111 protein-coding genes, 2 tRNA genes and 1 CRISPR repeat array (2 of these 114 only partly in view) are annotated in these 113839 nt (G+C 59.3%); of the genes, 72 read left to right on the plus strand and 41 right to left on the minus strand.

From position 1 onward, the window contains the following. The 3 genes from METLI_RS11670 to pyrF form a co-directional block, all read left to right on the plus strand. Window positions 1-418: the 3' portion of an iron-containing alcohol dehydrogenase gene (locus tag METLI_RS11670; protein ID WP_004040653.1), read on the plus strand. Its footprint begins 731 nt before the window's first position; only the last 418 of its 1149 coding nucleotides appear in the window; the start codon falls outside the window, past its left edge; it ends in the stop codon at window positions 416-418. 117 nt (window positions 419-535) lie between these two features. Beyond that, window positions 536-1483 carry a deoxyhypusine synthase gene (locus METLI_RS11675; RefSeq protein WP_004040654.1) on the plus strand — a complete coding sequence of 316 codons (948 nt, stop codon included), beginning with the start codon at window positions 536-538 and terminating at the stop codon, window positions 1481-1483. Then, a complete protein-coding gene (gene pyrF, locus METLI_RS11680; protein ID WP_004040655.1) occupies window positions 1476-2111 on the plus strand; it encodes an orotidine-5'-phosphate decarboxylase in 636 nt (211 codons plus the stop codon). Before METLI_RS11675 ends, pyrF begins: the two co-directional genes overlap by 8 nt. Window positions 2112-2319: 208 nt before the next feature. On the opposite strand, the gene METLI_RS11685 is transcribed toward pyrF, so the two are convergent. Further along, window positions 2320-3900, minus strand: coding sequence for a DUF4352 domain-containing protein (locus METLI_RS11685; RefSeq protein ID WP_004040656.1), 1581 nt, complete (start codon window positions 3898-3900; stop codon window positions 2320-2322). A 199-nt stretch (window positions 3901-4099) separates the two neighbouring features. On the opposite strand from METLI_RS11685, the gene nrdD reads away from it, so the two are divergent. Continuing rightward, on the plus strand, window positions 4100-4462 hold the full coding sequence (gene nrdD / locus METLI_RS11690) for an anaerobic ribonucleoside-triphosphate reductase (protein ID WP_004040657.1): 363 nt from the start codon (window positions 4100-4102) through the stop codon (window positions 4460-4462). Then, the gene (locus METLI_RS11695; protein WP_004040658.1) at window positions 4459-5355 is read left to right on the plus strand and encodes an adenosylcobinamide amidohydrolase; all 897 of its coding nucleotides are present in this window, start codon (window positions 4459-4461) and stop codon (window positions 5353-5355) included. The genes nrdD and METLI_RS11695 overlap by 4 nt, the downstream gene beginning before the upstream one ends. 6 nt (window positions 5356-5361) lie before the next feature. Here the strand turns inward: METLI_RS11695 and METLI_RS11700 are convergent, their stop codons facing one another. Then, window positions 5362-5553: a DUF1858 domain-containing protein gene (locus tag METLI_RS11700; RefSeq protein ID WP_004040659.1), complete on the minus strand. Its 192-nt coding sequence runs from the start codon at window positions 5551-5553 to the stop codon at window positions 5362-5364. 122 nt (window positions 5554-5675) lie between these two features. Between METLI_RS11700 and METLI_RS11705 the strand changes: the two genes are divergently transcribed. Then, window positions 5676-7487, plus strand: a complete 1812-nt coding sequence (locus METLI_RS11705; protein WP_004040660.1) for a hypothetical protein — start codon at window positions 5676-5678, stop codon at window positions 7485-7487. Continuing rightward, a complete protein-coding gene (locus METLI_RS11710) occupies window positions 7477-8046 on the plus strand; it encodes an RPA family protein (RefSeq protein WP_004040661.1) in 570 nt (189 codons plus the stop codon). The genes METLI_RS11705 and METLI_RS11710 overlap by 11 nt, the downstream gene beginning before the upstream one ends. A gap of 92 nt (window positions 8047-8138) precedes the next feature. On the opposite strand, the gene METLI_RS11715 is transcribed toward METLI_RS11710, so the two are convergent. The 3 genes from METLI_RS11715 to METLI_RS11725 form a co-directional block, all read right to left on the minus strand. Beyond that, the gene (locus tag METLI_RS11715) at window positions 8139-8789 is read right to left on the minus strand and encodes a recombinase family protein (RefSeq protein ID WP_004040662.1); all 651 of its coding nucleotides are present in this window, start codon (window positions 8787-8789) and stop codon (window positions 8139-8141) included. Between the two features lie 142 nt (window positions 8790-8931). Continuing rightward, window positions 8932-9603, minus strand: a complete 672-nt coding sequence (gene ribB / locus METLI_RS11720) for a 3,4-dihydroxy-2-butanone-4-phosphate synthase (protein WP_004040663.1) — start codon at window positions 9601-9603, stop codon at window positions 8932-8934. Continuing rightward, window positions 9596-10264, minus strand: a complete 669-nt coding sequence (locus tag METLI_RS11725) for a DUF120 domain-containing protein (RefSeq protein ID WP_004040664.1) — start codon at window positions 10262-10264, stop codon at window positions 9596-9598. Before METLI_RS11725 ends, ribB begins: the two co-directional genes overlap by 8 nt. Window positions 10265-10373: 109 nt before the next feature. Between METLI_RS11725 and METLI_RS11730 the strand changes: the two genes are divergently transcribed. The 5 genes from METLI_RS11730 (at window position 10374) to METLI_RS11750 (ending at window position 15370) form a co-directional block, all read left to right on the plus strand. Beyond that, window positions 10374-11087, plus strand: coding sequence for a helix-turn-helix domain-containing protein (locus tag METLI_RS11730; RefSeq protein WP_004040665.1), 714 nt, complete (start codon window positions 10374-10376; stop codon window positions 11085-11087). Then, window positions 11081-12136 (plus strand): hydroxymethylglutaryl-CoA synthase, encoded by a 1056-nt coding sequence (locus METLI_RS11735; protein WP_004040666.1) that lies wholly within the window; start codon window positions 11081-11083, stop codon window positions 12134-12136. The genes METLI_RS11730 and METLI_RS11735 overlap by 7 nt, the downstream gene beginning before the upstream one ends. Further along, entirely contained in the window at window positions 12133-13299 is a 1167-nt protein-coding gene (locus METLI_RS11740) for a thiolase domain-containing protein (RefSeq protein ID WP_004040667.1), read from the plus strand. The genes METLI_RS11735 and METLI_RS11740 overlap by 4 nt, the downstream gene beginning before the upstream one ends. Before the next feature lies 1 nt (window position 13300). Further along, window positions 13301-13693, plus strand: coding sequence for a Zn-ribbon domain-containing OB-fold protein (locus METLI_RS11745; protein WP_004040668.1), 393 nt, complete (start codon window positions 13301-13303; stop codon window positions 13691-13693). A 216-nt stretch (window positions 13694-13909) separates the two neighbouring features. Beyond that, window positions 13910-15370, plus strand: coding sequence for an RNB domain-containing ribonuclease (locus tag METLI_RS11750; protein ID WP_004040669.1), 1461 nt, complete (start codon window positions 13910-13912; stop codon window positions 15368-15370). Between the two features lie 7 nt (window positions 15371-15377). Here the strand turns inward: METLI_RS11750 and METLI_RS11755 are convergent, their stop codons facing one another. Further along, entirely contained in the window at window positions 15378-15644 is a 267-nt protein-coding gene (locus METLI_RS11755) for a hypothetical protein (protein ID WP_004040670.1), read from the minus strand. A 468-nt stretch (window positions 15645-16112) separates the two neighbouring features. Between METLI_RS11755 and METLI_RS11760 the strand changes: the two genes are divergently transcribed. After that, window positions 16113-17606: a hypothetical protein gene (locus tag METLI_RS11760; RefSeq protein WP_157203278.1), complete on the plus strand. Its 1494-nt coding sequence runs from the start codon at window positions 16113-16115 to the stop codon at window positions 17604-17606. An 80-nt stretch (window positions 17607-17686) separates the two neighbouring features. Next, window positions 17687-18088 carry a hypothetical protein gene (locus METLI_RS11765; RefSeq protein ID WP_004040672.1) on the plus strand — a complete coding sequence of 134 codons (402 nt, stop codon included), beginning with the start codon at window positions 17687-17689 and terminating at the stop codon, window positions 18086-18088. Between the two features lie 20 nt (window positions 18089-18108). Here METLI_RS11765 and METLI_RS11770 read toward each other — a convergent pair whose 3' ends face one another. After that, window positions 18109-18669, minus strand: coding sequence for a cache domain-containing protein (locus tag METLI_RS11770; RefSeq protein WP_004040673.1), 561 nt, complete (start codon window positions 18667-18669; stop codon window positions 18109-18111). A 154-nt stretch (window positions 18670-18823) separates the two neighbouring features. On the opposite strand from METLI_RS11770, the gene METLI_RS11775 reads away from it, so the two are divergent. From METLI_RS11775 to METLI_RS11785, 3 genes are all read left to right on the plus strand, one after another. Continuing rightward, the gene (locus tag METLI_RS11775; RefSeq protein ID WP_004040674.1) at window positions 18824-19093 is read left to right on the plus strand and encodes a hypothetical protein; all 270 of its coding nucleotides are present in this window, start codon (window positions 18824-18826) and stop codon (window positions 19091-19093) included. A 66-nt stretch (window positions 19094-19159) separates the two neighbouring features. Further along, window positions 19160-19744 carry a DUF2115 domain-containing protein gene (locus METLI_RS11780; RefSeq protein ID WP_004040675.1) on the plus strand — a complete coding sequence of 195 codons (585 nt, stop codon included), beginning with the start codon at window positions 19160-19162 and terminating at the stop codon, window positions 19742-19744. A gap of 87 nt (window positions 19745-19831) precedes the next feature. Continuing rightward, a complete protein-coding gene (locus METLI_RS11785; protein ID WP_245529449.1) occupies window positions 19832-22399 on the plus strand; it encodes a PAS domain S-box protein in 2568 nt (855 codons plus the stop codon). Window positions 22400-22477: 78 nt separating this feature from the next. Here METLI_RS11785 and METLI_RS11790 read toward each other — a convergent pair whose 3' ends face one another. Further along, window positions 22478-22783 carry a hypothetical protein gene (locus tag METLI_RS11790; RefSeq protein ID WP_004040677.1) on the minus strand — a complete coding sequence of 102 codons (306 nt, stop codon included), beginning with the start codon at window positions 22781-22783 and terminating at the stop codon, window positions 22478-22480. 140 nt (window positions 22784-22923) lie between these two features. On the opposite strand from METLI_RS11790, the gene METLI_RS11795 reads away from it, so the two are divergent. From METLI_RS11795 to METLI_RS11830, 8 genes are read left to right on the plus strand one after another with little or no spacing between them, the layout of a single operon-like run. Then, complete coding sequence (locus METLI_RS11795; protein WP_004040678.1) at window positions 22924-23313, plus strand: hypothetical protein; 390 nt, start codon at window positions 22924-22926, stop codon at window positions 23311-23313. After that, complete coding sequence (locus tag METLI_RS11800) at window positions 23310-23696, plus strand: hypothetical protein (RefSeq protein ID WP_004040679.1); 387 nt, start codon at window positions 23310-23312, stop codon at window positions 23694-23696. Before METLI_RS11795 ends, METLI_RS11800 begins: the two co-directional genes overlap by 4 nt. After that, on the plus strand, window positions 23693-24100 hold the full coding sequence (locus METLI_RS11805) for a hypothetical protein (RefSeq protein ID WP_004040680.1): 408 nt from the start codon (window positions 23693-23695) through the stop codon (window positions 24098-24100). The genes METLI_RS11800 and METLI_RS11805 overlap by 4 nt, the downstream gene beginning before the upstream one ends. Continuing rightward, entirely contained in the window at window positions 24097-24480 is a 384-nt protein-coding gene (locus tag METLI_RS11810; RefSeq protein ID WP_004040681.1) for a hypothetical protein, read from the plus strand. Before METLI_RS11805 ends, METLI_RS11810 begins: the two co-directional genes overlap by 4 nt. Then, window positions 24480-24893 carry a hypothetical protein gene (locus tag METLI_RS11815; protein ID WP_004040682.1) on the plus strand — a complete coding sequence of 138 codons (414 nt, stop codon included), beginning with the start codon at window positions 24480-24482 and terminating at the stop codon, window positions 24891-24893. Before METLI_RS11810 ends, METLI_RS11815 begins: the two co-directional genes overlap by 1 nt. After that, window positions 24884-25810 (plus strand): ABC transporter ATP-binding protein, encoded by a 927-nt coding sequence (locus METLI_RS11820; protein WP_004040683.1) that lies wholly within the window; start codon window positions 24884-24886, stop codon window positions 25808-25810. Before METLI_RS11815 ends, METLI_RS11820 begins: the two co-directional genes overlap by 10 nt. Further along, window positions 25807-26499 (plus strand): ABC-2 transporter permease, encoded by a 693-nt coding sequence (locus tag METLI_RS11825; protein ID WP_004040684.1) that lies wholly within the window; start codon window positions 25807-25809, stop codon window positions 26497-26499. Before METLI_RS11820 ends, METLI_RS11825 begins: the two co-directional genes overlap by 4 nt. Before the next feature lie 9 nt (window positions 26500-26508). Continuing rightward, window positions 26509-26718: a helix-turn-helix transcriptional regulator gene (locus METLI_RS11830; RefSeq protein ID WP_004040685.1), complete on the plus strand. Its 210-nt coding sequence runs from the start codon at window positions 26509-26511 to the stop codon at window positions 26716-26718. Here the strand turns inward: METLI_RS11830 and METLI_RS11835 are convergent. The 3 genes from METLI_RS11835 to METLI_RS11845 are packed head-to-tail and all read right to left on the minus strand — an operon-like array spanning window position 26687 to window position 28730. Then, window positions 26687-27643 carry an ROK family protein gene (locus METLI_RS11835; RefSeq protein ID WP_004040686.1) on the minus strand — a complete coding sequence of 319 codons (957 nt, stop codon included), beginning with the start codon at window positions 27641-27643 and terminating at the stop codon, window positions 26687-26689. The genes METLI_RS11830 and METLI_RS11835 overlap by 32 nt on opposite strands. Before the next feature lie 25 nt (window positions 27644-27668). Continuing rightward, on the minus strand, window positions 27669-28178 hold the full coding sequence (locus METLI_RS11840; RefSeq protein WP_004040687.1) for a hypothetical protein: 510 nt from the start codon (window positions 28176-28178) through the stop codon (window positions 27669-27671). A 54-nt stretch (window positions 28179-28232) separates the two neighbouring features. After that, a complete protein-coding gene (locus METLI_RS11845) occupies window positions 28233-28730 on the minus strand; it encodes a hypothetical protein (RefSeq protein ID WP_004040688.1) in 498 nt (165 codons plus the stop codon). 122 nt (window positions 28731-28852) lie between these two features. On the opposite strand from METLI_RS11845, the gene METLI_RS11850 reads away from it, so the two are divergent. After that, window positions 28853-29638 carry a TIGR01458 family HAD-type hydrolase gene (locus tag METLI_RS11850; protein ID WP_004040689.1) on the plus strand — a complete coding sequence of 262 codons (786 nt, stop codon included), beginning with the start codon at window positions 28853-28855 and terminating at the stop codon, window positions 29636-29638. A gap of 82 nt (window positions 29639-29720) precedes the next feature. Then, window positions 29721-30809 carry a hypothetical protein gene (locus tag METLI_RS11855; RefSeq protein WP_157203279.1) on the plus strand — a complete coding sequence of 363 codons (1089 nt, stop codon included), beginning with the start codon at window positions 29721-29723 and terminating at the stop codon, window positions 30807-30809. A 51-nt stretch (window positions 30810-30860) separates the two neighbouring features. On the opposite strand, the gene METLI_RS11860 is transcribed toward METLI_RS11855, so the two are convergent. Next, complete coding sequence (locus tag METLI_RS11860; RefSeq protein ID WP_157203280.1) at window positions 30861-31091, minus strand: hypothetical protein; 231 nt, start codon at window positions 31089-31091, stop codon at window positions 30861-30863. A 113-nt stretch (window positions 31092-31204) separates the two neighbouring features. On the opposite strand from METLI_RS11860, the gene METLI_RS11865 reads away from it, so the two are divergent. The 17 genes from METLI_RS11865 to METLI_RS11945 all read left to right on the plus strand — a co-directional run bounded on the left by METLI_RS11865 (window position 31205) and on the right by METLI_RS11945 (window position 49968). Further along, window positions 31205-31936 (plus strand): ABC transporter ATP-binding protein, encoded by a 732-nt coding sequence (locus tag METLI_RS11865; RefSeq protein WP_004040692.1) that lies wholly within the window; start codon window positions 31205-31207, stop codon window positions 31934-31936. Further along, on the plus strand, window positions 31921-33030 hold the full coding sequence (locus METLI_RS11870; protein WP_004040694.1) for a SufB/SufD family protein: 1110 nt from the start codon (window positions 31921-31923) through the stop codon (window positions 33028-33030). The genes METLI_RS11865 and METLI_RS11870 overlap by 16 nt, the downstream gene beginning before the upstream one ends. A gap of 5 nt (window positions 33031-33035) precedes the next feature. Further along, window positions 33036-33683: a protein-L-isoaspartate(D-aspartate) O-methyltransferase gene (locus METLI_RS11875; RefSeq protein ID WP_004040696.1), complete on the plus strand. Its 648-nt coding sequence runs from the start codon at window positions 33036-33038 to the stop codon at window positions 33681-33683. A gap of 3 nt (window positions 33684-33686) precedes the next feature. Next, a complete protein-coding gene (locus METLI_RS11880) occupies window positions 33687-34295 on the plus strand; it encodes a cyclase family protein (RefSeq protein WP_004040698.1) in 609 nt (202 codons plus the stop codon). Between the two features lie 7 nt (window positions 34296-34302). Next, window positions 34303-34902: a hypothetical protein gene (locus METLI_RS11885; protein WP_004040699.1), complete on the plus strand. Its 600-nt coding sequence runs from the start codon at window positions 34303-34305 to the stop codon at window positions 34900-34902. Window positions 34903-34959: 57 nt separating this feature from the next. Further along, entirely contained in the window at window positions 34960-36204 is a 1245-nt protein-coding gene (locus tag METLI_RS11890) for a phosphopentomutase/phosphoglucosamine mutase (RefSeq protein ID WP_004040701.1), read from the plus strand. After that, window positions 36204-37403, plus strand: coding sequence for a bifunctional sugar-1-phosphate nucleotidylyltransferase/acetyltransferase (gene glmU / locus METLI_RS11895; RefSeq protein WP_048104254.1), 1200 nt, complete (start codon window positions 36204-36206; stop codon window positions 37401-37403). The genes METLI_RS11890 and glmU (METLI_RS11895) overlap by 1 nt, the downstream gene beginning before the upstream one ends. A gap of 4 nt (window positions 37404-37407) precedes the next feature. Continuing rightward, window positions 37408-38571 (plus strand): bifunctional sugar-1-phosphate nucleotidylyltransferase/acetyltransferase, encoded by a 1164-nt coding sequence (glmU, locus tag METLI_RS11900; RefSeq protein ID WP_004040703.1) that lies wholly within the window; start codon window positions 37408-37410, stop codon window positions 38569-38571. Between the two features lie 44 nt (window positions 38572-38615). Next, entirely contained in the window at window positions 38616-40355 is a 1740-nt protein-coding gene (gene glmS, locus METLI_RS11905) for a glutamine--fructose-6-phosphate transaminase (isomerizing) (RefSeq protein ID WP_004040704.1), read from the plus strand. Then, complete coding sequence (locus METLI_RS11910) at window positions 40352-40945, plus strand: acyltransferase (protein ID WP_004040705.1); 594 nt, start codon at window positions 40352-40354, stop codon at window positions 40943-40945. The genes glmS and METLI_RS11910 overlap by 4 nt, the downstream gene beginning before the upstream one ends. A gap of 1 nt (window position 40946) precedes the next feature. Continuing rightward, window positions 40947-42020, plus strand: coding sequence for a DegT/DnrJ/EryC1/StrS family aminotransferase (locus METLI_RS11915; RefSeq protein ID WP_004040706.1), 1074 nt, complete (start codon window positions 40947-40949; stop codon window positions 42018-42020). Further along, complete coding sequence (locus tag METLI_RS11920) at window positions 42020-42937, plus strand: Gfo/Idh/MocA family protein (RefSeq protein ID WP_004040708.1); 918 nt, start codon at window positions 42020-42022, stop codon at window positions 42935-42937. Before METLI_RS11915 ends, METLI_RS11920 begins: the two co-directional genes overlap by 1 nt. Window positions 42938-42989: 52 nt before the next feature. Next, window positions 42990-44423: a nucleotide sugar dehydrogenase gene (locus METLI_RS11925; RefSeq protein ID WP_004040710.1), complete on the plus strand. Its 1434-nt coding sequence runs from the start codon at window positions 42990-42992 to the stop codon at window positions 44421-44423. A gap of 108 nt (window positions 44424-44531) precedes the next feature. Beyond that, window positions 44532-45155, plus strand: a complete 624-nt coding sequence (locus METLI_RS11930; RefSeq protein ID WP_004040714.1) for a serine O-acetyltransferase — start codon at window positions 44532-44534, stop codon at window positions 45153-45155. A gap of 43 nt (window positions 45156-45198) precedes the next feature. Further along, window positions 45199-46335, plus strand: a complete 1137-nt coding sequence (locus tag METLI_RS11935) for a glycosyltransferase (RefSeq protein ID WP_004040716.1) — start codon at window positions 45199-45201, stop codon at window positions 46333-46335. Window positions 46336-46423: 88 nt separating this feature from the next. Further along, window positions 46424-48985: an oligosaccharyl transferase, archaeosortase A system-associated gene (locus METLI_RS11940; RefSeq protein ID WP_004040718.1), complete on the plus strand. Its 2562-nt coding sequence runs from the start codon at window positions 46424-46426 to the stop codon at window positions 48983-48985. 44 nt (window positions 48986-49029) lie between these two features. Further along, on the plus strand, window positions 49030-49968 hold the full coding sequence (locus METLI_RS11945; RefSeq protein ID WP_245529367.1) for a histone deacetylase family protein: 939 nt from the start codon (window positions 49030-49032) through the stop codon (window positions 49966-49968). Here METLI_RS11945 and METLI_RS11950 read toward each other — a convergent pair. After that, window positions 49965-51137, minus strand: coding sequence for a YcaO-related McrA-glycine thioamidation protein (locus tag METLI_RS11950; protein WP_004040722.1), 1173 nt, complete (start codon window positions 51135-51137; stop codon window positions 49965-49967). The genes METLI_RS11945 and METLI_RS11950 overlap by 4 nt on opposite strands. 54 nt (window positions 51138-51191) lie before the next feature. Between METLI_RS11950 and METLI_RS11955 the strand changes: the two genes are divergently transcribed. Further along, window positions 51192-51479 carry a DUF2098 domain-containing protein gene (locus METLI_RS11955; RefSeq protein ID WP_004040724.1) on the plus strand — a complete coding sequence of 96 codons (288 nt, stop codon included), beginning with the start codon at window positions 51192-51194 and terminating at the stop codon, window positions 51477-51479. On the opposite strand, the gene nikR is transcribed toward METLI_RS11955, so the two are convergent. Continuing rightward, window positions 51476-51904 carry a nickel-responsive transcriptional regulator NikR gene (gene nikR, locus METLI_RS11960; protein WP_004040725.1) on the minus strand — a complete coding sequence of 143 codons (429 nt, stop codon included), beginning with the start codon at window positions 51902-51904 and terminating at the stop codon, window positions 51476-51478. The genes METLI_RS11955 and nikR overlap by 4 nt on opposite strands. A 202-nt stretch (window positions 51905-52106) precedes the next feature. Here nikR and METLI_RS11965 point away from each other — a divergent pair, with 202 nt between their 5' ends. The 10 genes from METLI_RS11965 to METLI_RS12900 all read left to right on the plus strand — a co-directional run bounded on the left by METLI_RS11965 (window position 52107) and on the right by METLI_RS12900 (window position 57806). After that, window positions 52107-53330 carry a translation initiation factor IF-2 subunit gamma gene (locus METLI_RS11965; protein ID WP_004040726.1) on the plus strand — a complete coding sequence of 408 codons (1224 nt, stop codon included), beginning with the start codon at window positions 52107-52109 and terminating at the stop codon, window positions 53328-53330. Then, the gene (locus tag METLI_RS11970; protein ID WP_004040727.1) at window positions 53327-53707 is read left to right on the plus strand and encodes a type II toxin-antitoxin system VapC family toxin; all 381 of its coding nucleotides are present in this window, start codon (window positions 53327-53329) and stop codon (window positions 53705-53707) included. Before METLI_RS11965 ends, METLI_RS11970 begins: the two co-directional genes overlap by 4 nt. Before the next feature lies 1 nt (window position 53708). Next, complete coding sequence (locus tag METLI_RS11975) at window positions 53709-54284, plus strand: DNA-directed RNA polymerase (RefSeq protein ID WP_004040728.1); 576 nt, start codon at window positions 53709-53711, stop codon at window positions 54282-54284. After that, the gene (gene spt4 / locus METLI_RS11980; RefSeq protein ID WP_004040729.1) at window positions 54268-54474 is read left to right on the plus strand and encodes a transcription elongation factor subunit Spt4; all 207 of its coding nucleotides are present in this window, start codon (window positions 54268-54270) and stop codon (window positions 54472-54474) included. Before METLI_RS11975 ends, spt4 begins: the two co-directional genes overlap by 17 nt. Beyond that, a complete protein-coding gene (locus METLI_RS11985; protein WP_004040730.1) occupies window positions 54474-54959 on the plus strand; it encodes a GTP-dependent dephospho-CoA kinase family protein in 486 nt (161 codons plus the stop codon). The genes spt4 and METLI_RS11985 overlap by 1 nt, the downstream gene beginning before the upstream one ends. 63 nt (window positions 54960-55022) lie before the next feature. Continuing rightward, the gene (locus METLI_RS11990) at window positions 55023-55316 is read left to right on the plus strand and encodes a 30S ribosomal protein S24e (RefSeq protein ID WP_004040731.1); all 294 of its coding nucleotides are present in this window, start codon (window positions 55023-55025) and stop codon (window positions 55314-55316) included. Window position 55317: 1 nt separating this feature from the next. Continuing rightward, window positions 55318-55503: a 30S ribosomal protein S27ae gene (locus METLI_RS12895; protein ID WP_004040732.1), complete on the plus strand. Its 186-nt coding sequence runs from the start codon at window positions 55318-55320 to the stop codon at window positions 55501-55503. Window positions 55504-55506: 3 nt separating this feature from the next. Then, window positions 55507-57063, plus strand: coding sequence for a bifunctional N(6)-L-threonylcarbamoyladenine synthase/serine/threonine protein kinase (locus tag METLI_RS11995; protein ID WP_004040733.1), 1557 nt, complete (start codon window positions 55507-55509; stop codon window positions 57061-57063). Further along, complete coding sequence (rdgB, locus tag METLI_RS12000) at window positions 57060-57602, plus strand: RdgB/HAM1 family non-canonical purine NTP pyrophosphatase (RefSeq protein WP_048104258.1); 543 nt, start codon at window positions 57060-57062, stop codon at window positions 57600-57602. Before METLI_RS11995 ends, rdgB begins: the two co-directional genes overlap by 4 nt. Before the next feature lie 57 nt (window positions 57603-57659). Next, window positions 57660-57806 (plus strand): 50S ribosomal protein L40e, encoded by a 147-nt coding sequence (locus tag METLI_RS12900; RefSeq protein ID WP_004040735.1) that lies wholly within the window; start codon window positions 57660-57662, stop codon window positions 57804-57806. A 106-nt stretch (window positions 57807-57912) separates the two neighbouring features. Here the strand turns inward: METLI_RS12900 and METLI_RS12005 are convergent, their stop codons facing one another. From METLI_RS12005 to METLI_RS12015, 3 genes are read right to left on the minus strand one after another with little or no spacing between them, the layout of a single operon-like run. After that, the gene (locus METLI_RS12005) at window positions 57913-58563 is read right to left on the minus strand and encodes a putative phosphothreonine lyase domain-containing protein (protein ID WP_004040736.1); all 651 of its coding nucleotides are present in this window, start codon (window positions 58561-58563) and stop codon (window positions 57913-57915) included. Between the two features lie 37 nt (window positions 58564-58600). After that, complete coding sequence (locus METLI_RS12010) at window positions 58601-59437, minus strand: hypothetical protein (protein WP_004040737.1); 837 nt, start codon at window positions 59435-59437, stop codon at window positions 58601-58603. 26 nt (window positions 59438-59463) lie between these two features. Beyond that, entirely contained in the window at window positions 59464-60231 is a 768-nt protein-coding gene (locus METLI_RS12015; protein WP_004040738.1) for a sulfide-dependent adenosine diphosphate thiazole synthase, read from the minus strand. Between the two features lie 99 nt (window positions 60232-60330). Here METLI_RS12015 and htpX point away from each other — a divergent pair, with 99 nt between their 5' ends. The 3 genes from htpX to METLI_RS12030 all read left to right on the plus strand — a co-directional run bounded on the left by htpX (window position 60331) and on the right by METLI_RS12030 (window position 61430). Beyond that, window positions 60331-61218, plus strand: coding sequence for a zinc metalloprotease HtpX (gene htpX / locus METLI_RS12020; RefSeq protein WP_004040739.1), 888 nt, complete (start codon window positions 60331-60333; stop codon window positions 61216-61218). A gap of 64 nt (window positions 61219-61282) precedes the next feature. Continuing rightward, a tRNA-Gly gene (locus METLI_RS12025) sits at window positions 61283-61353 on the plus strand. 3 nt (window positions 61354-61356) lie between these two features. Next, a tRNA-Val gene (locus tag METLI_RS12030) sits at window positions 61357-61430 on the plus strand. A gap of 692 nt (window positions 61431-62122) precedes the next feature. Further along, a CRISPR array of direct repeats spans window positions 62123-67049; the repeat unit is 32 nt; unit sequence ATTTCAATCCACACACCCGCACGGGGTGTGAC. Window positions 67050-67342: 293 nt separating this feature from the next. Here METLI_RS12030 and cas2 read toward each other — a convergent pair. From cas2 to METLI_RS13285, 9 genes are all read right to left on the minus strand, one after another. Then, window positions 67343-67630, minus strand: coding sequence for a CRISPR-associated endonuclease Cas2 (gene cas2 / locus METLI_RS12035; RefSeq protein ID WP_004040740.1), 288 nt, complete (start codon window positions 67628-67630; stop codon window positions 67343-67345). Window positions 67631-67643: 13 nt separating this feature from the next. Continuing rightward, window positions 67644-68675, minus strand: coding sequence for a type I-C CRISPR-associated endonuclease Cas1c (gene cas1c / locus METLI_RS12040; protein ID WP_004040741.1), 1032 nt, complete (start codon window positions 68673-68675; stop codon window positions 67644-67646). A gap of 68 nt (window positions 68676-68743) precedes the next feature. Further along, window positions 68744-69430, minus strand: a complete 687-nt coding sequence (gene cas4, locus METLI_RS12045) for a CRISPR-associated protein Cas4 (RefSeq protein ID WP_004040742.1) — start codon at window positions 69428-69430, stop codon at window positions 68744-68746. Next, window positions 69427-70278: a type I-C CRISPR-associated protein Cas7/Csd2 gene (cas7c, locus tag METLI_RS12050; RefSeq protein WP_004040743.1), complete on the minus strand. Its 852-nt coding sequence runs from the start codon at window positions 70276-70278 to the stop codon at window positions 69427-69429. The genes cas4 and cas7c overlap by 4 nt, the downstream gene beginning before the upstream one ends. 2 nt (window positions 70279-70280) lie before the next feature. Next, window positions 70281-72161, minus strand: a complete 1881-nt coding sequence (gene cas8c, locus METLI_RS12055; RefSeq protein ID WP_004040744.1) for a type I-C CRISPR-associated protein Cas8c/Csd1 — start codon at window positions 72159-72161, stop codon at window positions 70281-70283. After that, complete coding sequence (gene cas5c, locus METLI_RS12060) at window positions 72158-72838, minus strand: type I-C CRISPR-associated protein Cas5c (protein ID WP_245529369.1); 681 nt, start codon at window positions 72836-72838, stop codon at window positions 72158-72160. The genes cas8c and cas5c overlap by 4 nt, the downstream gene beginning before the upstream one ends. A gap of 4 nt (window positions 72839-72842) precedes the next feature. Beyond that, window positions 72843-75023, minus strand: coding sequence for a CRISPR-associated helicase/endonuclease Cas3 (locus tag METLI_RS12065; RefSeq protein WP_004040746.1), 2181 nt, complete (start codon window positions 75021-75023; stop codon window positions 72843-72845). A 559-nt stretch (window positions 75024-75582) separates the two neighbouring features. Continuing rightward, window positions 75583-83034 (minus strand): PKD domain-containing protein, encoded by a 7452-nt coding sequence (locus tag METLI_RS13560; protein WP_048103871.1) that lies wholly within the window; start codon window positions 83032-83034, stop codon window positions 75583-75585. Between the two features lie 574 nt (window positions 83035-83608). After that, window positions 83609-83923, minus strand: a complete 315-nt coding sequence (locus METLI_RS13285) for a hypothetical protein (RefSeq protein ID WP_004040748.1) — start codon at window positions 83921-83923, stop codon at window positions 83609-83611. Between the two features lie 418 nt (window positions 83924-84341). On the opposite strand from METLI_RS13285, the gene METLI_RS12080 reads away from it, so the two are divergent. After that, window positions 84342-85181: a UDP-2,3-diacylglucosamine diphosphatase gene (locus tag METLI_RS12080; protein WP_004040749.1), complete on the plus strand. Its 840-nt coding sequence runs from the start codon at window positions 84342-84344 to the stop codon at window positions 85179-85181. A 543-nt stretch (window positions 85182-85724) separates the two neighbouring features. On the opposite strand, the gene METLI_RS12085 is transcribed toward METLI_RS12080, so the two are convergent. Next, window positions 85725-86225 carry a shikimate kinase gene (locus METLI_RS12085; protein ID WP_004040750.1) on the minus strand — a complete coding sequence of 167 codons (501 nt, stop codon included), beginning with the start codon at window positions 86223-86225 and terminating at the stop codon, window positions 85725-85727. A 301-nt stretch (window positions 86226-86526) separates the two neighbouring features. Between METLI_RS12085 and METLI_RS13485 the strand changes: the two genes are divergently transcribed. The 4 genes from METLI_RS13485 (at window position 86527) to METLI_RS12105 (ending at window position 89392) form a co-directional block, all read left to right on the plus strand. Beyond that, window positions 86527-86664: a hypothetical protein gene (locus METLI_RS13485; RefSeq protein ID WP_217178683.1), complete on the plus strand. Its 138-nt coding sequence runs from the start codon at window positions 86527-86529 to the stop codon at window positions 86662-86664. Window positions 86665-86991: 327 nt separating this feature from the next. Next, the gene (locus METLI_RS12095; protein ID WP_004040751.1) at window positions 86992-87582 is read left to right on the plus strand and encodes a class I SAM-dependent methyltransferase; all 591 of its coding nucleotides are present in this window, start codon (window positions 86992-86994) and stop codon (window positions 87580-87582) included. 120 nt (window positions 87583-87702) lie between these two features. Continuing rightward, the gene (locus tag METLI_RS12100) at window positions 87703-88515 is read left to right on the plus strand and encodes a flavodoxin family protein (protein ID WP_004040752.1); all 813 of its coding nucleotides are present in this window, start codon (window positions 87703-87705) and stop codon (window positions 88513-88515) included. Between the two features lie 175 nt (window positions 88516-88690). Further along, complete coding sequence (locus METLI_RS12105) at window positions 88691-89392, plus strand: alpha/beta hydrolase (protein ID WP_004040753.1); 702 nt, start codon at window positions 88691-88693, stop codon at window positions 89390-89392. A 4-nt stretch (window positions 89393-89396) separates the two neighbouring features. On the opposite strand, the gene METLI_RS12110 is transcribed toward METLI_RS12105, so the two are convergent. The 6 genes from METLI_RS12110 to METLI_RS12135 form a co-directional block, all read right to left on the minus strand. Further along, complete coding sequence (locus METLI_RS12110) at window positions 89397-89861, minus strand: putative immunity protein (RefSeq protein WP_004040754.1); 465 nt, start codon at window positions 89859-89861, stop codon at window positions 89397-89399. 401 nt (window positions 89862-90262) lie between these two features. Next, window positions 90263-91372, minus strand: a complete 1110-nt coding sequence (locus METLI_RS12115; protein WP_004040755.1) for an EstA family serine hydrolase — start codon at window positions 91370-91372, stop codon at window positions 90263-90265. A gap of 562 nt (window positions 91373-91934) precedes the next feature. Beyond that, window positions 91935-92543, minus strand: coding sequence for a transglutaminase-like domain-containing protein (locus METLI_RS12120; protein WP_004040756.1), 609 nt, complete (start codon window positions 92541-92543; stop codon window positions 91935-91937). 295 nt (window positions 92544-92838) lie between these two features. Continuing rightward, window positions 92839-93408: a class I SAM-dependent methyltransferase gene (locus METLI_RS12125; protein ID WP_004040757.1), complete on the minus strand. Its 570-nt coding sequence runs from the start codon at window positions 93406-93408 to the stop codon at window positions 92839-92841. A 14-nt stretch (window positions 93409-93422) separates the two neighbouring features. After that, window positions 93423-93740 carry a hypothetical protein gene (locus tag METLI_RS12130; RefSeq protein WP_245529370.1) on the minus strand — a complete coding sequence of 106 codons (318 nt, stop codon included), beginning with the start codon at window positions 93738-93740 and terminating at the stop codon, window positions 93423-93425. 22 nt (window positions 93741-93762) lie between these two features. Further along, window positions 93763-94932: an aminotransferase class V-fold PLP-dependent enzyme gene (locus METLI_RS12135; RefSeq protein ID WP_004040759.1), complete on the minus strand. Its 1170-nt coding sequence runs from the start codon at window positions 94930-94932 to the stop codon at window positions 93763-93765. Between the two features lie 95 nt (window positions 94933-95027). On the opposite strand from METLI_RS12135, the gene METLI_RS12140 reads away from it, so the two are divergent. After that, window positions 95028-95342, plus strand: a complete 315-nt coding sequence (locus METLI_RS12140; protein WP_004040760.1) for a J domain-containing protein — start codon at window positions 95028-95030, stop codon at window positions 95340-95342. A gap of 105 nt (window positions 95343-95447) precedes the next feature. Here the strand turns inward: METLI_RS12140 and METLI_RS12145 are convergent, their stop codons facing one another. Then, on the minus strand, window positions 95448-95804 hold the full coding sequence (locus METLI_RS12145) for a cupin domain-containing protein (protein WP_157203281.1): 357 nt from the start codon (window positions 95802-95804) through the stop codon (window positions 95448-95450). 25 nt (window positions 95805-95829) lie between these two features. Between METLI_RS12145 and METLI_RS13290 the strand changes: the two genes are divergently transcribed. The 3 genes from METLI_RS13290 (at window position 95830) to METLI_RS12155 (ending at window position 97127) form a co-directional block, all read left to right on the plus strand. Next, window positions 95830-96003, plus strand: a complete 174-nt coding sequence (locus METLI_RS13290) for a hypothetical protein (RefSeq protein ID WP_157203282.1) — start codon at window positions 95830-95832, stop codon at window positions 96001-96003. 374 nt (window positions 96004-96377) lie between these two features. Further along, entirely contained in the window at window positions 96378-96695 is a 318-nt protein-coding gene (locus tag METLI_RS12150) for a cupin domain-containing protein (RefSeq protein WP_245529371.1), read from the plus strand. 18 nt (window positions 96696-96713) lie between these two features. Then, on the plus strand, window positions 96714-97127 hold the full coding sequence (locus tag METLI_RS12155) for a flavodoxin family protein (RefSeq protein ID WP_004040763.1): 414 nt from the start codon (window positions 96714-96716) through the stop codon (window positions 97125-97127). 53 nt (window positions 97128-97180) lie between these two features. On the opposite strand, the gene METLI_RS12160 is transcribed toward METLI_RS12155, so the two are convergent. After that, on the minus strand, window positions 97181-98560 hold the full coding sequence (locus METLI_RS12160) for a hypothetical protein (RefSeq protein ID WP_245529372.1): 1380 nt from the start codon (window positions 98558-98560) through the stop codon (window positions 97181-97183). Between the two features lie 338 nt (window positions 98561-98898). Between METLI_RS12160 and METLI_RS12165 the strand changes: the two genes are divergently transcribed. Further along, window positions 98899-99570, plus strand: a complete 672-nt coding sequence (locus METLI_RS12165; protein WP_004040765.1) for a hypothetical protein — start codon at window positions 98899-98901, stop codon at window positions 99568-99570. Between the two features lie 9 nt (window positions 99571-99579). On the opposite strand, the gene METLI_RS12170 is transcribed toward METLI_RS12165, so the two are convergent. The 6 genes from METLI_RS12170 to METLI_RS12195 form a co-directional block, all read right to left on the minus strand. Beyond that, window positions 99580-100023 carry a GNAT family N-acetyltransferase gene (locus METLI_RS12170; RefSeq protein ID WP_245529373.1) on the minus strand — a complete coding sequence of 148 codons (444 nt, stop codon included), beginning with the start codon at window positions 100021-100023 and terminating at the stop codon, window positions 99580-99582. Continuing rightward, on the minus strand, window positions 100016-101386 hold the full coding sequence (locus METLI_RS12175; RefSeq protein ID WP_004040767.1) for a PAS domain-containing protein: 1371 nt from the start codon (window positions 101384-101386) through the stop codon (window positions 100016-100018). The genes METLI_RS12170 and METLI_RS12175 overlap by 8 nt, the downstream gene beginning before the upstream one ends. Window positions 101387-101410: 24 nt before the next feature. After that, entirely contained in the window at window positions 101411-102727 is a 1317-nt protein-coding gene (locus tag METLI_RS12180) for a hybrid sensor histidine kinase/response regulator (protein WP_004040768.1), read from the minus strand. Between the two features lie 20 nt (window positions 102728-102747). Continuing rightward, on the minus strand, window positions 102748-104997 hold the full coding sequence (locus METLI_RS12185) for a hybrid sensor histidine kinase/response regulator (protein ID WP_004040769.1): 2250 nt from the start codon (window positions 104995-104997) through the stop codon (window positions 102748-102750). Window positions 104998-105007: 10 nt separating this feature from the next. Continuing rightward, on the minus strand, window positions 105008-107368 hold the full coding sequence (locus METLI_RS12190; protein WP_245529374.1) for a methyl-accepting chemotaxis protein: 2361 nt from the start codon (window positions 107366-107368) through the stop codon (window positions 105008-105010). A 210-nt stretch (window positions 107369-107578) separates the two neighbouring features. Beyond that, window positions 107579-108532 carry a chemotaxis protein CheW gene (locus METLI_RS12195; protein WP_004040771.1) on the minus strand — a complete coding sequence of 318 codons (954 nt, stop codon included), beginning with the start codon at window positions 108530-108532 and terminating at the stop codon, window positions 107579-107581. Between the two features lie 363 nt (window positions 108533-108895). Here METLI_RS12195 and METLI_RS12200 point away from each other — a divergent pair, with 363 nt between their 5' ends. From METLI_RS12200 to METLI_RS12215, 4 genes are all read left to right on the plus strand, one after another. Beyond that, window positions 108896-109345, plus strand: a complete 450-nt coding sequence (locus METLI_RS12200) for a hypothetical protein (protein WP_004040772.1) — start codon at window positions 108896-108898, stop codon at window positions 109343-109345. A gap of 141 nt (window positions 109346-109486) precedes the next feature. Beyond that, entirely contained in the window at window positions 109487-111448 is a 1962-nt protein-coding gene (locus tag METLI_RS12205) for a transporter substrate-binding domain-containing protein (protein ID WP_004040773.1), read from the plus strand. A gap of 43 nt (window positions 111449-111491) precedes the next feature. Then, window positions 111492-112466, plus strand: coding sequence for a cache domain-containing protein (locus METLI_RS12210; RefSeq protein WP_004040774.1), 975 nt, complete (start codon window positions 111492-111494; stop codon window positions 112464-112466). 450 nt (window positions 112467-112916) lie between these two features. Next, on the plus strand, window positions 112917-113839 hold the beginning of the coding sequence (locus METLI_RS12215; RefSeq protein ID WP_004040775.1) for a hypothetical protein. The gene runs 961 nt beyond the window's last position; 923 of the gene's 1884 nt are visible here — the first part of the coding sequence; it begins with the start codon at window positions 112917-112919; the stop codon falls past the right edge of the window.

A 113839-nucleotide genomic window follows, 5' to 3' on the forward strand; every position in this document is an offset into this window, starting at 1 on the left:
TGCCGAATACCTCGCCGGCATCGCGTTCAACAACGCCAGCCTCGGCTATGTCCACGCCATGGCCCACCAACTCGGCGGCTTCTACAACCTGCCGCACGGCGTCTGCAACGCCATCCTCCTGCCGCACGTCCAGGCGTTCAACCTCGTCGCCGTACCCGATCGCTTCGTCGACATCGCAAGAGCGCTCGGCGAGAGCGTCGAAGGACTTTCCACAAACACGGCGGCCGAGAAGGCGATCGAGGCCATCAAAAAACTCTCGACAGAGATCGGCATCCCGTCCGGGGTCAAACACCTCGGTGCACGGGAGGAGGACATCCCGGCACTTGCCGAAAATGCGATGAAGGATATCTGCGGTCTGACCAACCCGCGCAAAGCGACGATCGACGATATCATCGCTATTTACCGGGCTGCATTGTAACAGGCCAAAAAAAAACACCTGATTTCAGGCCATGACAGGGAGGGGCAGGGCGCGAAACGCCGGGGGTCAAAACAGTTAATGGATCCCGCGACAAGATCATATGAAATCTGGTGTCTTATGGAATCAAACAGGGAAGAGTGCGGGGATCCGGTCAGACAGGTCCATCTGAACCCGGACATGACCGTCGACGGGCTGGTCCGCGCCATCGCCGGTGCCGGGGCATACAACGGCGGGTCGCTCGCCCGCGCCGTCGACATCTATGAGGCGATGCTCCGCGACGAGAAGGCGACGAAGTTTTTCGGGCTCGCAGGCGCCATGGTTCCTGCAGGCATGGGGAGGATCGTCAGCGATCTCATCGAACAGGGTCATATCGACATTCTGGTCTCGACCGGCGCCAACCTCACCCACGACACCATCGAGGCGATCGGCTGCCACCACTACCACGGCACCGCCGTCTGCGACGACGTCGAACTGCGTCACGAGGAGATCAACAGGATCTACGACATCTTCCTCCCGGACGAGGCCTTCATCCACTTCGAGGAGTTCATGCAGGAGTGCCTCTCAGATATCCCGGACAGAACGACGCTCTCGATCTCAGAACTCCTCCGCCACATCGGCTCCCACCTGAAGACTGGCATCCTGGCGGCGGCGGCAAAGAACGATATCCCGGTCTTCTGCCCGGCCGTCCAGGACTCGATGCTCGGTCTGCAGTTCTGGTTCTACAACCAGGCGCACCACATCACCATCGACGCCTTCGGAGACATGAAGACGATCATCGACCGGTGTTATGCGGCAGAGCACGCCGGGGCGTTCCTGGTCGGCGGCGGCGTGCCGAAGAATTTCATCTTCCAGAGCAAGATGATCACCCCGGACGGCTTCACCTACGCTGTCCAGCTCACCGGCGACCGCCCGGATCTCGGCGGGCTCTCGGGCGCCACCCTTGCCGAAGCGCAGTCCTGGGGGAAGATCAACGAGGACGCCGCGGCGGTCACCGTCTACGGCGACGCCACGATCACCCTCCCGGTGATCGCGGCGGCGGTGCTGGAGAGGCTGAAACATGACTGAACTCATCCTCTCCCTCGACGTGACCGGCCTCAAAGAGGCGCTCCGGATCGCCGGCGCCTGTGCCCCTGAGATCGATGCGATCAAGGTCGGCTACCCCCTGGCGCTCGCCGCCGGCCTCGGGATCGCCGGAGAACTCGCCGGGTTCGGTCTCCCCCTCATCGCCGATTTCAAAGTCGCCGACATACCGAACACGAACACCCTCATCTGCGAGCAGGTGTTTGCGGCCGGGTTCTCGGCGGTGATCGCCCAGGGCTTTCCGGGTCCTGACTCGGTGGCCGCCTGCGTGGAGGCCGCTCATGCCCACGGCGGCGAGTGCTACGTGGTCGCCGAGATGAGCCATCCCGGCGCCCTCACCTTCTTCTCGGCAGGCGTGCCCGAGCGCCTCTGCGAGATCGTCGCAGAGACCGGCGCCGACGGGATCATCGCCCCGGCGACCCGGCCCGAACGGGTGCGAGCGCTGCGTGCCCTGATCGGGAAGAAGAAGATCCTCTCACCTGGCATCGGCGCACAGGGCGGGGACCCGGCAGAGATCGCTCCCCTCGTCGACGGGATGATCGTCGGGCGCTCTATCTACGGCGCCGCCGACCCCGCGGCCGCCGCCCGGACCTACGCACCCTACCGCCGATGACGAGACGACCGTTCCGAGCCCGCGGGCGGTGACGAACCCTATGAGTCCTCCGAGGCGAAGATCCCGGACCTAAGGCCCGGGACTCACTTTTTCTGGCAGATATTCATTCCAGATTTTTTCCTGCGATTTTCCGGAGTGTTTCACGGCCCACGCCGGGGAGCGGCCGCTCCGTCGAGCCGAGAAATGCACGAAGTTCAAAAAAAAGAGGTCAGGAAAGGTTCCAGATCTGAGTCCCGATGCCCCTGATCGAGAGCCTCAGGTAGACCCCCGCCGGGTCGACCGACTCCGGCACCTCGAAGACCAGATACCCGGACGAATAATCCGACCGGTCGATCGAGGTCGACGCATAGACCGAGCCTATTCCTCTCATGTAGGCCGACGGCTGAGAGGGCCTGTACTCCTCTCCGCCGGCGATGAGGGTGAAGTCTGTCGGGGACGGTGTCCGATATTTCGAACTCCCACCGCCATAATAGCCGATATGGTTGACCTCCATAAGCACGAAGAGGTACTGCTTCCCATACGGGGCCTGGTAGACCTTCACATCGGCACCGGTACCTGCCTCGAAACTCTTCCAGGTGGTGGTGGACCTGGGCCGTACCGAGATCTTGTTCACCTGCCTCGTATCCATGAAGCGGTACGGCTCCCCGATCTTCAGAGCGTCGGGATAGATCTCCGTCGTCTGCAGGGTGAGGGTCGTGTCCTCGATCGTCCTGAGGTTCATCCCCTCGAGAGCGGCGTTGAGCGAGTCCTGCCCTTCGGCGAGATAGGTGTTGCCGAGGGCGATATGGTCGGTGTCGGCGAAGGTGGCGCCATACCAGATCGCTGAACCCGCCCGATCATAGCTCTCAAAGGCCTCGACGAAGCGGGCCTTCACATGCTCAAGGCCGTCGGGCACGGCGTACGCCCTGAACTCTGCGGAACAGGACTTCGCGCTGCCCGTTAGTTCCATGGCGAGTTTCGAAACGGTGGCATAGTCCTGGTCGCCCGCCCTTATGGACATCTCGCTCACCGTCGATGCGATGCTCGACGCCGCCTCTGTTCCGGCGTTTTTGAGCGTGTCGTAGTCACAGGGGACCTGTTCTTTCGCCTCGGCCTCCTGCAGGGGCTCCATCGCCGCCTCGGGATCTTCGTACGGAACACCGCTGCCCCGGACTACAGCGTCAGACCAGTCGGCACAGCGGATATAGGACGAGCCGTCCCATCCATTCCCGAACCTGGACGCATCTTTTGCCGTGAGGATGAACTTGGAAGTGTACGCCCCGGTGCGTTTTTCCCTGAAAAACACAGCAACAAAAGCGGTTTCCCCCTTCAGATCGCCGGAATAGAAGGCTTCGGCGATGCGGGTGGCATCAGCCTCATGGCCCCAGAGCGATCCGGCGAGGAGATCCCTGGAGGCGTTCATGACGACATCGACCTTCACCGCCTGACTGCGGCCCATATGCGCGGGGTCGGCGAGGTCGGCATCCGTGATCACCTCGAAGGTCGAAACGGTGATACCCGATGCTCCTGCACCTGCGCCCGAGAACCGATCCCTCGTAATATCTACCAGATATTCGGCCATTGCTGCATAGTCGCCGGGGTCAGGGGGCGAAAGAGTTGTCTCAGGCGTCGCCGCGGCGGCCTCTTTACCAAGGAGAGGATTTATGTCGCCCACGCTCCCGTTCCCCACGCCGAACGGCGGGAGTTGCAGCCCTGCGGGATCAGACCATCCCGCCGCAGGCGCGGCACAGAGGAGGATCAGCACCAGCGCAAGGGCCGGGACATGCAGGCATATGGTATGGTACTGCATCGGACTATCATATGCAAATGGGGCAGAAATAGATTCTCCCACCAGCGACAGAGAGGGATGCCAAGGCCCGGACATAAAGAATTTAAACCTCTTTTTTGCTGTTTCATGACGAAAAAAACGACCGAACAGGTCAGGCGAACAGGGAGAGAGCCCCGACTATCCAGACAGGTTTTATAATCTGGACGGGCAAGTCTTACGCATGCAGTGGAGCGAAGAGCACCTGGCCCTGGCGCGTAAATACCGGAAGCTTGAAGAGATACCAGTCGAAGAGCGGCGCTACAAGTGCCATACCTGCAACCATGTGGTGGAGACCAGCCCCTGCCCGGTTTGCGGCGAGACCCAACTCGAGATCATGTGCCCGCTCGACCACACACACTGCTCCCACGATATCGTTTCAGGCATCGAGTACTGCCCTCTCTGCGGCGAACCTGTCTGCCCCGAGTGCGGATCCCACGACGTCTCCCAGATCAGCCGGGTCACCGGCTATCTTCAAGACGTCTCCGGCTGGAATGCCGGAAAACAGCAGGAACTCAAAGACCGGATCAGGTATACCGTCGCATGAGATATTTTTTCACGGGAGACACTATTTTTGTCCGTGGTGACTTCAGGGCGGCAAGCACCGGCGTCAATGGCGGCAGCCGCCCGGCGTCCACCATTTTCAACCATACCGTCCCCGGCAACTTCGATCACGCAGATCCATTCCGGTACCTCTGGCAGATCGCCACGGCCGCAGGATTCGGGGAGGATTTCTTCGGCCTGTTGACCGCGGTGCCGATGCGCCACCTCTGCATCCTGCAGTATGATTTTATCACGGTTTTCATCACCGCAGGCGTCACGAACCCGAACCCGGACCCGACCGCACCCCATACGATCAACATCATCGTCGTCTCGCGCGAAGGCCTCTCTGACGGAGCGCTCCTGGAGACGATCGTCACGGCAACCGGGGCAAAGGCCCACGCCCTCGGCCTGATGAAATACCCCTTCACCGGGACGACGACCGACGCCGTCGTCGTGGCGTCCGAGGGCGAAGTGCGCCACACCTATGCCGGTACCGCCACCGAGGCGGGTCGGCGGGTCTACGCCGCCGTGGCCCGCGGGGTGCAGGAGGCGCTTGACCGGCAGGAGGGGCGGACGGTGCGGGAAAGACCGTCGTTTTTTATTTTCAGCCGCTACGGCGGCGACCACTGGGTGGAGTGGCGGCCTGAAGGCTGCCCATATTATCCCTGCCATTTCGAGGGGCAGGTCTGCGACTTCTGTTACTGCCCCTATTATCCCTGCCATGACAGCGAACTTGGAGAATGGGTGAAGAGCTCCTCGGGCGGTCAGATCTGGAGTTGCAGCACCTGCACGCTCCTCCACGAGCCCGGGGTCGCTGCCTACTTTAAAAAGAATCCGGAAGCCTCGCTTCCGGAGCTGAAAAAATACCGGGTCTCCCTGAAGGAAGACCCACAATAGACCGTTTCACTCCGTGATGCCGAGCGCGGAAAGGAGCTCGCTCAGAGGGATGCCATGGGCTGCCGCCGCCTGGCGGATGCTTTCCCCGCGGCCGATCGCGCAGCCGAGGCACCCCATACCAAATCGCATGAGGACATCTGCGGATTCCGGTTTTTCCTGGAGAAGCTCCAGAATGGTACTGTCAGCAGTAACTGCCATAGCAAAAGAATGGGTACCAGAAGTATTTAACATTTCAATTTTTTGGGGTGGGCGAACACTTCCGCACCGCACGCCCAATCACTATATATCAGGCAGGCGCTGACGCTCATCTGGAGATGTAGATGGATCTATCCGAAGTAGCAGAAAGAATCTCCCGGAAGTTTTCGTCCATGAACGTGGAAATCGACCCGGCCCTCGCCGAAAAGAAGCTCCGCACCCTTGTCGAGGAGTTCGGGGTGAACATCCCTGAGGCCGAGAAGACGGTCACCGAGAACCTGGCGAAGGAGCACAATCTCTCCCTCTCCCCCTCCTCTTCCCCCAGAACAACGACGGAACGGGAGATCGGCGGACTTGTGACCGGAGAATGGGTGACGATCGAGGGCCTGGTGGTCTCGCTCACCGTCCCGCCGACCGATGCAATCGCCCAGAGCGGTGTCATCGCCGACGCCTCGGGTGCGATTCAGTTTACGATGTGGTCCCGGGCCGGCCATGAGCCCCTTGTGGCCGGGCAATGGTATCGCTTCGAATCTGCAGTGGTGGACGAGTACCGCGGTGTTCCCAAGGTGAACCTCCACCAGGGCACCACGATCACGCCCATTGAGGGTAAAAAATCCTTCACTCCAAAATATACCGGTGTCGCCGATTTAAAGCCCGGAATCGCAAGCGTCAGGGTGAAGATGCTCCAGGAGTGGGAGAACAGGCACGAGCGGATCCTCCAGACAGGGCTTGTCGGCGACGGGAGCGGCAGGATAAAGTTCACCATCTGGAAGGAGGAGGGGAAAAAGCCCCTCGCTCCAGATACCGTCTACGCAATCCATTATGCAACCGTCGAAGAGTACCAGGGGCGCCTGTCGATCACCCTCAACACCGCGGACTATTCTGTGGCCGAGGGGGGGATCGAGGTCGTCTCCGGGCCTTCCACCCCGATGAAAAAAGAGACCGTCACCGGCAAAGTAGTTACCCTCACCACGGCGACCAGCCCATCCATCGCCCAGACCGGAATTATCGCCTACCCGGAGGGCGCCATGACCTTTGTAGCATGGGAGCGTTCCGGCGCCCCGGCCATGGAGTACGGGAAGTGGTACAGGCTTGAAAACGCCTCTATCGACCAGTTCAGGGGAGCACCCCGGGTGAACATCGGGGAGGGGACGAGCGTGATCGAGATCGAGAGCGACACCCCGATTGTTCCCGCCGTGATCCCGGTTTGCGACCTCGCCCCCGGCGTTGCAAGCGTCAGGGTGAAAATGGTGCAGGAATGGGAGGCCAGACACGAGCGGATCCTCCAGACAGGGCTTGTCGGCGATGAGTCCGGCACCGTGAAGTTCACGATCTGGAAAGAGGAAGGTGTCGAGCCCCTCAGCCCGAACATGGTCTACACTATCTACTATACGACCGTCGACGAGTACCAGGGGCGCCTCTCCATCACGCTGAACGGGGCGATGGTCCTCGCCGAGGAAGGCGCCACCCTTGAAGTCGGGACCGGCGGCATGACGCTCACCGGTGCAATCGTGAATATCGGCCCGGGCTCAGGGCTGATCAAGCGCTGTCCGGTGGAGGGGTGCAACCGCGTCCTCTCGAAGCGAAATTACTGCCCGGTGCACGAGGTGCAGAACGACTTCAGATATGACCTGCGGATCAAGGCGGTGCTCGACGATGGCGTGAAGGCGCACAACATCCTCATGCAGAAGGAGGTTGTTGAGGCGGTGGCAGGCCTGACCCTGGAAGACGCCGTGAAAACCGTGCAGGAGAGCCCGCTCGGGATGGACGACATCTTCTACCGCCTGCGCGACGCCCTCATGGGCAGGTATTACGCATGCAGGGGCGGCGACCTTGGCGACACCCTCCTGGTAAAGGAATGCACTCCCCTTGGTTTCGACGGGGAGCAGCATGCTGCTCTTCTCAACCGCCTCGGAGGTGAGATCAATGCCAGCTGAAACACCACGTTACGAGCGCGAACCGGCCCGGCGGGTCTTTGCCGCGGAGCTGCGCGAGGCCACCCACCACTTCAAGGACGGCGAGGACGAAAAGAGCCCGACCTACGTCCTCCTCCCCACCGGCGAGCGGTGCAACAGGGTGCTGTTCATCGGCTCCATGACCCACAAGGAGAAAAAAGGCGAGCAGAACATTTTCTACTCGGTCCGGGTCGCGGATCCGACCGGAACCTTCTTCGTCAACGCCAGCTCGTTCCAGCAGGAAGCGATGACGCAGGTCTCGAAGATCGATCCTCCGGCATTCGTGGCGGTAGTCGGGAAACCGAACGCCTACGAGGCGCCGGACGGACGGGTCTTCGTCTCGGTGCGGGCCGAGTCGGTGACCGTCGTCGATAAGGAGATGCGCAACCGCTGGGTGCTGGACGCAGCCGAGCAGACCCTCAAACGGATCGAGGCGTACGGCCAGACCCCCGACTCACAGCGTGCACAAGAACGCTACAATGCCGATATGGCCACATACAAAAGGATGGTCTACGAGGCGCTCACCCAGATCACCATCTGAAAAACTCTTTTTTTTGAGGCGGCACTCAAAAAAAGGTCAGGAAACGGGATCTCTCAAAAAAGATGCTATAGACCCGTTTGAGGGCCGCACGATCACTCGCTTTCAGCCGATTCGGCAGACTGACGTTTTCCTTTCCACTCGCCCTTAAGTTCAGGGTGATCGGTGAGGATCTTCGAGACCGTGCTCCGGCTCACGTTGAACATCCTGCAGATCTGGGAGATACTGGTCCCTGAGCGCCTGACCGTGATCAGGGCCTCGATCTGCCCCTCGTTCAGCGCCCGTGGCCTGCCGATCGTGCCCCGCGAGAGAGCCTCCTGTCTCGGATGGGGGGGCTGGACCTTCTTCACCCCTTCCATGTAGGTCTCAATATAGGTGATAAAATCGCCAATAGCCTCGGCCCGAAGGGCAGGATCATCATAATACCCTATAAAATCACTTCTGGCAAAAAATGGGACATAACCCTCACTTATCAGGAGTTTCAGTTCTTCTACACTGGCATCGGGGTTTCGGGAGAGCGCGGAGAGGCTGAGAAACAGGATAAACTTTATTTCATTTTCCTGGCAGTATTCGAGCATCTGGTTATAACCATCACGCTTTCTCAAGGGCGTGCTGCTGATCCGGTGATCGTTGAAGAACTGATTGATGGTAAACCGATATTTACAAAATTCTTCAAGAATCTCTTTTTGATGCTCTACGTCGCCCCTTTTCCGCGTCACAAGGTAGGCTACGGCATCTTTTTTCATACAAATTATTCAAATTCATTATCATTTATGTTTTCCGATCTAATACAGAGAGCGCATAGCAATTGAAAACAATTTATTTTTATTTAAAAGGAAATTTTATCATTCCAGACCGAAAAAAAGACAGAGCGGCGGGATCAGGGGATCAGGCCTTTATCTGGTCCCACCGATCAAGAACTTCCTGCCCTTCGATAAACACAAGCCCGTTTTTCTGCGCATATGCCTGTGCATCCTCTTTTGAAAGAGCAAGACCATTATCATTGTCGAGCATTTCACAGACGACGACGGCCGGCGTGGTGCCGGCCATTTCGGCAAGCGCAATCGAGAGCTCGGTCTGACCGCGCCGGACATCGAGCAATCCGTCTGCGGCCCTCAGAAGAGCGACATGGCCAGGGGTCCTGAATTCGGCAGCGAAGTTGTGCCCGCCGCCGTTGAGAGATCTTTTCACCTGCTCTGCAATCGCATTGATCGTCACTGCCCGGTCCCGGTCCGGGATGCCGGTGAAGGTGCTCCGGTGGTTCACCCAGATCGAGAATGACGAATGGTTTTTACGGTCGTACGGGATGTCGCCGGTCTGTTCGGCGGCCCCAATGCCCTTCAGGAGGTCTGAGGCGAAGGGGAGGCCGAGACGCCGTGCGGCCTCAGGGTGGACGGCCGTGCAGATGAGGCCGCCGCCGTCCCGGCGCATCGTCATCACGTCATGCGGCGTGACCGCATCGGCGCGGATGATCAGATCGGTCTCGCGTTCGCGGTTGTCAAAGTCATAGAGCAGGACAAATTTGCCCGCCTTCAGGGCGGCACATGCATCTTCAATCATGGGTAACCTCTATCTGTACACTATCGTTGTCATGCAAGCCGAAGGTCTCGCGCAGGGGAGCCGGCGAGATGATCTCGACGATCTCTTCGGGATAATGGCTCCGCCCGGGCTCGATGATCGCACCCGGGCAGTCCCCGATCCGGCACGGGAGGCACCGGGCACTCCCGAACGATCGCCCGTCGGCCTCAAAACCCTCGATCCCGATCCAGACCAGCCCTTCCAGGCGGCGTTTCACCCTGACGCTTTCGGGGTCCAGACGGACGTTGAGCGTGCCGGGGTAGGCATAAAATCCGAGTTTTTCGAGGAATTGCTCCCGGTACTGGGGATGATCGATATAGTACCGCCCCTCGCCAAGGCCGCTGATCACCGCCCCTTTGAGGACATAATATCCACCTTCCGGAGAAAATATCCGCGTATACGCCGAGAACTCATGCCGCAGCTCTTCCTCACCGGCAGGAGCGACGGCGACGTACTGGCCGTCGGGCCTGACAGTGCGCGTGATCATTCCTGCCGCTTCGAGCGCCTTCAGGCGACGCGAGGCCGTCTGTGGGCTGATGTTCAGGGCGTTCCCCAGAGACTGGGAGGACATCCAGGCCGAGCTTCGCAGGCCGCCCATGAGCGCAACGACCTTCAGACACTGGAGATCTCCTGCATCCATCATACATACCACAATTGAGATGCATCCTATATATGAGTTATCACCTGGACTTCGTAGATTGTCGATGGGGCATTCGTTAATTATTTAATGTGCCCGGTCAACATCTACATCCATGAACTCCGAATTGCGTAAGCAGCTTGCTGAGAAGATGGCAGGTGAGATTACGCTCTCGGACTCGCCGGGGAAAGCGCTGAAAAAATGGCGGATGAGTTTCGGCATCCCGCAAGGAACGCTCTCAGAGAGGCTCGGCGTCTCCCCCTCGGTCATCTCAGACTACGAGGGTGGGCGGCGCAAAAGCCCCGGAACCGCCGTTGTCGGAAAAATCGTCGATACGATTCTCTCGATCGACGAGGAGAACGGCGGCAAATACATCCAGCGATTTTCCAGGATCCTGTACAACCAGTTCGACAACGACGACGTCATCTATGACATGCACGATTATGCAGGCCCGGTTCTTCTTCCGGCGTTTGCCGAAGCGGTGGATGCACAACCCCTCTGCGGGTCGCTCGACCTCTCGATCTTCGGCTACACCGTGGTGAACAGCCTCAATGCGATCCTGCAGCTCTCGGCAAACGAGTTCAACCGCATCTACGGGTGGAGCACCGAGCGGGCGCTCATCTTCACCAACGTCTCGACCGGGAAGTCCCCCCTCGTCGCCATCAGGGTGACACCGTTCAAGCCCCGCTGCGTGATCCTGCAGGGGCTGACGGTCGAGAACGTCCACCCGCTGGTCAAACGTCTTGCCGAAACCGACCGGATCACGGTTCTCTGCACGTCTATGGATGTCGATTCGATTGTGAGCACTTTGAGGGAGAAAGAATGGTAGGCATCATAACCTATGGGGCGTATATCCCCAGATACCGGATAAAACTCGAGGAAATCGCCAGGGTCTGGGGCGACAACGCCGCAGACATCACCGGCGGCCTTGGCGTGCGGGAGAAGTCGCTCCCGGACATGGACGAGGACACGGCCACAATCGCCGTCGAGGCGGCGCGCAACGCCCTCCTCAGGAGAGATCTCGACCGCGACGCCATCGGGGCGATCTATGTCGGCTCCGAGTCCCACCCCTACGCCGTCAAGCCGACGGCGGCAACCGTCGGGGCAGCGATCATGGCCACCCCGGTGATGACCGCCGCAGACTACGAGTTCGCCTGCAAGGCGGGCACGGCGGCCATGCAGACCTGCATGGGCCTGGTCGGAAGCGGCATGGTAAAATACGGCGTTGCAATCGGCGCCGACGTGGCACAGGGAGCACCCGGCGACGCCCTGGAGTACACGGCCGCCGCAGGAGGGGCCGCGATGATCATCGGCAACGACGATCCCATAGCCGAGATCAACCGGACCTGTTCGTTTACAACCGACACCCCGGACTTCTGGCGCCGCGAAGGGCAGGCATACCCACGTCACGGCGGACGGTTCACCGGCGACCCGGGCTACTTCAAGCATGTGCAGGGAGCGGCCAGGATGATGCTCGAACAGGCCGGCACGAAACCTTCAGACTACGACTACGCCATCTTCCACCAGCCCAACGCCAAGTTCCCGCAGCGGGTCGCCGGGATGCTCGGCTTTACGAAGGAGCAGATCACGCCGGGCCTGGTCGTGCCGCGCCTTGGCAACACCTATTCGGGCGCCTCGATGGTCGGGCTCGCCGCAACCCTCGATATTGCGAAGCCGGGCGACCGGATCTTCGTCACCTCCTTCGGCTCGGGCGCCGGTTCCGACGCCTTCGACATCACGGTCACCGACCGTATCCTCGACGAAGCGGTCTTCAACCGCGGGGCAGCCCCCTCGGTGGAAGGGCTGCTCGCAAACCCGATCTATGTCGATTATGCCAGGTACGCCAAACACAAAGGTAAGATCATGGTGCAAAAATGAGAGACGTCGCAGTCATAGGAGTGGGCTGTACCAACTTCGGTGAATGGTGGGACCGCTCCTTCAGGAACCTCTTTGTTGAGGCAGGCGTCATGGCGATCGAGGACGCAAACCTTGCGGGCGAACAGATCGACGCCATGTACGTCGGGAACATGAGCGCAGGGCGCTTTATCGAGCAGGAGCACATCGGCGCCCTCATCGCCGATTACTCCGGGCTTGCAACCGAGAACATTCCGTCCACCCGCGTCGAGGCCGCATGCGCATCGGGCGGTCTCGCCTTCCGCGAGGCCGTGATCGCCGTCGCCAGCGGGATGGCGAACATCGCCGTCGCCGCCGGCGTCGAGAAGATGACCGACGTGGACACGAGCCTCTCCACCGACGCCCTCGCAGCGGCGGCCGACCGTGAGTGGGAAGGCTTTGTCGGAGCGACCTTCCCCGGCCTGTATGCGATGATCGCAACAGATTACATGCACCGCTACCCCCTCACCCGGGAGCAGCTCGCCCAGGTAGCGATAAAGAACCACTACAACGGGGCTAGAAACCCGATCGCACAGTTCCAGAAGGAGATAACCCTGGACACCGTGCTGAACTCCACGATGGTCGCCGACCCCCTGCGGCTCTTCGACTGTTCGCCGATCACCGATGGGGCCGCCGCCGTGGTCGTCGCACCCCTCGAAATGGCGAAAAAGTTCACCGACACCCCGATCAAGGTGCTCGCCACCGCACAGGCGAGCGACACGATCGCCCTCCATGACCGCCGGGACATCTCGACCCTCGACGCCACCGTCGCCGCCGGGAACCGGGCGTTCAAGATGGCCGGGCTCGAGCGCAAAGACATCGACTTCGTGGAGGTCCACGACTGCTTCACGATCGCCGAGATCTGTGCCATCGAAGACCTCGGGTTCTGTAAGAAGGGTGAAGCAGGCCGGCTCACCGCCGAGGGTTACACCGCCCTCGACGGCAACCTGCCGGTGAACACCTCGGGCGGGCTGAAGGCCTGCGGCCACCCGGTCGGGGCCACCGGGATCAAGCAGGTCTATGAGGCCGTGCTTCAGCTCCGCGGCGATGCCGGGAAGCGGCAGGTCGCCGGGGCCGAGATCGGCATGACGCAGAACGTCGGCGGCACCGGTGCTACCGTCGCCGCCCATATCTTCGGGAGGACCTGAAATGTCGGTACCACGTTTCTGGAGAAAGATCCCCCAGCGCTACAACCTGGAAGGGACGCACTGCGAGGTCTGCGGCAGGTATTTCTTCCCGCCGCGGAACCTCTGCCCTGACTGCCGGCGCGACGGTAAGATTGTCGGGCACACCTTCAAGGGCACCGGAAAGATCGTGACCTACTCGGTGATCAGGACGGCAAGCGATCAGTTCGCCGATCTCACCCCGTACGTCCTCGCCATCGTGGAACTTGAGGAGGGTGCGAGAATGACCGCACAGGTGGTCGTCGAAAACCCGGAGGACGTCTATATCGGTATGCCGGTGAAGTCAGTCTTCAGACGTCTCGGCACCGACGGAGAGAGCGGCGTCATCTCCTACGGCACGAAATTTGTGCCGGCGTGAGGTACGCCCCCTCCTCCTTTCAAGAATACCCGATTGCCCGTCAGCAAAATACCCCCACCGCCCTGATACCGCCCGGGGCGGCAGAATCTCTCTTTTTGATGAGGTGCACCCTGTCCAGGGCAGACTCTCGCTTTTTCGCCTTCGTTCCTGATCTGTCCGGCCGGATACATTCCAGAAGATAATTATGCCCCCGGGCCGATCTTCCTTCGACCGTCAATGAAGGACCACGCACCCATCGACTTAAAGGCGATCGCATGGGACGCCATGCGGCGATACGGCTTCGAGCCCGGCTTCCCCGATGCCGTCGAGCAGGAGATCGGCGCAATCGAGGCCCCTGCAATCCCCGACGGCGTTCCTGACCTCTGTTCCCTCCTCTGGTCGTCCATCGACAACTTCGACTCCCAGGACCTCGACCAGATCGAATACTGCGAACGCACCCCCCGCGGCGGGATCCAGGTCAGGGTGGCGATCGCCGACGTGGACGTCTGCGTCCCGAAAGAGTCGGCGACCGACCGGCATGCCGCCCACAACGGCACCTCGGTCTACACCGGCGTCGAGACCTTCCCCATGCTTCCCGACCATCTCTCGAAAGGGCTCACCTCACTCCTGCCCGGCCCGGGCCGTCCGGCGATCGTCGTCGAATACACCGTGCTTCCGGACGGGAGCACCAGGCCGGGAAAGGTGTACCGGGCGGTCGTCTGCAACCGGGCGAAGCTTGTCTACGAGGAAGTCGGGGACTGGCTGGAAGGCGTTGGAGACCCGCCCGCGATCTTCCGCGACCTCCCCGGCCTGGAGGAGCAGGTCCTTCTCCAGCACGAGGCCGCCTGCCGCCTGAAGAGATACCGGGCAGAAGAGGGGGCGCTCGACCTCGAAACCATCGAGGCCGGACCGGTCATGGAGGGGGGAGCCGTGAAGGACCTCGTCGTCCAGCGGCAGAACGCGGCGCGGTGCCTGATCGAGGAGTTCATGATCGGGGCGAACGGCGCCACGGTGGCATACCTGGACGGGGCCGGCCTCCCGATGATCCAGAGGGTCGTCCTGACGCCGAGAAACTGGGACGGGATCGTGGCGACCGCCGCAGAATACGGCGAGCGCCTGCCGGCGAAACCCGACTCGAAAGCCCTCTCGAAATTTCTTGCCCGGAGAAAAGAGGCCGATCCGGACCGCTTCCCCGACCTCTCCCTGACGATCGTGAAACTGATCGGGCCGGGGATCTATCTTCCCCTCGAGCCCGGCGAGCCGCCGTACGGCCATTTCGGCCTCGCGATCACCGACTACACCCATGGCACCGCCCCGAACCGGCGCTACGTCGACCTCATCATACAGCGGCTCTTAAAATCGTCCCTCTCCGGAGAGGACAGCCCATATAGCCGCGAAGACCTTGAGGACCTCGCCGCATGGCTGAACGATCGGGAAAAGGCGTCGCAGAAGGTGGAGCGCTTCATGCGAAAGGCGGCGGCCGCGGTGCTGCTCCAGGACCGGATCGGCGAGACCTTCGAGGCACTGGTCACCGGCGCCTCAGAGAAAGGGACGTATGTCAGGCTCACCGCTCCCCCGGTCGAAGGGAGGGTCATGGAAGGGGAGGGCGGCCTCTTCGTCGGGCAGCGGGTCCGCGTCCGCCTGATTAAGACAGACCCGTACAACGGCTACATCGACTTCGCGTGCATCGGGCGGTGAAAACCCGTCAGCCCATCACGCACAGGACGCAGATCGCGATTTCCAGCACCGTGAACCCCGCGATCTCCCCCCAGACAAAACTGTCGGGGAGACCGTCGATCCGCAGCCAGATCATGATGATCCCCGCCGTCATCAGAAAGATAAGGGCGTTCAGGACGGCAAGAAGGGGCGCCGCCGCCGTGAAAAGGAGAGCGAGCGTTCCGGCAAGCCCGAGCAGCAGCCCGGTGGAGATGCCCATGACGGCGAGACCTTTCTTCGGGGAGGCGTCTATCATCCTGTGCCATCTTTGGCCCTTCCGGAGATTAAGGTTGTGAAAGGTGTTTCGAACCTCTCCCGGCAGGATGCAGACCTGCGGGCCCCATACCTCCGAATGCTCGTCGCATTGCCCCGGGGCACGGTGGCCCCGCGGCATATCGACATAATGCCAGAAGAACGTCGCCGGACAAAATAAACAGACATATATAATACGTCGATTTTACCCTCTGCCGGGAAGCGTGTGAACGGCGCAGAGTATTGCAGCATCCGGGACAATCATCGCGATTACGGAGATTCAAACCATATTTTCCGGGATGAGGGGCCGTACCCTCGAAAAATTTATTTTTTTCAGAAGGCGGCGAACCGGCCGGATCATGAGGGGGATGACTGCCTGATACGGGACGAAATAGCAGTAGATCCTAAAATACACACCCTGATAGAATTTTTTGAGTCGAGAGCGCTCGGAGAGCGGCGCGCCTTCGACGAGGTGCGGCCAAGGATCGCCGGCGTCAAAAAATGGATCCTGGAGATCCTGAGCGATCCCGGCTACCACAGGGAGTCCCGCATAGAGGACCTGATCGACGCCTTCCGCTCCCACCTCTCCACCACATCCAGAGCGAAGGACAGAAACATCGTCGGGGTTCTCCTCCTGAACAACACCATATTGCTGGTCCACTGCAAAAAAGCCCCATCCCTCGTCGAAACGCCCGAAGGGATCATCACCGCGCAGCAGATCCTCTCCTCGGAGAATGTGCTGAGGGCAGTGATCATCAAAAATATAGACGCAAAACTCTTTTTTTCTGCCTACGAAAAATCGGCCAGATGGAGCATGGGCCACGCCCGGTTCTGGGGGATCGACCCGCACCAGGTGACCTGGGATCAGATCGGCGAGATCAGCCTGACCGTCGAGATCGAAGGGTTCGCCGTCCCGGTGCAGGTGCCGCTGGAACCCCGGGATCTCGACGAACTTATCCGGACAGGGCGGATCGCGGCCGGCGGCGAGATCGTCATGGGAGAGACGCGGGGCACGATCACAAAAGGAAGGATATTCAGAACAGAAATGGGCTTCCGGGAATTTTATGACGATTACATCGCCCGGAAGGAGGATCTGCAGGAGCACCGGAGAACATTCGGGGAACTGATACAGACGCACTATGCCCCCAAGCTGTCTGAACGGTTCGACCTGATACCGAGGACATACAAATATGAGGACGACCGCGAGGCTCTTTTTGAAAATACCCCTGAAGGAAAGAGAGCGATCATACACAAAAACCATCCCGGATGCAGAATCTGCTATGTCACCGAGAGGCTACCCAGGATCAGGCCCTCGCCCGGCATGACTGACGAGATATATCAGAGCATATTCGAGAGCAAACCGCTTGCACTCTGGCATGCCGGCGAAGAGACCGCCGGGGATCCGATCGTCATCGGATCGCTGAGCGTCAAAAACCACCTGACGATGCCGGACGGGGCCGGGGCCTACGGTGCCACCCTGCTCGACCTCTGCAGGGCTTCCCGGAACCGGAACACCCGGTCCATCCTGCAGATGCTCCTCTGCGAGTACTGGCGATACCACCTCGAGTGCGGGCATTTCGGATCGGTCTTCGGCCACCTGATCGATCAGATCAAGCACCGGGGAATCGAGGGGCGGTTTGAGCAGGAAGATGCACTGGAGTTCAGGTCGAAGGGGTTTATGATCCAGAAACCGTCAACCTATGCGATCGAAGAGATCGTTCCTGCAATCACGCGGCAGATCAGAGGGGGCGTTCTTCGAAGATACGGCATTATCTACGGCGTGGAGAACGACGGCTGCATTGCACCGTTGCGGGCGGTGAACGGCGATCAGATCACCCTGATAGAGGAGATCGTCAACGATCGGATCCGGAGAGAGCGCCTGCATGCCGCCGTGCACCGGGTGCCGGTACAGGGCGGAGCGCTGGTGGCGGTCCTTGTCTTCCCTGATCTAAAAAAGGTGAATTAAACCCATGTCTGCACCGGTCAGGGGCTGGACGGGAACGTGCGGTGCAAACCCTCATACCCATCACCGGAGAGATCCAGCATATGGATAACAGGCTGAAAAAATCAGTCAGGCTCCTGGCATATGGCGGCCTGACCTGGCTGATCCCATTCTTCGCGGCGGTCCCCTTCTATAACCCGGAGGGCGTCCTCCTCGTCGACGTGTTCCTCTTCAAAAGCGTCATGATCGTCATCGGCGGCATCATTGGGGCAGCGCTCCTGGTCCTCTGGTTTGCAGGGGTGCAGTCGGGCCACCTCAGGGAGGGCGTGGTCACCGGCGGGGTCTGGCTCGCCATGAACTGGGCGCTCGACCTCCTGTTCCTCATCCCGATCTCAGGGATGGATCTACCGACGTATTTCGGACAGATCGGCCTTCGCTACCTGCTGATCCCGACGATGGCGATCGCAATCGGCTACAGCACCGGGCGGGCCGCGGCCGAAAAATAGAGGGGAGGGGACCGGCGGGTTCAGACCGTCGCCGGCGCTTCGACGCCGTAGATGCCCGAGCCGAGCCACCAGGTCTCGTCCACCCGCTCGACATAGCCGAGCTTCGGCTGCACGGTCATGTTCTGCGCCGGGTCGATGTAATAGAAGTACACGAAACCGCTGCCGTTTTCGGCAACGTCCCGCAGATCCTTGATGTAGAGGTTGCCCGAAACGTCGGTCTCGTTCAGGCGGTTCACGCCGATCTTCTCCGGGTTGAACGGGTGGGCGAGGGTCGTCCCGTTGAAGTCATAGGCGTAGATGTAGAGGTCTCCCCGTGTGAACGAGCCGTTCGGATCGGAGAAGACCTCGAGGGCGGCCTCTTTCCCCTGCTCGTTTGCAAACGCCACCGCATCCCGGACAAAGGCCACCATCTCGTCCACGCTGTGCGACGGTGTCACCGTCGGCTTTACGGTCGGCGTCTCAGGGACGGTCGTCTCCGAGGGCGTCATGGTGTCGCTCGGCTGGACACCCGTACACCCCGATGCAGCAAGGGTCACCGAGATCAGGAAGGAGAGTAAAATCGCCAGAGTCGAATGTTTCATAACAGAATTTTCAGGCGCCAAAATTATAAATACGTTATTAAAATCGCCATTACTCTTGAACCGCCTGTGTTTATCGGCCTTTACGAACAGGTGCCCTGGGGGGTGCGACCGCACCTGCACAGGGTTTTATACCCATGCCACGACAGGGAAGAGCATGGTCGACAGAGACTATCAGATCGGCATGATGAAGACGGCCGAATCGATCCTCGATGCCGCCGAAGGGAGAGCGCTGGAGAGCATCGAGCGGGACCTGGCCGGCCTCGGCTTCGCGGAGATCGGGGCCGATCCGGCCGCCGTGGCGATGGAGCAGAGGGAGCAGGAACTCTACCTGGAGATCGAGCTCGATCCCGATGGGAGGGTGCACGGTTACGTGCTTATCCCGTTCGAGGAAAAGGCACAGAAGCAGGAGCCGTTCAGGTGGTAAACCGGCGGCGGCCCTGAACCGTCCCCAAAGCCTTGAAACGTTTACACCGACGACACTCTTCACAGGATGCCCCAACCAGACGCCGGGCAGATTGCCGGGGCCGCCAGCCGCCTATCCCAATGCCGGACCAGAGGAGAACTCGGGAGAGCGATTGCAGAAGAGGCAGGGCGTTTCTCCCTGTACGACCTCCAGCGGATCGGCGGGGGGATCAGGCGCGAGGTCGAGGCCCTCCCCGAACCCTACCGGAGCCGGGTGAGGCCGTACTTCGAGGAGCAGATCTTCGGAGCATACCATAGACTGATGTGCAGCCACCGATCAGGGGCCTTCGCCCGGATGGACGATCCCATACCCGACCCCGAACATTTCTCCGCTTTCGTTGCCCTGATCCCGCGCGGGTGCCTCGACAGGAAGGGCTCGCAGACCGACATCGGTTTTTCAAAACCTCTTCACACCCTCTTTTACTATCTCGTCACCGGCTATACGATCTTCGTCGAGGGCGGCCCCGGTCACCCGGTCGGCACCCCATTTCCCGGCGGCTTTGCAGTCGAAAGACGTGGGAACGAATATTACTGCCCGATCCGGGACAAAGAAGAGGACGTGCCCTTCTCCATCTGCAACGTCTGTCCGGCACGGCAGATGGAGGGAGTGTGAGCGCCGGGACCACACGTTAAATTGCCCGGGACACCACCTATAAGGAGGACAGCCATGATCTCAGTGTTGCTCGTCGACGACGATCCCATGATTCTCGATGTCACCAGCCTTTATTTGCAGAGGGGAGGTGAATTTTCGGTGAAGACATGCGAGGACGCATCAGACGCCCTCGGCGTACTTGAGGGCAGGTCCTTCGACGCTATCATCTCAGATTACGAGATGCCGGAGATGGACGGGATCGCGTTCTTAAAGGTCGTCAGGGCACGCGGCGAGACCGCCCCGTTCATCATCTTCACCGGCCGCGGGCGGGAGGACGTGGTCATCGAGGCCCTCAACAACGGGGCGAACTTCTACCTCCAGAAGGGCGGCGACCCGAAGAGCCAGTTCGCCGAACTGAAGAACATGATCAGGCAGGCGGTCCAGAACACCCGCGCAGAGGCGGCGCTGAGGATGAGCGAGGCGCGCTACCGGGCCGTCGTCGAGAGCCAGACCGAACTGATCAGCCGGTTCCGCCCCGACGGGACACAGGTTTTTGCGAACGAGGCGTTCTGCCGGTATTACGGTATGACCCCCGAAAAAATCGTTGGAAAACCATTTTTTTCAAGGGTGCCGGAAGAAGAGATACCCATTATTCAGGAACATTTCAAGAGCCTCACGCCGCAAAACCCCGTCGGCAGCATCGAGCACCGGGTGGTGCTGGAAAACGGCGAGGTCAGGTGGCAGCAATGGGTCGACCGGGCAATTTTTAACGAAGGTTCCGCTCCGATTGAGTACCAGTCTGTCGGCAGGGATACCACCGACAGGAAGCGGGCCGAAGAAGCCCTGCGGGACTCCGAGAAGAAGTTCAAGGTGCTCTCAGAGCAGTCTCCGGCCGGGATCTATATCCTGCTCGACGGCCGGTTCACCTACGTCAACCCCAGGTTCGCCGCAATCTTCGGCTATACCGTCGAGGAACTCGCGGCAGGCATGCCCCTTCTCAGGATCGTCCACCCCGACGACCAGGACACGGTCAGAGAGAGACTCCGCGAGCAGGAGAGGGACAGCAACGAGGTCTACGAGTTTACGGGGGTGCGCAAAGACGGAGCGACCATTACCGTCGAGGTCCGCGGCTCGGCCACCACGATCGGCGGGGTCAGGGTGCTCGTCGGCACCGTCCTGGACATCTCGGAGAGAAAAGGGATGGAGATCGCCCTCACCGAGAAGGTGAACTATGTCCAGGCGCTGATGGACGCAATCCCGGCGCCCGTGTTCTACCGGGACACCCGCGGCGTCTACCGCGACTGCAACCGCGCCTTCGAGGACCTCACGGGAAGGTCCAGGGACGAGATCGTCGGCAGGGAGATCCACGATTTTTTCCCCGCGGAGTACGCCGACGTTTACCGGGACAAGGACAGGCTCATCGTCGAACGCCCCCATGTCCAGCGCTATGAATTCGCCATCACGGAAAGGGACGGGAAGCGGCGGGACGTCCTCTTCTCAAAGACCGCACTCTTCGACTCAGGCGGGGCGGTCGCAGGGATCGTCGGCGTCATCGTCGATATCGGCGAGAGAAAACGGATGGAACAGGCCCTCAGGGAGAGCGAGATGAAATACCGGACGATCGCCGATTTCACCTACGACTGGGAGGCGTGGCTCGGGCCTGGCGGGAGGTATTTCTACGTATCGCCGTCCTGCGAACGGATCACCGGATACTCTGCCGGGGAATTCATGGACGATCCCACCCTGCAAGTGCGGATCGCCCACCCCGAAGACCGGGAGGCGGTCGAGCGGCACTACAGCGACGGCCTCCACGACAACGAAGGTGTCGGCCACATCGAGTACAGGATCGTCACGAAACAGGGCGAGGTCAGGTGGATCAGCCACTACTGCCAGCCGGTCTTCAGGGAGGACGGCACCTATATGGGCAGGAGAGAGAACAAGCGGGACGTCACCGAGAGAAAACACGCCGAGGAGACGCTGAAGCGGGCAAACGAGAAGCTCAACCTGCTCTCGAACATCACCCGCCACGACGTCCTGAACCGGCTCACGGCCCTGCTCGGGTATCTCGAATTCGTCAGGGACTTTGGCCTTGAGCCGGAGGCGGTCGCCCTTGTCGAGAAGGCGGAAGAGTCGGCAAACGTGATCCGCCACCAGATCTCCTTCACCAGGGACTACCAGGACATCGGCGTCCACAACCCTGCCTGGCAGGACGTCCGCCGCCTGGTCAGGGACGCCTCGATGACGCTGTATCGCTCAGAGATCGCCGTTGAAAACGGGATCGGCGGCGTGCTTGTCTATGCCGACCCCCTCCTTGAAAAGGTCTTCACCAACCTCATCGACAACGCCGTCAGGCACGGCGGCACCGTGAACAGGATCGGGTTCTCCGTGAGAGAAGAGGGCGACAGCCTGATCATCGTCTGCGAGGACGACGGGGCCGGGGTCGAAGAGGAGGAGAAGAGAAAAATATTCAGGCGGGGTGTCGGGAAGAACACCGGCTACGGGCTCTTCCTCGCACGGGAGATCCTTGCGATCACCGGGCTTTCGATCAGGGAGGTCGGGACGCCGGGCCAGGGGGCGCGCTTTGAGATCGTGGCCCCTTGCGGGACCTACAGGCTGGAAAAAGCGCCCGGGGGCAGCAGAGAGAAAGGGGGCGGAGCCGCCTCATCCACAATGTGACCGGAAAGAAAGGAGACGGGGTCCAGAAGATGACGATCCGCATCCTGCTGATAAGGGGCAGCCGGGCCAGAAAAAAAATCAGTCCGAAATTTCCATCTCGATCCCGCCGAACCAGCCGGCCGCCACATTGTAGAGCAGCGCCACCAGGGCACCGGCGACGAAGCCGACGATCGCATAGACGATCGTGACGAAGATGATCACGACGAGGCCGCCCGCCCCGTTCATCGCCGCGCTGCCGATGGCGGCACTGTTTATACCTCTGGCGACCCCGGTAACGCCGGTGAAGACGATCCAGAGGACGCTCAGGATGAGCCCTATCACGAGGCTGATCGCCGCATTGATCCTGGCGACCGATAAAATACCAAAGCGCTTTATTACTGCCACACTTTTAGATTTCAACGCCTATAAGAATGAACCTGTCGATTTCTCCGATCCGGATGTTAGAAATACACCACAACAGTAAAATACCCGATGTTAGTAATATCTAACATAACGTGAGATATATCTCACAATACGTGATACACATGAAGAGGCGTTATATCCTCCAGATCGGCGCCGGCTTCCTCCTGGCGGCGGCCGGCATCCTCCTCCCTATCACCGGCACCCTCACCGACACCGCCGCGTCCTCGGCCCTCATCTCCGTCGGGACGGTGATGGTCACCTTCGGCGTCCTCAACCACCGCCGCTTCGGCGACGAGATCGAAACCGACGAGCGGACGCGGAAGATCGGCGGGGAGGCGGCATCGTGGTCGTGGTTCGCCACCCTGATCCTCCTCTGCATCATCTTCTGGGCGAACAAACTCGGGGGGTTCACCCCCGACATAGAGGGTGTGATCCTCGGCACCATCCTCTTCATGGCGCTCACCGGAGCGGCGTTCTCGTGGTACTTCGCCAGGCGGGAGGCAAGGGAATGAGACGGCGCATCAGACTCTGGGTGATCTTCGGCTTTGTCTTCCTGGCCATCGGACTCATCCAGCACCTCACCGGGATCGGTTCTGATGCCACCACCGGGATGTTCGTCACCTCGGGCGTCGTCGTCCTGGTCTTCGCCGGGGCGCGGGCGATGCGGGAGGACGAGGGCCCGGAGCAGGACGAGCGGACGCGGAGGATCGGGGCCTACGGGATTACCTACTCCTGGTTCATCACCCTCGTCTATCTCTTCGTCCTCTTCTGGGCGGAGAATATGGGGCTCCTCGCCCTCGCCTCGACCGATGTGATACTCTCCTCGATCCTGCTGATGGCGATCTCGGCGAAGGTCTCCCAGTGGTGGTTCTTCAGGCAGGGGGATGTGGAATGAAACAAAAAAAGAGAGAGAACTACTGGTTCGGCCTTGTCGCCGGACTTCTCCTCATCACTGCTGGGATACCGGCACGGACCATCTTAACGGACCGACCGCAGATCGCTCTCCTCGTCATCGTGGCGGGTGCGGCCCTGATTGTCATGAGTATGACCGGCATCTATCTCCGGTCACAGAAAGAAGAGGCAGAAGACCCGGACGAGCGCGACAAAAAGATCCAGAGAGCTGCATTTTCCGACTCATGGATCGTCACGTTCTGGCTTGCGATGGTCCTCCTCTGTATCAACTTCACCGGGATCATCGAGTTGCAGGCCACAGAAGTGCTCATGGCCATTTTCTATAGCATGGGTATCAGTGCGGCATTTTTCAGGTGGAAATACAGGGAGAAGGGGGACGTGGAATGAAAAAATCCGATCTCCTCCTCCTTTCAGGCGCCCTCCTGCTGGCTGCCGGGTTCCTGATCGCCGCCACATGGCCGATCACGGAAAAATCGCTCCCGTCCATGCTGCTGATCTCCGGCACTGGCGCGCTGTTCATGGCACTGGGACTCTACCAAGGGAGAAACGAGGGCAAAGGGCCAGAACAGGACGAGCGAACGATGCGGATCGTTGACCGGGGGTTCAGGCACTCCTGGTACTGCACGTTTGCCGGAATGATCGCCCTCATAGCCATCGGCCCGTTCGTCCACCTCGGCGCACACGCCGACCTCTTCATCGCCCTGTGCTGGATGACGGCGACCGCCGTCGTATTCCAGGGATATTATTCCCTGCGGGGGGACGTCTGATGATCTCAACCAGAAAAAGCATCGTTGTCAGCCTCGCCGGGCTTCTCCTCGCCTGGATCGGCCTCACCCTGGCGTGGACCGGAGCGGTCGGCAGAACCGACCCGGCATCCCTGGCACCGGTCATCGCAGGGACCGTGCTGATCTTCCTCCCGGCAATCCTCAGGATGTGGGCGGAAGACCGGGAGCGCCTGAGCGGGCGCACCGCCCTGATCGTCCGGGGCGTCGGAATCGCCGCCGGGGCCCTCGTCGGCGGGTATATCCTGTACCTCTGGGCGGTTGGGGCAGGAGACGCAAAACTCCATCTCCTCCTTTCTCCCGGTCTTGCGGCGGTTGCGGGGATAGCCACCCTGTTCATCCTGGAAAAAGCGGCAATAACCCTCCTCAATATCGGAAAGGAGAAACCATGGATATAATTACGGTAGAAAATCTTCAAAAAGCATTCAAAGGAAGAGCAGTGCTCAAAGACATCACCTTCTCGGTGAAAAAAGGCGAGGTCTTCGGTTTCCTCGGGCCGAACGGCGCCGGAAAGACCACGACGATGCGCTGCATGCTCGGCCTCCTGCGACCGGACGCCGGGGAGGCGCTCGTCTTCGGTGAGAACATGGCCGTATCCGACCGTCTCCGCGGGCGGATCGGGGTGCTCCTGGAAAAGGATGGGCTTTCCGACCGCCTCACGGCTTGCGAGAACCTTGACTACTACGCCCGTCTCTACGGGGTCTCTGGCAGGGATGAAAGGGTGCGGGAGATCCTGGAGTTTGTCGGACTTACAGAGAGAAAGGACAGCCTCGTCGGCACCTTCTCGACCGGCATGCGCAGAAAACTCGGGATCGGGCGGGCGATCCTCCACAATCCCGAGGCGCTCTTCCTTGACGAACCATCGGCCGGCCTCGACCCCGAGGCGCAGAGAATGGTGCGCGACCTGATCGCCGACCTCTCCCGCGAGGAGGAGATGACCGTCGTCGTCAACTCCCACAACCTCGACGAGGTCCAGCGCGTCTGCTCGACCGTCGCCATCCTGCACGACGGTCGGATCCGGGCCTTCGACACGGTCGAGCGGTTGCGGAGCGGCGGCGGGGCAGAAGTCAGGATCGTCCTCTCGGACAGGTCCTCGGCCGAGCGGGCGCTCGCCGTCCTTTCAGCGGCCACGGGGGTCGCCGCGGTCTCCCGGGAGGGGGAGGAGGTTTCTGCACGCCTCGACGGCGCCGACGTCCCCACCCTGGTGCGGGCGATGGCGGAGGCCGGCTGCGCCATCGAAGAGGTCAGAAAAGACCACCGCTCCCTGGAGGAGATCTATCTCTCGGTCGTCAGGCAGGCGGAGGGATCGGCATGAACACTATCCTCACCGTGGCGCGCAAAGAGGCCGGGCTGATCATCCGCTCCCGCCAGCTCATGGTATCGGCGCTCTTCGTCACGGTCATTTTTTCCGGGACGGCGACCATCGGGTCAGGGGCGGAAGGCGGAGCCTCCATCGGTGCACTGATCTTCATGGTGATCACCGTGACCGGGATCTTCATGAGCTACATCTTCTCGGGACAGGTCTTCCTGCGGGAGAAGACCGAGGGGACGATCGAGACCCTCCTCTGCACCCCCCTCTCGCTCAGGGAGATCTGGGCCGGAAAGGTCGTCGGCATCACCCTCCCGGCGTATCTTCTCGCACTCGCCGGGACCGGCATCATCGCCGGCATCGCTTCGGTCGTCGACCGGGGGATCGTCCTCCCCCCGGCGCCGGTCGTGCTCCACGTCCTCGTCGTGGTCCCGGCCTTCATCGCCGTCGCCGCCGGGCTGCTCGGTTTTGTCCAGCTCCTCCTTGGCATGCGCGAGAACCAGATCATCAACATGGCGATCATCTTCGGCGTGATCTTCTCGTTCTCGCTCTCGGCCGGTCTGGCCGGAGAGGGGGTCGTCGTCGGCTGGGGAACCGAAGGGGCGCTGGTCGCCGTCGCCGCCGCCCTGCTCGCCCTCGTCGGATGGGCGACGCGGTTTTTAAACCGCGAGCGGATCGTGACCACCATCCCATAACGGTGCCGTATGCAGACGAAGATCAGGGAATACCGCGCAAAAATCGGGATTACGCAGGAGGAACTCGCCGCACGCGTCGGGGTGCGCCGGGAGACCGTCGTCTTCCTGGAGAAGGGGAAGTACAACCCCTCCCTCAAACTCGCCTGGCGGGTCGCACAGGAACTCGGGGCCTCGATCGAAGAGATCTTCATCTTCGGCGAGGAGGACCTGGAGGGCTGAGCCCCCCTGCCCCGAGGGCGTATGCCGCCGCTCCAAAGAGCGGCGCCCGCCCGCCAAGGGGGCTGACGCAGATTGCAGGGAGGGGAAGGTAGCGGTCGATATGCGGGAGCATGTGCCGCAGGATCAGGCCGCCGTGGGCCTGTGCGATCGGGCCGTCGATAACGATCATTTCGGGATCGTAGGCGACAATAAGGTCTGAAACCGCCCGGCCGTTCACCTCGCCCAGGGCATCCATGAAGGCGAGGGCGACCCTGTCGCCCGCCACCGCCGCCTCCAGAATCCCGCGGCTCGTGGAGGCGTCGAAGGCGGGTCGCTCACCCCGCCGGGCAGACCACGCCGCAAAGAACCGCGGCATCCCGGTTCCTGAGGCATAGCCCTCCCAGTGGCCGGTACGCCCGCAGCCGCACGGGAGAGAGTATGCAAAATCCACATGGAGGTGGCCGACCTCACCGGCGTTCCCGCCCCTCCCGAGGAGCAGGCGGCCGTCGACGACCGCACCCCCGCCGATCCCGGTGGAAAAGGTGATATAGACCAGATTATCCACACCCGTCCCGGCCCCGCGCCAGCGCTCCCCAAGGGCGCCGGCCCGGCAATCGTTGATCAGCCTGACAGGGAGGCCGAAACGGTCGGTGAGCGGGCTGACGAGCGGGACTTCATCAAAGGCCATGTTCGGGGAGCGGACGACCGAGCCCACCGCAGCATCGATGGGGCCGGCCGAGGCGATCCCGACCGCCCGGGCAGCGCTGCCTTCGAGCACCCGGGCAACGGCCGAGGCGACGGCTTCGGTCACGGCCATGCCTGAGCGGCCCTGCCGCGGCGTATCGGCGACGACGCTATCCCCGGCCTGGCCCTCCCGCGTGACCAGGGCAGCCCTCAGGTGGGTCGCCCCGAGATCGACGGCGACAACGGCATCCTCTGCAACCATATCCCCACGCCCGATAAAGAGAGGGTTATTCCCCCTCCTCCCTCTTTCGGATGACCATCTCGCACTGAGCATCGCCCATGCACCGCGCCCGCACGAACCTGAGGGTGAACGCTCCGTTCAGGTGCTCGACCGCCGAGATGGCAAAAGGCATGCACCAGGAAGCGCCCGCAAAGAGATCGCACCCGGCCTCCCGCAGCGTCCCGGTAAACGGGCATCCTTTCATCACCACCGTCGCCGCTTCTCCTGACGCCGGAAGAACGGTGATCCTGAACGCCGGGCCAAAGAGCACCACGGCGCCGACCCTCAGCGCCCCGGCGATCTCCTCCGCGTTATCGGTCGAAATGCCGAAGGTATCGACGATCTCCTTCACCTCGCGGCCGATCGCGTACCAGATCATTTGCTCCCGCTCTTCGACCGCCCCGGTTCCTTCACCGCGCAGGGCGCAGGAGTAGAGCGCCGGAATGAGGGCGGCCGCACGTGCCGCAAACCGCCACCGGGCCATCGGGGGGATCTCCTCGATCAGGTCCTTTGCCATCACCACCACTCTCGCCCACAGACACTAAAAAAGATGGGATCGAACCACGGGCATTCAGGCTTTCGGCTCGATCCTCATCCTGCACTCGGCATCGCCGACGCAGATCCCGCTCCGGTGCGCAATCCCGTAGGATGGGTTCAGGCTCTCAACCGCAGACTCACCATACGCCCTGCAGTCGGCACAGCAGGCGCGCGGGTCCATCCCCATCTCAGATGCACGGGAGCACATGGGACAGGAGGTCACGACAATATCGGCGCAGTCCCGGTCTTTCGCCACCTTCACCTCGCCCTGCAGTTCAGGGCCGAGCAGGAGGGTCGAGATGGTGCTGTACGCCTCCGCCACGTCCGGCGCATTCTTCAACGGCATGGCGAAACCGCGGGCGAGCGCACCCTGCCCCTTTCCGGCCTCTCGCCAGATCGCCTGAACTGACTCTTCAAAGCCTTCGCCGTACCGCTCCATGACCGCACGATGATAGGCGAACGGCATCGCCGTCGCCGCCCGCGTCGCAATGTTCCACCTCAGCTCGGCAGGTATCTGCTCTATTTTAGTCATCTGTTCCACCTCTCCGGCACCCCGGAACAGAGGCCGCGGTGCCGGAGGAATATATCAGACCAAATATATAAAACACGGTGAGGCGCAAGACCAAAAACCTCATCCGCACCAGAAGATCTGGTATGGCAGAGGCCGGGCAGATCAGGGGCGTCCTTCTCGATATCGACGGGGTGCTGTATGCAGGCGGCAGGGCGATCGACGGGGGGAGAGAGACGGTGGCATGGCTGGAGGAGGAGGACATCCCCTTCAGGTGCGTATCCAACACCACCAGCCGTTCCCGCCACTCCATCGCCGCACGCCTCAGGGCGCTGGACTATGATATCGACGACTCCCTGATCTTCAACCCGCCTCTTGGGGCGATCAGGCACCTGCAGGGAAAAAAGACCTTCCTCCTCACCCGCGGCGATGTCAGGGACGACTTCATCGCCGCCGGGATCACTCTCGTCGAGGAGGGGGCCGAAGCGGTCGTGGTGGGGGACGCAGGCGACGGCTTCACCTACGAGGCGATGAACCGGGCCTTCAGGATGGCCCTCGAAGGGGCCGGGATCGTCGCCCTCGAGAAGGACCGCTACTGGATGGGTGCGGACGGGCTGATGCTCTCCGCAGGGCCTTTTGTGGCAGCACTCGAATACGCCTCTGAGCGCGAAGCCGTGGTCGTCGGCAAACCGTCGCCTGAATTTTTCAGGCTTGCCCTCGAGGACATGGGCATACAACCATCCACCGCCCTCATGGTCGGCGACGATCTCAGGACCGATGTGGGCGGCGCACAGGCCGCAGGCATGAGGACTGCACTGGTCAGGACCGGAAAATTCAGGCAGGAGGTATTCGAGGCGTCCCTGATCAGGCCCGACCTCCTCCTCCCCTCGATCGCCAGCCTTCCTGAAGCGATCAGAGAAACATTTATATAATGGCACCCATGAGTCTCGCCTGAGAAACAGGAGACGGGGGAGACAGTACGTGATGAACAGGCCGATATGGACGACAATTATAGTGATAACGCTGCTTTGCACCGGCGTTCTGGTTGCTTCCGGGATCGTAACGATGCTGCGCCCCATCGTCATTTACCCCTCCATCACACCGGCATCGGACGTCCTGGGAACAGATCAGGCTGAATTCATCTTTCCCTTTGAAGACGCCCGTTACCGGCTCAGGATGCCGGTGGACGCCGCCGTCTACACAGGGGCGCGCGACGGATCGAAGAGCGCCATACTCTACCGTGAGATCCCTGACGACGAGTGGATCCCGGCATATTATCTCGCGTTCATCGACGACCCGCACCAGGAGGCGCTCTATACAGGTCTTATCAGTGCTTTTTCCGGGATCAAGGACGAAAACGGTCTTGACTCCGACCGGTACCTGGAGATGATCACGGCATTTGTCCAGTCCATCCCGTACGAGGACCACCCCGGCGGCGCTCCGCCGAAGTTCCCGGTGGAGACCGTGGCCGAACGGACTGGCGACTGCGACGACAAGAGTCTCCTACTCGCCGCCCTCCTCTCCAGGGCCGGCTACGATGTCGCCCTCCTCAACTTCATCGAGAACTCCCATATGGGCGTCGGCATTGCGGCTGACACCGGCACCTACGGCTCGACCGGCTACGCCTTCATCGAGACGACCGATTACAACTTCGTCGGGGTCGTCCCGGATAACCTGGCAAACGGCGTGCGCCTCACCGGAGACCCCCAGGTGATCAGGGTGGGCAACGGGACCGGATGCTACACGGCCAGAGCTGAGACGACACATATCATGGAACAGTCAGGGGCGGCACGCGCCGTCATCGACACCTTCGCCCTGAACCTTAGCGAGCGTCAGGCCGACCTGAAAAAGACCGGGGCCAGCATCGCCAGCGAGAAAGAGACCATTGAAAAACTGCTCATGGCAGGAGATATCGCAGGTTTCACCGCACGGATACAGGGCTACAACAACAGAGTGGAAACCTACAACCTGGCCGTTGCGGAGTATGCGGCAGACTCCCGGAGATACGACCGGGCCGTCGAGACCTACAACTATATCGCCGGCCACCGCTACGACCGAAAAGGCACCTTCGCGTGGCTCCTCTCCAGTTCTTCGGCGGTGTGAACCAGGTCGGCCCCCTCGCGAACAGGCAGGATCTGCCGGCTCACCTCTCGTTCACGCGAGAGAAGCGAAGTCCTGAACCCTCGCCGTATCTTCTCCGGTTTCGCGTGCGTTCGTATCCATAAACCGGGTGCAGACCCGGCGGGGCAGGACCGGGGCCTCTCTCCCCCTGCACGCCGCCGTCTCCCGTGCATGGAGTGTGATCTTCGACATCTGGCTTCTGCGCAGAACAACCGGGTAGGCACGGGCACGCTCGGCGAGTGCCGAGAAGGTCGTATCGTCCATGATCATACCGGGGGGTGAAGGGTATATTATCCCGGGCCGGGCGCGGGGTGAAAGTGTATCTTCTGCCGATAACTGTTTATCTGCATTATCAGAAATACTCTGGAGAGGTATCCATGCTCAAAATCGAGAAGCTGAAGGTCAGGGTCGGGGACCGGGAAGTCCTCCACGAGATCGATCTTCAGATCAATGACGGGGAGACGCACGTCCTCATGGGGCCGAACGGCTCGGGGAAGAGCACCCTGTTGATGACCATCATGGGCTTTGGCAACTACGAGGTCATCAGCGGACGGATCGTCTACAACGGAAAGGATATCACCCGCATGCCCATCCATGAACGGGCGCAGCTGGGGATAGGAATGCTCTTCCAGCGCCCGCCCACCATATCAGGCCTCAAACTCGAAAAACTCCTCACAGCGGTGGCAGGAGGAAAGACAGGAGATATCCCGACCTACGCACGGTCCATGGACATGGAGCGTTTTCTCGAACGGGATATCAACAAGGGATTCTCGGGCGGCGAGATCAAGCGAAGCGAGGTGCTGCAGTTGATGATCCAGCGGCCCGACTTCATCATGCTCGACGAGCCCGAGAGCGGGGTGGACCTGGAGAACATCTCCCTGATGGGCACCTCGATCGCACACCTCCTCCAGAAAGACCAGCACATCATGAACCGGCAGAAGAGCGGGCTGATCATCACCCACACCGGCTATATCCTGGATTACCTCGACGCCGACTTCGGCCATGTCATGATCGACGGGGCGATACGCTGCCACGGCAACCCCCGCGAGATACTGAAAGTGATCAAAGAGAGAGGATACAGGGAGTGCCTTGCATGCCAGCAGATATGAATGAAATCGCCCGCCTTCCGGACTCTGAGAAGGAGCGGCTTACCCAGACCGGGCTGGAGATCGGGCTCGAGAACCGGTGCGGGAGTTTCTTCCAGATGGACCAGGAGATCCTCCAGACCACCTGCTCGGCCGAGGGCGTGGAAGTGCTCTCCCTCGCAGACGCACTGGAGAAGTACGACTGGATGGCCGAGCACTACTGGAACGCCGTCAAGAAGGACAAGGACAAGTACACCGAGTTCGTCGCAAAACAGGAGCGCCCGGCAGGCGTCGTGGTCATCGCCCACAAGGGCGCCCGCACCGTCTACCCGGTGCAGGCCTGCCTCTACCTTGCCGGCGGGCCGGTGCAGACGGTGCACAACATCATGATCGCCGAGGAGGGCGCCGAACTCCATGTGATCTCCGGGTGCGCCAGCGCCGCCGGGGCGAAGAGCGGCTCGCATCTCGGCGTGACCGAGTTTTACGTCGGCAAAAATGCACGGATCACCTCGACGATGATCCACAACTGGAACCCGCACATCTCAGTTTACCCGCGGAGCGCCGCCATCGTGGAGGAGAACGGCGTGTTCATCTCCAACTATGTCTGTATGCAGCCGGTATCCAGGATCCAGATGTACCCGCAGGCGACCCTCGGCAAAAACGCCGTCGGGCGCTTCTCGTCCATCGTGGTCGCACAGCCCGACTCTCACTTCGACCTGGGCTCCAGGGCAATCCTCCAGGGGAAGGGGAGCAGCGCCGAACTGATCACCCGCGCCATCACGAAGGGCGGGACGATCATCTCCAGGGGCCACATCCTGGGCGAGACCGAGGAGACAAAGGGGCATATCGAGTGCAAGGGGATGATCCTCAAGGACGGGACGATCCACGCCATCCCGGAGATCGAGGGCAGAGTGACCGGGACCGAACTCTCGCACGAGGCGGCAGTCGGCAAGATCGCCCGCGACGAGATCGAGTACCTGATGGCCCGCGGCCTCGACGAGGAGACGGCGACGGCGACGATCATCCGCGGCTTTTTAGACGTGAAGATCGAGGGGCTGCCGCCGATGCTGCAGCAGCAGATCGACGCGGCGATCGACGCCGCAGACGCTGGTTTCTAAGACAGATGGAGCAGGACTTCGCGCAGGCACGCCGTCTGATGGTCGAGCACCAGATCAGGGCAAGGGGCGTCTCGAACGAGAGGGTCCTTGCCGCCATGCGGGAGGTTCCCCGCCACCTTTTTGTCCCCGAAGACCTCAGATATGCCGCCTACGGGGACCACCCCCTCCCGATCGGGGAGGAGCAGACGATATCGCAGCCCTATATCGTGGCGGTGATGACCGAACTCCTCTCCCCGGAACCGGGCGACCGGATCCTTGAGATCGGGACCGGCAGTGGGTATCAGGCGGCCGTGCTCGGGCGAATCGTCCGCGAAGTCTGGAGCGTGGAGCGGATCGCGTCGGTGGCGGCGCAGGCGGAACGGAACCTGGAGGCGGTCGGGGCGGCAAACGTTCATGTGGTCGTCGGCGACGGGACGCTCGGCCTCCCCGAGCGCGCTCCCTACGACGGGATCATCGTCACCGCCGCCGCACCCTCGGTCCCTGAACCGCTCTTCGACCAGGTCGCCGACGGCGGCAGGCTCGTTGCCCCGGTCGGCTCCCGCCATCTGCAGGACCTCGTCTGCTATACCCGCAGGGGCGGGGACTTCGTGGTGCGTTCGTGGGGAGGGGTGGCCTTTGTCCCCCTCATCGGCACCTATGGGTGGGAGGTGTAAGACATGTATTACGACGTCACGCGAGAACTCTCCGAAGAGATCCTCATATTCCCCGGAGGAGACCCGAAACCGGAGATCAGCACCGAGGACCACGGCGCCTACCTCCTCAGCCTCCTCTCCCTCTCGACCCACACCGGCACCCACATCGACGCCCCTTCGCATTACCTGAAGGACAAGCGGACCGTCGACAAAATCGATCCCGGACGGCTCATCGGCCGGTGCCGCCTCCTCGACCTGGGAACGGCGACGGCGATCCAGGCGTCCGACCTCCAGGGAAGAATTGAAGGGGCCGAACGGCTCCTCCTCAAGACCTGGTTTTCCGGTAGAACAGCATTCGATCCGGCGTATCCGCACCTGACCACGGATGCCGCCGCTCTTCTCGTGCAGGAAGGGGTCAGGTGCATCGGCATCGATTCCCCGTCCATCGAGGCCTATGACGGCGACGGCACCGTGCACCGCACCCTTCTCGAAAGGGGGATTGCGGTGATCGAACTCCTCGACCTCCCGGCAATGCCCGAAGGAGAGTATTATATGGCGGCGCTCCCACTCCGCCTGAAAGGACTGGATGGGTCGCCGGCACGGGTGATCCTCTCTGACCGCCCATTCGTATGAGGTGAAGATGAATCTTATCGCATCAGCAGTGGCACGTCTCGAAGAAACGGTGAAGAATTCAGGCTGCGATGAGGGGAGTGTCTCCCTGACGAGAAACCCGAAACTGGCCGTCTGCCAGTACCCCCGCGGCGTCTGCGTGGAGGCCTGCTTCGGCGACCGGCGCGGCCATGTGGTCACCCCTGACCCAATACAGGCCTGCACGAAAGTCTCGTTCATGTTCGGTGCGCCCCTCAACAGCCCGGTGGAGCGGACGGCCGCCTGCGCCATCGTCAACGCCGTCACCGCCTTCTTCTGCATCAACCGGAGGGTGAACCCCTGCGAGGAATCCCGGCACGCCGCCTGCCTGAGCGGGCTGGCACAGGCGCTTGCAGGGGCGCGGGTCTACGCGGCAGGCGATACGCGGGGGCCTCTGACCGGGATCACCATCACCGAAGACCCCGCCGACGCCGACGTCCTCCTGGTCGTCGGGCCCGGCCTCATCTCGAACGAGGGCCTTGCCGCCGTCGAGGAAGCCCTCGGCAAAAAACGGGTGATCTGTCTGGGCCCATCCACCGCCGGCGTCGCCACCCTCCTCGGAATCGAGCACTGGTGCCCGTACGGGCACTGACCCCCTCTGCGCGCAAGATTCCCAAAACTGATATCCTGTGAAGGCACATTACCGCGCATGCTTTTCGGCTCTTCAGGGATCAGAAGAGAATATTCCGGCGGATTTGCAGACCTCGCCGTTCAGGTGGGGGCAGCAGCCGCGAAAGCCGGCGGCTCGGCGGTCGTCGGCATGGACGCCCGGACGACCGGGCCGCTGCTTGCCGACGCCGTCACCGCAGGCATCCTCTCGGCTGGTTCGGACGTATATACCTGCGGGATCGCACCCACGCCGACCGTCGCCTGCGCCGCGCGGGCCCATGCCTTCGGCGTGATGATCACCGCCTCGCACAACCCGGAGGAGTACAACGGGATCAAACTCCTCAACCCGGACGGTTCGTCCTTCACCTCTGCCCAGCAGCAGCGAATGGAAGAGGACGTCAGGGGCGATCACGGGGCGGGCTGGAGGGAGCAGGGGCACATCCATGCCATCGACGCCGTCTCGATCCATAAGAATGCGATCCTGAACGGCCTCGACCTCCCGGAAGGGCTCTCCGTCGTTGTCGACTGCGGAAACGGCGCCGGGAGCGCGATCACCCCGGCGCTTCTTGCCGACGCCGGTGTGCAGGCCCTCTGCCTCAATGCCAATCCCTCGGGCCGGTTCGTCCGCCCTTCAGAGCCCCTCGAGAAGAACCTCCCGTACATGCCCGCAATGGTGCGCAAACGCGGGGCCGCATGTGGGATCGTCCACGACGGCGACGCCGACCGGATGATGGCCTTCGACGGGAAGGGCCGGTACATCGGCGGCGATCACCTCCTCATGCTCTTTGCCGAGTACCTCGGAGCCAAACGCGTCGTCACCACCTCGGACGCCTCGATGGCGATCGAGGAGGGGGCCGAGGTGCACCGGACGCCGGTGGGCGACACCTTCGTCTCTGAAGAACTCTTAAAATGGGGCGAATTCGGCGGCGAACCGTCGGGCGCATGGATATTCCCGAAAAACTCCCTCTGTCCCGACGGGATCTACGCCGCCGCCCTCCTCTGCGAGATCGCCGGCGAGTGGGACATCGCCGAACGGGTGGCGGCGATGCCTGCCTATCCGATCCTCAGGGACTCGGTCAGGATCGAGAACGCCCGCGAAGTGATGGCCGCCATGGGCGCCGCCGTAGCGACCGACGGCATCAGGATCGAGGACGAGGAGGGCTGGTGCCTGATCAGGGCGAGCGGGACCGAGCCGAAGATCAGGTTCACCGCCGAGGGCAGGGACGCCGCTGCTGCAAAACGGATGATGGACGCGGGCAAAGAGCGCCTCAGGAGGGCCGCATGATGGAGTGCGTCATCCTTGCGGCGGGCGAGGGGACGCGGATGCGCCCGCTCACCGCCGAGCGCCCGAAAGTGATGCTCCCCCTCGCCAACCGCCCGATGCTCGAGCACCTGGTCAGGGCAGTCACCGAGGCCGGGATCACCGCGATCACCCTGGTCGTCGGCTACGGCGAGCGTGAAGTGCGGGAGTGGTTCGGCGACGGCAGCCGCCTCGGCGTCACGATCCGCTACGTCGTCCAGCGCCGCCAGCTCGGGACCGCCGACGCCCTCCGGGCGACAAAAGGGCTGGTCACCGGCCGGTTCCTGATGCTCAACGGCGACATGATCGTCGATGCGGCCGATCTCGCCGACCTCTGCACGAGAGAAGCCCCGTGCATGGGCGTCTACGAGAGCGACCACCCACAGGACTACGGTGTCGTGACGATCGAGGGGGACCTGATCACCGGGCTCGAGGAGAAATCACGCCAGCCAAAAAGCCGGATGATCAACGCCGGCGTCTACCTCTTCGACCCCGAGATCTACAAACGGCTGGAGGGCGTGCCCCTCTCAGGCCGGGGCGAATACGAACTCACCGACGCTCTGGCCGACTATATCGCCGAAGGACGCCTTTCCGCCTATCGCCTCTCCACCTGGATGGACGTCGGGGCGCCGTGGGACCTCCTGGACGCCAGCGCCACCCTGCTCTCACGGATGAAACCCGCCTGCGAGGGAACGGTCGAGGACGGCGTCGTCATCCACGGCAAACTGGTCCTGGGCAAAAACTCGGTGGTCAAGGCCGGCACCTACATCGAGGGCGACTGCATCGTCGGCGAGGGGTGCACGATCGGCCCCCACGCCTATATCAGGGGCTCGACGGCGATCGGCGACGGCTGCCATATCGGCCACGCCGTCGAGGTGAAAAACTCGATCGTCTTCGCCGGGACAAAGATCCCGCACTTCAACTATATCGGCGACTCGATCATCGGGAGCCAGTGCAACTTCGGTGCCGGCACTAAGGTCGCAAACCTCAGGCACGACCACGGGAACATCTCGATCAACGGCAGGTCCACCGGCCGGAGGAAGTTCGGGGCGATCATCGGCGACCACGTCCTCTTCGGGATCAACTGCTCGGTGAACGTCGGCAGCGTCATCGGGAGTTATTCCCTCATCGGGCCGCACAGCCTCGTCGAGGGAACCCTGAAAGACCGGACCGTGATCAGGTAGGTGAATGAAAACCATGCAGGCAGTTATTCTTGCAGCAGGTGAGGGCAGGCGTCTGCGCCCTCTCACCCATGCCATGCCCAAGGCGATGGTGCCGGTGGCGAACCGGCCGATCCTTGAGTACATCGTTCGGGCGCTCGAAAAGAACGGGATCAGGGAGATCATCGTCGTCGTCGGCTACAAAAAAGAGCAGGTGATCAGGCACCTCAACGGCCTGGAGATCCCGGTGAAGGTCGTCGTCCAGGAGCGGCAGCTCGGCACCGCCCACGCCCTCAAATGCGCGGCGCCCCTGATCACCGGCGACTTCCTCCTCCTCCCCGGCGACAACTACATCGACACGGCCTCGATCGCCCGGATCATGGGGGAGAGAAATGCCGTCCTGACCTGGGACCACCCCCACCCCTCGAACTTCGGGGTGCTCATGATCAGGGACGGCTCGGTCCAGCAGGTGATCGAGAAGCCCAGCGAGGCGCCCGGTTTCACCGTATCGACCGGGATCTTCTCGCTCGGACCGGCGTTTCTGGACTTCCTCGGCGACGAGACCGAGATCCCGAATGCGATCAATGCGATGATCGCCGCCGGCACGCCCTTGAAGGCGGTCCCGGCAGAGGACTGGCAGGACGCCATCTACCCCTGGGACCTCCTGAGGCTGAACGCAGCGCTCCTGCAGGGCGTGAGGCAGGAGCGGGCCGGGCGGATCGGCTCTTCGGTCGTGATCAAAGGGCAGGTCTCCATCGGTCGGGGGACGACGATCGGCCCGAACAGCACCATTCTCGGCCCGGTCGTTATCGGCGAAGACTGCGAGATCGGGCCGAACTGCGTCGTCCTGCCCGAGACGAGCATCGGCGATCGGGTCAGGATCGAGCCTTTCACCCTGATCGGCCACTCCCTGATCCTCGCCGACGCCTGCATCGGCTCCCATGCCCGGATCACCGACGCCGTCGTCGGCACCGGGACGCAGGTAGGCGACCATGCGACGACCTCGCCGCAACGGACCATCTTCTCGATCGAGGGGGAGCTGATCAGGGCGAAGTTCGGGGCGATCATCGGGGACAACGTGCGGTCCGCCCCGTTCTGCGTCTTCAAAAACTGCATCGTCGGGAACAATGTCTGCGTAGAAGATGGGAAAACGCTCTACGGCGAAGTTCCTGATGGGGCAAGAATTATATAAGGGATGAGTGTCAGGAGAGATACCATTACGTTGGGGGATGCATCATGTGCGGGATAGTTGGATATATCGGCTGGAAAGAGGCCGCACCCCTCGTCATCGAGGGATTGAAGCGTCTTGAATACCGGGGCTATGATTCGTTCGGCGTCGCAACCGAGAACGGGGATATCAATATCATTAAAAAGAGCGGAAAAATCTCAGAGAGCGGGGCCGACCTCAGCGCTCTCGTCGGCACCATCGGGATCGGCCACACCCGCTGGGCGACTCACGGCGTGCCCAACGACTGCAACGCCCATCCCCACACCGACTGCACGGGCGCGATCGCCGTCGTCCATAACGGGATCATCGAGAACTACGCGGTGCTCAAGAGAAAACTCATCGAGAAAGGGCACCGCTTCAAAAGCGAGACCGACACCGAGGTGATCGCCCATCTCGTCGAGGAATATTTCAGCGGCGACCTGCTCGCCGCCGTCACCGCGGCGGTCCGCCACCTGGAGGGCTCGTATGCGATCCTGGTCATCGCAAAGGACGACCAGAGGATCGTCGCCGCCCGCAAGAGCAGCCCGCTCGTTCTCGGGATCGGTGACGGCGAGGTGCTCTGCGCCTCAGACGTCACGCCCCTCCTGGAGCACACCCAGCGGGCGGTGTACCTGGAAGACGGGGATGTGGCTGCCCTCACGGCGTCCAGGATCGACGTCTACCACGACGGCGTCCGGGTAGAGCGCTCGATCACCCACATCGATTGGAGCGTGGACGACGCAAAGAAGGGCGGGTTCGAGCACTATATGCTCAAGGAGATCTACGAGCAGCCCGAGGTCTTCTACAACACGATCAAGGCGCTGGAAAAAGACACCCGCCTCCCCATGCTCAGGATCCCGGCCGAGATCACGGTGGTGGCCTGCGGGACGTCCTATCATGCCGCCCTCGTCTTCCGCTACCTTGCGCAGGAGTACTCCTCTAAGCGGGTTTCGGTGGAGTTCGCCTCCGAGTTCAAGTATTATACCCCGCCCCTCCGCGACATGGTGATCGCCGTCACCCAGTCCGGGGAGACGGCCGACACCCTCACCGCCATCGAGAAGGCGAAGGCCCGCAACTGCTCGACCCTGGCGGTGACGAACGTGCTCGGGAGCACCGTCAGCCGCAGCGCGGACTGGACCGTCTTCATGTGCGCCGGCCCCGAGATCAGCGTCGCCGCCACGAAATCTTTTACCGGCCAGCTCGCGGTCTTCATGGGCATGGTGAACGTGATGGCGGACGGGAAGTTCACCGAAGTCCTGGCCCATGCCCACCGCTCGATCGAGCGGGTGCTCCCGCAGGAAATGGGGGCGGCGGTCTCCCTGCTTCTCAGCGCCACCGAGATGTTCTACGTGGGCCGCGGGGTTTTCTACCCGGTTGCGCTCGAGGGCGCCCTGAAGATGAAGGAGATCTCCTATATCCACGCCGAAGGATATGCGGCCGGGGAACTCAAGCATGGCCCCTTCGCCCTGCTCTCCCCGGAAACGCCGGTCGTCGCCATCTGCACGCCGGGCCGCACCTACGGGGTGATGCTCTCCAACGTCAAGGAGATGAAGGCGCGGGGTGCCCCGGTCATCGGGATCGGGGTGGAAGGGGACACCGAGGTCGAGAGCATCGTGGACGTCTTTATCCCGATCCCTGAGGACCACCAGATGGTCCAGGCGCTCACGGTCTCGGTGATCCTGCAACTCCTGGCCTACCAGACGGCAAACGCGTTGGAGAGAGATATCGACAAACCAAGAAATCTGGCAAAGAGTGTGACCGTCGAATGACAGAATATGGCAGAAACACCATCGGTGAGGGCGCACGCATCTTCGAGCCGGTGACCCTCGGCTTTCCATCGAGGGAACGGATCGGACAGAAGGAGTTTGCAGGCACCGTCATCGGCAAAAACGCCGTCCTCAGAACAGGGACGATCATATACTGCGACGTCGAGATAGGAGACGATTTTTCGAGCGGGCACAACGTGATGATCCGCGAGCGGACGAAGATCGGCGATCATGTGGCCATCGGCACCTCGGCGGTGATCGAAGGTGACTGCGTCATCGGGAGCAACGTCTCGCTCCAGAGCATGGTCTATATCCCGACGAACACCTTCCTTGGCGACCATGTCTTCATCGGCCCCAACGCCGTGCTGACAAACGACCGCTACCCGCCGCACGGAAAGCCGCCCCTGCAGGGCCCTGTCGTCAGGGACGGCGTCTCGATCGGCGCCGGGGCCGTGATCCTGCCCGGCATCACCATCGGTGAGGGGGCGCTCGTGGCCGCGGGCGCCGTCGTCACCCACGACGTCCCGGCGCGGATGATGGCGATCGGGTCGCCGGCACGCTTTGTCGATCTCCCCGAGCGGATGCGTGAGTAGGATGAAGGTCCCGGTGGCGCGCCCCCTGCTCGGGGAGGAGGAAGCGGATGCAGTGCGGGAGGTGCTCGCCTCGGGCATGATCGCCTCTGGCCCGAAAACAGCGGCTTTCGAGGAGCGTTTCGCCGCTTTCTGCGGCGCATCGCACGCCGTCGCCGTGAACAACGGTACGGCCGCGCTGCATGCGGCGCTCCTCGCCGGCGGCGTAGGGCCAGGCGACGAGGTGATCGTCCCCTCCTTTTCGTTCATCGCAACGGCGACGGCAGTCTCGATGTGCGGCGCCGTCCCGGTCTTTGCCGACGTGGACCCGGAACGCTTCACCATCGACCCGGTTTCGGCAGAAGCGCTCGTCACCGGGAAGACGAAAGCGGTGATCGCCGTCCACCTCTTCGGCCAGCCCTGCGACGTCCCGGCGATCGCCGACCTCTGCGCCGACCGGCGCCTCCTTTTCGTGGAGGACGCCGCGCAGGCGCACGGGGCGGCGCTCGACGGGAAGCGGGCCGGATCGTTCGGGGACTTCGGCTGCTTCTCTTTCTATGCGACGAAGAACATGACCACCGGCGAGGGCGGGATGGTGACGACGCCGTCTGACGAGTTCGACGTCCGCCTGCGCCGGATCATCAACCACGGGCAGTCTGAGAAATATCTTCACACCGAACTCGGCTATAACTACCGGATGACCGACATCGCCGCCGCCGTCGGGCTGGTGCAGCTCGAGCGGCTGGAGGGATTCAACCGGCGCCGGCAGGAGAACGCCGCCTTCTACTCGGACCATATCAGGGCGCCGGGGATCGCCTTACCGACAACGGCGCCGGGCGCCGTGCACGTCTACCACCAGTACGTCCTGCGGGCCGACGACGGGCGGGACCGGCTGATGGCCGCCCTCGGGGAGCGGGGGATCGGGACGGCGGTCCATTACCCGGTGCCGATCCACCGGCAGCCGGTCTATGCCGGCCGGCCCGCCTGCTGCCCGGTCGCAGAGCGTCTCGCCGCCACGGTCTTTTCGATCCCGGTCCATCCCGGCGTCACCGACGAAGAGCGGACGCATATCGCCGATGCGATCAACGAGGTGGCCTGATGGACGCGGGCGTCATCGGCACCGGGGCGATGGGGCGCAACCACGTCCGCATCTACACCGAGTTGAAGGAGGTCGGGACGACCTACGTCTACGACCTCGACCATGCGGCCGCAGAGGCCGTCGCCGCCCAGAACGGGGCCGAGGTCTGCGCTTCGATGGAGGAGTTCCTCAGGAAGGCCGAGGCGGTCTCGGTCTGCGTCCCGACGCCGTACCATTTTGCGACCGCACGGCAGTGCATCGGGGCCGGCGTCCACACCCTCATCGAGAAGCCGATCTGCCTTTCGGCCGAGGAGGGGGAGCGTCTTGTCGGAGAGATCCCCGACGGCCTCACCGTCGGCGTCGGGCACATCGAGCGCTTCAATCCGATCGTGGACGAAGTGAGGAGGCTCGTCTCCGCACCTCTGTACGTCCATATCGCCCGGCACAACCCGGCATCGGCGCGGGTGAGCGGGTCCTCGGTCGTCGAAGACCTGATGATCCACGACATCGACGTCGTCTTCAACGCCCTCTTCTCAGGCCCCTGCACCCTGGCGAGCGCCGGAACCGAGGACGTGGCGGCGGCCCTGATCACCTTCGGAACGACGCCGGTCTACCTCTCGGCAAGCCGGAAGGCCTCGAAGAAGGTGCGATCGATCTACATCGAGCAGGAGGAGGCGACGATCGAGGCCGACTACATGACCCAGGAGGTCTACGTCTACCGCAAACCCGGCGCCTACGGGCTGGTGGACGGGCAGTACCGCCAGGAGAACATCATCGAGAAACTGCTCGTGAACAAAGTCGAGCCCCTGAAGACCGAACTCCAGACCTTCGTGCGGTGCGCCAGAGACGCACGGCCGTTCCCGGTGACGCCCGCTCAGGGGCTCGAGAACCTGCGGGTCTGCGAGCGGATCGGGCGGGGGCTCGCCCCCCACCGCTGACTTCTTCTTGTCCCCTGCACAAACACACTTCCGAAAGATACCGGGGGTTATCATGAACACCAGACTGTCATCCATTCTCCAGGAAAAGGGACCGATCCGGACGGTCGGCGTCGTCGGCATGGGATATGTGGGCATCCCGGCGGCGGCGCTCTTCGCCGATGCGCCGGCGTTCGACCATGTCTACGGCTTCCAGCGGGACTCGCTCTCTTCAGGCTACAAGATCGCCGCGCTCAACCGGGGCGAGTCCCCCCTGAAGGGCGAGGAACCGGGGCTCGAAGACCTCCTGCAACGGGTCGTCTCGGCCGGTACGTTCACCTGCACCCCGGATTTTTCAAAGGTCGCGGAGTGCGACGCTGTCACCCTCGCAATCCAGACCCCGTTTGCGGACCCGAAAGACCTGATCCCTGACTTCACGCCCCTGGTCGAGGGGATCAGGAACGTGGGCCGACACATCGCTCCAGGCACCCTGGTCGTCCTCGAATCGACGATCACCCCCGGCACCACCACCGGCATGGCCCGCGAGATCCTGGAGGAGGAGTCCGGGCTCGTGGCAGGCGTTGATTTCGCCCTCGCTCACGCACCAGAGCGGGTGATGGTCGGGCGATTGCTCCGCAATATCCGCGAGCACGACCGGATCGTCGGCGGGATCGACGATGTGAGCACGAAACGGGCGGTCGAACTCTACTCCCCGGTGCTCACCAGCGGCAGGGTGATCCCGATGACGGCCACCGCCGCCGAGGTGACGAAGACCGCCGAGAACACGTTCAGGGATCTCCAGATCGCCGCCGCCAACCAGCTCGCCCTGTACTGCGAGGCGATGGGGATCAATGTCTACGATGTGCGGGCCGGGATCGACTCCCTGAAAGGCGAGGGTATCACCAGAGCAATCCTCTGGCCCGGCGCCGGCGTGGGTGGACACTGCCTCACCAAGGACACCTATCACCTGGAGCGGGGCGTGCGGGTGCTCGGAGGCGAACTCGACTGGCCCGGCGAGGTCGCCTCGCTATACGTGACCGCCCGGCAGATCAACGACTTCATGCCGGCGCATATGCTGACCCTGACGGCGTCGGCCCTCTCCCAGGCAGGAAAGAGCCTTCGAGGAGCAAAAATCGCCCTCCTGGGCTGGGCCTTCATCAACGACTCCGACGACGCGAGAAACACCCCGGCAGAGCCCTTCCGCGACGCCGCCCTCGCCGCCGGGGCTGAGGTCGCCGTTCACGACCCCTGGGTGGAGCGCTACCCCGGCCTCGAGGTTTCGCACGACCTTGCGGCGGTGCTCCAGGGTGCCGACGCCGTTGCCCTCTTCGCCGGGCACCGGGACTACCGGGGGCTTGACCCCGCCCAGGTGAAGACGCTCTCTGGCTGCGATCACCCGGCGATCGTCGACGGTCGGAACATCGTCGATCCCGACACCTTCATCGAGGCGGGATTTGCCTACCGCGGGATCGGCAGGGGCGACAGAAACGGCCACGCCCTGAAGGGCTGAGTCTCTCTTCCCATTACCCCTGTATATTCTCTTTTTCGCCTTCATCCCTGCGCACCGCAAAGGATTAATACACCCCCGGGCGTGAACGGGTGCTGGGGACACCACTATATGATCCGGTCATATGAGGACTACCGATCCTATCTCGAGGCAGACCGCCTTGCTCTGGGCTGCCGTACCACGCGGCCGCCGCTTTTTGGAGAAGAGATCTGGCGGTTTCAGATCCTGCTCAGGAAGATGGAATATTATCGCAATTGCAGACACTCGTTCATCTACCGGCCCTCTATCTCCTGGACCGGATGGAAATTCCATGCCGCAAGCCTCCTCCTCGGGTTCACGATCCCCCTCAACGTCTTCGGCCCCGGCCTGAGCATTGCCCACCGTGGCACGATCGTCGTTCATCCCGCGGTACGGATCGGCGCAAACTGCAGGATCCATGCCTGCGTCAATATCGGGACGAAGGCCGGATCCGAGGACCTCACCCCGGTGATCGGCGACAACGTGTACATCGGTCCGGGCGCGAAGATATTCGGGGATATCAGGATCGCAGACGGGATCGCCATAGGGGCGAACAGCGTCGTCAACAGATCGTTCGAAGAGCCCGGCATATCGATTGCAGGGGTCCCTGCACGGAAGATCGGAGATAAGGGCAACCGACCGCAGGGCGGAGAACCTGCTCCCGCCGGTGCAGACCGGGGGGCGGCACCCCTCCCCGGGGATCAGGGGACAGGATAAGAACCCTCATCCCCTCTGCGGATCCACGCTTCTTCTGAACCTGATGAAGATCCTCCTCGTATCCACCCAGGACTACATCCACCACCCGGTACCCTCCCGCCACCACTATATCTTCGAGGAGCTGGCCGGGCGCCACGAGGTGCACGTCCCCCACTTCCATGTGAGCCGCGGCCCTGAGCGCCCCACCCGCCTCCACGTCGAGGAGGCGACCCTCTTCCCCTTCACCAGCCCCTTCCTCCACTACACCGCAAACGCACCCTATCATATGGCAGCGATGCGCCGGATCATCAGGGAGAACGGGATCGAGGTCGTGGTGGCGGCGAACGTCCTCGCCGGCACCGCCGCCGTCAGGGCTGCGCGTTCGGCAAAAATCCCTGTTCTCTTCGACCTCAAGGACTGGTTCCCTGACTCGGCGGCGGCGTATTACGAAAACACCCTTGCGAAACGCCTGATCCACGACGGCGTCTGGGCGATCACCCGCTACAACCTCGACCGGAGCGACCGGATCACGACCGTCTCCCCCTCCCTCGCGGCGCAGCTCGGTCGCCACGGCTACGAGGCCGGCGTGATCACCAACGGCGTCAACACCGATCTCTTCCGCCCGATGGACGGCGCCCCCATGCGCAGGCGCCTCGGGATCCCGCAGGAGAGTTTCGTGATCGGGTTCGCCGGATCGGTCGAGCGGTGGTATGCCGTCGACGACCTGATCCGCCTCCTCCCGAAAATCCGGTCGGAGTTCGGCGACGTCAGGCTCCTGGTCGTCGGGGGCTCGCTCTTCACCGGCTACCTGGACGACCTCAGAGCCCTGGCCTCTGCCTCGGGCGTCGCCGGCGAGGTCGTCTTCACCGGGACGGTGCGGCACGAAGACCTCCCGGCCCACATCAGCGCCATGGACGTCTGCACCATACCGCTCTCCCCGCCGCAGTGGGCGAACATCGCCCTCCCGAACAAGTTCTTCGAGTACTCGGCCTGCAAAAAGCCGATCCTCTCGCGGCCCATCCCCGATGTCGAGGCGATCGGCGGGGACCATCTCTCGATCTACCGGAACGACGAGGAGTTCGTCGCCCTCGTCGGCGAGGCGGTCAGGCGGCCACGGGAGGTTGCGGTCGACTCGGAGCGGTTCAGCTGGAAACGAAGGGCTGCCGAGATGGAGGCCGTCCTCCTGGACCTCACCCGGTGAAAAGCCACCAAAAATCGTTTTTTTCCGTCTCTGGAATTATCCAAATATATTAATCATCCTCCGGGGAAACACTGATACCGGAGTATCAATGCCGCCTTTCGACGAAAAACAAAGAAATATCTTGATTGCGGGAGCGCTCATCCTCCTCTCGCTCTTCGCCCTCTGGATCAGGCTGATCCCGATGGCCGGACTCACCGCGGCCGGAGTGGCCGACGTCCTGGGCAACGACCCCTGGTATAACCTCAGGCAGGTGGAGTCCCTCCTCGCCAACGGCCTGACCTATGCCTGGTACGACCCGATGACCCTCTTCCCGACCGGCGACCCCGTCTACTGGGGCCCGCTCTTCACCCAGATCATCGCGGGGCTCGCGATCCTGACCGGGGCGACGACGCGCCTCGATATCGCCTTCGTCGCCTCGCTCGTCCCGCCCCTGATGGGCGCCGCCATGGTCCCGCTGGTCTACTTCATCGGCAGGAGAGTGGCCGACCCGAAGACCGGCCTCCTTGCCGCTCTTTTCACGGCGGTGATCTCGGGGCAGTACCTCTACCGCTCGCTCTTCGGGTTCGTCGACCACCATGTCGCCGAGGTGCTCTTCTCGACGCTCTTCGCCCTCGCCTATATCGTCGCCCTCCATGCAGGGCGGGAGGGGCGGGTCGACCTCGCCTCGGTCGAGACGTTGAAGCGCCCCCTCCTCCTCGGTGCTCTCGCGGGCGTCGCCTACCTGCTCGGCCTCTTCGTGATGCCGACGATGATCCTCTTCGCCATGATCGCGGCGGTCTATACGGTCCTCCAGTTCATGCTCGACGCCTGGCACGGGCGCGAGAACACCGACCTCGCCGTGATCAACACCGCCGTCTTCCTGATCGCCACCCTCGGCCTCCTCCTCTTCGGGTTCAAAGAGGCTGGGTTCGGCCTCTCCAGGTACACGATGGGGCACGTGGTCGCATACCTCGCGATCGTCCTCGGGACGTGGGTGCTCTTTGCAATCGCGCGATCGACGCGGGAGCGGCCGAAATACGTCTATCCCCTCTCGCTCGCCAGCCTCGGGATCATCGGCGCCCTCGCCCTGATGATCGCCGCCCCGGCGCTCTACGGGGTGCTGGTCGGCAGTTTCTTCTCCTTCTTCGGCCAGTCGGCCGTCGTCCTCACCGTGCAGGAGGCGATGGGGTGGAGCCTTGACAGCGCCTGGCAGGCCTTCAACCTCGGGCTTCTCCTGATGATCGGCGGGTTTGCCGTCCTCATCTATGAACTCTTCAGAAAAGACCGGCCAGACCACCTCTTCGTGATCGTCTGGTCGGCCGTCATGCTCGCCTCGACCTGGCAGCACGTCAGGTACGAATACTATCTGGCGGTAAACATCGCCCTGCTCTCCGGCATCTTTGCCGGGTTCGTGGTCAACGCCGGGTGGAAGGACGTCCTGGCCCTCAGGTCGATTCCCGCTCCCGAGAAAACAGAGGACAAAGGAAAGAAAAAGGCAGGCGCCACGAAGGTTCCTGCGCGGAAAGGCGATGTAGACGGCGATATCAGGATGGTGCTCGCGGTCGCCGGCGTGGCCCTCGTCTCCCTGGTCTTCGTCCTCATGTCGGTCCAGAGCGGCATGGCCGTCGCCGAGGCTTCGGGATACGGCGGGATGAACCCACAGTGGCGCCAGGCCCTTGAATGGATGGCCGAGAGCACGCCTGACACCGGCGTCGACTACTACGGGATCTACGAGAAGGAGACCTATGAATACCCGGCCACCGCATACGGCGTGATCTCCTGGTGGGACTACGGCCACTACATCACCTACCTCGCCAAGCGTATCCCGGTCGCAAACCCCTTCCAGCACGGCGTCACCGGGCCGAACGGCTCGGCGGCATTCTTCATGCAGCAGGATGAAACGGCCGCCGCAGAGATCATGGAGAACACCGGGACGCGCTACGTGATCACCGACATCGAAATGGACACCGTGAAGTTCTGGGCGATGGCGACCTGGTACGACCCCGCAGTGGCGCAGAAGGGGTATCTCGACACCTACCTGATCCAGGAGTCGGGATCGTATAACCGGGTGCAGCTGAACACGCCGGCCTACTACCGGACGATGGTCTCGCGCCTCCACAACTTCGACGGCTCGATGGCCGAGCCCTCGCAGGTGGTCTATGTGGAGTATACCGAGGCAGGGGTCTCGGGATTCTCCGCACCGGTGATCACAAATGCCATGATGCTGAACGGGTCTGAAGCGCAGGCAAAGGCCGATGCCTACAACGCGAACGCACCTGCCGGAAAAGGCGCCGGGCTCTTCGGCACCGACAACAACCTCACCCTCCCGCCCGAAGAGGTCTCGGCCCTCCAGCACTTCAGGCTCGTCTTCGAGTCGAGCCAGAACGTCTACAATGCCGTGACGCCGAATATTAAATACGTCAAGGTCTTCGAGTATGTTCAGGGCGCCCGTATCGCCGGCGAGGGAACGATCGAGGTGGACCTGAAGGCGAACACCGGCCGGACCTTCACCTACCGGCAGGAGAGCGTGAACGGAGTATTTGTGGTGCCGTACTCCACATCCGGAAATCCCTACGGCGTGACCGCTCTAGGGCCGTACCGGATCGTCGGCACCGGGCAGACGATCGAGGTGTCTGAGGACGCCGTGATGCAGGGTCTTACCGTCGGCTAATGAGATGTTCAGCGATCACCGGGAGAGTGTTTGCAAAACACGACATGTCAGCCCCTCCGGGGAGCGGGCAGTCCGAGACGAGCGCCCGCCTCAGGGAGGTGCTCGCCGGCCTCCCCAGGGATATCCCGGTCCATCCCCCGGTTTCTGCGACGGTCGAGGAGATCGAGGCCGTCCACGACCCCGCCTATGTGCGCTGGATCCAGAAGATGGCCACAGGCAGCTGTTTTCTCGACGATAACACCTATGTATCGGACTCGTCGTTCGAGGTCGCCCTTGCGGCCGCAGGCTCCACCCATGCGGCGATCGAGCGGGCCCTCGACGGAGAGAACTGTTTTGCGCTTGTCCGCCCGCCGGGCCACCACGCCGAGCCCGACCGGCAGATGGGCTTTTGCATATTCAACAACGCCGCCGTCGCCGTCACAAAGGCGCTCCGCGGCCTTGACCGGGTCGCCATCGTGGACTGGGACCTCCACCACGGCAACGGCACGCAGAAGATCTTTTACCCGTCCGACCGGGTGCTCTACTGCTCGATCCACCAGGAGAACAGTTTTCCCGGCACCGGATGGCCCGAAGAGATCGGCACCGGAAAAGGGAGGGGATATACGATCAACGCCCCCCTGGCACCAGGAGCGACCCTCGCCGATTACGCGCGGATCTTCTCGGCGGTCTTTGTGCCGGCGATCAGGGCGCACCGGCCAGACCTGGTCCTGGTCTCGGCAGGGCAGGACGCCCTCGCTGACGACGAACACGGGCGGATGCTGCTCTCACCGCCAGACTACGGGGTGCTGACCAGGATGCTCCTGGACCTCGACCTGCCCCTCGCCCTGGTGCTGGAGGGCGGCTACGGCCCCTCGCACGGGCAGGCGATCGCCGCAATCTTTACAACGCTCAGGGGTCGGGAGAAAAAGGACGGCGATCCCGGGCGGCCGCGCCCCGGAACCGTCAGACTCGCAGAGAAACTGCAGAAACTGATAAATTACTAACGTCTTTTGACCATCCGGTCCTTGTTCATGTGCGAGACCTCAAAGCCGGGCACGATCACCCTGACCACCGGGACAGGGGTGCGGGAAAGGTCGCAGACGAGCACGCGCTCGGTTTCCTTCCCGACCTCGTCGAGGGCGACCCCGATGTCTTCGTCGAAATAGTCGGTGGCCAGGTTCGCCAGCCCCTCGATCGGGGTGGAGGGAGCGTCGCAGAACCATTCCTTGTTGATCCGCTTCATCCTGTCGTAGCCGATCCGTTCGAGGAGGTGCTGGCGGTCAGGGTTGACCCGCCCGCCCTGGAGCTGGCTGGCGCGGCTCTGCGCCACCTCGGTGAGCGCCCGCAGTGCGGCGATCTCCGGGTCGAGATGCGTCCCCGCTCCCATGACCAGGAGAGAGGGGTCTTTTGTGAGCGTGTCGTCCGCCGCCGCCGCCACCGTCGGGATCCCGGTCCGGCCCTCGAGGAGCCAGAGATGGATCTCGATCCCGTGTCCGGCATAGAGGTCCAGGATCTCCCGCACCGACCCGGTCTCCCCGACCGAGAGTCTCGTCCCCATCGAGTGCCGCCGTTCAGCCCGGGAGAGGGCGTCGCGCTCGATCACCTCAAGGAGGGCATGAAGCACCGCCTCCTCGATCACGTTGCCCGAGGCGAGGCCGTTCGTGTCGGAGATGAAGAGGGGCACCGTCTGGCCCAGGCAGTCATAGGGGTGGAAGACGGCGTTGGACGGGACCAGGATCTCCTCATCGTTCAGGAGGTCGAAAGCAGGCGTCCAGTGGAGTTTCTCGTTCTCCTCCAGGGGGCGGGGCAGGATCAGGTCGGCCGGGTCGAGGGCCCGTCTGATCCCGAGCGCCTCGAAACTCGCGTACTCCATGAAATCACAGCGGTATTCGCCGGAGTAGCGCTCGATCGCCTCCATCATCGCCGAGACTTTCGCCTGCACCGGCCCTTTTCCTTTGCCGGCATGATGTTTCGCCGCCCCGATAGCGGCAGTCGGCCTGAAGACCGAGAAGCACGGGATGCCGAGGCGGTCGAGGTGGGTGACATCCTCGACCGAGACGACACCGATCTCGTCCATCAGGGGTTCTATGGCCTGCAGGGTCTCTTCGGGGGATCTCGAACGGTGGGTCCCGTCGTAATACTGTTTTCTGACGTGGCTGAAGGTGAGGGACATCGTAGAGGATTAGGCCGGGCGATCTTTTATACCTTCATGCACCCACTCTCTTTCATGGACGCCGCGGAGATTGTCGTGGGGATGACGGTGCGCTACCCGCGGACCGGAACGGCCGGAAAGGTGGAGAGGATCGAGGTGATCGAAGGGGAGACGTTTGCCGAACTCGACTCCACCGGCCTCCTGTACCGGGCCGATCTGATCGAGCCCGCCGCCAGTCTGGAGGCGAGGCGTACCGGAAAGAAAGAGAATCTGGACGACCGCCTCAAGAGAGAAAAGGCGTTCGAGAAGGATCTCGATGACGCCTGGAGCAAGATCGACGGAGCCTGTGAGGGAGGGGGTTAATCCTCCTTCTCGATCGGGATCGTGGTCAACTTTACCGACGCAACCCCTTTCTGAGACATGAGACGTTCGGCGATCGTCTTGAGGGCGGCGCCGTCCCCGCGGAGCAGGATCACTTCCATGCACTGGTCGTGGCTGAGATGGGCATGCATCGAGGCCTGAATGGTGTGAATATATTCGTGCTGGATATCGGTGATCGTCTGCAGGAGACCGCGCTGGTCATGGTCGTAGACCATCGTGATCACGCCCTGCCGCTCGCCCTTGACATCCGACATCCACTTGTAGTAGGTGATGTAGCTCCTGATCGCGTCCCGTATCCCCTCCGAACGGGACGAGTAGCCTCTCGCCCCGATAATGGCGTCGAACGTATCAAGGAGGTTTTTGGGCAGGGATATCCCAATGCGTGAGAGTTCGCTCTCCGGGTTCATACACCTCAGTGGTACATGGGACAATATAAAGCATGCGGAATATGGTAACACCAAGTCGGCAGATTCAACCAGCCCAGTACATACACATTATGTGTCAGACCGCGGATCCACGAAAGCGGACGGTAGCGATCCCGGCACCGATTTATCTATAAAGAGTGCGATATATATAGGAAGGGAGGTTTGAATCAGTTTGCATGACGTAATGGTACCCAATGTCAATATCGGGCTGGTTGGGCATGTGGACCACGGCAAGACGACGCTTGTGTCGGGTCTGACCGGGGTCTGGACCGACCGCCACAGCGAGGAGATGAAGCGCGGCATCTCCATCAGGCTCGGCTATGCCGACGCCACATTTTACCGGTGTGAGAAGCACGAGGGAGAGGAGGGGTATTCGATCTCTCCGGACTGCCCGGTCTGCGGAGAGAAATGCGCTCCCTTCAGAACGGTCTCGTTCGTGGACGCGCCCGGGCACGAAACCCTGATGGCGACGATGCTTTCGGGCTCGGCCCTGATGGACGGGGCGATGCTCGTCATCGCCGCCAACGAGCCCTGCCCCCAGCCCCAGACCAAAGAGCACCTGATGGCCCTTGAACTGGTGGGGATCAAGAATATTGTCATCGTTCAGAACAAGATCGATGTCGTTTCCCCGCAGGACGCACTCAAACACTATAAACAGATAAAGGCGTTCGTCAAGGGAACGATCGCAGAAGATGCACCCATTATCCCGGTCTCGGCCCAGAAAAAGATCAATATCGGGGCGCTCATCCAGGCCCTGGACACCTATATCCCCGCACCCGAGCGAGACCCCGAGGCAACGGCCCAGATGCTCATCGCCAGGTCCTTCGACATCAACAAGCCGGGATCGAACTGGCGCGACCTGAAAGGCGGCGTTATCGGCGGTTCGCTGACGCAGGGAGCGATCAAGGACGGCGACGATATCGAGATTCGGCCCGGCATCCAGATGCAGGTGGAGAACCGGACAGTCTGGAAACCGATCATCACCAAGGTCGTCTCGATCCATACCGGCGAGCGGAAGGTGACCGAAGCGACCCCCGGCGGCCTGATGGCAATCGGGACGAAACTCGATCCGGCGATCACCAAGAGCGATATGCTGGTCGGGCAGGTGGCCGGCCATGTCGGCGAACTCCCGGAGATCCTGGACCACCTCACCTTCACGGTGAAGCTGATGGACCGGGTCGTGGGTTCGGGCAGCGAGCTGGATATCACGCCCCTGAAGCACAAAGAGCCGCTGATGCTCTCGGTGGGCACGGCGGTGACGGTCGGCGTGGTGACGAACACAAAGAAGGACCAGGCAGAAGTCGTCCTGAAGAGGCCGGTATGTGCGGATGTCGGGGCGAGGATCGCGATCAGCCGCCAGGTGGAAGGACGCTGGCGCCTGATCGGCATGGGGATCCTTGCCGAGTGAAGGTGCTCCTCGACACCAACGCCCTGATGATGCCCGTGCAGTTTCGGATCGACCTCTTCGATGAGCTTCGATCCCTGCTCGGGAGGTACGAGCCGCTCGTGCTGCAGGACGTCGTGCACGAACTCGAAGGGCTGGCACGCGGCTCCGGGAACGACGCCGCGGCGGCCCGGGCCGGCCTGATGTTTGCCGGGCGCTGTACTGCCGTCGAAGGCCGGAGCACGGCGCCCTCGGTCGATGACCGGGTTGCCGCCTATGCGGCGGCCGAAGGGTGCATGGTGGTGACGAACGACCGCCGCCTGAGGGTTGCCCTCCTTGCGGCGGGCGTGCCCGTGATCACGCTGAGAAATCAGAAAAAATTGGAAATTTTAAGGGGATAGCATGTATTACCGTGTGACGCTCGATGACAAGGTGAGGGTGCCCCCGCACCGCCTTGGCGAAGACCTGAGAAATGTGATCCTGGACGAACTCCAGAAGCAGCTCGAAGGGAGCATAGACAAGGAGATCGGCATCTTCATCGCCGTAACGAAGATCAACAACGTCGGCGAAGGCGAGATCGTCCACGGAGACGGGGCGGTCTATTACGACGTCACTTTCGAGGCGCTGGTGCTCCGTCTGGTGCTGCAGGAGGTCATCGAAGGCGAAGTGGTCGAGACGACCAGTTTCGGGGCGTTCGTCTCGCTCGGGCCGATCGATGCGATGCTCCACGTGAGCCAGATCTCCGACGACTACATCGCCTACGACGAGAAGAACAACACCCTCAACTGCCAGGAGACGAAACGGTCGATCCAGGTGGGCGAGGCGATCCGCTGCCGCGTGGTCACCCTGAGCCTCAACGAGCGCGAGCCGCGCGAGAGCAAGATCGGGCTCACGATGCGCCAGGCAGGGCTCGGCACCGATAAGTGGCTGATCGAAGAGCGCGAGAAGGAGAAGAGCCAGCATGGCGCCAGCGCGTAAGAAAAAACAGATGAAGGCCTGCCAGAGTTGCCACAAGGTGGTCGAGGGTGAGGCCTGCATGACCTGCGGGTCGACGAACCTGAGCGAGGACTGGGCCGGCTACCTGATCGTCGTCGACCCGAGACACTCGGGGATTGCAAAACAGATGAACATCGACATGCCCGGACGCTACGCCCTGAAGGTCCGCTGATGTTTTATCTGCCCGAAGAACATCGGGAACAGTTTAAAGAGCCATTCGGGACGCTGTTCCCGGAGCTCGAGGAGGCGCTGCCATCCCTGGAGGGCAAAACCCTGTACGCCGTCGGGGACGTGGTGACCCACAACCTCCTGGCCGCAGGCAGACCGCCGGAGATCGCCGTGATAGACGGGTATACGATGCGGGCTCCCTGCAACCGGACGCCTCTTTTTCTCTATCGCCGGATCAGGGTGAAGAACCAGGCCGGAACCCTGACCGAGGATCTCATCGGGGCGCTGGAGGATGCGGTGGAAAATCCCCCGGCCCTGATCACCGTGGACGGCGAGGAAGACCTCGCGGTGATCCCGCTCGCCCTCGCCGCCCCTGAAGGGACGGTGATCCTGTACGGCCAGCCTGGAGAGGGCGTCGTTGTCTGCACGGTGACACCGGCATTGAAAGAAGCGGCAAAATACCTTCTTTCCCTCTTTGTCCGCGTATAGGGCGGTTTGATCCCGCGCCCTCATGTTTTAAATAACCAGGTCGACAATATTTGAGGGATATCGATGGAATTTCAGATCACCCGTGACTACCGGAATGAACTTTTAAACCGCAGGGAAGTGCATTTTACCCTCGCCTACGACGGGGCCACCCCTTCGAGGGCCCAGATTCTCGGAAAGATCAGCGCGCTCCTGAACGCCAGCGAGAGCCTCGTTGTTCTTGACTCGATGAAGAAGCAGTTCGGCACGATGGAGCTCAGAGGCGTCGCACGGATCTACGACGACGAGGAGAGCCTGAAGATGACCGAGCGCGACTACCTGATCAAGCGCAGCGCACCGAAGGCTGCGGAGGCAGAGTAAGATGGCGGCAGCAAAGAAGGCAGCAGCCCCGGCCTCGGTCAAGCGGAGCGCGTACTTCGCGGTCGACGGCAAGAAGGCCGTACCGCAGCGGAAGTACTGCCCCCGTTGCGGACCGGGCGTTTTCATGGCCCAGCACAAGGACCGCCTTTCCTGCGGAAAGTGTGGATATACTGAATTTACCGAATAAAGAATGCAAAAGGGCACAAAGGTACTGGGGATCGAAGGCACGGCCTGGAACCTCAGTGCCGCTATTTTTGGCGACGAACTCGTTTCCCTCCATTCAAACCCGTACCAGCCCAGAAGCGGGGGGATCCATCCGCGTGAGGCGGCCCAGCACCATGCCTCCGTCATGAAGGAGGTGATCGCCGCCGTGCTCACCGATCCGGGCGAGATCGCCGCGGTGGCGTTCTCGCAGGGCCCGGGGCTCGGCCCCTGTCTGCGGACGGTGGCGACGGCCGCACGCACCCTTGCCCTGGCGCTGGACGTCCCGCTGGTCGGGGTCAACCACTGTGTCGCCCACATCGAGATCGGGCGGTTTGCGACCGGGTGCGACGACCCGATCACCCTCTATGTCTCGGGGGCGAACACGCAGGTGCTCGGATACCTGAACGGAAGGTACCGGATCTTCGGCGAGACCCTGGACATCGGCCTCGGGAACGGCCTGGACAAGTTTGCCCGAAGCAAGGATTTCCCGCACCCGGGCGGACCCAGGATCGAGGAGCTCTCCCGAGGCGGCGGGTATATCGACCTCCCCTATACGGTGAAAGGGATGGACCTCGCCTTTTCCGGGCTGATCAGCGCCGCCCAGGAGAGCCGGGCCCCGATCGAGGACGTCTGCCACTCCCTGCAGGAGACGGCGTTTGCGATGTGCGTGGAAGTGACCGAGCGGGCGCTCGCGCAGGCCGGCAAAGACGAGGTGCTCCTGGTCGGCGGTGTGGCCGCCAACGCCCGCCTGCGCGAGATGCTGCAGGTGATGTGCGAAGAGCGCGGGGCCAGGCTCTTCGTCCCGGAGCGGCAGTTCTGCGGGGACAACGGGGCGATGATCGCCTACACCGGAAAGATCATGCTCGAGCACGGGGCGACCCTGCAGATCGAGGACTCCCGCGCCAACTCCCATTACCGCGCCGACGAGGTGGCGGTGGTCTGGCGGACCGAGCCGCAGAAGGTCCCGGCGGCGGGCGCCCGCCAGGGCGCCGAGGCGGTCGTGGTCATCGGTGAGGACGAGGTGACGAAGCGCCGGGTCTCGAAGTCCTACCGGGCGGCGGCGCTGGACGCACGGCTGATCGCCGAGCGGACGCGGGCCGAGGCGCGCCTTATCGCCGCCGCCAGAAAGGGCGGGGTGGCGACGCCGATCATCTACGATGTCTCAGGGGACACGATCACGATGGAGCGGGTGGACGGCGCCCTCCTGCGCGATGCTCCGACGGCGGAGCACCTCGCCATCGCCGGCGAGGCGGTCGGGCGGTTGCACGCGGCGGGGATCGTCCACGGCGACCTGACGACCTCGAACATGATCGTGCGTGACGGACGGTGCGTACTCATCGATTTCGGGCTTGCGTTCACCTCGGCCGAGACCGAGGACCGGGGAGTGGACCTGCACGTCCTCTTCCAGACGCTGGAGAGCACGACGGAGGACCCCGAGTCCCTGAAGGCGGCGTTCCTGGGGGGCTACGCCTCCGCCTTCTCCGAAGCGCCGGCGATTATGGAGCGAGAGCGGGAGATCGAGCGGCGGGGGCGGTACCTCTGAAGATCGCCGTCGTCACCTCGAACCCGCACAAGGCGGCCGAGGTGGCGAAGTTCTTCGAGGGCGTGGCCGTTGTGGAGCACGTGCGGCTGGAGATCCCGGAGTACCGGGACAACGACGTGCGGAATATCGCGCGGGAGAAGGCGCGCTATGCCTATTCCCGTATCGGGCAGCCCCTGATCGTGGACGACACGGCCTTCTGTGTCGACGCCCTGAACGGGTTTCCCGGCCCGTATGCCGCCTATGTCCAGGAGACGATCGGGAACGCCGGGATCCTGAAACTCATGGACGGCGTCGCCGACCGGCAGGCGCATTTCGAGACGGCGATCGCCTATGCCGACGGGGAGGAGATCAGGATCTTCTCCGGCGTGATCGATGGGATGGTGACCGAAGCGCCGCGGGGTGGCGAGGGCTTCGGCTACGACCCGATCTTTGCGGTCGAAGGGCGGACCCTGGCCGAGATCCCGCTTGCCGAGAAGAGCCTGATCTCCCACCGGGCCCGCGCCCTCGCGGCCTTCAGGGCATGGCTGGAAGATCAATAGTCTTAAGAATGCAGAGAGCGTTGTACTTAGAACTGGACAAACGTGGTGAGATAAGATATGGCACGGTTCCCCGAAGCTGAAGCACGACTGCTCAACGTTAAAATCTGTATGCGCTGCAATGCACGGAATGCACTGAGGGCGACGCAATGCCGCAAGTGCGGCTACCAGCACCTCCGCCCGAAGAACAAGGAACGCAAGGCCTGATACAGGCGCACACAAAAAGGGGACGTCCGGCCGCCCGCGGGGCCGGCAGGGCCCTTGCATCTTTTTCTGCGGGGATTTTCCGTAACGTCGGGATGGTTCCCGGCCGTCACACACTGTAATAGGTGACCTTTTTTCCCCTGACGGCGTATTCCCCGGCAAAGGTCTCGATGTTGCGCTTGTAGCCGATTCGCCCGGTGACCCCGAGGGCCCGGAGGCGCTCGCGCACCCGCATGACATCGGCCTCGTCGCTCCAGTCTTTCGTGTAGACGTAGATCACCTTCCGGTCGTCGCGGGAGTCGGGGTTGGGACGGGCGGTGCTCACCTTTGACGAGATGCCGAGGTCTCCGGCGACGGTGGCGTCCCGCACCTTCTGCCAGAGGGCGTCGACGTCGGCGGCGTCCGAGAAGATCAGCCATTTTCCGACCTGTTCGCCGGTGACGTCGACCTCGCCCGCGGAGGGGTTGTCCTCGACGATCCAGTACATCTGCGTGGTCCTGGAGGGGGTGACGCCCTCGCCTCTTTTGAGCATGTCGTATATGGCGTCCTGGCTCCCGAAGCGGGCAAGGAGGGCGGCGGCGAGGGGCGGATAGTCCTGCTCGAAGGCTGCGAAGATGGCGCGGAAGTCCTCTTCGAAGTCGATCCCGCCCTCGACACGGGCGAAGAGGGGTACGCCGCGTGCAAGGAGCTCTTTGTTCAGCAGGATCTCAAAGATCCCATATGCTGCGTCAGCCAGTGCCTCGGAATCGACATCGTCCATGATCATGTCTCTGGAGAGGCAATCAAAAAAGGTTATCTCAGGGGGTGCGGACCGGCCTCCGGTGTTCGCAGGGGACGCCGGTCTGGCAGAGACCGCAGGCGTTGATCCCCCCGCATGAGGGGGCGGCGACCGACCTGATGTAGGCCATACACCGCTCTTTGTCGTGGCCGGCCTCCGTGATCGCCCCGGCCGGGCAGCGATCGATACAGGCGGTGCAGGCGCCGCCGGCGTAGTGGAGGCACCAGTCATGGAGCCCGGCGTACGGCCGCGGCGTCGGCGTGAGGGGGAGGGCGGCGACCACCGAGCCGAGCCTGACCGCCTTGCCCGCTTCGGTGATCAGGCCGTCGCAGAGCCCGAAGGTGCCGAGACCGGAGACCCAGGCGGCATGGCGCTCCGACCAGGTCGAGGCCTCGCCCCGGCGTGCCGAGGTCTCCCGCCGCCAGAGGGGGGAGGCGACCGGGGCGACGGCCGGGTGGCCTGCGGCGGTGAGGGCAGCAGCGAGACGCCTGCGGAGGAGGGCGTTGAGATCCTCGCCGTACCGGCGGTTCTGCGCCCAGCGGCGGGAGGGCAGAAGGGTCGCCTCCCGCTGGTCCTCCAGGGTGGCCGCAGTCTGGGGGAGGGCCCAGGCGATGACCGAGAAGCCGCCGAGCGGGACCGTCAGGTCGGGGAAGGAGAGGGCGAAGATCCGGCGCGGGGTCCAGTGGAAGGGGCCGATATCCTTTTTGATCTCCTCGTAGAGGGGGTCGTCGCCGTCGCTCACCCCGAGGAGGGGCGGGCCCCATGCGGGTTCGGCGTCGTCGGGCGAGAGGCGGTTGACCTCAGGGTCGGCGAGGATAGCCGTGAGATATGCCCGGATATCGTCGAGGGTGTGCATGGGAGTATCTCTGGTGGTGCCCCTCTTCAGGGGTGCAGCACAGCCGCGGCCGCCAGGTCGGCGGCCCGCTCGCCTGAGAGGAGCATGCCGCCGAAGATCGGGCCCATGCGGCACTCGCCGGCGACGGCGTTGGCGGCCATGCCACAGACGAAGAGGCCGGGGAAGACCTCTCTCGTGTGCTCAAGGATGTTGCCCTCGGCGCGGTCGGCCCACATGAACCCCTCGCCGCGGATGGGCAGGTCGCCGCCCTTCTTCGCGACCATGTGGGCGATGGTGGCGTCGTGGCCGCTGGCGTCGACGACGGCTTTGCACCTGATGGTGAGGGGGTCGATGTGGAGGCCGGCCATCTCGACCGGGCTCCAGTTGACGACCAGGCCGGCGAGGCGGCCGTCGCCCTTGATCACGACGTCCTCGACGGCAATGAGGTTGAAGAACTCGGCCCCGGCGGTGCAGGCGGCGGCGGTGAGTTTTGAGACCGCCTCGACCGATTTCGCCACGTGGTAGCCGGGCTCGAACTCCTTCGATGCGATCCCGAAGCGGTCCAGGATCCGCTTCGCCTCCGCCTGGACGACGATGCGCGGGAACATCATGCCGCCGCCCCACATCCCGCCCCCGATGGAGAGCTTCTTCTCGAAGAGTCCGACTTTGACCCCTTTCTCCGCAAGGAGGGCCGCACAGGTGATCCCGGAGGGGCCCCCGCCGACGACGGCGACGTCGAGGTCGAGGTATTCGACCATCGTTTCCATCTGTGTGGCGAGGATCGCCCTGCTGATTGTCACTTCGTCGAGTTCCATCTGACCTCACTGTTTGAAGCCGCCGATAGAAATAGGATCTCTTCACCCGTTCGCGGTTTCACAGGTATTATAGGCTGAGAGTGAATACCTGATAGTAATATGAAATGGAAGCGTGACATAGGGCTCACGATGAGGGTCATCATGACCTGGGCACTCCTGCTCCTGGTCTACCTGATCTTCCTCACAGTTCTCGGGGCCCTGTTCCCGGGGATTGGGATGTGGGGGCTGTTTGCAATCGCCTTCGTGATGGCGTTCGGCCAGTACTTCTTCTCAGATCGGCTGGTGCTCTGGAGCACGGGCGCCCGGGAAGTGAGCGCCGAGGAGTATCCCGAACTCCACCGGATGGTGGAGAAACTCTCCACTGAGGCCGGGATCCCCAAGCCCCGCGTGGCCGTGATGCCGTCGCCGGTGCCGAACGCCTTTGCGACCGGGCGGTCGCCCTCCCACGCCGTGGTGGCGGTGACCGACTCGATTGCGAGGCTCCTGACCCGCGAGGAACTCGAAGCGGTGATCGCCCACGAGCTCTCGCACGTGAAGAACCGCGACGTCCTTACCCTGACGATCGCCTCGTTCATCGCGATGATCGCCACGATCATCATGCAGAACGCATGGCTCTTCTCCATCGGCGACCGGCGGGAAGGGAGCCCGTGGCTGATCGCATGGATCGTCGCCATCGTCGTCTGGATCGTCTCCACCCTGCTGATCCGCTCGCTCTCCCGGTACCGGGAGTTTGCGGCCGACCGCGGCAGCGCCTATATCACCGGCCAGCCCAAGGCGCTGATCTCGGCGCTCTACAAGATCAGCGGGAGGATGGACATGGTGCCGGCCGAGAAGAAGCGGGCGGTCGAGGGGGCGAACGCCTTCTTCATCATCCCGGCCCTCTCGGGCGACACCTTAATGGAACTCTTCTCCACCCACCCGCCCCTGGAAAAGCGCGTGGCGGCCCTGGAGCAGGTGGCAGAGGAGATGGGGTATTCGTCGAGGTAGATCCCCGGCAATACCATTTTAAACTCATCACACAGATCATATAGGGTGTCACACAGACACTCGCGCATCGATGGTCTAGTGGCATGACTTTGGCCTTCCAAGCCAATAGCCCGGGTTCAATTCCCGGTCGATGCATCTGGGCTCGTGGTCTAGCTGGTCATGACGTCGCCTTCACACGGCGGAGGTCCTGAGTTCGAATCTCAGCGGGCCCATGAATTATCTTTCTTTTCACGTTTTATCTGATTATTTGTAGTTTTTTTAGAGAGCGGAAGCGCCCATGCGATTGAATCTCAAGTGGGAGGGATTCTTGCCGTTTTCCCAGAGAGTTTTCTGCACCTGTCGCCACAGACGTCTGAGACAATTATCATTTTTACGTCCATTGTGCGGCTTTATCGGCATTATCTAACCATTATAATCTCTGATTCCACTGTCATGACAGTTATGTATCTGTCCATACAGTTTCGGGCCGTCCTAACCTTCAGGCGGCGCGGGGATGATACAGAGAGAGTAAGAAGGCGCGGTGCACCCTCCAGAGAGGACAACTCCCCACGCTGGAGATGGGATCGATCCCGCGTGGCCTCGCACCATGGATGGAGAGGGTGAACCTTTCCCTCCCTCACGACGGAGAGCCCACGCTATTGATCAATCCCTCTCCCCTGACAAAGCCAAGGGCTAACAAGCGATCCCAGGGGCCATACACATCTTGAACCGAATTGACCATCACCGGGAGAAAAGGAGGAGAATATAGGAGAAAGAGAAGAGAAAAAGACGGATTATTCTACTTTTACTCCACCAATTTCTCCAATTACTCTTTCGGTTCATTCATATTTTCCAACATCTTCAGTCCTATAATCCTGATCTCCCTATAATACGTACAAGATCCCCGGATCCACGTCCCTATAGGAAATAAATCCACACACCCGCGTGGGGTGTGACAATGACAGATATATTTGATAAGATTATGTTTGAATTTCAATCCACACACCCGCGTGGGGTGTGACAGAGGTAGTCCCGCTCGGTGCCGCCGCGCATGAGATTTCAATCCACACACCCGCTTGGGGTGTGACTCGCCGTATATTGGTCATCGCCGAGGTAGAGGTCATTTCAATCCACACACCCGCACGGGGTGTGACCGGCCGGGTCATAGGCGACGGGCAGCCGGAACGTATTTCAATCCACACACCCGCACGGGGTGTGACTGTAGGTGAAAAAATGACCGAACAACCAACCCCTATTTCAATCCACACACCCGCACGGGGTGTGACGGGCGGCCGGGGTCAGGAGGAGCGCGAGGAGGAGATTTCAATCCACACACCCGCACGGGGTGTGACGCCCGACGACACGGTCTTCGGGACGCCCTGCAGGATTTCAATCCACACACCCGCACGGGGTGTGACAATCGTCAGCGGTCTCGCACGGGCCGGAGAACTCATTTCAATCCACACACCCGCACGGGGTGTGACGCCGAAACCCGAGAAATCAGTCAACGCCCCACAAATTTCAATCCACACACCCGCACGGGGTGTGACGGTTCCCACCCATTTTTCCGCAGCGAGTTCCATTATTTCAATCCACACACCCGCACGGGGTGTGACTGCGGGCGCTTGTATCTGCTGCGGCCGGCACTACTATTTCAATCCACACACCCGCACGGGGTGTGACGCGTAAACTTAAGGGGGCTTTAGAGTGACACATAATTTCAATCCACACACCCGCACGGGGTGTGACGGTGTGGAGTGCGACTTGGGCGAGTATGGATTATAATTTCAATCCACACACCCGCACGGGGTGTGACGCCCGGAATACTTCGGACTGGATGGACATGTATATTTCAATCCACACACCCGCACGGGGTGTGACGATGTATATCATGGAAAACACCATTAGAATGTTATTTCAATCCACACACCCGCACGGGGTGTGACATTAAATCACCGACTGTTTTAATATCGCTATCATAATTTCAATCCACACACCCGCACGGGGTGTGACTCTATCAGGATATATGTCGTCTCCATTCATATGGGATTTCAATCCACACACCCGCACGGGGTGTGACCCCGCGCCCTCGGGGAGACCGGGATCCATGTGTTGATTTCAATCCACACACCCGCACGGGGTGTGACACGTATGCTGATAGAGCACGTGACACCCATCGAATTTCAATCCACACACCCGCACGGGGTGTGACTGCCGTTCCGGTGGATTTCATAGCGCACATTTGGATTTCAATCCACACACCCGCACGGGGTGTGACCACAGCACTCGCCGAGTCACTGCGTTCGTGTCAGATTTCAATCCACACACCCGCACGGGGTGTGACGTGGAGTGCGACTTGGGCGAGTATGGATTATAATTTCAATCCACACACCCGCACGGGGTGTGACCCCTTTTCGGATTCCTCGGGTTTACGCCCAACTATTTCAATCCACACACCCGCACGGGGTGTGACGTGGCGAGTGCTTGAGCCAATGAGACTGAAGTATATTTCAATCCACACACCCGCACGGGGTGTGACAGCCCTGACTTTGAGACTCTAGAGTGACCCATAATTTCAATCCACACACCCGCACGGGGTGTGACGTTCTTGATGTTGGGGAAAATGATTAACCTATATATTTCAATCCACACACCCGCACGGGGTGTGACAAGGCGGATTTGGTGATGTTGCGATTGTGACAACTGATTTCAATCCACACACCCGCACGGGGTGTGACAGTCAGGGCTTTGGGACGGAGATGGTAAAACATGATTTCAATCCACACACCCGCACGGGGTGTGACGGCCGTAGCCATTCTTAACGGCGATGTGCCAATATTTCAATCCACACACCCGCACGGGGTGTGACGAATACATCGCCTTCCACCTTCACCGACGCGGGATTTCAATCCACACACCCGCACGGGGTGTGACTTGTTTATCTCAGCACATATAAGGACAATTACGCATTTCAATCCACACACCCGCACGGGGTGTGACCCTCCACGGACACACGCATGCACGCACACTGAAAATTTCAATCCACACACCCGCACGGGGTGTGACTGGCTCCGCAATGTCGGGACTACGAATGATATGATTTCAATCCACACACCCGCACGGGGTGTGACCCGAGTCCCGGCAAAACATCATGGCGGTTCTGATATTTCAATCCACACACCCGCACGGGGTGTGACCTCAAGGGCGTGCCAATGCGTGAATACGATAGGGTATTTCAATCCACACACCCGCACGGGGTGTGACTTTGAACGCAAATGGAAGTTAATCGTGACCTCGGTATTTCAATCCACACACCCGCACGGGGTGTGACTATAATATGGGTCTTTCAAGACGGCTATGTGAGGATTTCAATCCACACACCCGCACGGGGTGTGACGGCCCGAATTGTATGCTCGTCTATACACATAAGTCTATTTCAATCCACACACCCGCACGGGGTGTGACTTCGGTCAAACGATTGCGTGTCTTCTCCCTTCGGGATTTCAATCCACACACCCGCACGGGGTGTGACACCCTGATTATGGTGTATGTGGACAGTATATGGGATTTCAATCCACACACCCGCACGGGGTGTGACAACGGGCGAGCACGGTCGATGAGCGGCGCTTGTTATTTCAATCCACACACCCGCACGGGGTGTGACGAGGTAGTCCCGTTCGGTGCCGCCGCGCATAACATTTCAATCCACACACCCGCACGGGGTGTGACCAATAGCGATCGCGAATGCCACAACGGCGAGGATATTTCAATCCACACACCCGCACGGGGTGTGACGGATTAAGATGGAGTCCGACAAACTAATAGCGATATTTCAATCCACACACCCGCACGGGGTGTGACGGGGTCGCCGACTGCGGCGGTGGTAGGGGAGAGGATTTCAATCCACACACCCGCACGGGGTGTGACTTCACCACCTACGTCCAGCCAACAGCCCTGCCCTTATTTCAATCCACACACCCGCACGGGGTGTGACCATCTGGATGATGCCATCGAAGAGACCGGAGATATTTCAATCCACACACCCGCACGGGGTGTGACTCGAGGACGCTATCGACTGGCCGGTCGCCAACCCATTTCAATCCACACACCCGCACGGGGTGTGACCAGGTCGCGTATGAGGGCCGTGGATAGGCCGGTAATTTCAATCCACACACCCGCACGGGGTGTGACGTGCTGCGGGAGTTTCCGCTGCGAGACCGTGACCCTATTTCAATCCACACACCCGCACGGGGTGTGACGGGCACGGCTCGACGATCGGGGATAGCAGGGGAGCATTTCAATCCACACACCCGCACGGGGTGTGACTGGGGGCATCCATTCACGCTCCTCCTACCGCCCTATTTCAATCCACACACCCGCACGGGGTGTGACCCCCGACGAACCCGTCGCCGCTCTCGTTCGGCTGAGTATTTCAATCCACACACCCGCACGGGGTGTGACGGTGAAGGCCGAGGCGTCGGCGAGACCGAGATCGATTTCAATCCACACACCCGCACGGGGTGTGACGTGGTGCTCGGCGGGATCGGCGTGTGGCTCCTGTGATTTCAATCCACACACCCGCACGGGGTGTGACACCATCTGCCCTGCCACCTCAGTATAGGAGGCTATTTCAATCCACACACCCGCACGGGGTGTGACCGGTTCAGGCCCGTGAGCGAGACGCCGCCGGCGTATTTCAATCCACACACCCGCACGGGGTGTGACAGCTGCTTCTCCCGCGCCCACCGATCGATGGCAGCATTTCAATCCACACACCCGCACGGGGTGTGACCCCAGTCCTCGCCGATCGACATCGCCAGCATCGAATTTCAATCCACACACCCGCACGGGGTGTGACCACCTGACAGGTGCCGCCAATAGTGTTGGAGAGGGTATTTCAATCCACACACCCGCACGGGGTGTGACTTTGAGAAAAAGGCTGCGTATCGGGCCGAGCAGAATTTCAATCCACACACCCGCACGGGGTGTGACGCTCTCTCGGGGTCGGCTTCGTCGCCTCCACCCAGGATTTCAATCCACACACCCGCACGGGGTGTGACGTGCGCTGATCCGTTCGGGGATCTCTGGCTGTCTATTTCAATCCACACACCCGCACGGGGTGTGACAGCGGAGCCCATCAACCTCTATCCTATCCTCATATTTCAATCCACACACCCGCACGGGGTGTGACACAAGGACGGCCACCCCATCAAGGTATTACAGCCTATTTCAATCCACACACCCGCACGGGGTGTGACGGGCTGAGCCTGGCCGACTTCATGTAAAATAGAATTTCAATCCACACACCCGCACGGGGTGTGACAGTAACTTCCCGGCGACAGAAAACGGTTGGCAGGGATTTCAATCCACACACCCGCACGGGGTGTGACGGAGGGTGAGGATCTCCTCCCCCTTCCCGATGTCATTTCAATCCACACACCCGCACGGGGTGTGACCCAGGGCGACGTTTACGGGTTCGGTTTTTTTCAGATTTCAATCCACACACCCGCACGGGGTGTGACAACAGAGTCTATCCAAATTATAACCCTCGTTGGTATTTCAATCCACACACCCGCACGGGGTGTGACGCGTTTTCCGATGTGGAGGCCAAACTCCAGACCAAATTTCAATCCACACACCCGCACGGGGTGTGACTGTGACCGCCGGCGATTACACCTATTACCCGTGATTTCAATCCACACACCCGCACGGGGTGTGACTAGAGACGTACGCGTCCGCATTGGTGTTGGTATCTATTTCAATCCACACACCCGCACGGGGTGTGACAATGGGCGGGTTTTCAGACCTCCGGACAGGTAGATTTCAATCCACACACCCGCACGGGGTGTGACCGCAAATGAATCCAGATCGCGTTATGATCATACGAAAGAAGATCGGCACCGATATGGACTAATATCATTTACACGCCGGGCACTAAATATTAATTTCGGCCATTGCGGCCCATATAACATTATTTGAAAAACACTGTGTTGTGTGGATCAAATTTCCCTGTTATATATCCATTTTTCTGAGGGTTATATTCTAAGACCCGAAGAGAAACTCCAACCACAAAAAATAACTATTATCAATCGATTCTCTCTGCGAACCCATTAATAAAACAATGATCACTATAGGTTCGCAGAGATCATAGCACTAATAAACCTTCTGGATCGTAGCCTTTTTTGGTACCGAAGTGCTCCACCCGGTTTTTCCAGTTCTTACCCAGGTAATAAAACCTCAGACTATCTTTATCCTCATCTATGATCTCACATAAAGAATGTTTAAGCTGTGCGAACTGAGCCGGATCCACGAGGCACTCAAATACGGAGTTCTGGACTCTCTGTCCATAATTCACGCACTCTTTTGCCACTCTTCTCAGTCTGCTCTTCCCGCCTTCTGATTCTGTGCTCACATCGTACGTTACCAGTACCATCACTCCGATCACCTCAATTCATAAAAAATGGGGGATACCCATCAATATCCCCACGCAAATAGCGCGCCAGCAACATCGCCTGCACGTAAGGAATTAATCCGACAGATATCTTCTCATTTAAATAGGGGTGAGTAATTTCGTCCTGCTTTCTCTTTTGCCAGGCCGAAAGCACCTCTTTTCTTCCATCGTCAGTCAGGATCACGCCGCCATTTTCCTTCTTGAGGAAATCTTTTCTACAGACCTGCCTGAGATTGACCATATTCAATGCAAGGCGATCGGCCATGAATGGGCGGAGTTCCTCCATCAAATCAAGTGCAAGACTCGGCCTTCCTGGACGGTCTGTGTGAAAAAACCCAACATATGGATCGACTCCAACCGTTTCTAAGGCAGATTCAACATCATGGGCGAGCAGCGTGTACAGAAAAGACAGGAGAGCATTCATGTTGTCAAGTGGAGGCCTCCGATTCCTCTGAGACAGGAAAAAATCATCCTTTTGCTTGAGAATCAGTTCATCCAGTGCGCCAAAGTAGAATTTTGCGCAATTTCCTTCAATTCCACGAAGAGAATCTGAATTATAACAGGAATCAATACTCTGAAGATTTTCAATCAGCAAAGAATCGATGAAACGAATTTTATCGTGATCGATTGCATCTCCGTGGTCACGCAGACTTCGACCGAGAACCGTCCTGCAGTTGACGATTTTTCCTATGATGAAGCACCTGGCGATCTCCAGGGATTCTTCTGCGTCATCTGCTTTTCGATATTGAGTCCGCCGCAGCAGAACATTGCCCCGGACCCGCCCATGAACGCGTGCCAGAAATTTTCCATGCGGCGTCAAAAAAGAGAGACCGACATTATTGTCGGTGCATAGTCGCATCAATTGAGGACTGGCCCCCATATATCCAAAGCAGACTATACCTTCAAGATTATGTATCGGAATGCGAAATTTTTCAGTATTATTGATTTTAATGACAACATTCTCTCCCTCCCGGAGAAGATATGATTCGGGAGTCGTGACATATAATGTGTTCAGTAATTTTCTCATGGATGGAGAGTCCTTAAACTAAAAATACAACTTTGTAAATATAAATCCTTCTAAAAAACAAGATTATCTTAGAGATCGCCGGCACATGCATCCTTCAAATGTTTGTCGACATATTTACGGACTGAAACCGATTTTTTCGTCAGTTTGGGAACACAGACATCGACAAGAGAGCAGAATTTGCAATTCTGGGATTTTTCAGCCGGCGGAGTGGTTCCCTTCTTAAAGAGGTCGTGCATCTCGTCGGCCAGGGAGATCACGAGTGTTCTCAGTTCTTCCGTGATCTTAAGGTGGACCCTTCTCCGAATCTCGTTATAATAGAAGTCAGCAGTAGTTATGCGTACATCGAACATCTCTTCCAGGCACATTGCCTGCGCACAGAGTTGCACCTCATCGCGCTCGTCAATCTTTGGCTTTCCCCTTTTGTACTCTACAGGTTGCATTTTCCATAGACCCTCATAGCCTGGAAGAGAAACACCATGTTCAGAACGAGTGTACTCAACAACATCTGCCACACCGTAGAGGCCGAGATGATACGAAACCAACGGAAAAGCCCTTGATATCACAACGTCGCCCCTGCTTTCTCTCAGGAACGGGTCATCCACGCGCTCATGGAGAAAGTGGCCTTCTGTCGTCCGAAGGTTCTCCTCCCACTGGCGCTCAATATGGATAAGAGCCCATTGGCGCTTGCAAAAACGAAAATGTTGTATGCCAGACAACGAGAGCAACTCGTCTTCGGCATATTTCTTTTCCATCATAACTTTTCGATCAACTCGACGCCCTTCGGGATGTCGTCAGCGATCGTGACGTTATAATCTGCGAAAGAACGGGGTGGCAGATCGCGGGAGAGATGTTCCACCTTCACCTTGTCGAACAGGATATGAGACTGGCAGTTGCCGAGTTCGCTTTCATGCTTGAAAACAATCAGTTTCCGTGCAGACATTTTACCCCGTGCCGCCGAATGGTCGTGCTCAAACATATTGATCAGGCTGTCCCAGAGCAGGTTCAGATCGTCCTCATTAAATCCGGTGGTCTTTTTTGCCAGGTGCGCTGAAATGTAACCTTCGGCACGATACAGGCCATAGGGCACAATCTGTTTTTTGCCCATCGTCTGGCCCTTTTCAGCGTCTCTCTCGTTTGTAACGGCACAACGGGTGACGGTTACTTCCTGCTGAAAGATCGGATCCGCGCTGCGGGCAAAACAAAACTGCACAGGGCCTCTGACCTGGCCACAGTTAACCTCCGTGGTCATCACGGCACCGAAGGCCCGAATATCAAAGAAGTTCTGACACATGAATTTTGTCAGTTCGTCGTCTTTCGGTTTCTTCGAATCCGGTTTGATCCCGAGATAATCATAGGCTTTCTTGTTCTGATCATTGAGCACGACACCGGACTTGACATAGATGTCATAACCTGCCTCCCCACTTTTCACAAGGTCAACGTAATCCCTGATCTTTCTTTTGAGGCAGACATCGGTGACGATGCCGTAGCCGGTCTGCGGATCCACCCTGGGCATATTGCCCATATCGGGATCCCCGTTAGGGTTTCCGTTTTCAACGTCGAACAGCAGCACAAATTCGTATCTATTCTTGATAATTTCACTCATAATTACGCCTCCTCACTTGAAACGGTCTCTTTCTTCTTGTAAAACGCCTTCCGCTGATGATAGTAGCCAAGCATGAACATGCCCTGATCTTCAAGATTCAGGTATGCCGGAAACTCATCCACCCCGGCCAGGATCTCTTCAATCGACTGACTGGACTTGAACCCCCAGTCAGACTTGGCGATGTGGTGTTGTGCAAGCTTTAACAGAACAGGAAATACAACGGCGGGCGTTGAAGAAGCGCTGCTGAAGTACTTGCTGTTAATGGTGCTCTTCATCTCTCTGTTCGTATCACTCTGTACCTTCTCAAGAACGGCAAACAACCTTCCAAGGCGATACGGCACGTTTGAACTGTCTTCGTTTAGACTCACGGTAATCACATCCATTTTGAGATTCGTTAATCCTGATCTGCTCAATCTGAGCAGATATGCTTTGATAAGCCCGGCTCTGACAACATTGATTGATCCCTCGACCTTCACGCGGCTCAGGATCGCGCTGTACAACGGCATCGGATAGGCGGTGCCGGTCAGGATCGATCGCATAAGCAGGCCGCCGAGAAGCGGTGAAACCACTTTTCTGTCAGAACTCTGAGGCACGGTTTCATTCAACAGGCGGTAGACCGAGAAGTATCGCGGACCCGAATCGTCCCGGACGATCTCCATGTCCAGGTGGTGACGTGCCACCTTCGCTATAAGATCCTCAACGGTATCGACATACCAGAAACGGACGGCAAGCCGGGCATTGTTCGGAGACAGGCCAAGGATATAGAAATTCGTCTCCGGGTCCGTCCCGATGTCCTCTTGATGTATTTTCGTACCGGAGCGGACCTTGGTGAGAATATCTCCGATCTGTTTGATCGTCGCCGTGTCCCGTACCCGAGAGCCCTCGGCATTCTGATCTTCAATCTTCTCTGCCTCCTGAGGGTCGAAGAAGAACCTCACAAGATCTTCACAGGATTTATCCCCGGTTTCAGCCCAGAACACCACTGTCGTATCAGCGATTCGGATTCTGTTACTCTGGCCTGCAAGAAGATATTTCAGGGCAGTCGTGTACTTAAACATCGACGATTCGCTGATGGGAGAGTTCAAACTTTGGCTCTTCCCATACGAACAGAAAGCCTCATTGTTGAAGCTGACAAGAGAAGCCCCTGCCGACTGAGCCCCGACAACACCCTGTATTTTATTATGTACCTGAGATATGGGCCCCACCTCTCCGGTCACCAGACACTGGGCGACAAATACATCGCCAGACTCATTCTGAGAGTAGTTTTCCCAGGCGTTTCTTACCGCACCTTTCCGGTGTAAAAAATCCCCGTTGCATTCAAAAACACAATTGCCACCGGCGAGAAGATCATCCTTATACTGTCTGGTCTTTGAATTTTCAAGGAACTCTTCCGGCTTCCAGCCATCTAGAAACGTAAGGAATCCACGGGCGCCAGGATCGTCCAGCCCGTCCAGTATCTCGTGCTGACGGGCTCTGAACTCCTCAAAGCACTCCCTTGAGCGTCTATGAACCAGAGTTACGTCTTTGTCGTTCTCTTCAAGTATCGTATACTCGGCAGGATCGTTCTCAGGTGAAGAAGAGCTGAATTTCTTCTCAAAATCACCTCTTTTCATCTTTTCAACGCCAAAAACGTACTTTGCATTGTCACAGACAAAATACGGAACAACCCCGCTTGAACGAGATTTCTGGATAGGAACATCCATATTTTTGGGTTTTGGCTTCTTTTCGTCGCTCCTGAGATCGACAATATTTGAAAGAACGCCATCGGGGGATATGACAAGTGCAAATGAAACCTTCGCACTGCTGTACCCCAACCGTGGAATGTCAACATTCTCATCCCTCCCCAAAATATCATAATGACGACAGAGGGACTGGATGATCATGAAACGCCTCCGTAACACAGGCACTTCTGAACATCAATAACTCCGTCCACCATACTGGCGCGGAAAAAGATGGCTTTCGTCTCGTCGGAAAAATCGATGTCATACAGCATGAACCCGAGATCCCGCTCTCCTCCTTTTTCACCGCGATAGCAGGACACAGGAACTTCCCCTTCAATGAATTCAAACTGGGTCGGAAATTCACGACAGCCGAAATATGGATGATGGAAGCACTGACCTTTCCGCATCCGCCGAAGTGCGATATTGTAATGCTTTTCGACGGTGTCATCGGGCCCTGCTCGATCTGTCATCTCAAAATGCGCCTCAATAACATAGCAGACATCACGGAGGACAAGTGAGGCTCTTTGAACCGTATCCTCTGTAGAATCCTGATAAAGGGCGACATCCTCCCCCTTGAACGCTTTTTTCACATTAGCCGCAGATATTTTTCCCGGTCTCTCATTCCTGCGGATATTGTCGAACCTGATCGGGTTCAGGACGTGGATTTTGTCAATCTTCCAGGAAATCGCAGGCTTCCAGTAAATCGCTTCAAGAATTCCTCGGGCTGCTGAGGGGGTTATGACATCATAGCTGACGCGCTCAACTTTCATCTCCGGTCGCGTGAAGCAGGCATAATCTCCCCATACTTTCAATTTAATTCCAAATCCGATTGCAATCACCTCCTTAAATAATGAACAATGAATTTTCATCAAGATTATATTTTCGGTTTAAAAGACCAATATTTTCAGAATAGAAATCTTCTCCACCCCTCAATACAAAAAATCTATCACCGATAGAGGTGATCGCATTGGCTTTTTCCAGTTCCCTGAACTCTTCGAGATAAATGCTCACTGTATACCCCTGCAAACTTCGAACATATCGCCCCGGAAATCCCGTGCGCTGAATATCTTCGATAATGGATCTGGCCCTGTCATCGTACGGGATAATGATATCCCGCGTATTATTCTCAATGAGGTTGAACGCGCCGGCCACAGCCTCAAAGGGAAATGCAATTTCATTCAGTCTCTCTTCAAAACAAGGCAGAATGCCCTTATCATCGAGTCCATCAGCCTCATAAAAATACAATTTCTCGAAATACCGCTCCACAGCAGGCAGCGACAGGGGATCATCGCATTCATCAAAGATCATACCGCCGATTTCAGCAACACGACTCTGCCAGCGTGTCGGCCGGCCATAAGCTTCAGTGGACCGGAAGACATACACTTCTCCGGAATGCAGTTTTCCTTCACGGTTGCATCTTCCTGCAGCCTGACAGACAGAATCAATCCCAGATATCGCCCGGTACACAGCAGGAAAGTCGATGTCGACGCCAGCCTCGATCAGCTGGGTGGAAACAACACGGCACTCAGCCCCTTTTCTTAGAAGATCTTTGATCTCTTTCAACTGCTTTCTCCGGTGGACCGGACACATTCGCGCACTCAGATGATAGCAGTTCCCGGATTCAGAGATCAATTCGAACAGTTTTTGTGCGTGTTTTCGGGTGTTTACGATGCACAAAACCTGTTTGTGCGCCATTAATCTGGCTGAAAGATCAGCATCATCGATAGCGCCGAGATCAGTAACATGAACGCGCCTGAATACTTTGTACAGTTCCTGTGGGGAGCGCATAATCTCAACGGGTCTGACACGCTCATCCAGAAGTCCATTGAGATTCGGCTGAGTTGCCGTGCAAATAACAACCGTTGATCCGTAATTGACCACCAGTTCGGAGAGTGCGGCAAGGCACGGTTTCAAAAAGCCCGTGGGTAACATCTGGGCTTCATCGAGGATAATCACACTCTTGGCGAGGTTGTGCAACTTCCGACATCTGGATACGCGGTTGGAAAAAAGAGATTCAAAAAACTGAACATTTGTTGTGACGACAATCGGAATGTCCCAATTCTCAGAGGATAGTTTCAGTTTATCCGCAACAAGATCAGTGTTTTCAGAGTTTTCGTTCTTAGGATCATAGTTGCTGTGGTGTTCGAGTACGTTGTGATTTCCAAAGATTTTTCGGAATACATCGGCATTCTGTTCGATGATGCTCGTATATGGTATGACATAGAAAATTCTGTTCAGATCGTGTTTTTTCAGATGGTCGAGAGCAAATGCCATTGAAGAGAGGGTTTTTCCTCCTCCAGTCGGAACGGTCAGGGAGAACATCTGCGGCGGCAATTCGGCCTTCTCTCTGCATTGTTCATAGATTTCTCTTCGACATCTATTGATCAAGTTATCTTCAGCAGTTGAAAGTATGGCGTTCATGTGGTCATCGAACTTCCTGGAAAGCGTATCGAATGCCTCATATTGCCCTCTGAGAGAGGATTTATCAGGGGACATAAATCCTTCCGTATCGAGAAAATCCGCATCAACGAGACATGAAAAGAGCATGCGGATGTAAAACGAAATCGCAAAACCCATTCGTTTATTGATTGGTGTAAGACAGGGACGTACATTCTTCAGATCCGGGATTGAAATTTCATTTTTGTATGCCGAGTAGTCCGGCAAATAAGGTTTAGATAGACGCTCCTGGAGTCCGGACTCTGCACTCCCATAATCGAGAAGGCCACCGTGGTGTCCGGTTATGATATATTCAAGGATATGGCTTTGAAAACTACCATAGAATGTTTCAGACTCTTTTGCCCCTGCAGTAGAATGATCAACCCTGATATTGGCGCCATCAAGACGCCTCTGAAATTCAGGTGAATATTTCCCAATATCATGCAGCAACCCCCCGGCATATCCAAAGCGCTCTGCGTTGAATTCACCGGCGAATCCGGAGGCAATATTCGCTACGTTTTGCAGATGGACTTTCAGGATCTGCCAGTTATTCTTATCCGGGTCATCTGTAGAATGGGCGTAATACATGGCATTTCACTGTGTGATCATCCTTATGACTCTCGATAATCCTTCCTATTTGATATAGGGGCAGCAATTACTTCAAAAAATGAGTTTTCAGAGTGAAACACTAAGACCACAGAGTATGAAGTGAATTAAGATCTTAGCAGGAGAAGAGATTCAGGCTCCCCAAAAGATGAGACATGACATAATACTGGAGGAACAACCCAAGAATACACGCGGCGCTCCAACCACATTATAAACTCCTCCCTGTGGTCCTCATACAGATCAGAGAATGTCTTGAATTTTCCCTCGTTTCTCAGAGTGCATATGTGTACCATCTGTGCCATCTATGCTGTAACAGGGTAGCGATAGAATCGATGTACCAGGTTCGGAGACAGACCGCAATGTAAGAAGGAGGAAGAGAGGGTTAAAATATTTGGTGCAATTTAGGCATTTTAATTCCGGAAGAACAGACATAAGACCATGAAACGATACAAAAAATTTGGATTGCCTGCCGATCCTGAATATGCCATGCAAGAAAAAATAATCGGGGAAATCGAGTCCTTTCTCTGCCTGTCGGGAAAAATTATTCAATCACCCTAAACCACGCGTCCCGCAGTCCCACATTATACTGGGCGATGAACATCGCATCACCAACTTCGACAGCGCCGTTCCAGTGGACATCAGTACGCTCAAAATCATCGGTATTCTTTTCAGGCGGATCAAGCAGCCCTACAACCTCTTTGAGCACACGCAGGGTATCAGCCTGATTTACCTCACCATCATTATTGGCATCACCGAGAAGAACCCCTGAAGTGACCCTGATGTAACCGGGATCGGTAAAGGTATCTTCACCCCCGTTAATCGAGAGCGCAACCGAATAGCTGCCGGGTGCAGTGTAGACATGAACCGGGTTTTGTTCGGTCGAGTTTGCGCCATCACCGAAGTTCCAGAACCATGAGGTGACATTGCCGGTGGATGTGTCAGTGAACTGCACCGTAAGCGGGGTATATCCCTGGAGAGGTTCAGCAGTAAAGTTTGCCGCAGCAGGGAGGGTTACTCTGATTGACATCCCTTTCAGAATTGAGAGAAGGTTATCCTGCCATACAACACCCCAGTTGCATGACGTATTCGTCTGAACCGAAAACTCAGATGCATCCGCCGGCAGCATAGATGCAGGTATTTCTGCCTTATTCGTGACTCCCAGATCCGCACTGCCATTGTTCTGACCTTCCCAGACATATGCTATCGGTTTGTGCATCACCGCGGTTCCATTGGGAATGATGGTTGTATCAAACCTGAAGTAATACTCTGTTCCGATTACAAGAGCAGATTTGTCAAGTTTCAGGTGATAACTACCGTCTGTCAGAAGAGGCGTTGAAAGAGGTGCATTTGTCATAAAAGACGAGTTGATAATTTCAGTTGTCATATTGTGGTCTTTTGCTGATGCAAACCCGACAAATACTGACTCAAAATCAAGGTCATCCAATACTAACGTGATATTTGTCTCCTGAATTCCGGGTGCTGTAAATGTTACCTGACTGCAGTTTCGTGTCAATGTATGGGTGAATGATCTAAACTCTGCAAATGAGGTGTCTGCCCGTGTATCAAACGCACTCTGTGGCCCGATTACATATTCCGACGGGAAATTCCACTCTGCATAGGTTGAGTTCCATGTTGCATAATCATCATACTCAACGGAGGTGATATTTGCAACTCCTGCAACATACGTCAGATTTCCGAGGTATACTTTTTCATCCAGATTCTCGGCATGCAGTCTGTATGTCTGGAAGGAAGGATAGGCCCCCGGGACAAATGTATCGTTCTCAGTTGATGCGGCAAAGTTACGGTTCAGATCAAACCGTGCCTCTGGTACAGGTGCGGAAATGGTTATCAGATGTACCTTTGTTATGGTGTCCGAACCGCCTGCATTGGATACATTCAGGCTCACATTGAAAGTGCCTTCCATCGTGTAGATATGCGATGGGTTCTGAACGGTTGATGTGTTCCCGTCACCGAAGTTCCATACCCATGACGCCGGATTTCCTGTAGACGTGTCGGTGAACTGCACTGCGAGGGGAGCGGAACCGCTTGTCACATTAGCAATAAAAGCGGCAACAGGTGGGGTGGCGGGGGTGTACGATCTGAACACCTGTATCCTGTTATTGTATTCATCCGCCGCATAGACAAGGCCGTCACCATTGACTGCAACACCGAGCAGCCCTGAAAACTCACCATCACCGGAACCTGAGACCCCCCATGTGGTGATGAAAATACCATTGCCGGTAAACTTCCGGATATCAGAGGATGCCGTATAGAGATCAAAGGATGTCACATAGACATTTCCGGCATCGTCCGTTGCGATACAGGAAGGAGAAAGGAGTTGCCCGACTCCCTTGTCATCTGACACCCATGTGGCAATGAAGGTGCCGGAGATGTCGAATTTCTGAATCCGTCCACCATAGCCGTCTGTAACATAAACATTGCCGAAAGGATCTGTCGCGACACCCTGTGGATCCATGAACTCCCCGGCGCCGGTGCCATACGATCCCCATTTCGTGATGAAGGTGCCGTTAGAATCGAACTTCTGGATACGGGCAATGACATACTCTTCAGCATCTGCCACATAGATGAATCCGTCCTCATCCACTGCGATGCCACGGAGACCACTGAACTGCCCGTCACCATAGCCAACCGGCCATCCCCCCCATTTCGTGATGAAGGTGCCGTTGGCATCGAACTTCTGGATACGGTTATTGCCTGAGTCTGCCACATAGACAAAACCTTCACCATCGATAGCGACTCCTTTCGGGAAGGAGAAATTTCCATTCGCTTCGATCACGGGGAGCTCACCAGGTAAAGATGGTGATTCCTCATGTCCCCATGTTGTGATAAAGGTGCCATTGGCATCGAACTTCTGGATGCGGTGATTGTTCGTATCTGCTACATAGACATTGCCGGCATCATCAACCGCGACACCCTTCGGGTATGAGAACTCGCTGTCACCGGGCGGCTCAGAGCCCCATGTGGTGATGAAGGTGCCGGAGCTGTCGAACTTCTGGATGCGGTTATTATAGTGATCGGTTACATAGACGTGGCTTTCTGCATCAACCACGATACCACGCGGCTCTTCAAACTCTCCGTCCCCGGTGCCCCGTAGGCCCCATGAGGTGAGGAATGTGCCGGTGCTGCTAAATTTCTGGATGCGGTTGTTAAGTGAATCAGCCACGTAGACGTTGCTGTCTGCATCCACTGCGATGCCTGTCGGAGAACGGAATTGTCCGATTCCCGCGCCATACGATCCCCAGGCGGCAATGAAGGTGCCGGAGTTGTCGAACTTCTGGATCCGTGAGTTAATGGGGTCTGTCACATAGAGATTGCCGGCACGGTCTACTGCGACGCTATCTGGTCCCAGCCCGAATTGCCCATCGCCAGAGCCCTGAGAGAATACAAATTTTGTGATGAAAGTGCCGGAACTATCGAACTTCTGGATACGGTTATTCCAGTAATCTGATACATAGAGGTAGCCGGCACTGTCCACGGTGATACCACGCGGATCGGAAAACTCCCCGTCGCCGGAGCCATACGATCCCCATTTCGTGATGAAGGTGCCGTTTGCATCAAACTTCTGGATCCGATTATTATAGAGGTCTGCCACATAGACGTTGCCGGCAGCATCCATCACAACGCCATGCGGTCCATTCTCGGAATAAGAATCATAGTCGCATCCAAACTCCCCGTCGCCGGAGCCCGGAGATCCCCATTTGGTGCTAAAGGTACCGTTACGGTCAAATTTCTGGATCCGGAGATTATTGGAGTCTGCCACGCAGACATTACCTGCGGCGTCCACCCCGATGCCCATTGGGCCAAGGAGCCGCCCATCGCCATACGATCCCCATTTCATGACGAATTCGTAGTCTTCTGCCAGAGGACTCACGGTTATGTAGTCATTCTTTGTATTGGTGTCGCTTCCTACTGCATTCGTTGCTGTTAATGAGACAGTATAAAAGCCCGGTATCATATAGGTCTTTTTTGGGTTCTGTTCATGTGAGATTGTACCGTCCCCGAAAGTCCATTGCCATTCCGTTGGTTCTCCGGTTGATTCATCGGTGAATGTGACTGTCAGCGGGGCTGTACCAGCGGTTGGCAGAGCAGTGAAGCTGGTGAACGGCATTCCTTCGGGAATGGGTTCAAATATCTGGATGCGATGATTCCGTGCATCTGTTACATAGACGTTGCCGGCATTATCCACCAGGGTATCCCACGGCTCGTTAAACTCCCCTTCGCCTGTACCATACGAACCAAATTCTGTCAGGAAGGTTCCGTTGGTATCAAATATCTGTATGCGATGGTTCAGGGAATCTGCCACAAAGACATTTCCCCTCGAATCCACCGCAATACCCCTTGGTACGTTGAACTGTCCGTCGCCTGAGCCTGCAGTTCCCCATTTCGTAATGAACGTGCCGGTGCTGGTGAATTTTTGGATGTTGTTATTCCCCGCATCAGACACGAAGACGTTGCCGTCTGCATCCACTACAATGCCATGTGGGCGGTCAAACTCTCCGTCACCGGTACCACCGGAACCCCATTTGGTGATGAAAGTACCGTTTGAATCAAACTTCTGGATCCGCTGGTTGGCATTATCTGCTACATAGATGGAGCCGTCTGCATCAATGGTGATGCCCTGTGGAAAGTCAAACTGCCCGTCACCGGTGCCGTAGGATCCCCATTTGGCGATGAAAGTGCCAGTGCTGTCAAACTTCTGAATGCGGCTATTCCAGGTATCTGTCACATAGACATTGCTGTCGGAATCCACTGCAATACCATGCGGCATGTTGAACTCCCCATCTTCTGAATATCCGGAAGAGCCCCATTTGGTGATGAATGAACCAGTTCTATTGAACTTCTGGATGCGGTCATTCCCATAATCCACCACATATATGTTACCGGCAGTGTCCCTGACGATACCGTCAGGATACGTGAACTCTCCGTCAGCTGTGCCCCTGGATCCCCACTCTGAGATGAACCTGAAGTTTGCCGGTGTCGGAACATCGGTGGCGTTTATGTAATTTACCTTTGTGACGGTACTGCTCCCCTGTGCATTCGTTGCATTGAGTGAGACGGTGTAGGTTCCAATAGTTGTGTAGGTCTTCTTTGGGTTCTGGTCGGTTGAATTGGTTCCGTCACCAAACTCCCAGAACCACTGTGTCGGCTCTCTTGTCGAGAGATCAGTGAACTGCACGGTAAGGGGGGCAATTCCAATTTTGGGTGTCCCGGAGAAGTTGGCACCTGGTGACGCCGGTTCATCAGTGACCGTTATGTAATTCTCCCGTGTTTTCGTGCTGCTGCCGTCGGCATTTGTTGCGTTGAGTGAGACAGTGTAGGTGCCCGCGGTTGTGTAGGTCTTCTGTGGGTTCTGGTCGGTTGAATTGGTTCCGTCACCAAAGTCCCAGAGCCATTGTGCAGGCCCCCCGGTTGAGAGATCGGTAAACTGCACGGTTAGGGGTGCTGTTCCATTGGTGGGTGTCCCGGTGAAGTTGGCGACCGGTGGTACCGGGTCATCAGTGACCGTTATGTAATTCTCCCGTGTTTTCGTGCTGCTGCCGTCGGCATTTGTTGCGTTGAGAGAAACGGTGTAGGTGCCCAAAGTTGTGTAGGTCTTCAGCGGGTTCTGCTCGATTGAATTGGTTCCGTCACCAAACTGCCAGAACCATTCTGTCGGCTCTCCCGTCGAGAGATCAGTATACTGCACGGTCAGCGGGGCCCTTCCGGTGGTGGGTGTTCCGGTGAAGTTGGCGACCGGTGATACGGGGTCATCAGTGACCGTTATGTAATTCTCTCGTGTTTTCGTGCTGCTGCCGTCGGCATTTGTTGCGCTGAGTGAGACGGTGTAGGTGCCCAAAGTAGTGTAGGTCTTCTGTGGGTTCTGGCTGGTTGAATTGGTTCCGTCGCCAAACTCCCAGAACCACTCTGTCGGCACTCCGGTTGAGGTGTCATTGAACTGCACCGTAAGCGGGGCTGTTCCATTGGCAGGCGTTCCCGTGAAGTTGGCAACCGGTGGTGTCGGGGTGTCAGTAACCGATATATAACTCTCTTGTATTTTCGTGCTGCTCCCATCGACATTTGTTGCATTAAGCGAAACAGTGTAGGTCCCCACTGTTGTGTACGTCTTCTGAGGGGTCCGTTCAGTTGACGTTGTTCCGTCACCAAACTCCCAGAACCACTCTGTCGGCCCTCCCGTCGAGAGATCGGTGAACTGAACGGCAAGAGGTTTTCTGCCGGAGGTGGGTGTTCCGATAAAGTCAGAAACAGGGATTACCGGGAAATTGGTGACGTTAATATAGGATTCCTTTGTGGAACTGTTACTTCCACCATCATTGGTTGCATTGAGTGATATGGTGTATAAACCGGGTATCTCATAGGTCTTTGTCGGATGCTGAAGTGTTGAGGTGTTCCCATCTCCAAAGTCCCAGAACCATTGTGTAGCATTCCCGGCCGAGGTGTCGTTGAACCGGACGGTCAGCGGAGCAGAACCAACGGTGGGATACCCGATAAAATTGGTGACAGGTGGTGGCTGGGTTACGATAATCTGACCACTATATACATATATATCACTCAGATTATCACGACCGACCCATAATGACACAATATACCAATCAGGTATCATGAAAGTGTAGTTCAGGTTCTGCTCGTCAGTTGTGTACGACCATTCGGGATCATCATAGCGTGCCAGGCTCCACTCCCATGTGTCGGGGGGTGCAAGACCACCGGTGGAGGTGTCAGTAAACTGTACGGTAAGGGGGGCAGCACCCTCGGTGGTGTTCATGGTGAAGTTCGCTTTGACCCAGTCAAGGACGGTTATGTAACCATTTTTCGTTGTTGTGTTACTGCTGATTTCGTTCTCAACAGTTAGTGACACATTGTAGACGCCGGGTACGGTATAGATGGAGAATGGATGCTGTTCTTCTGAAAAATTGCCATCCCCAAAGTCCCATGACCATGAAGTGGGCGACCCACGGGATATATCAGTAAAATTCACCCTAAGAGGGAAATCCCCTTCTGTTGGCTCTCCGGTGAAGTTGGCAAACGGAAGCGATGAGAACTTCTGGATGCGGTGATAATCCCTCTGTGCCTCGCCGTCTGCCACATAGACATATCCGCCGCTATCCACTGCAACGCCCTTTGGATACTGAAACTCCCCATCTCCTGAGCCACGGTATCCCCATTTGGTGATGAAGGTACCGTTAGAATCAAATTTCTGGACACGGTACAGCAGGCCGGATCCCGTATAATATTGCCCTTCCGCAACGAAGAGATTGCCCTGATCGTCTACCGCAGCACCGCTTGGTGGGTAGGTAAACTGGCCGTTGCCCATGCCTTCCGAACCCCATTTGGTGATGAAGGTGCCATTCGCATCAAACTTCTGAATACGATAATTCTCATCACCAACATACACACTGTCATTCTTTCCTATTGCAATAGCCATGGGAAATCTGAACTGTCCATCGCCTGCACCCTGATTTCCCCATTGTGTAACGAAGGTGCCTGTAGAATCAAACTTCTGGACACGATGATTGACGGTATCTGTCACATAGATATTGCTGGCATTGTCCACCGCAATGCCCCCGGGACTCTCGAACTGGCCTTCACCTGAACCCTTGGTACCCCATGTGGCAATGTAGGTGCCATCTCCATCGAACTTCTGGACGCGGTTATTTGTCTGTTCCACGACATAGACATAGCCTTCACCATCCACTGCGACGCCCCTGGGATACGAAAATTGACCGGCGCCGGTGCCCGGGGCACCCCATTTTGTGATAAAATCACCGGTGTTGCTGAATTTTTGTATCCTGTTATTTCCCGGATCTGCTACATAGACATCGCCTCCGGGATCCACCGCAATTCCCTCCGGCCTGATAAACTGCGCGTCGCCAGAGCCATATGAGCCCCATTTTGTGACAAATTCATATGATTCAGCGGCCTGCACCCCGGCGATGATATAGGTGCAGAGGATAAGCACTGTAAAGATATTTACCATAGATCTCTTTCTCATCATAATCGATTGCCTCTCTGAAATAGTGTTAGAAGATGTATGTTCGGACCGGACAGAAACGGATGAAGCATATTAAATATATTTTATCAAGGTATATCAAAATTTATAATTTCGTATCGCTTTGTAAAAGGCGACAATCTTATTACTATGAGTACAATAGCCAAAGAACAAGGAATGAGACTGTAAATGCCCATTAAAACAATTCAGATGGTGTAAATCATTCCTCCTGCATTCCCGGTAACCCATAACGTGTTCAAAAATTTCTCGTCCCATCATCTTTAAAATCTCAAATCGCTCTTCTCCATCGAAGCGAAAGTTTTTTTATTATCGTTATGTGTCATATACGACCCATAACGGGGAGCAAACCCACGGTGGCTGCAATTGTCTATCAAACAGATAAGCGATCCGGGATCACCTATGCCTATCAATCTGTATCATACCGGGATAAGGAGAAGAAACAATCTCGTGCCCGGCGAACCCTGATCGGTCGAGTCGATAAAGAGTCAGGAGAGATCCTCACCCTCCGAACCACCGTTTCCCCGACCCGAAGGAGCGCTTTTCAGGCGGGGAGCTTCGTCTCGATGATCCCTTCGATGAAATCGGTTCCGGCATATCCTGCTGCAATCAGGCCCAGGAGAAACTCACGATCGATCTCCATTCCGACCAGGAATACAGCGGCGAAGCTGCCCGCGATTGCACCGATTACAAGACTGAAGAGGAGTCGATTCAGATCGAACCATTCCTTCATCTCTTCGTTCTTCATCGCTGCCTGATCCGATCTCTTCTTGATTCCGACAACTGCCCTGGTCCCCTGTCCGACTGCACCCAGTAGGGCACCCAGAACCACATACAGCACTGCGGTAGTAACATCCATGTACCCTGTATTCCCGGAGACACGTAACGATGAGGAGAAAAATGGGGCACAATATTCGTTTTATTGCAATTTAGTTGATATATTTTCGGTATTTTGGAAATGCCCAATATCGTTATGTGTTGTACTTGACACCTAACGAGCGCAAATATATCCATCAATGAAATTTGTCCCGTTTATAATTTAAGTCGAAATTCAGCCATTTTGAATATGGCTCGTTATGAATTTGCGGGAATGTAGGATGTACATCACCCCGGATGAGTTCACGCCAGCATTATCCTAAAAATGTTATCACTCGCATTCGCTGATTCCACAGGGAGAGTCCTGGCGAAATCGGATGCAGAGCACCAGAGATCCATATCTCCGCCCCTAAGAGAAGACTTATCTGCTGCAACGGGAATCAGTCCGGCGGTGATGTTCTGTGATTGTTGCGGTTTCAGACGTGCACCTGGGCCATAAGGACGAGGGAAAACAGGAGCGGTTTCTCGAGTTCCTGGACCGGTGCGATACCGGGGAGATCGACCACCTGGTACTGCTCGGCGACATCTTCGACTTCTGGCGGCGGAGCAACGGACTGATCTTCTTCTGCGGGGGGAGGAAGAAAGAAGATCCTCAGGAGCAGGCCACCGTGGAACGGCTGGTAAATACCAACTGCAAAATTCTCGCGAAACTCTCCGGGCTGCAGGTGAAGAATCTCCACTATGTCGTTGGGAACCACGACTACTACATCCACCGCCTGCAGAAGAGAAATCCGGCCACCTATCCGTTCCCTGTCTCAAAGACCCTGCGACTGGAGGACGACGGAAAGGGGTACTTCTTCACGCACGGCTACGACATGGACGTCTACGCCACGATGGAGTCTCTGATGAGCATCGACCAGTACGAAACATTGAGCGAGAGCCTTTGTTTCCTGACCGATAAATCGGGATGGCTTGCAGACCGCCTGTGGGGGGTATCGGAGGTCATCGAGGATCTGAAATACCGTATCAGATCGATGCAGAAGCCACCGGCCGAGAGAGAAACAGAGATGGATCTCATCACGCGGTTTGCGCAGTCCCGCGCCGCCCACCTCTTCCTCGGGATGCACCCGATGGACAGTCTCATCTACGGGCACACCCATGTCCCTGGCTGCAAAAAGATGGACTGCGGAGCCTATGTGGCAAACACGGGGTGCTGGAGCGGGAGCGATCAGGGCTGGTATGTCAGGATATCAGAGGGTACGGTGGAGGCGCTGAATTTCAAAGGAGAAAATGTTGTTTAACCGGGCTCCCCCACCAGCCGCCCGGCCCTTGTCGCAGACAGTGCAGCGCCCGAGATCGCTCGTCACCCCCACGTACCTGCTGTGGTCCGGCACGCTGGAGAGGGACACCGGCCAGGTTTGTACTTTTGCACCGGGTTGCACCCCTTTGCACTTGCCGGGTGCAACTAAACGGACACGCAATAAGACTTTGATTTGAAATCAAACCCCTTTCTCCCCAATCATCCCCGGATGTGCACTCAAATGCAGATCGCACACACACGCACCCACAGCCGCGGGATCATCAGGGGTGGCGTGTGCGTCCCAATTTCTGTGCAATATACTATTATGAGAGAGAGAATTCTCTCTCCTCTCTATAGAATATTCATTCCAACCTCGTTCCTCCGCTTTTGTAGTTTGCACTTTTCCAGTGCAACTCCGGTGCAAACGAGGTGCAAACGTGCAATCATCAGGCGGGTCGAGATCGATCCGGCTCCTACCCCCCCACTCCACCGGCGGTATGCTCCCGCGCACCGGGAAAAGAACATCTATGTATGAGATACCCCGTCACACCACTTCGAGCACGTTCCCGACCACAGACTCCAGACCCTCACCCGAAGAGGCGACGGTGAGATCGGCATACCGCTCATAGAGCGGAACCCGCTCGTCGTACATCCCGCGGAGGCTCTGGCCAGGGAGGAGGACGATCCCCCGGGTCGTAATGTTCTTGAGCCTCCGTTCCATCTCGTCGTACGAGATCTCCAGGTACACGACCATCCCTCCGGCTTTCAGGTGCGCCATCGCAGCCTCGCTGCAGACCACGCTCCCGCCCGTCGCGATCACCGCATGCTCCGCGTGGAGGGAGAGGACCGTCTCCTCCTCGATCCGCCCGAACGCATCAGGCCCGTCCTCGTCGAGGATCGCCTGCAGCATCCTCCCGGTCCGCTCCTGGATCAGGATATCGGTATCGATGAACCGCATACCGAGGGACTTTGCAAGGATGACGCCCACAGTGCTCTTCCCCGCACCGGGCATCCCGATGAGGATGATGTTTTTGTGGTGATGCATACCGCTCTCCCGTGACCCGATGGACAGAGGGGTCCTTTATTGGTACCTAGATGGGATTTCGGTGGAGATGAAGGTTGTTTGACAAAAGGTGCAACCGCCCGGTGTTATCCCGGTCACACTCATAACCGGTAATGGATGTCGGGCGGCGTCACGACCCTGCAAAGCGGAAGTTATTTTACCCGCATCGAAGAACGGCGTTTGATCGAGCATGAATGCGAAAGGAGTTGTTGGAGCACTTCTCGGCGCTTTTATAGGTTTTCTCGGCCTGTTGTGGTTTCTGCAGGGCACGGGAATTCTTCGGATGCGTCCGATATTATGCATCGCGAACTGCGAAGAGGTCGTCGGCCCATCCCTAACCTGGGCGGCGGTTGGAGCGGTTGCTCTCATCATCGGGGCCATCGTCGTTGCCGTCAGCGTGAGGCGCGGCGGAGCGCCCTGAGACGCAAGCGGATCGAAATATCGGGATGCAATAGAAAGGCCAGGATTTTAATTCTCGGTCATAGCCTGATGCTCCCGGCCGGTTCGAGGCATCTCATCCGGGTCTATAAACGAAGAGATCAGCGGGGCGAAGCGCCGGTCTCCTCCCCATGACGCCCACCTGTGGCGATGCATACGTTGCGGCGGACCTGATGACCCGCTCCCAGGAGGAGGGAAACCGAATTCATACGCTCGGAACCATTATGCAACAGGATCGCCGTTCGGTTTTCCGCCGGAACCGTTGAATACCACGGAACCGGTTAAGTCACCCCTCGACCCATAATACCGCATGGATATCTTCGACTCGGTCTACCGGAGCACGCCACCCTGGGACATCGGCCGCCCCCAGAAGGAGTTCGTCGAACTGGCCCGGGCAGGAGAGATCACGGGTTCCGTCCTGGACATCGGATGTGGAACGGGGGATCACGTCCTCTTTTTTGCAGGCGAGGGGCACGAGGTGCTCGGGATCGACACCGCCTCCCTGGCGATCCGAAAGGCCCGGGAGAAGGCTGCAAAAAGAGGACTCCAGGCGCAGTTTCTCGTCGGAAATGCACTGGAACTCTCCGTCCTCAACAGAACGTTCGATACCGTCATCGATTCGGGGCTCTTCCACACCCTCTCCGATGAAGATCGGCCGGCCCTCGCGGAGAGCCTCGCGGCCGTCCTCGCACCCGGCGGGAGATACTTCCTGCTATGCTTCAACGAGCAGAACCCCGGCGAATACCCTCTGCCGAGGAGGATCACGCAAGATGAGATACGGGGTACCTTCCGGGACGGGTGGGTCATCAATTACATCAGGCCGGCGGTCTTTGAGAACAGCATCCGGGCCGACGGGCACCATGCCTGGCTTGCGTCGATATCGAGAACGATGCAGGGTTGACAGGGGCGGAACTGCTGGCGAACCTCCCTATTCTCCGCCCCTATTTTCCCCTGTAGCCGCACACGCTCGCCGGTGCCGGGGAAGAAAACCTATGTATGGGGGATATGCTTCTACTGTGACATGGAAGATCGGCCCCTAAAGGTCCTGGTCATCATGGGCAGCCCCCGCAGGGCAAATACCTACCACGCAGCCGAGCGGATCCGCGAGATCCTCCAGGAGAACGCACCCGTGGACTGGGAGTACGTCATGCTGCGGGACGCCGACCTGGAGCAGTGCCGCGGGTGCTACACCTGCTTCGAGCGGGGGGAGGAACACTGTCCGATCAAGGACGACGCCGCCCTCCTGGAAGAGAAGATGCACGACGCCGACGGGGTCGTCTTCGCCACCCCGGTCTACGGTCTCCAGGTCTCAGGATTGATGAAGGTTTTCATCGACCGCCATTCCTATATCTTCCACCGCCCCCGCTTTTTCCGGCAGAAGGCACTCCTCCTCACCAGCGCCGGCGTGATGGGAAACAAGGAGGTGCTGGAGTACCTCGACACCGTGGCCCGCATCTGGGGCTTCGAGGTTGTTGCCCGGGCCGGGATCGTCTCCCACGCCAACATGGGCCCGCTCCCCGCCTACAGGGTGCGGGAGAACGAAGAGAAGTTGCAGGCGGCGGCGACGGCCTTTCTCGCCGCACTCCAGAGGGGGACGCGCTCAAAACCCGGACTCTTCGACGTGATGGCATTCCATATGATGAGGGCCACTTTTGACGAACTGGGGGAACGCTCTCCTGCGGATCACGCCTACTGGACCGGGCAGGGGTGGCTCCGGAAGGGACGGCGCTACTTTGTGGATGTGCCGGTCAATCCGGTCTACCATGCCCTGGGCACGCTCGCGGAATGGTACATGCGGCGGCAGATCCGAAAGGACCTGCGGGAGATCGGTTGAACCCGGACAGATGCAGAAAGATGAAAAGGCTTGCGATGATCACTCCGGAACGAGGCGCGGTATGAGCCATGGAACTCCTCGAAGAGGCAGGTTTCGCTCCATCGAGACCTTCCATTCTTAACGAGAATCGAATCGGCATGAAGACTAATCCAGATGGCAAACACAATTAGGAGTTATGGAAAAGACATGCTTTCAAATTCATGGGATTCCGGCAATTCTCTGGGGTTCGGGCTCAAATAAAGTATATCTATACATACACGGACAGGCCGGGCGTAAAGAAGAAGCGGAAACGTTCGCTCATATCGGCTGTCATTATGGGTGGCAGGTTTTGAGTATCGACCTGCCCGAACACGGAGAACGCAAAAAAGATACAAATTCATTTGACCCGTGGCACGTCGTGCCGGAACTGCTGTCTGTTATGGAATATATCAAAGGCCGGTGGACACACATTTCTCTGTTCGCTAACAGCATCGGCGCATGGTTCAGCATGTTGAGTTTTGAAAACGAACCACTGGAAAAAAGCCTTTTTGTTTCCCCGATTCTCGATATGAACCAACTTATTTCCGATATGATGCTCCGGGCAAACGTATCGGAAACAGAGCTTGAGCGTGAACGTAGTATCCCCACTGCCTCCGGACAAACTCTTTCATGGGAATATCTTCTCTATGCTCGAAATCACCCTATTACAAAATGGAAGGTTCCAACAGCAATATTGTATGGCGAGCATGACGAACTTACCGATCGTACTGTTGTAGAAAACTTCGTGCAGCGTTTTCATTGCAATCTAACGATTATGAAAAACGGGGAACACTGGTTTCATACCCCGGAACAATTAGAGGTCTTGAATAATTGGATCGAAACGCGCCTTCGAGAGTGAACGATCAAAACCCCTCCCCCTTCCTCAATTTGACCGAGACCCCCTGCACAACGATCCTCCCCATCATCTCCTCCCGCAACCGCTCGGGGAGACGCTCCGCCTGCCACTCGCGTTCCCCGGCAGCATCGCCCCCGGCCGCCACTATAGCCTTGAGGGCATAGTACGCCGCACCATAGGCGTGCTGCGGGACATGCGCAGTCGCCACCGCCTGGCCCGCGGCACGAGCGGCAAAACAGGCCGCGTCATTCTCCTTCGCCTCGCGGGCGGCGGCATGGGCGGCAAGAGAGGCGCCGCGTATCTCGGCCATCTGAAACACACCCGTAATGACCCACCGCCGGCACGCCTCAATAGCGTTGCGCGGCCGGTCGTCCTCCGGGTACGCCCGCTCAAAATGCGGGAGCACCCGCCCGGCGCAGTCCGCCGCCCATGCCGCCATCGCGATCTGATCCTCTCTGCCGTATTTTTTCACAAACCATTCATAGTAACTTCAGGCTCTGTTAAAATGCTTCCCAAAAATCCCCATAATTACTCACTTATCTATGGAGATAGGGGGTATGACCCTCTAACAGGAGGTTTTACCATGAAAAACATTTCATGGGGTATGCTTGCATCCCCTTCCCGGACTCATGGGCGATTCAACAGAACCATGACTTGAGGTTTATTGGCATTTTATTGCGTATCCTTATCCCTTTTCTTCCGAGGCTACAGATGGCGGAACGTAAGAATCGTTTTTTGAGATAAAATGAGAGGCGAGGTAGTTAAAGAGATAGCAAAAAAGGGGTGTGAGATACAAAATGAAGTTCGAATAACAAATCAAAGGCCGGAAAAACCCGGAAAGGGGTCAGAGGACCTGCTGGTTGTGGAGATCGCTTACGTAATCCCCAGGGCTTCTATTGTAACCTCGGTGACCCGGGTCGCCGAGTCCATCTCACTCGATGACAGGTCCAGAAGGTTCTTGAGGAAGGCGAAGGCGAACCCGCATGATGGATCAGCAAAGCCTATCGTACCCACACCTTCATATCCCATGGCATGCGGAAGCCCTTTCGTCGGACCAGACCCGCCACCCAGGGTGTAGCCAAGACCATGGGCTGTCCACCAGCGGAAGTCAATCATGTCAGGCTCTTCGGATTGTGGTGCACCTGCGATGGCGATGCGTTCCGGGTTGAGTAGCCGCACGCCGTCCAGCACCCCACATCCGGCCAGCATAGCGTAGTGACGTGCAAGGGAGCGGGCGTTTACGATCGCCCCTGCTCCCGGGATAATCGCACGTCTCACCTCCGGGAGATTGAATGTCGCCGCAGAATCCCGCAAAGGGTGGTTCGGGGGCATGTCCATCCGGGAGAGGAATTCGGGCAGACCAGGTGTATTCTTCAAAGTCGCTATCCGGCGCTCTGCCTCTGGTGGGGCACCGAAGTACAGGTCGGTGATACCCAGTGACTGGCAGACCTCTTCCTGGAGGAATTGTTTAATGGATCTTCCATCAACCCGCCGTAGTACTTCACCCAGTATCCATCCATAGGTCAGGGTATGGTAGCGAATCCTGGTGCCCGGTTCCCAGAGCGGCTCTAAACCTGCGACCGCCTGACAGACAGCATCCCAATCGCACATCATGTCTATGTCGAACCCTGGTGGATCCTGGGGGATGCCGACCCGATGGGTCAGAGCGTGGCGAATAGTCGCCCCGGATTTGCCCTTTGCAGCAAACTCCGGCCAGTAGTTCGAGATTGGCGCATCATAGTCTAAGAACCCCCTATCGGCAAGGATATGTATACACGTAGCAGTAATACCCTTCGAGAGTGAGAAGGCAGTAAAGAGTGTGCCGCCATCTACCGGACTCTGGCTCACCTCATCTGCAAGGCCTGCCCATGCATCAATAACCAGTTTCCCATCCAGGTAGGCGGCTACCTGAACGCCAATCTCTCCGCCATCTTGCACAAGGCTTTCCAGGACGTTTCGGACTTTGGTATTCGGGTCGGTCATGAGGGCGTGTCCTCTTTGCAGAGCGTATCATCCAGCCGATGTGGATCTTCGCGTGCACGTGGGTTGCGATTCCCCGTTTCCTTTGCTGCTCCTTACGAATATGCCCGGGAATATGTGAAGAATTATGAATGGGACGGTTCTGTTGTAAGGCCTGATCCGTGAGATATTTCGGTGCAGGGGATCCGGGGTTTTTTTCCGATAGTGTATTCCTTACACATGGTGGTCCCCTGCATGTCTCCTGATCAGATTGAATTAATAACCTTCGCTGGAGAGATAAGTCTGGTCTGCCTGAGAGGCAACAAGGCCCCACGCCCCGTCTGCATTGCAAACCAGTCCGTACAACAATATCCTCTCAAGCACGGATTCTGTCTTCCTCTAGCACCCTCCCATCTACCCACATTATACCTCGGTCCAGGAAACGCTGCCCGTTACGTCGCCTCAACCCGGTGGAGGTCCTGAGTTCGAATCTCAGCGGGCCCACCGCTTTTTATGACAACTTTTGAAATACGTTTTCAGAAAATTCCTGATGTTCCTCAAAATAACTCAGGATGTATTCTTCACATTACCAGTCAACAATATCGGGTTCTCCTTCGAGAAAATCCTGCAGGTTATCCATAACATCCTGCCTTGTTCTGGAAGAATCCAGCATCAACATGACACCCATCTGCGGCGAGGCGTATATTCCTTTCCAGAAATACTCGTCGTACTCACGCCGGGGTTGAAACGCAAGGACCGGTTTTTCCGGAGAAAATAATGCACGCCTGCCGTTCGTGTTCCCGCGTGCATCCAGAAAGATCCAGCGGTTATTCACAAAAACCGCATTGTAGCAGTGAACGCAATACCCCAGCGAATCATCTTCCGCAAGGGTAAGATGCTGGTAGCAAAACCCTGCGGGAATGCCGACTCTTCGCAGCAAAGCAGCGAGAAGATTTGCCTTCGAATGGCATATCCCCGTTTTTCTGGCAAGTACGTCGGAGGCTTTCGATGTTATGACGTCTGATCCGATATCAAAACTGTGCGGAATGTCATCGCGGACGAACTCGTATGCGATTCTTGCTTTTTCAAGAGAGTCGTCTGTTCCCGAGAAAAGTTCCCCGGCCTTTGCTATAATAAGGGGGGATGAATAATCGACGTACGGGTGCTCTTCCAGAAAAATGGTCAAATTGGACATCCAGGTGAACAATCGGATATTAATTTTCACACAATATATGCCTTGCTGAAGCCAGCCCTATTTATTTCTCTTCCCCCTCATCCACGGAGGAGAAAAACACTGTCCCTCCCCTGAAGGCCCACGGCTGCCGGTCACACCCCGACATCCCCGATATGCCGCTCGGCAGACCCCACCCAGGGCGGAACCGTGACGAGCACCTGCCGGTGTCCGGGCTCCTGAAAGATGATGCAGCCAGATTCAATAAAGAAAAAAGAAGATCTTCTGGTTGGCCTCAAAAAATGGCGGCATTCGGCATTCACTTCTGTGCAGCAATAATACAGAACCCGGCCCGAGAGTCGATCCGAACAACCCGAAACCAGGTCTCCTTGAGGAGTGCCACGACTTCTTCCGGGGAATAGAACCTTGCCCTGGAGAGAAATTTTCCTTTCATCCCATCCAGAATATATTTCTGGTGGATACGCCCTCCACGGATGATAAATGCGACGATGATGAACCCATCGGGAATGAGGATACGGTGAATCTCCCGCAATGCAAGGGCCGGATTGTCAAGAAAACACAGGACTGTTACCAGGAGTACGGAGGAACAGGACCTCTCCTTTATTGGGAGGTCTTCTGCCCTGCCACGGATGATCTCAATCCCGCGATCTCGCGCCATCAGCCCGAGGGCGCGTGAGGGTTCAATGCCGAGAGTGATGCCAAGAGGAGCTGCAAATCTACCGGACCCGACCCCCACCTCGATAGAACGATTATCCAGGGGGGGCAGGACCGTGCGAATTCGAGCCAGTTCGCTGAGATAAACATCGCGGTGTTCATCAAACCAGCGGTCGTAGTCTTTCGCATATTCTTCAAAGACGTCCTGTGGCATTGACAGTCTCGGCCTCATGTCCCGTAGAGATGTTTTCGGATCCGCTCTCCGATTGCCTGCTCTCTCCCTCTCAGAGCAGAGAGGTCCACCGCCCCCTCCCGGTACGAGGAAAAGAGGAAGTAGACAAAATCCACGGTGAGATCCATCACCTCTTTTTTGAACCGGACTTCAAGGGTTGTGTCCCCGACAAAACCCTTGATGGAGAACCACTCCGGCTTCTCAAACTTATAGAATCCCTCACCGACATTAGGGAGGGCTTCAATCTGTCCGAAGTTGCCCAGGTAGGTAAAGAATTCCTTCGTCACCGGAGTATCGAGGAGAAACTCCTTCATGAAGGAGCCGTCAGCACATACTTTATGTCGAATGGACCGAATAATCCGCATTTCTTGCAATCTCCCGAATGGCGTTTGCCGTGATCTGACACTCTTCGTCCGTCGTGCACCAGGAGAGACTGAGCCGGACACAGCCTTCCCCACCATCAATAGCCCTGTGCAGGAGAGGTGCACAGTGAAGACCTGTCCGGGCAATGATCCCGTAGGCACGGGCCAGCATGAAACCCACGTCGTCGTTCTGCACGTTCCGGATATTGAAGGCGACAATCGGCAGATCAGGCCGGTCATTGAAGACGGTGATATTCGGTTCTTTCTTCAGCTCCCGGATAAGATAGGAGGTCTGCCTCCCGGCTTTTTCCGCGATGGCCTCGACACCCCTCTGGGCGACGAACTTCACTCCCGCGGCCAGCGCTGCAAGGCCCGGATAGTTGTGGGTTCCGATCTCGAACCGCTCCGGCATACCGCGGGGGTGGAGGAGCGAGAAGGAATCTGTTCCGGTCCCGCCGAACCGGACCGGACTGATCGCCTCTGGATCTCTCACGTAAAATCCGCCGGTGCCGGGTATCCCGAGCAGACCTTTGTGGCCGGTGAAGACAAAGGCATCCACCGGGAGATCGCGGAGAGCGATCGGGATATGGCCGGCGGTCTGTGCCCCATCCACGATGAAGTAGATTCCATGATCCTGCAGGATCTTTCCGATACGCCGGATGTCCTGTACCGAGCCCAGCACGTTGCTCCCATGCGTCATGACCATCAAGCGTGTATCGGGCTCGATGGCTGCTTCAACCGCGTCCGGGCGGACAACACCCCCTTCAAAGGGAATGATACTCAATCGGATACGACCCTGGTGTTTATACTCATGAAGGGGCCGGAGGACGGAGTTATGGTCCAGGGCGGTCGTGAGGACATGACAGGTATTCTGTTTTCCGGCCAGAAATCCCTGGATGAGGATATTCAGCGAATCTGTTGCATTATGCGTGAAGACGATATTATCCGACGGATCTGCCTCAAGGAAGGCAGAGAGTCGTTCCCGTGCTTGCGTAACGTAATCTTCCCCTTGTGTCCCGGTGGTTCTCCCGGACCCGAATACAGGTAAAGAAAGGGATTCTGCAACAGCTGCGAGCACTTCGGGAGGTTTCGGCCAGCTCGTTGCGGCATTGTTCATATAAACGATCGGCATGCTCTGTACCATGGGAGGCCTATGCCAGATGATAGATTCACCATCGTGAAAAATGAATCGTTTAATTCAGGACAAGCCTTATCGGCCTGACCCGGATACAATAACAAATGATGGCGGAGATTACGGCGAAGGCATTAAGGGAAGCAGCAGATCTTCTCGGGATCCATGACCAGGCCAGCCTGAATGAGATCCGCACCCACTACCATAAACAGATAAAACAATGGCACCCGGATGTCTCGAAAAACGAACCCGCCGCATCTCATGAAATGACCATTCGCCTGCATGCAGCGTACACGCTCCTCGCTGATTATTGTATGAACCATACCTTCTCATTTCGCATTGAGGACCTCGCAAAGGACCTGGAAAGAAACCCCATCGATTACTGGATGGAACGGTTCGGCGATGATCCGATCTGGGGCTGAATCGATCCTTATTCACATTATTTCAACCCTGCTGGATTCTTCAACGCTGACAACGATCACAATCGGACAGAGGTTCATCACGAAAACGGAGGTTCTGGCCGCCGGTCACACCGCGACATCCCTGATATGCCGCTCGAAGCACTCCTCCCACGGGGGGACCGTGACGAGCACCTGCCGCAGCCGCCCCCGGAAATAGATGCTGTTGCCCGGCGGCACGACGACGACGTCCCCTCCCCTCACGGAATGCTCGACGCCGCCGATGACGAACACTCCCTCCCCCTCGATGATGTAGTAGACAAACGCACTTTTTTCGTGACAGAACTCCTCGGCATGGCCCGACTCCGTCTCCTGGTACACCACCCCGGCCGGGGCGCCCTCCGCCGACCCGGTGTAGATGCGCATTCTCACGCCGTGTTTCTCAAGATCGACCGCCTCCTCGCGCCTGATGATCGCCGGATCCATGCGAGAGGATTCGTGCCGCACAGTCATGAAGGTGATGTGCGGAGGGGTTCTCCAGGTTTTTCGTGAGCGACTGTGGCAGGGAGGAGCGGCAACAGATAAGGATGTAAAAGAGGATATAAAAAAGATCACGAACTCGGTGAAGGACTATGCCCCGATTTATAAATATGGAGACCAGGGGCATCAAGAGGTCGATGCATGAGCAAATCCTTCACCGATAGGCCGATGGAGAGCGGGCGATGCATCGATCAGGAAATGACTTGCCGCAAAAAGTTGCATCTCCAGAAGCACCGATATTCATCTCTATTCGAGAACCTTCGGCATGTAACCGCCTCGATACGGCTCCTGAATCGCGTCCGGTGAGATCGACGTCACCGATCCGTAAGATCTTCCAGGGCTGAAGACCCGCAACATTTATCCACTCTCGATCAGTGTGTGATCCTGTCGGGAAGAAACCTCAACCCGCATATGGCAACGAGGGTATCAAACATGACGAAACCATCCTCATCCAATCTCACCCATGTGACATATCACCGGATATACACGGACCCGCAGGGTGAGTCTCACTTTGATGTCGTGACGGTCGAACAGAGCCTCGCACGTGCAGCGCCGCCGGCGGCCCCGTTCTACGTCTCCGGGGACCGACCCGCGTCGAAATACCGCTTCTATACCTTTCCGCCCGGCTGGATCGGCGAACTGCACCCGGCCCCGGCCCGGCAGTTTCTCGCCCTGATGTCGGGTGCGGTAGAGATGGAGACGACAGACGGGGCGGTCAGGCGGTTCGCGCCCGGCGACCTCGTCCTCCTGGAAGACACATCGGGCAGGGGTCACGTGACCAGGAACATCGGCGAGGGCTACGCCACCTACCTGGTGGTCCCTGCCCCTGCTGCCTGATATGCTGTGGTGATAATCATGAACCAGGTAATCTACGACTCAAGAGGCGGCAACACCAGGAAAGTGGCTGAGGCGATCGCCGAGGAACTGGACGTCGCGGCGGAAGATGTCGGGGCTGCCTCCCTCGGACCGGCCGACGGCGTCGTCTTCCTCGGCTCCGGCTGCTACGGCGGCAAGCCCGGGGAGCGCATGGCGAAGTTCATCGAGGCCAACGACTTTCTGGGCAGGCGGGTCGCCCTCTTCGGCACGTCAGCCGGAGGCGCGGGCAGCGAAGTGAAGGCCATGGAGGCGGCCGTGAAAGAAAAGGGTGCCGAAGTACCGGGAAAGTACTTCTGCAAAGGCCAGATGGCCGTGATCTTCAGCCGCGGCCACCCGAATCCTGCCGACATCGATGCCGCCAGGAAATTCGCCAGGGAGATGGCCGGTCTGTAGGTGCCGGCGGTGAAGCCGACGGAGCATAGCCCGGACCCTGGCTCCTCTCACCTCTACCCGACCGGTTCAAACTTGATCGCCCGGTCGTAGACGATCTCGCTGTATGAAGGTCCGGTCTTCGTCGCACTCTCCAGGTAGCCCCTCCAGGCAATGAAGAGCGGCTGGTCCGGCTCGATGCCGTAACTTCCCATACCGGATGGAATCTCAAAGCAGTTCGGCTCCCCCTCGCAGTCCCTGGCGATCCGGTAGACATACAGGTATTTCGCGTCGGGATTGTCAGGGAGATAATCCTCGGCCGTTCCGTTGAAATCAGCGTCGGTGACTGTTCCGACGCCGTTCCACACATCCGCACCATATACGGTGAAGCTGGCGTACGTCGCCTTGCCCGTGGCTACGTGGTTGACCCCGTAGACGATGATGAACTCACCGGTAGTGTTCCCGAGCGTGATCGGCGGGTCCCGCAGGAAGTCATAGTACTGTGTGGTGTCGAAGAACGGCGGCGTCGGCGAAGATACCGTCTGGTTCGCGGTCCAGAGATACATTGCATCGCTGCTGGGCCCTACGGCATCGACTCCCCGCTGGATCGCGTCAATCCCTGCCGGGACTCCCTGGGACGTCGGGAGTTCCATGGCGTTCAGGCCGCTGTACCTCTCAAGGATCGCATCTCGAAGTTCGTTGAGATCGTCCGTAAGGTCGAGCTCCGTCTGCCCGGTTCCCTTGACCCGCAGTACTGGATAACCATACGGATCGAGTTCTGCCGTCGTGTTGGGCGTCAGGCGAAGAATGGTCGCAGGCGTGTTCTCTATGTACTCGTCGCCCGCCTCTTTATCGGTGAAGAGGGCCGGACGGATAAATATGGCGAACGTATCGGCGTCGTCCTCAAGGCCCATCTTCAGGATGGACGACGGAAACACCAGGGTGTTCATTATGCTATCCGAATATCCTGCCGATACGGCGGCAGTGCGGATGCGCTCGTTGATGCCCCGATCGGCCGTGGCGACGATCATCGTCGTCTGGTTGTACGGGTCTCCCGGCGTCCCGTTCGTGTTGATGACCAGGTTGTTGAGCGAGTCGGCGATGTTGGCAAAGAGCCACCTGGCCTCAGTTCCGTACGTCCTGCCCAGAATGTAATGCTCGTAGCCGAAGTACCTGCACTCGGGCGGCGTCCTTCCTACGAAGACAACGGCTTCGTCGGGACCCAGATGCCAGAACGCAGAGGTGTTCCCGCTCATTCCAAGCGCTTTCGCGATCAACGCGATCCGTTCGTCGACCGAATAGCCCGGTGCCGGCGGAACGAAGTACGCCAGATACCTCGTGGCCGGATTGTTTCCGTATGCGGAAGGCAGCACCTCCGAATCATACAATCTGATGAGATCGAAATACCCGATCTCGCCCTCCTGGACGGTGAAGCCCGCCTGCTCCAGCGCCTCCATGAAAGCCACCGCGTCACCTGTTTCTCCATCCTCTGCAAGGCACGGACAGATCAAAATTGCACAGATCAATCCGGATAGTAAAAGAAGTCTCAAATTTTCCCCCCCTTTGTGTGTGGGTAAGAGAGCATCTGCACTACAAAAACTTTGTTCTTACATCAGCCAGAATGCTCCGCGGCGATCCATTCACTCGTCAGCATTTGTTTCAGGTTGAAGGAGAAACGGGGGAAGAAATATTTGATATATGCAGGGATGCATAGACCCCACCCACAGCAGGCAGGCAAACCTGAAGGGCATCGGTTCAGCCTGGACGGAAACACAGCCGCAGAAGGAGTCAAAAAATGGTGCACGAACACTTCGGCCGGCAACACAGCCTGACCGGACAGACCGCGGCCTGGGCCGTCTTCGTCCTCCTGATCGCCTACGCGGCAACACTGGTCCTCGGGCTCCTCTCCCTCACCTCGCCGGAAGACCCGATCGGCGACCCATACTTCTCCCTGATGGAGATGCTCATCATCGCCATGGCGCCGGTGATGGTCATCGTCATGGTCGCAGTCCACGCCTATGCCGCTCCCGGTGCCAGGGCGTACAGCCGTACAGCCCTGGCATGGATGGTCATCATGGCCGGGATCACCTCCGGCGTCCACTTCGTCATCCTCACGGTGAGTCGCCCGATCGCCGCCGCCGGGTTCCCGTGGGCCTCGCTCCTCTTCTCCTTCCAGTGGCCGTCCGTCGTGTATGCACTGGACATCCTCGCCTGGGACGTCTTCTTCGCCCTCTCAATGCTCTTTGCCGCACCGGTATTCAGGGCTGGTCGGCTGGAAAAAACGCTTCGGATCCTCATGATCGCCGGCGGGGCCCTGAGTCTTGCAGGGCTGATCGGTGTGCCGTTTGCCGACATGAACCTCCGGAATATCGGGATCCTGGGCTACGTCGGGATCAGCCTGGTTGTATTTCCCCTGCTGGGGGTCCTCTTCGGCCGCACCCGGCAACCACCGGAAAAGGCCGGGTGAAGGAACCCCTCACAGCCCGGCCTTCCGCATCATCGGCCTGACCTCGGCTCCCTCCATATTCCCGGCCGCCCAGGTATAGCGCTCCCTGACCGGCCGGGGGAGATCGCCCTCGGGGATCGGGACGAACCCGAACCGGGCGTAAAAGCCTTCGAGGCTCTCCACGGCGTACATGTAGAGGTCGTCGTTGTGGCAGGCCACGACAAGGGCGGCCATCACCATCCGGGCATACCCCTTGCCGCGGCACTCCTCCGGGGTGAAGACGCCGTCGACCTCCATGCTCCCGTCGGGGTGCCGGCGGCACCGCCCCAGGGAGACGATCCTCTTCCCGACAAAGACCGCAAAGACCCGGTCCTGTTCAGGCTCTCCGATCGTCCCATGATAATCAAGCCAGACCTGATTCGCCGCCGGGAACTCCGCACTCAGCAGTTCCCTGACCACTGCCGCCTCAGACAACGCGGTAACCCCCTGAAGGCACCAGGAGTTCAAAACGCGCCCCCCTGCCCGGCGTCCCGGTCTCGCGGATCGCGATCCCGGTGATGGCAAGGATCTCGTGGGCAAGGATCAGCCCGTGCCCGTATCCCTCCGGCCTCTGGAGGAAGAGCCCAGCCTTCTCCGCCTCCGGGATCCCGACCCCGTCGTCCTCGACGACGATCGCGCACCCGTCGGGGCGGATGTGGTAGGTGACCACGACCCGCAGTGCCCCGGTCGCCGGGTCCAGGGCGTTCTCAAAGAGATGGGAGAAGACCGTCCCGAGGTGCGGATCGGCAAACACCTCCAGCCGTGCGGTCCACGCCTCAAGGGAGACGGAATCGAAGGCGAGGCCGGCGGCCGCCCGCATCACCGTCTCCTGCACCGGCATCCATGCCGGCGGCAGCGTCCCGATCTCCCTGAACGCCCGTGAGATCTCGATCTGCCGCCGGATACCGTTCGCGGCGTCCTTCAGGTCGTCGATAAAAGTGAGAACTGCGGGATCGTCGAACTTCATCGCCCCCACCGTGAGGTGGCCATAGAGGACCGCAAGCCGGTTCGACAGGTCGATCCGCAGAATCCCGGTGAGGGTGTTGAGCTTACGGCCGGTGTTCTGCAGCGCCGCCTCCATCATCACCTGGTCGCTCACGTCCCTGATGGACTCGATAGCCCCCGCGACCGTCCCCCTCTCGCCGGGAAGGGCGGTCGCCGTGGCCCTGAGATGCGCCCCCTTCCCACCCCCGATATGGGTGGAGGTGACCTCCGCAACGAGGGGGCCCTCGCCGGCAAGGACGCGATCCGCGAGGAGCGGCCGCCGCTCACCGTAGAAGGGGACCGCATACTCGTGGTCGCCCCGGCCAAGCATCGCCTCCTTCGAGACGTCGGTCATCTCCTCCATCGCGCGGTTCCAGGCGATCACCTTCCCCTCCCGGTCGATGGCGAATGTGGCGTCGGGCAGAAACTCGATGATCTCATTCATCTGCCGCTCTGACGTCCGCAGCCTCGATGCCAGAAGTGCGACCACCCCGCCGATCAGCACCAGGAAGACCGCACGCGGCAGGATGGTAAATGCGAAGAGGGGATCGGGCGGGGAGATGATGAAGACCGTGACGGCGTAAACAGCCGCAAGACAGGCGGAGAAGAGGAGGCCGCGCCTGGGATACCAGTAACTCGCCAGGATGATCGGGATGCTGAGCGGGAGGGCCGGAAGGGGGAGGAGGCCCTCAGGGGCGCCGAGGAGGAGGCCGATCAGGTTCCCGCCGAGGGTCAGCGCCGCAAGAACGGCAATGGCCGCGACGCGGTTTCTCGAGGAGGTGAAGGAGACGGCAAGACGGTCGGTGAGGGTCATGGGAGCACCACCTGCACGCTACCTTCAGCCCGTCTCCGGGCCGGCACGGACCACCCCTGCCGGGCAGCGGATCTCAAAGCGTGCCCCCTTCCCCACCTCCCCGGTCTCCCTGATGGTAATCCCGGTGATCGCCAGGATCTCCCGCGCCAGGAAGAGGCCGAGGCCGGTGTTCATGCCGTAGGCATAGGTGAAGATCTTCTCCTTCTCGCCGGGCGGAACCCCTGCCCCGTCGTCTGTGCAGAGGATCGTGTGGCCGTCTCCCTCTTCCCTGAGGCTGAAGGTGATCGTGGTGATCTTCTCCCCGTAACGCAGGGCGTTCTCGATGAGGTTCGAGAAGACCTTCTCAACAAGGGGGTCGGCGTAGACCTCCACCCCCGCCGGAACGGTGTTTTCGATGGTCACCGCACCCGGCGAGACGTACTTCTTCGACCGCTCTACAAGGGTCCAGAGATCCTGCCAGACCGGAGAAGCGGCCCCAACGCTCTGGTATTCGGCGGTAAACCGGATGGTATTGCTGATCCGGGTGGCCATCCCTTCGGCGCTCTCCACATGGCGCCACGCATTCGCGGGCTCCTGCTCGCGCACGCTCAGGGCGAGGTTCAGGTACTCCCAGAGCGCCGCAAGCTGGTTGAGGAGGTCGTGGCGGGTGATGCTCGTCATGAGCTGGAGTTTCCGGTTCGCGTCCGCGAGCGCCTTCTCCACGCGCCGGCGTTCCTGGTTCTCCGCCTCAAGGCTCTCGTTGCTGCGCGAGAGATCCCCGATCGCCTCCTGGAGCTGCTCGTTTACGGTGCGCAGCTGATCCTGCGCCTCCAGGAGTTCGGCGTTTTTTGCCACCGCCACGGTATAGGTCGAGAGAAGCGTGTTCAGAATCTGGCGCCGGCCCGCCATGATCGTATAGGCGCTGTCGGCGAAGGAGACCTCCAGCGGTGCGGGAACGCCGTCCGGGTCAGGCACCTCCGCCGCCTTGAGCACGGCCTCGACCTGGGAACGGACATGCCCGGGCTCGACGGGCTTGACGATGAAACTGTCTGCCCCGGCCTCGAGCCCCCGCATCACGTCGGCAGGGTCGAAGAGGGTGGTGACCAGGATCACCGGGATCGCCGGGTGCTCCTGCTTGATCCGCCGGCAGAGGTCGTAGCCGTCCATCCCGGGCATCAGGATATCGCTCAGGACGATATCCGGGCGGCCCGCCCCGATCCGTCTGAGCGCCGCCTCGCCGTCCGCCGCCAGGGTGACGTCATACCCTTCCTGCTCAAGCATATACCTGAGGAACTCGGCCTGTGTCCTGCTGTCCTCTACGACCAGAACGCTGATCGCCGGTCTCGTCTGCATCTCTTCCATCTCATCCCTCCCTCTATCCCTCAGCGGCGCACCAGGCGGCGGATCGTCCTCAGGAAATCCCCGGTGTTAAAACTGCTCTTAACGATATAGGCATCTGCCCCGACCGCCATCCCCTGCGCCCGGTCCTCGGGCGAGTCGAGCGAGGTGACCAGCACCACCGGGATGCGGTTCTGATCGCCGGCGCGGATCTTCTCGGTGAGCGTAAAACCGTTCATCCGGGGCATATCCACGTCTGAAATGACCATATCAAACTCATATTCCTTAAGCCTTCCGAGTGCGTCGATGCCGTCCACGGCAGTCTCCACCCGATATCCGGCCCCCTCAAGGACCTCCTGCAGCAGGACCCGCGAGGTAACCGAGTCCTCCACGACCAGAACCCTCAGGGCGGCCTCCCCGGCGGGTGCCGGCAGGGGGGCGGACCGCTCCGCCTGCATGGCGTCCTGGATCAACTCCAGGGGATCGAGGACAAGGGCCACCCTGCCGTCGCCCAGGATCACCGCCCCCTCGATCCGCCTGACCGAGCGGAGCTGGGCCCCGAGCGGCCGGACGGCGATCTCCTGCACCCTGATCACCTCGTCGACCATGCAGGCGATCTGCCCTGCCCCGTAGGCGATGATGACGATGGGCATCGGGCGCACCTCGCCGGACTGAGGGCCGGAGCGGGGGATCCCCAGGGCGTCGGTGAGCCTGATCACCTCGATCGCCTCTCCCAGGAGCTGGACCGTCGACCGGCCCCGGGATAGGGACAGAGAGTCCGGGCGCACCCTGAGGACCTGTTTCACCTGCTGCATGGGAAGGACGTAGACCTGCCGCTCTGCACGGACCAGCAGCCCCCTGAGCGTGGTCATCCTCACCGGGACAGAGAGGGTGATCGCCGTCCCTTTCCCCGGCGCCGAGGAGACCGTCACCTTCCCGCCGAGACGGGAGACGCTGTCTTCCACGATCGCAAGCCCGAGCCCCCGCCCGGAGAGGTCGGTGACGACGCGGCTTGTCGTCAGCCCTGACCTGAAGATAAGCCAGACCGCCTCGCTGTCCGTGAGGGCTGCATCCTCGCCGGGCGTGATCACCCCGGTATCGACGGCAGTCCGCCGGATCGCCCTGCTGTCGATGCCGGCACCGTCGTCGGCAACCTCGATCCCGACCCTGCTGCCCGAGCGGGGAAAGACACGGATCCACACCGTCCCGCCGGCTGGTTTTCCCTGTGCAGCCCGGTTCGCCGGGTCCTCGATCCCGTGATCGATGCTGTTGCGGATCAGGTGCAGGATCGGTTCGCGCAGGGCGTCCAGGATCCGCCGGTCCACCTCGATCTCCCCTCCCTCGACCACCAGCTCGACCGATTTCCCCGAGGTGCGGGAAAACTCCCGCACGAACGCCGAGAAAGGCGCAAGCACGCTCGAGGCCGGGAGCAGTGCGGCGTCGTGGACCAGGTCTGAGATCTCGGCGGCTCCGGCCTCGAGGGCCGCCCGGTCGATCTCCATCTCACGGGCGTGAGCGGCAAGGTCGTGCTGCAGGGAGATGACGAACTCCCGGTTGTACTCCAGGAACTCGAAGACCCGCTGGAGCGGCAGGACCAGGTCCGGGGGGATCCCCGCTTTCTCCTCCCCGAACGCCCGCCTGCGGATCAGGTTCAGGTCGTTAAAGCCCTGGGAGTGGTTCCAGTGCCAGAAGGTGAAGCGGGCCGTCATCTCCTCGAGTTCGCGCACCCGCTGCGCAAGGGAGAGCCTGGCCGTGAGCAGACCGTCCGCCCCGGTGGTCAGCCGATCGAGCTTCTGGGCGGCGATCCTGACCGTACCGCCTGCCTCGCCGCCGGCGCGGTCCGCCGCCGCGAGAGAAGCCCCGTTCTCCCTGGTAGGCGGGGCGGTTTTTTGAGCACCTGACGGCTTTCCGCTGCCCGGAAGGGCCCGAAGCGCCCCGATGATCTCGCCGGAGGGGACCGGCGGCCTCTCCCCCTGGAGAAGCGCCTTCACCACCGCAAGCGTCCGGTGGAAAAGGTCGAATTCGTCGAGGCCCGGGGCGTAATCGCCCCGCTTCACCAGGGAAAAGACGGATTCGAGGGTCTGGCAGACCGACTCGATCTCCCTGAGGTTCACCGCACGCGCCGCTCCCTTCAGGCTGTGGATCCTGCGGTAGACTGCTTCGACCGTCGCGGGCTCAAGCCCGGACTTCTCGAGTTCGATCAGCCCCCCGGTGATCGATTCAAGGTACTCCCCCGCCTCCTCGCGAAAGGTATCGAGGAGGCGGGCGCGGAATGCATCGTCTGATCCGGTCATGCCCGTCGCATCAGACCCTGTACTGCTGGGTGATCCTCTTCAAGCGGTTGCCGAGTTCGTGCAGGTCCTCGGCGGTCTTCTCCGCCTTGTGGGTGGTCTCAAGGTTCTTCTGGGCCGCATCGCGGATGTTCTCCATCGCACGGGAGATCTGGTCGACCCCCGAGGCCTGTGTCTGGATCGAAGCTGCGATCTCGATGACCTCCTGCGAGGTGTCGGCGATCGAACGGGCAAGCACCTCGATCGCCTCCTGGGCGTTGCTCGTCAACCGCGCGGCGTCGGCGACCGACCTGATCCCCTGCTCGGTCGAGACCGCCGTCGAGGAGACACCCCGCTGGATATCGGTGAGGATGACCCTGATGTTTGCGGTCGCCTTCTTCGACTGCTCGGCGAGGTTATGGATCTCGTTCGCCACGACCGCAAACCCTTTCCCGAACTCGCCGGCCTTTGCGGCCTCGATGGAGGCGTTCACCGCGAGCAGGTTGGACTGTTCGGAGATGTCGGTCACCGTGGCGATGATCTCGCCGACCGCCTGGCTCTGCTCTGAGAGCCTGATGACGTTCATCCTGATCATGTCCATCTGCTGCTGGATCTGGTTCATGCCGTCCAGGATCTCGCGCACCGACTTCTGGCCGCCCTTCGAGACGTCCAGGGCCCGCATCGCCTTCTCCGAGACATCTTTCGTCTTCTGGTTCACCAGCTCGGTCTTCTTCCGAACGCTCTCGACCGAGTCGGAGGTCTCGTTCACTGTCGCCGCCGTCTGCGAACTTGCGGCGGAGAGCTGGCTCGTGACCGCCAGGATCTCGTTCGATGCAAGGGAGAGGACCGAGACACCCTCGTAGAGTTCCTCGCTGATCAGCTTCATCAGCCGCGAGAGCTCGATCCCGATGGTGTTGAGGGCGTCGCGGTAGGCGACAAACTCCCCGGCAACCGGGATATTCTCGTTGAACCGGGCGGTGAAGTCGCCGGAGGCGTAGAACCTGGCAAGCCGCATCGCCTCGTTCACCGGTTCGGTGATTGATTCGAGCGTGCGGTTGAACCCGGCGATGATCATCCGGTAACCGCCGCGGAACGCCTTTTCGTCGCCGCGGATCGAGAGGTCGCCGGCGCGGGCGGCGTCCGTGAGTTTGATCGTCTCCTTGTGGAGATGGTCGAGGGACCTGACCATCAGGGTGAGGGCGGGCCTGATCTCGTCGCCCTCGTCGGTGACCGGGAACTCCGTGACATACTCGCCGAGGGCGATCTTCTTTAAGTTCCCGACGACGTTCGTCTGGAGGTCGCCGGCGAACTCGTCCATCGTTTTCGCCATGACGCCGATCTCGTCCTGGCGCCGGATGTTGAGTCGGGCGGAGAGGTGGCCGTTGCGAAGTTCTTTGAGCATGAGAACGACCTGCTGGAGGGGGTCGGAGATCGAGCGGCCGAAGAGGATGGCGATTGCAACGCCCATGGCGACGGAAGCGAGGAGGACGACGATGATCGTGTTCCTGATGGTGTCGATCGGCCCGGTGAAGTCGGAGAGTTCGGCGCGCGAGACGATGTACCAGTCGAGGGGCTCATAGTAGGTGTAGGCGTCGATGATGTCGGTGCCGTCGATCTGGTGGCGGATCACCCCGACCTTGTTCTCCAGCATCTCCTGGACAAAGCCCTCCCCGGACCAGTTCTCGCCTTCAATGGAGGGGTGGACGAGGACCTGGCCGGTGCTGTCGGTGACGAACATATAGCCGTTTTTCCCGATGACCGTCTCCCTCAGGCTTGCCTTGACGACGTCGAGGGTCTCCTCTTCCTCGGTCCCGACGAAGAGCACCCCGACGGTCCTGCCTCCGCTGTCCTTTATCGGCTCATATGCCGTGACATAGCGTTTGCCGAAGAGGTCGCGGCTCCCGTAGTAGGTCTCCCCCTGGTTCACGACGACGTCGTAGACGTTCTGGGTCAGTTCGGTCCCGACCGCCCGCGTCCCGTCGGTCCCGATGACGTTGGTGGAGATCCGGACGGCGTGGTCGTCGAAGACCTGGAAGACCGTCGCCGCCCCGCCGACCAGGGACTGGACCTGGTCGACGATCTCGAAGTTGTCGTTGATGACATACGGGTTGCCGTCGGCGCCCACCAGCACCAGTCGCCCGTTGATCACCTCGGGGGTGCCCCGGGCGTAGAAGTTCTCCCGGAGTACGTTGAGGTCGCTGTTCACCTTGTTACGCGTGAGTTTGTAGACGTCGTTGGTCCACCCCTTCGCGTCGTGCACCTGCGTCTCAAGCAGCGTCTCGATCTGTTCGTTGATCACCCCGCTCGAACTGGTGTATGCCACCAGCCCGAGCATGAGCGCCGGGATGATCGCGAGAAAGAGGCAGATGACAAGGATCTTTGTCCCGACTTTCATGTCTGAAAAAAACGCGAACATGCTGTTATCCGTCCCACGTGCTCTGTGTTACTCATAGGGAGATTCACATGGGCGGATAAATAATGATCCGTTGTAAAATCAATGATTTTTTGCCGGGTTATGCGGAAACCCGGGCATTCCAGAGATGATTTCGATCGAAAACCAGATCCGGGATGAGAGTGGCTGTAATCCCGGATCCCTGTTCCCCGGTTATTTCCCGGCTTCCGAGATCACCAGCCCGCGATCGGCAAGGATCGCCGCTGCATCGAGGACGAAACGCGAGCCTTCCGCAACGCCGAGGAGGTAGCGCTCCCCGATAGGCGTCGAACCGGGATCGACGGGAGAGAGATCGCCGGTCGGCGTGGTGCCGATGTCGGTGATGTAGTCGGCGAGGATGCCGAAGGTCATCGTCCCGTCGGTGAGGACGATGACCCGGTTGAGGTCGGTCAGTCCTTCCTCCGGGATCGAGAAGACTCTGCGGAGATCGACGACGGAAATGATCTCCCCCCTGACGGCACAGATCCCGGCGATAAAATCGGGCACCCCCGGAACCGGGGTGATCTCGCGGATGATGAAGACCTCGCGAACATAGCGCGTCTCGACGGCATATTCGCGAGAGGCGAGCCTGAACGTGAGGATCTCCGAGAGTGCAGCCTCGTGCGGCTCCTCCTCGGGCTGCGCAAGCGCCCGGGCACGGTTCTGGAGGAGTCTTCCGGCTCTTTCGAGGTCGAACGGCGGCGCCTCAACCTCCGCCCCGGCAGGGGCGGCGGGGGGGAGTGGCACACCCTCGCCCCCTCCGGCAAGGAGTGCGGCGAGGTCATGGATGAGGACGGTCCCGTCTTCGGTCAGCAGCACGCCGGGCGGCGAAGGGGCGGGGAGGGGGACCGGGCTCTCCTGCACCCCCTTCACCCGGTCCACCCGGAGGGCGGCGCATCTCCTGACGATGACGAGGGAGTCGGTGGAGAGAGGGGAACGGTCGGGAAGGCCGAGAAGTATCCTCGCCGAGTAGACCGGGATGTGGCGGCCGTGGAGGTTCAGGGTGGCGGGGGCGCCCTTCTGCCCGGGCTGCAGTGCCACCATGCCGACGACCTGCCTGACCTCGGAGAGGGGGAGTGCACAGACGATCCTCTCGACGGTGAAGAGCAGGAGGTGCGGGTGGCTCATGGTTGATCGAAGATTGCCCGCGAGCGGGTTAAAGGTTTGCGGGTGCGGCCGGGAGGTGAATTCGCCTCCGGCCCAGGGCGGCGATCCGGCCGGCAGCATGGTGGAGGTACGGGGCCTCGCGGACCGGTTCACTTCAACGATCCGGCGAACCCTGCCGATGCATCGAGAGAGAGCGAAAGTCGCCTCGCCTGTTATCCGATCATTGCGCGCAGGGTGCAATAGGATCAGAACGGCACAGAAATTCTTTTTTCATCCCGGTGGACCGTTTCAGACGGCGGGCAGGCACCACAACACGGTTCAGACCGGAACCCGGACCGCACGAAAAGATCAGGTTTATTCCCTGCCGGGATTTATCCGATAACCATGAACAAGAAAGTCGTCCTGTGTGCGATGACCCTCCTCATCGCCGTGCTGATCTGCGGATGTACGACAAACGCCCCTCAAGAAAGCACCGTTCCTGCTGCTGCCGAAATCCCGAGCCTTACCGGTAACTGGACCGGCAGCATGGCAGGCTACGAGTACGGAGCGGGCTACACCAACTTTTCCGGCTACACCATCACCATGAGCGTCACCGAACAGAGAGACCGGATCTTTTCGGGAGAGTTTGTCTTCACGAACGAGAGTGGGTTCCACGTCTGGGAGAACGCGCCCTTCGCCGCGGTGATCGACCGTGACGGCAGGACGATTACGATGATCGAGGACGGCGGAGGATATACTTCAGGCTCCATCATCTCATCCGACGAGATAGAGCTCATCTACGCCGATGGAAACGACCCCTTCAACATAGCAATCAACGTCCTGAAGCGGAGTTGAGAAAGATCCCTTTTTTTCTTTTTAGGGACTGCTTCCAACCGCCTGATCTACGCTCCCCGCGGGGTTTGATCGCAACGGCAGGCCAACGAATTTTATTTCAATCCGACAATATATTTATGCCGTGACGGCAGATAGCCCTCCATGTCGCCATCTCGACGATACGCGTATTTTTTCCTGATTGCGGTGCTGACCGGAGCGCTGGCCCTGGCCGCCGGCTGCCTCTCAGAACCCGAAGACACATCCGGAGATCTGACCGGCCCGGCCACGCCGGCTGCCCTGACCTACTACACCGAAGACCTCCCGCCGTATAACTACCTGGAGAACGGCACCCTGCAGGGGATCTCCGTCGACCTGCTCGAGGCGATCACCGAACAGATGGGTGAGAAGGTACCCCGTGACGAGGTGCGCCTCGCCCCCTGGACCGAGGGCTACACGGCGGCCCTCACGCAGAATGCGACGGTGCTCTTCACCATGGCACGAACGCCCGAGCGGGAGACATCTTTCAAGTGGGTCGGGCCGATCTCTACTGATAGATATGTCCTGTTTGCCGGACGTGACCGGGCTATCGCCGTCGCCGGCCCGGACGACCTGAAGAACTACCGGATCGGGGTGATCGCCGACGATATCTCAATCCAGCAGCTCCTCGATCTCGGGGTGGACCGGAGCCGGCTCGTACAGGAAACGAACGTCTCCGCGATCATCGCCGGGCTCGAGAGCGGCGAGATCGACCTCTGGTGCTACTCTGAGACCGGCGGCAGGCACTTCGCGGAGGAGGTGACCGGCAACGCCTACACCTACACGGTCGTCTTCACGCTCCAGGATGTCGATAACTACTACGCCTTCAGCAGGGATGTCCCGGACGAGACGGTCAGGTCCTTCCAGCAGGCCCTCGACGCCCTCAAACTTGAGACAGACGCCACGGGGATCAGCACCTACGAGCAGATCCTGGGCAGATACATCCCGTCGATCGGCTTCACCCACCTCAAGTACCTGACCGAAGAGTGGGCCCCGTTCAACTATGAGAAAGAAGGGAGGGCCGCCGGCATCTCAGTCGAGATCCTGGAGGCGGTCTTTTCGAATATCGGCGTGAACCGCACAGGATCCGACGTCCGGATCGTCCCTCTGGCAGAAGGTCTGCAGGCGGCGCAGAACGACACCGGCACCGTGCTCTTCTCCCTCGCCCGCACGCCCGAACGCGAACCCCTCTACCAGTGGGCCGGACCATTCGCCAGCGCAAGGTTCGTCCTCTTTGCGCCGGCGGCGCGGAACATCGCCATCGCCTCGCCCCAGGACCTGGACCGCTACCGGATCGGTGTCGTTGAAGAATCCGTCGAAAAGGACTTCCTCCTCGCGCTGGGCGTGAACGCGTCCGGTCTGGTCGCGGGAGAGACCCCAAAAGACCTCGTTTCGATGCTGGAGGAGGATCGGATCGACCTCTGGGCAACCGGGGAACTCGCCGGGCGGCACCAGATGATGCAGACCGGAGGAGACCCGGACGTCTACGAGATGGTCTATACCCTGGGCGAGAGCGACCTCTATTACGTCTTCAGCAAGGACGTCCCGGCGACGCTGATCCGCACCTTCCGCCAGGCCCTCGACACCGTGCGAAACCAGAAGGACGAGCAGGGCGTCAGCGAGTATGAGCGGATCATCTACCGGAACCTCGGGGTCGGGTGCACGGGGCAGACCTTCTCAGATGAAGCGGTGATCGCCCTCGTGGATATGACCGCCGCAGCGATCGAGAGGGATGCCGCCGACACCTTCAGGCGGATCAACGCAGGCGAAGCACCGTATCGCGATCCTGAGGACCCGGCCCTTTACGCCTTTGTCTATGATGCAGATCTGACGATGGTCGCCCACGCGGACAACATCAGACTCGTCGGCGCAAACTTCAGGGGCAAGACGGACGTTGCCGGAAAAGCGTTCCGCGACGAGATCCTCAAAGGAGCCCTGGAGAACGGCACCGGGTGGGCGGAGTATGTCTATGTGAACCCGGTCCAGCCGAACCTGTATTACAAGACCACCTACTACCGGTTAACCACGGGGAGCGACGGGAACGCCTACATTGTATGCAGCGGCAATTTCAAGCGCTGCGATGCATGACAGACTCCCATATTTTTATCAGCGGACGCCGCAACTCCCATGCATGAGACCATATGCACTCCTTGTGATTGCTGCACTCGTGCTGGCAGCCGTCCTTGGTGCCGGCTGTACCGGCACCGATACCCCGCTCCCGGAGAACCAATCGACAGCGACACCGACCGCCACCCCGGCGCCGGTTGCCCCTTCCCCCGCATCTCCGGAGAGCCTCGTGGCATTCGTCGAGAGGGCCTACGAATATGCGCACGTCCACGGGCAGGAGGCTGCTCTCCAGGAGTTCAACAACCAGAGCGGCCGGTTTGTTGACGGTGAACTCTATATCTTCGCCTACAATTCCATGGGCACCACACTGGCCCTTCCCTTCCAGCCTGGAGTCATAGGGACGAGCCGGTGGAACATCACGGACGCAAACGGCACCGCCTATATCCAGGATGCAGTCGCTGTCGCACAGGACGGCGGGGGCTTCATCAGGTATCTCTATGCAGACCCTGCAGACAACTTCACCGTCAAACAAAAACTCAGCTACGTGATGATGGTGGACGGCAACTGGCTCATCGGGGCCGGCATCTACGATCCGCAGGATGGTTCGCCGGTCGTGAAGGTGGGGACCGATTCCCTGGTGAGAGAGAGCCTGAAATCCTTTGTCGGCGAGGCGATTGCGTACGCCCGTACGAATGGGACGGAGAAGGCTCTGCAGGAGTTCAACGACCAGAACGGGACGTTCGTCCAGGGCAACCTCTACATCTACGCCTTCGACTACAACGGAACGACCCTGGCGCTCCCCTATCAGCCAGAGTTGATCGGAACCGATCTCTCCGGGCTCCAGGACCCCTTCGGGGTGAACTACACCAGGGTCGAGATCCTCCTGGCGCAGCACGGCGGCGGGTTCGTCTTCTACCACTACCCGAACCCGTCGGACAATATGACCCTTGAGCCCAAGATGAGTTACGTCGAGGGGGTCGACGATACCTGGTGGGTCGGTGCCGGGGTGTACGTGAGCGAGGCATCCGGTTCCTCTTAATTCCCGGATGAATCCACCTCTTTTTGCCGGTGCAATCCCGTTAGGATAAAATGAGAGTTGTACCCTCCGCAAGATAAACCTGCCAGAATCGAAAGACCTATCGCAATACGACCCGCTCACGCCGGAAAACTAACAATCAATAGCCGAACCGCTGCTCATATGCGGTGTGATCCAGCCACTCGACGATCACCGCCCCCGTCGCTCGCCGGGGTACGGATCACCTTCCACGACTCTATCGGGGTGTAATCCCAGAGAAGTGCCGGGACCGCATAAACCGCGCGGGTGCACTGTTCGCCCGGACAATACAGGATAATATATGATATCGGAGATCTCAAGACTGCACGTAGTACCAAAAAGAATATCCCTTATTACGTAGTTCCGGGAACGGCGCCCGGGGCAGAGATCGTATGGATGAAGATTTCACAAAAAAACGGCCGGAAAAGCAATACCATGAGGTTACAAGACTCGACTCTCCTGCGTGACCTGGACAGGACGCTCGCCCTTGCAGGGGTCATCCTCTCGCTCGCCCTGATCGTCTATCTGGGCAGGAAGAGCAGCGGGGTGGTGTACCAGCTCACCGGGGTCCTCACCCTCATCTCCTGCCTGCTCTGGCTGGCGATCCGGAAACGCCACACCTTCGCCTTCCACCCACCCGGGTCACGGACGCTCGCATCCTTCTGGACAATCTGTTTTTTCGGGCTCTACACCGCAAGCCTCCTCGAGGTGCACCTCCGGCCGCATCAATATGAGCGCCCTCTCCTGTACTTCATCCTGACAGCACTCATGGCAGGCGTCCTCGCCTGCGAGATCTTCACCTCGGGCCGGCGGCGCGGCGCACTCATCTTCATCCAGGTGCTGCTGCTGGGCCTGAGCGTCGCCTGGTCCCAGCTGCTGATCTTCCCGAGCCTCCTCGGGGTAGACCCCTGGTACCATTCCGATCTCACCCAGCAGATCCTGGGCGCGGGCTTCATTCCAGAGAATTATGTTTATGCAACCCTGCCGCTCTTCCACCTCATGATCGCCGCCACCTCCCTCATCACAGGCCTTTCGTACAAATTCGCCGCAATGGCCTCGGTGAGCCTCGGGCAGATCCTCTGCAACGCCATATTTGTCTACCTCATTGCAAGCCGTCTCTTCAGGAGCCAGAGGATAGGCTGGCTGGCCGCCCTGATGGTGGTGATCGGAAACCATCATATTAACATGTCCTACTGGTCCATCCCCAACGCATTTGCCGCCGTTTTTATTCCAATCGCCCTCTATCTTATTCTCTTCAGGTTCAGGGATCGTTTCCCCGCTAAATCCGCCGCACTCTGTGTTGTCGTACTGGCAGCCACCATTCTGACGCATACCGTCGCCGCCATGTGCATGGCCAT

Source organism: Methanofollis liminatans DSM 4140 (assembly GCF_000275865.1).
In the GTDB taxonomy this organism is placed as follows: Archaea; Halobacteriota; Methanomicrobia; order Methanomicrobiales; family Methanofollaceae; genus Methanofollis; species Methanofollis liminatans.

What these genes read in the sequence shown, in the direction of transcription:
- METLI_RS11675 (WP_004040654.1), top strand. Translation starts at nt 536, where the DNA reads ATGGAATCAAACAGGGAAGAGTGCGGGGATCCGGTCAGACAGGTCCAT.
- pyrF (WP_004040655.1), top strand. Translation starts at nt 1,476, where the DNA reads ATGACTGAACTCATCCTCTCCCTCGACGTGACCGGCCTCAAAGAGGCG.
- METLI_RS11685 (WP_004040656.1), bottom strand. Translation starts at nt 3,900, where the DNA reads ATGCAGTACCATACCATATGCCTGCATGTCCCGGCCCTTGCGCTGGTG.
- nrdD (WP_004040657.1), top strand. Translation starts at nt 4,100, where the DNA reads ATGCAGTGGAGCGAAGAGCACCTGGCCCTGGCGCGTAAATACCGGAAG.
- METLI_RS11695 (WP_004040658.1), top strand. Translation starts at nt 4,459, where the DNA reads ATGAGATATTTTTTCACGGGAGACACTATTTTTGTCCGTGGTGACTTC.
- METLI_RS11700 (WP_004040659.1), bottom strand. Translation starts at nt 5,553, where the DNA reads ATGGCAGTTACTGCTGACAGTACCATTCTGGAGCTTCTCCAGGAAAAA.
- METLI_RS11705 (WP_004040660.1), top strand. Translation starts at nt 5,676, where the DNA reads ATGGATCTATCCGAAGTAGCAGAAAGAATCTCCCGGAAGTTTTCGTCC.
- METLI_RS11710 (WP_004040661.1), top strand. Translation starts at nt 7,477, where the DNA reads ATGCCAGCTGAAACACCACGTTACGAGCGCGAACCGGCCCGGCGGGTC.
- METLI_RS11715 (WP_004040662.1), bottom strand. Translation starts at nt 8,789, where the DNA reads ATGAAAAAAGATGCCGTAGCCTACCTTGTGACGCGGAAAAGGGGCGAC.
- ribB (WP_004040663.1), bottom strand. Translation starts at nt 9,603, where the DNA reads ATGATTGAAGATGCATGTGCCGCCCTGAAGGCGGGCAAATTTGTCCTG.
- METLI_RS11725 (WP_004040664.1), bottom strand. Translation starts at nt 10,264, where the DNA reads ATGATGGATGCAGGAGATCTCCAGTGTCTGAAGGTCGTTGCGCTCATG.
- METLI_RS11730 (WP_004040665.1), top strand. Translation starts at nt 10,374, where the DNA reads ATGAACTCCGAATTGCGTAAGCAGCTTGCTGAGAAGATGGCAGGTGAG.
- METLI_RS11735 (WP_004040666.1), top strand. Translation starts at nt 11,081, where the DNA reads ATGGTAGGCATCATAACCTATGGGGCGTATATCCCCAGATACCGGATA.
- METLI_RS11740 (WP_004040667.1), top strand. Translation starts at nt 12,133, where the DNA reads ATGAGAGACGTCGCAGTCATAGGAGTGGGCTGTACCAACTTCGGTGAA.
- METLI_RS11745 (WP_004040668.1), top strand. Translation starts at nt 13,301, where the DNA reads ATGTCGGTACCACGTTTCTGGAGAAAGATCCCCCAGCGCTACAACCTG.
- METLI_RS11750 (WP_004040669.1), top strand. Translation starts at nt 13,910, where the DNA reads ATGAAGGACCACGCACCCATCGACTTAAAGGCGATCGCATGGGACGCC.
- METLI_RS11755 (WP_004040670.1), bottom strand. Translation starts at nt 15,644, where the DNA reads ATGATAGACGCCTCCCCGAAGAAAGGTCTCGCCGTCATGGGCATCTCC.
- METLI_RS11765 (WP_004040672.1), top strand. Translation starts at nt 17,687, where the DNA reads ATGGATAACAGGCTGAAAAAATCAGTCAGGCTCCTGGCATATGGCGGC.
- METLI_RS11770 (WP_004040673.1), bottom strand. Translation starts at nt 18,669, where the DNA reads ATGAAACATTCGACTCTGGCGATTTTACTCTCCTTCCTGATCTCGGTG.
- METLI_RS11775 (WP_004040674.1), top strand. Translation starts at nt 18,824, where the DNA reads ATGGTCGACAGAGACTATCAGATCGGCATGATGAAGACGGCCGAATCG.
- METLI_RS11780 (WP_004040675.1), top strand. Translation starts at nt 19,160, where the DNA reads ATGCCCCAACCAGACGCCGGGCAGATTGCCGGGGCCGCCAGCCGCCTA.
- METLI_RS11785 (WP_245529449.1), top strand. Translation starts at nt 19,832, where the DNA reads ATGATTCTCGATGTCACCAGCCTTTATTTGCAGAGGGGAGGTGAATTT.
- METLI_RS11795 (WP_004040678.1), top strand. Translation starts at nt 22,924, where the DNA reads ATGAAGAGGCGTTATATCCTCCAGATCGGCGCCGGCTTCCTCCTGGCG.
- METLI_RS11800 (WP_004040679.1), top strand. Translation starts at nt 23,310, where the DNA reads ATGAGACGGCGCATCAGACTCTGGGTGATCTTCGGCTTTGTCTTCCTG.
- METLI_RS11805 (WP_004040680.1), top strand. Translation starts at nt 23,693, where the DNA reads ATGAAACAAAAAAAGAGAGAGAACTACTGGTTCGGCCTTGTCGCCGGA.
- METLI_RS11810 (WP_004040681.1), top strand. Translation starts at nt 24,097, where the DNA reads ATGAAAAAATCCGATCTCCTCCTCCTTTCAGGCGCCCTCCTGCTGGCT.
- METLI_RS11815 (WP_004040682.1), top strand. Translation starts at nt 24,480, where the DNA reads ATGATCTCAACCAGAAAAAGCATCGTTGTCAGCCTCGCCGGGCTTCTC.
- METLI_RS11820 (WP_004040683.1), top strand. Translation starts at nt 24,884, where the DNA reads ATGGATATAATTACGGTAGAAAATCTTCAAAAAGCATTCAAAGGAAGA.
- METLI_RS11825 (WP_004040684.1), top strand. Translation starts at nt 25,807, where the DNA reads ATGAACACTATCCTCACCGTGGCGCGCAAAGAGGCCGGGCTGATCATC.
- METLI_RS11830 (WP_004040685.1), top strand. Translation starts at nt 26,509, where the DNA reads ATGCAGACGAAGATCAGGGAATACCGCGCAAAAATCGGGATTACGCAG.
- METLI_RS11835 (WP_004040686.1), bottom strand. Translation starts at nt 27,643, where the DNA reads ATGGTTGCAGAGGATGCCGTTGTCGCCGTCGATCTCGGGGCGACCCAC.
- METLI_RS11840 (WP_004040687.1), bottom strand. Translation starts at nt 28,178, where the DNA reads ATGGCAAAGGACCTGATCGAGGAGATCCCCCCGATGGCCCGGTGGCGG.
- METLI_RS11845 (WP_004040688.1), bottom strand. Translation starts at nt 28,730, where the DNA reads ATGACTAAAATAGAGCAGATACCTGCCGAGCTGAGGTGGAACATTGCG.
- METLI_RS11850 (WP_004040689.1), top strand. Translation starts at nt 28,853, where the DNA reads ATGGCAGAGGCCGGGCAGATCAGGGGCGTCCTTCTCGATATCGACGGG.
- METLI_RS11860 (WP_157203280.1), bottom strand. Translation starts at nt 31,091, where the DNA reads ATGGACGATACGACCTTCTCGGCACTCGCCGAGCGTGCCCGTGCCTAC.
- METLI_RS11865 (WP_004040692.1), top strand. Translation starts at nt 31,205, where the DNA reads ATGCTCAAAATCGAGAAGCTGAAGGTCAGGGTCGGGGACCGGGAAGTC.
- METLI_RS11870 (WP_004040694.1), top strand. Translation starts at nt 31,921, where the DNA reads ATGCCAGCAGATATGAATGAAATCGCCCGCCTTCCGGACTCTGAGAAG.
- METLI_RS11875 (WP_004040696.1), top strand. Translation starts at nt 33,036, where the DNA reads ATGGAGCAGGACTTCGCGCAGGCACGCCGTCTGATGGTCGAGCACCAG.
- METLI_RS11880 (WP_004040698.1), top strand. Translation starts at nt 33,687, where the DNA reads ATGTATTACGACGTCACGCGAGAACTCTCCGAAGAGATCCTCATATTC.
- METLI_RS11885 (WP_004040699.1), top strand. Translation starts at nt 34,303, where the DNA reads ATGAATCTTATCGCATCAGCAGTGGCACGTCTCGAAGAAACGGTGAAG.
- METLI_RS11890 (WP_004040701.1), top strand. Translation starts at nt 34,960, where the DNA reads ATGCTTTTCGGCTCTTCAGGGATCAGAAGAGAATATTCCGGCGGATTT.
- glmU (WP_048104254.1), top strand. Translation starts at nt 36,204, where the DNA reads ATGGAGTGCGTCATCCTTGCGGCGGGCGAGGGGACGCGGATGCGCCCG.
- glmU (WP_004040703.1), top strand. Translation starts at nt 37,408, where the DNA reads ATGAAAACCATGCAGGCAGTTATTCTTGCAGCAGGTGAGGGCAGGCGT.
- glmS (WP_004040704.1), top strand. Translation starts at nt 38,616, where the DNA reads ATGTGCGGGATAGTTGGATATATCGGCTGGAAAGAGGCCGCACCCCTC.
- METLI_RS11910 (WP_004040705.1), top strand. Translation starts at nt 40,352, where the DNA reads ATGACAGAATATGGCAGAAACACCATCGGTGAGGGCGCACGCATCTTC.
- METLI_RS11915 (WP_004040706.1), top strand. Translation starts at nt 40,947, where the DNA reads ATGAAGGTCCCGGTGGCGCGCCCCCTGCTCGGGGAGGAGGAAGCGGAT.
- METLI_RS11920 (WP_004040708.1), top strand. Translation starts at nt 42,020, where the DNA reads ATGGACGCGGGCGTCATCGGCACCGGGGCGATGGGGCGCAACCACGTC.
- METLI_RS11925 (WP_004040710.1), top strand. Translation starts at nt 42,990, where the DNA reads ATGAACACCAGACTGTCATCCATTCTCCAGGAAAAGGGACCGATCCGG.
- METLI_RS11930 (WP_004040714.1), top strand. Translation starts at nt 44,532, where the DNA reads ATGATCCGGTCATATGAGGACTACCGATCCTATCTCGAGGCAGACCGC.
- METLI_RS11935 (WP_004040716.1), top strand. Translation starts at nt 45,199, where the DNA reads ATGAAGATCCTCCTCGTATCCACCCAGGACTACATCCACCACCCGGTA.
- METLI_RS11940 (WP_004040718.1), top strand. Translation starts at nt 46,424, where the DNA reads ATGCCGCCTTTCGACGAAAAACAAAGAAATATCTTGATTGCGGGAGCG.
- METLI_RS11945 (WP_245529367.1), top strand. Translation starts at nt 49,030, where the DNA reads ATGTCAGCCCCTCCGGGGAGCGGGCAGTCCGAGACGAGCGCCCGCCTC.
- METLI_RS11950 (WP_004040722.1), bottom strand. Translation starts at nt 51,137, where the DNA reads ATGTCCCTCACCTTCAGCCACGTCAGAAAACAGTATTACGACGGGACC.
- METLI_RS11955 (WP_004040724.1), top strand. Translation starts at nt 51,192, where the DNA reads ATGGACGCCGCGGAGATTGTCGTGGGGATGACGGTGCGCTACCCGCGG.
- nikR (WP_004040725.1), bottom strand. Translation starts at nt 51,904, where the DNA reads ATGAACCCGGAGAGCGAACTCTCACGCATTGGGATATCCCTGCCCAAA.
- METLI_RS11965 (WP_004040726.1), top strand. Translation starts at nt 52,107, where the DNA reads ATGGTACCCAATGTCAATATCGGGCTGGTTGGGCATGTGGACCACGGC.
- METLI_RS11975 (WP_004040728.1), top strand. Translation starts at nt 53,709, where the DNA reads ATGTATTACCGTGTGACGCTCGATGACAAGGTGAGGGTGCCCCCGCAC.
- spt4 (WP_004040729.1), top strand. Translation starts at nt 54,268, where the DNA reads ATGGCGCCAGCGCGTAAGAAAAAACAGATGAAGGCCTGCCAGAGTTGC.
- METLI_RS11985 (WP_004040730.1), top strand. Translation starts at nt 54,474, where the DNA reads ATGTTTTATCTGCCCGAAGAACATCGGGAACAGTTTAAAGAGCCATTC.
- METLI_RS11990 (WP_004040731.1), top strand. Translation starts at nt 55,023, where the DNA reads ATGGAATTTCAGATCACCCGTGACTACCGGAATGAACTTTTAAACCGC.
- METLI_RS12895 (WP_004040732.1), top strand. Translation starts at nt 55,318, where the DNA reads ATGGCGGCAGCAAAGAAGGCAGCAGCCCCGGCCTCGGTCAAGCGGAGC.
- METLI_RS11995 (WP_004040733.1), top strand. Translation starts at nt 55,507, where the DNA reads ATGCAAAAGGGCACAAAGGTACTGGGGATCGAAGGCACGGCCTGGAAC.
- METLI_RS12900 (WP_004040735.1), top strand. Translation starts at nt 57,660, where the DNA reads ATGGCACGGTTCCCCGAAGCTGAAGCACGACTGCTCAACGTTAAAATC.
- METLI_RS12005 (WP_004040736.1), bottom strand. Translation starts at nt 58,563, where the DNA reads ATGGACGATGTCGATTCCGAGGCACTGGCTGACGCAGCATATGGGATC.
- METLI_RS12010 (WP_004040737.1), bottom strand. Translation starts at nt 59,437, where the DNA reads ATGCACACCCTCGACGATATCCGGGCATATCTCACGGCTATCCTCGCC.
- METLI_RS12015 (WP_004040738.1), bottom strand. Translation starts at nt 60,231, where the DNA reads ATGGAACTCGACGAAGTGACAATCAGCAGGGCGATCCTCGCCACACAG.
- htpX (WP_004040739.1), top strand. Translation starts at nt 60,331, where the DNA reads ATGAAATGGAAGCGTGACATAGGGCTCACGATGAGGGTCATCATGACC.
- cas2 (WP_004040740.1), bottom strand. Translation starts at nt 67,630, where the DNA reads ATGGTACTGGTAACGTACGATGTGAGCACAGAATCAGAAGGCGGGAAG.
- cas1c (WP_004040741.1), bottom strand. Translation starts at nt 68,675, where the DNA reads ATGAGAAAATTACTGAACACATTATATGTCACGACTCCCGAATCATAT.
- cas4 (WP_004040742.1), bottom strand. Translation starts at nt 69,430, where the DNA reads ATGATGGAAAAGAAATATGCCGAAGACGAGTTGCTCTCGTTGTCTGGC.
- cas7c (WP_004040743.1), bottom strand. Translation starts at nt 70,278, where the DNA reads ATGAGTGAAATTATCAAGAATAGATACGAATTTGTGCTGCTGTTCGAC.
- cas8c (WP_004040744.1), bottom strand. Translation starts at nt 72,161, where the DNA reads ATGATCATCCAGTCCCTCTGTCGTCATTATGATATTTTGGGGAGGGAT.
- METLI_RS12065 (WP_004040746.1), bottom strand. Translation starts at nt 75,023, where the DNA reads ATGTATTACGCCCATTCTACAGATGACCCGGATAAGAATAACTGGCAG.
- METLI_RS13560 (WP_048103871.1), bottom strand. Translation starts at nt 83,034, where the DNA reads ATGGTAAATATCTTTACAGTGCTTATCCTCTGCACCTATATCATCGCC.
- METLI_RS13285 (WP_004040748.1), bottom strand. Translation starts at nt 83,923, where the DNA reads ATGGATGTTACTACCGCAGTGCTGTATGTGGTTCTGGGTGCCCTACTG.
- METLI_RS12085 (WP_004040750.1), bottom strand. Translation starts at nt 86,225, where the DNA reads ATGCATCACCACAAAAACATCATCCTCATCGGGATGCCCGGTGCGGGG.
- METLI_RS13485 (WP_217178683.1), top strand. Translation starts at nt 86,527, where the DNA reads ATGCGTCCGATATTATGCATCGCGAACTGCGAAGAGGTCGTCGGCCCA.
- METLI_RS12095 (WP_004040751.1), top strand. Translation starts at nt 86,992, where the DNA reads ATGGATATCTTCGACTCGGTCTACCGGAGCACGCCACCCTGGGACATC.
- METLI_RS12100 (WP_004040752.1), top strand. Translation starts at nt 87,703, where the DNA reads ATGGAAGATCGGCCCCTAAAGGTCCTGGTCATCATGGGCAGCCCCCGC.
- METLI_RS12105 (WP_004040753.1), top strand. Translation starts at nt 88,691, where the DNA reads ATGGAAAAGACATGCTTTCAAATTCATGGGATTCCGGCAATTCTCTGG.
- METLI_RS12115 (WP_004040755.1), bottom strand. Translation starts at nt 91,372, where the DNA reads ATGACCGACCCGAATACCAAAGTCCGAAACGTCCTGGAAAGCCTTGTG.
- METLI_RS12120 (WP_004040756.1), bottom strand. Translation starts at nt 92,543, where the DNA reads ATGTCCAATTTGACCATTTTTCTGGAAGAGCACCCGTACGTCGATTAT.
- METLI_RS12125 (WP_004040757.1), bottom strand. Translation starts at nt 93,408, where the DNA reads ATGCCACAGGACGTCTTTGAAGAATATGCGAAAGACTACGACCGCTGG.
- METLI_RS12130 (WP_245529370.1), bottom strand. Translation starts at nt 93,740, where the DNA reads ATGAAGGAGTTTCTCCTCGATACTCCGGTGACGAAGGAATTCTTTACC.
- METLI_RS12135 (WP_004040759.1), bottom strand. Translation starts at nt 94,932, where the DNA reads ATGGTACAGAGCATGCCGATCGTTTATATGAACAATGCCGCAACGAGC.
- METLI_RS12140 (WP_004040760.1), top strand. Translation starts at nt 95,028, where the DNA reads ATGATGGCGGAGATTACGGCGAAGGCATTAAGGGAAGCAGCAGATCTT.
- METLI_RS12145 (WP_157203281.1), bottom strand. Translation starts at nt 95,804, where the DNA reads ATGGATCCGGCGATCATCAGGCGCGAGGAGGCGGTCGATCTTGAGAAA.
- METLI_RS13290 (WP_157203282.1), top strand. Translation starts at nt 95,830, where the DNA reads ATGAAGGTGATGTGCGGAGGGGTTCTCCAGGTTTTTCGTGAGCGACTG.
- METLI_RS12155 (WP_004040763.1), top strand. Translation starts at nt 96,714, where the DNA reads ATGAACCAGGTAATCTACGACTCAAGAGGCGGCAACACCAGGAAAGTG.
- METLI_RS12160 (WP_245529372.1), bottom strand. Translation starts at nt 98,560, where the DNA reads ATGGAGGCGCTGGAGCAGGCGGGCTTCACCGTCCAGGAGGGCGAGATC.
- METLI_RS12165 (WP_004040765.1), top strand. Translation starts at nt 98,899, where the DNA reads ATGGTGCACGAACACTTCGGCCGGCAACACAGCCTGACCGGACAGACC.
- METLI_RS12175 (WP_004040767.1), bottom strand. Translation starts at nt 101,386, where the DNA reads ATGACCCTCACCGACCGTCTTGCCGTCTCCTTCACCTCCTCGAGAAAC.
- METLI_RS12180 (WP_004040768.1), bottom strand. Translation starts at nt 102,727, where the DNA reads ATGGAAGAGATGCAGACGAGACCGGCGATCAGCGTTCTGGTCGTAGAG.
- METLI_RS12185 (WP_004040769.1), bottom strand. Translation starts at nt 104,997, where the DNA reads ATGACCGGATCAGACGATGCATTCCGCGCCCGCCTCCTCGATACCTTT.
- METLI_RS12190 (WP_245529374.1), bottom strand. Translation starts at nt 107,368, where the DNA reads ATGAAAGTCGGGACAAAGATCCTTGTCATCTGCCTCTTTCTCGCGATC.
- METLI_RS12195 (WP_004040771.1), bottom strand. Translation starts at nt 108,532, where the DNA reads ATGAGCCACCCGCACCTCCTGCTCTTCACCGTCGAGAGGATCGTCTGT.
- METLI_RS12200 (WP_004040772.1), top strand. Translation starts at nt 108,896, where the DNA reads ATGAACAAGAAAGTCGTCCTGTGTGCGATGACCCTCCTCATCGCCGTG.
- METLI_RS12205 (WP_004040773.1), top strand. Translation starts at nt 109,487, where the DNA reads ATGTCGCCATCTCGACGATACGCGTATTTTTTCCTGATTGCGGTGCTG.
- METLI_RS12210 (WP_004040774.1), top strand. Translation starts at nt 111,492, where the DNA reads ATGAGACCATATGCACTCCTTGTGATTGCTGCACTCGTGCTGGCAGCC.